Origin of the sequence: Nonomuraea sp. 3N208, from assembly GCF_052245935.1 — a bacterium.
Taxonomy (GTDB): Bacteria; Actinomycetota; Actinomycetes; order Streptosporangiales; family Streptosporangiaceae; genus Nonomuraea.
Map to the genome: position 1 here is coordinate 1 of NZ_JBQQBR010000047.1, position 90,897 is coordinate 90,897.

83 protein-coding genes, 1 rRNA gene and 1 pseudogene are annotated in these 90,897 nt (G+C 70.3%); 59 read left to right on the top strand and 26 right to left on the bottom strand.

Annotation, left to right across the window (positions count from 1 at the left end; translation table 11 throughout):
• Position 1 precedes the first annotated feature (1 nt).
• Both rrf and ACTWPT_RS48040 read left to right on the top strand, forming a co-directional pair.
• Positions 2-118 (top strand): 5S ribosomal RNA (gene rrf, locus ACTWPT_RS48035).
• A gap of 2,420 nt (positions 119-2,538) precedes the next feature.
• Entirely contained in the window at positions 2,539-3,717 is a 1,179-nt protein-coding gene (locus ACTWPT_RS48040; RefSeq protein WP_443184318.1) for a hypothetical protein, read from the top strand.
• A gap of 110 nt (positions 3,718-3,827) precedes the next feature.
• On the opposite strand, the gene ACTWPT_RS48045 is transcribed toward ACTWPT_RS48040, so the two are convergent.
• The 5 genes from ACTWPT_RS48045 to ACTWPT_RS48065 all read right to left on the bottom strand — a co-directional run bounded on the left by ACTWPT_RS48045 (position 3,828) and on the right by ACTWPT_RS48065 (position 7,614).
• Positions 3,828-4,343: a GNAT family N-acetyltransferase gene (locus ACTWPT_RS48045; protein WP_443184244.1), complete on the bottom strand. Its 516-nt coding sequence runs from the start codon at positions 4,341-4,343 to the stop codon at positions 3,828-3,830.
• A 66-nt stretch (positions 4,344-4,409) separates the two neighbouring features.
• Positions 4,410-5,669, bottom strand: coding sequence for an RNA polymerase sigma factor (locus tag ACTWPT_RS48050; RefSeq protein ID WP_443184245.1), 1,260 nt, complete (start codon positions 5,667-5,669; stop codon positions 4,410-4,412).
• Complete coding sequence (locus ACTWPT_RS48055) at positions 5,666-6,046, bottom strand: YciI family protein (protein ID WP_443184246.1); 381 nt, start codon at positions 6,044-6,046, stop codon at positions 5,666-5,668. Before ACTWPT_RS48055 ends, ACTWPT_RS48050 begins: the two co-directional genes overlap by 4 nt.
• Positions 6,047-6,058: 12 nt before the next feature.
• On the bottom strand, positions 6,059-6,472 hold the full coding sequence (locus ACTWPT_RS48060; RefSeq protein ID WP_443184247.1) for a hypothetical protein: 414 nt from the start codon (positions 6,470-6,472) through the stop codon (positions 6,059-6,061).
• Between the two features lie 215 nt (positions 6,473-6,687).
• Positions 6,688-7,614: an MBL fold metallo-hydrolase gene (locus ACTWPT_RS48065; protein WP_443184248.1), complete on the bottom strand. Its 927-nt coding sequence runs from the start codon at positions 7,612-7,614 to the stop codon at positions 6,688-6,690.
• 110 nt (positions 7,615-7,724) lie between these two features.
• Between ACTWPT_RS48065 and ACTWPT_RS48070 the strand changes: the two genes are divergently transcribed.
• Positions 7,725-8,135: a single-stranded DNA-binding protein gene (locus ACTWPT_RS48070; protein ID WP_443184249.1), complete on the top strand. Its 411-nt coding sequence runs from the start codon at positions 7,725-7,727 to the stop codon at positions 8,133-8,135.
• A gap of 81 nt (positions 8,136-8,216) precedes the next feature.
• On the opposite strand, the gene ACTWPT_RS48075 is transcribed toward ACTWPT_RS48070, so the two are convergent.
• Positions 8,217-9,707, bottom strand: a complete 1,491-nt coding sequence (locus ACTWPT_RS48075) for a DUF1015 family protein (RefSeq protein WP_443184250.1) — start codon at positions 9,705-9,707, stop codon at positions 8,217-8,219.
• Between the two features lie 297 nt (positions 9,708-10,004).
• Here ACTWPT_RS48075 and ACTWPT_RS48080 point away from each other — a divergent pair, with 297 nt between their 5' ends.
• Both ACTWPT_RS48080 and ACTWPT_RS48085 read left to right on the top strand, forming a co-directional pair.
• Positions 10,005-10,427 (top strand): tetratricopeptide repeat protein, encoded by a 423-nt coding sequence (locus ACTWPT_RS48080; RefSeq protein ID WP_443184251.1) that lies wholly within the window; start codon positions 10,005-10,007, stop codon positions 10,425-10,427.
• Positions 10,428-10,666: 239 nt separating this feature from the next.
• Entirely contained in the window at positions 10,667-11,641 is a 975-nt protein-coding gene (locus ACTWPT_RS48085; protein ID WP_443184252.1) for an HAD-IIA family hydrolase, read from the top strand.
• A gap of 223 nt (positions 11,642-11,864) precedes the next feature.
• Here the strand turns inward: ACTWPT_RS48085 and ACTWPT_RS48090 are convergent, their stop codons facing one another.
• Positions 11,865-12,212, bottom strand: a complete 348-nt coding sequence (locus tag ACTWPT_RS48090; protein ID WP_443184253.1) for an SCP2 sterol-binding domain-containing protein — start codon at positions 12,210-12,212, stop codon at positions 11,865-11,867.
• A 127-nt stretch (positions 12,213-12,339) separates the two neighbouring features.
• On the opposite strand from ACTWPT_RS48090, the gene ACTWPT_RS48095 reads away from it, so the two are divergent.
• The 13 genes from ACTWPT_RS48095 (at position 12,340) to ACTWPT_RS48155 (ending at position 25,090) form a co-directional block, all read left to right on the top strand.
• On the top strand, positions 12,340-12,549 hold the full coding sequence (locus ACTWPT_RS48095) for a hypothetical protein (RefSeq protein ID WP_443184254.1): 210 nt from the start codon (positions 12,340-12,342) through the stop codon (positions 12,547-12,549).
• A complete protein-coding gene (locus ACTWPT_RS48100) occupies positions 12,546-13,358 on the top strand; it encodes a TlyA family RNA methyltransferase (RefSeq protein ID WP_443184255.1) in 813 nt (270 codons plus the stop codon). The genes ACTWPT_RS48095 and ACTWPT_RS48100 overlap by 4 nt, the downstream gene beginning before the upstream one ends.
• A complete protein-coding gene (locus ACTWPT_RS48105; RefSeq protein WP_443184256.1) occupies positions 13,355-14,254 on the top strand; it encodes an NAD kinase in 900 nt (299 codons plus the stop codon). Before ACTWPT_RS48100 ends, ACTWPT_RS48105 begins: the two co-directional genes overlap by 4 nt.
• A gap of 118 nt (positions 14,255-14,372) precedes the next feature.
• Positions 14,373-16,082, top strand: coding sequence for a DNA repair protein RecN (gene recN, locus ACTWPT_RS48110; protein ID WP_443184257.1), 1,710 nt, complete (start codon positions 14,373-14,375; stop codon positions 16,080-16,082).
• Positions 16,083-16,155: 73 nt separating this feature from the next.
• Positions 16,156-17,352 (top strand): putative cytokinetic ring protein SteA, encoded by a 1,197-nt coding sequence (gene steA / locus ACTWPT_RS48115; RefSeq protein ID WP_443184258.1) that lies wholly within the window; start codon positions 16,156-16,158, stop codon positions 17,350-17,352.
• Complete coding sequence (locus tag ACTWPT_RS48120; protein WP_443184259.1) at positions 17,349-18,326, top strand: copper transporter; 978 nt, start codon at positions 17,349-17,351, stop codon at positions 18,324-18,326. Before steA ends, ACTWPT_RS48120 begins: the two co-directional genes overlap by 4 nt.
• A gap of 1 nt (position 18,327) precedes the next feature.
• On the top strand, positions 18,328-19,191 hold the full coding sequence (locus ACTWPT_RS48125) for a hypothetical protein (RefSeq protein WP_443184260.1): 864 nt from the start codon (positions 18,328-18,330) through the stop codon (positions 19,189-19,191).
• Positions 19,192-19,263: 72 nt separating this feature from the next.
• Complete coding sequence (murJ, locus tag ACTWPT_RS48130; RefSeq protein ID WP_443184261.1) at positions 19,264-20,952, top strand: murein biosynthesis integral membrane protein MurJ; 1,689 nt, start codon at positions 19,264-19,266, stop codon at positions 20,950-20,952.
• Positions 20,953-20,955: 3 nt separating this feature from the next.
• Complete coding sequence (locus ACTWPT_RS48135; RefSeq protein ID WP_443184262.1) at positions 20,956-22,041, top strand: glycosyltransferase family 4 protein; 1,086 nt, start codon at positions 20,956-20,958, stop codon at positions 22,039-22,041.
• Between the two features lie 183 nt (positions 22,042-22,224).
• Positions 22,225-23,208 (top strand): TerC family protein, encoded by a 984-nt coding sequence (locus ACTWPT_RS48140; protein ID WP_443184263.1) that lies wholly within the window; start codon positions 22,225-22,227, stop codon positions 23,206-23,208.
• A gap of 108 nt (positions 23,209-23,316) precedes the next feature.
• Positions 23,317-23,967, top strand: coding sequence for a phosphatidylserine decarboxylase (locus tag ACTWPT_RS48145; RefSeq protein WP_443184264.1), 651 nt, complete (start codon positions 23,317-23,319; stop codon positions 23,965-23,967).
• A complete protein-coding gene (gene pssA / locus ACTWPT_RS48150) occupies positions 23,954-24,778 on the top strand; it encodes a CDP-diacylglycerol--serine O-phosphatidyltransferase (protein ID WP_443184265.1) in 825 nt (274 codons plus the stop codon). Before ACTWPT_RS48145 ends, pssA begins: the two co-directional genes overlap by 14 nt.
• Positions 24,779-24,814: 36 nt before the next feature.
• On the top strand, positions 24,815-25,090 hold the full coding sequence (locus ACTWPT_RS48155) for a hypothetical protein (RefSeq protein WP_443184266.1): 276 nt from the start codon (positions 24,815-24,817) through the stop codon (positions 25,088-25,090).
• Between the two features lie 82 nt (positions 25,091-25,172).
• On the opposite strand, the gene ACTWPT_RS48160 is transcribed toward ACTWPT_RS48155, so the two are convergent.
• Positions 25,173-25,832 carry an MBL fold metallo-hydrolase gene (locus tag ACTWPT_RS48160; RefSeq protein ID WP_443184267.1) on the bottom strand — a complete coding sequence of 220 codons (660 nt, stop codon included), beginning with the start codon at positions 25,830-25,832 and terminating at the stop codon, positions 25,173-25,175.
• Complete coding sequence (locus ACTWPT_RS48165) at positions 25,832-26,671, bottom strand: maleylpyruvate isomerase family mycothiol-dependent enzyme (RefSeq protein ID WP_443184268.1); 840 nt, start codon at positions 26,669-26,671, stop codon at positions 25,832-25,834. The genes ACTWPT_RS48160 and ACTWPT_RS48165 overlap by 1 nt, the downstream gene beginning before the upstream one ends.
• Positions 26,672-26,887: 216 nt before the next feature.
• On the opposite strand from ACTWPT_RS48165, the gene uvrA reads away from it, so the two are divergent.
• On the top strand, positions 26,888-29,728 hold the full coding sequence (gene uvrA / locus ACTWPT_RS48170; RefSeq protein ID WP_443184269.1) for an excinuclease ABC subunit UvrA: 2,841 nt from the start codon (positions 26,888-26,890) through the stop codon (positions 29,726-29,728).
• A 50-nt stretch (positions 29,729-29,778) separates the two neighbouring features.
• Here uvrA and ACTWPT_RS48175 read toward each other — a convergent pair whose 3' ends face one another.
• Positions 29,779-30,510, bottom strand: a complete 732-nt coding sequence (locus ACTWPT_RS48175; RefSeq protein WP_443184270.1) for a DUF2306 domain-containing protein — start codon at positions 30,508-30,510, stop codon at positions 29,779-29,781.
• A 357-nt stretch (positions 30,511-30,867) separates the two neighbouring features.
• On the opposite strand from ACTWPT_RS48175, the gene ACTWPT_RS48180 reads away from it, so the two are divergent.
• From ACTWPT_RS48180 to whiA, 7 genes are all read left to right on the top strand, one after another.
• Complete coding sequence (locus tag ACTWPT_RS48180) at positions 30,868-31,272, top strand: Rieske (2Fe-2S) protein (protein ID WP_443184271.1); 405 nt, start codon at positions 30,868-30,870, stop codon at positions 31,270-31,272.
• 128 nt (positions 31,273-31,400) lie between these two features.
• Positions 31,401-31,844: a Rieske (2Fe-2S) protein gene (locus tag ACTWPT_RS48185; protein ID WP_443184272.1), complete on the top strand. Its 444-nt coding sequence runs from the start codon at positions 31,401-31,403 to the stop codon at positions 31,842-31,844.
• 73 nt (positions 31,845-31,917) lie between these two features.
• Positions 31,918-32,352 (top strand): Rieske (2Fe-2S) protein, encoded by a 435-nt coding sequence (locus tag ACTWPT_RS48190; RefSeq protein WP_443184273.1) that lies wholly within the window; start codon positions 31,918-31,920, stop codon positions 32,350-32,352.
• Between the two features lie 309 nt (positions 32,353-32,661).
• Positions 32,662-34,566, top strand: a complete 1,905-nt coding sequence (gene uvrC / locus ACTWPT_RS48195) for an excinuclease ABC subunit UvrC (protein WP_443184319.1) — start codon at positions 32,662-32,664, stop codon at positions 34,564-34,566.
• Between the two features lie 355 nt (positions 34,567-34,921).
• The gene (gene rapZ, locus ACTWPT_RS48200) at positions 34,922-35,788 is read left to right on the top strand and encodes an RNase adapter RapZ (RefSeq protein ID WP_305921273.1); all 867 of its coding nucleotides are present in this window, start codon (positions 34,922-34,924) and stop codon (positions 35,786-35,788) included.
• Positions 35,789-35,997: 209 nt separating this feature from the next.
• Positions 35,998-36,915: a gluconeogenesis factor YvcK family protein gene (locus tag ACTWPT_RS48205; RefSeq protein ID WP_443184320.1), complete on the top strand. Its 918-nt coding sequence runs from the start codon at positions 35,998-36,000 to the stop codon at positions 36,913-36,915.
• Between the two features lie 73 nt (positions 36,916-36,988).
• On the top strand, positions 36,989-37,969 hold the full coding sequence (whiA, locus tag ACTWPT_RS48210; RefSeq protein ID WP_185103354.1) for a DNA-binding protein WhiA: 981 nt from the start codon (positions 36,989-36,991) through the stop codon (positions 37,967-37,969).
• 467 nt (positions 37,970-38,436) lie between these two features.
• Here whiA and ACTWPT_RS48215 read toward each other — a convergent pair whose 3' ends face one another.
• Complete coding sequence (locus ACTWPT_RS48215; RefSeq protein WP_443184274.1) at positions 38,437-39,063, bottom strand: hypothetical protein; 627 nt, start codon at positions 39,061-39,063, stop codon at positions 38,437-38,439.
• 184 nt (positions 39,064-39,247) lie between these two features.
• Between ACTWPT_RS48215 and gap the strand changes: the two genes are divergently transcribed.
• The 5 genes from gap (at position 39,248) to ACTWPT_RS48240 (ending at position 43,301) form a co-directional block, all read left to right on the top strand.
• On the top strand, positions 39,248-40,252 hold the full coding sequence (gene gap, locus ACTWPT_RS48220; protein WP_443184275.1) for a type I glyceraldehyde-3-phosphate dehydrogenase: 1,005 nt from the start codon (positions 39,248-39,250) through the stop codon (positions 40,250-40,252).
• Positions 40,253-40,489: 237 nt separating this feature from the next.
• Complete coding sequence (locus tag ACTWPT_RS48225) at positions 40,490-41,677, top strand: phosphoglycerate kinase (protein ID WP_443184276.1); 1,188 nt, start codon at positions 40,490-40,492, stop codon at positions 41,675-41,677.
• A gap of 90 nt (positions 41,678-41,767) precedes the next feature.
• Positions 41,768-42,550 carry a triose-phosphate isomerase gene (gene tpiA, locus ACTWPT_RS48230; protein ID WP_443184277.1) on the top strand — a complete coding sequence of 261 codons (783 nt, stop codon included), beginning with the start codon at positions 41,768-41,770 and terminating at the stop codon, positions 42,548-42,550.
• 99 nt (positions 42,551-42,649) lie between these two features.
• Entirely contained in the window at positions 42,650-42,880 is a 231-nt protein-coding gene (gene secG / locus ACTWPT_RS48235) for a preprotein translocase subunit SecG (protein WP_103961759.1), read from the top strand.
• Positions 42,881-42,956: 76 nt separating this feature from the next.
• The gene (locus tag ACTWPT_RS48240; protein ID WP_127934367.1) at positions 42,957-43,301 is read left to right on the top strand and encodes an RNA polymerase-binding protein RbpA; all 345 of its coding nucleotides are present in this window, start codon (positions 42,957-42,959) and stop codon (positions 43,299-43,301) included.
• Positions 43,302-43,354: 53 nt separating this feature from the next.
• On the opposite strand, the gene ACTWPT_RS48245 is transcribed toward ACTWPT_RS48240, so the two are convergent.
• Together ACTWPT_RS48245 and ACTWPT_RS48250 are read right to left on the bottom strand one after the other, a co-directional pair.
• Positions 43,355-44,962 (bottom strand): amidohydrolase, encoded by a 1,608-nt coding sequence (locus tag ACTWPT_RS48245; protein WP_443184278.1) that lies wholly within the window; start codon positions 44,960-44,962, stop codon positions 43,355-43,357.
• Positions 44,963-44,987: 25 nt separating this feature from the next.
• Positions 44,988-46,364: an NAD(P)/FAD-dependent oxidoreductase gene (locus ACTWPT_RS48250; RefSeq protein WP_443184279.1), complete on the bottom strand. Its 1,377-nt coding sequence runs from the start codon at positions 46,362-46,364 to the stop codon at positions 44,988-44,990.
• Positions 46,365-46,585: 221 nt separating this feature from the next.
• Here ACTWPT_RS48250 and ACTWPT_RS48255 point away from each other — a divergent pair, with 221 nt between their 5' ends.
• Positions 46,586-47,620: a GNAT family N-acetyltransferase gene (locus ACTWPT_RS48255; RefSeq protein WP_443184280.1), complete on the top strand. Its 1,035-nt coding sequence runs from the start codon at positions 46,586-46,588 to the stop codon at positions 47,618-47,620.
• 182 nt (positions 47,621-47,802) lie between these two features.
• On the opposite strand, the pseudogene ACTWPT_RS48260 reads toward ACTWPT_RS48255, so the two are convergent.
• A pseudogene (locus ACTWPT_RS48260) lies at positions 47,803-48,219 on the bottom strand (Clp protease N-terminal domain-containing protein); the annotation flags it as partial.
• Between the two features lie 72 nt (positions 48,220-48,291).
• Between ACTWPT_RS48260 and ACTWPT_RS48265 the strand changes: the two are divergent.
• Genes ACTWPT_RS48265 through ACTWPT_RS48275 form a run of 3 tightly spaced genes read left to right on the top strand, consistent with a single transcriptional unit; the run spans position 48,292 to position 50,558 of the window.
• Complete coding sequence (locus ACTWPT_RS48265; RefSeq protein WP_443184281.1) at positions 48,292-49,056, top strand: hypothetical protein; 765 nt, start codon at positions 48,292-48,294, stop codon at positions 49,054-49,056.
• Positions 49,057-49,103: 47 nt separating this feature from the next.
• Positions 49,104-49,973, top strand: a complete 870-nt coding sequence (locus tag ACTWPT_RS48270) for an oxidoreductase (RefSeq protein WP_443184282.1) — start codon at positions 49,104-49,106, stop codon at positions 49,971-49,973.
• A 12-nt stretch (positions 49,974-49,985) separates the two neighbouring features.
• On the top strand, positions 49,986-50,558 hold the full coding sequence (locus tag ACTWPT_RS48275) for a TetR/AcrR family transcriptional regulator (protein ID WP_443184283.1): 573 nt from the start codon (positions 49,986-49,988) through the stop codon (positions 50,556-50,558).
• Between the two features lie 80 nt (positions 50,559-50,638).
• On the opposite strand, the gene ACTWPT_RS48280 is transcribed toward ACTWPT_RS48275, so the two are convergent.
• On the bottom strand, positions 50,639-51,385 hold the full coding sequence (locus tag ACTWPT_RS48280) for a class I SAM-dependent methyltransferase (RefSeq protein WP_443184284.1): 747 nt from the start codon (positions 51,383-51,385) through the stop codon (positions 50,639-50,641).
• A gap of 98 nt (positions 51,386-51,483) precedes the next feature.
• On the opposite strand from ACTWPT_RS48280, the gene add reads away from it, so the two are divergent.
• Positions 51,484-52,518: an adenosine deaminase gene (gene add, locus ACTWPT_RS48285; protein WP_443184285.1), complete on the top strand. Its 1,035-nt coding sequence runs from the start codon at positions 51,484-51,486 to the stop codon at positions 52,516-52,518.
• 97 nt (positions 52,519-52,615) lie between these two features.
• On the opposite strand, the gene pgl is transcribed toward add, so the two are convergent.
• The 6 genes from pgl to tkt are packed head-to-tail and all read right to left on the bottom strand — an operon-like array spanning position 52,616 to position 60,843.
• Entirely contained in the window at positions 52,616-53,389 is a 774-nt protein-coding gene (pgl, locus tag ACTWPT_RS48290; RefSeq protein WP_443184286.1) for a 6-phosphogluconolactonase, read from the bottom strand.
• 32 nt (positions 53,390-53,421) lie between these two features.
• Entirely contained in the window at positions 53,422-54,336 is a 915-nt protein-coding gene (opcA, locus tag ACTWPT_RS48295) for a glucose-6-phosphate dehydrogenase assembly protein OpcA (RefSeq protein ID WP_443184287.1), read from the bottom strand.
• The gene (gene zwf / locus ACTWPT_RS48300) at positions 54,336-55,937 is read right to left on the bottom strand and encodes a glucose-6-phosphate dehydrogenase (protein ID WP_443184288.1); all 1,602 of its coding nucleotides are present in this window, start codon (positions 55,935-55,937) and stop codon (positions 54,336-54,338) included. The genes opcA and zwf overlap by 1 nt, the downstream gene beginning before the upstream one ends.
• Position 55,938: 1 nt before the next feature.
• Positions 55,939-57,636, bottom strand: a complete 1,698-nt coding sequence (locus ACTWPT_RS48305) for a glucose-6-phosphate isomerase (protein WP_443184321.1) — start codon at positions 57,634-57,636, stop codon at positions 55,939-55,941.
• A complete protein-coding gene (gene tal / locus ACTWPT_RS48310) occupies positions 57,636-58,727 on the bottom strand; it encodes a transaldolase (RefSeq protein WP_443184289.1) in 1,092 nt (363 codons plus the stop codon). The genes ACTWPT_RS48305 and tal overlap by 1 nt, the downstream gene beginning before the upstream one ends.
• Positions 58,728-58,734: 7 nt before the next feature.
• A complete protein-coding gene (gene tkt, locus ACTWPT_RS48315; RefSeq protein WP_443184290.1) occupies positions 58,735-60,843 on the bottom strand; it encodes a transketolase in 2,109 nt (702 codons plus the stop codon).
• Positions 60,844-61,101: 258 nt separating this feature from the next.
• On the opposite strand from tkt, the gene ACTWPT_RS48320 reads away from it, so the two are divergent.
• The gene (locus ACTWPT_RS48320) at positions 61,102-62,046 is read left to right on the top strand and encodes a heme o synthase (RefSeq protein ID WP_443184291.1); all 945 of its coding nucleotides are present in this window, start codon (positions 61,102-61,104) and stop codon (positions 62,044-62,046) included.
• 86 nt (positions 62,047-62,132) lie between these two features.
• Positions 62,133-63,326: a PrsW family intramembrane metalloprotease gene (locus ACTWPT_RS48325; RefSeq protein WP_443184292.1), complete on the top strand. Its 1,194-nt coding sequence runs from the start codon at positions 62,133-62,135 to the stop codon at positions 63,324-63,326.
• Here ACTWPT_RS48325 and ACTWPT_RS48330 read toward each other — a convergent pair.
• Both ACTWPT_RS48330 and ACTWPT_RS48335 read right to left on the bottom strand, forming a co-directional pair.
• Positions 63,302-63,961, bottom strand: a complete 660-nt coding sequence (locus ACTWPT_RS48330; RefSeq protein WP_443184293.1) for a SanA/YdcF family protein — start codon at positions 63,959-63,961, stop codon at positions 63,302-63,304. The two genes, ACTWPT_RS48325 and ACTWPT_RS48330, sit on opposite strands and share 25 nt — an antisense overlap.
• A 119-nt stretch (positions 63,962-64,080) precedes the next feature.
• On the bottom strand, positions 64,081-65,061 hold the full coding sequence (locus ACTWPT_RS48335; RefSeq protein ID WP_443184294.1) for a COX15/CtaA family protein: 981 nt from the start codon (positions 65,059-65,061) through the stop codon (positions 64,081-64,083).
• Positions 65,062-65,145: 84 nt separating this feature from the next.
• On the opposite strand from ACTWPT_RS48335, the gene ACTWPT_RS48340 reads away from it, so the two are divergent.
• The 8 genes from ACTWPT_RS48340 to ACTWPT_RS48375 are packed head-to-tail and all read left to right on the top strand — an operon-like array spanning position 65,146 to position 72,662.
• Positions 65,146-66,300 (top strand): NAD(P)/FAD-dependent oxidoreductase, encoded by a 1,155-nt coding sequence (locus ACTWPT_RS48340; protein WP_443184295.1) that lies wholly within the window; start codon positions 65,146-65,148, stop codon positions 66,298-66,300.
• Complete coding sequence (locus ACTWPT_RS48345; protein ID WP_443184296.1) at positions 66,297-66,548, top strand: (2Fe-2S)-binding protein; 252 nt, start codon at positions 66,297-66,299, stop codon at positions 66,546-66,548. Before ACTWPT_RS48340 ends, ACTWPT_RS48345 begins: the two co-directional genes overlap by 4 nt.
• Positions 66,545-67,966, top strand: coding sequence for an FAD/NAD(P)-dependent oxidoreductase (locus ACTWPT_RS48350; RefSeq protein ID WP_443184297.1), 1,422 nt, complete (start codon positions 66,545-66,547; stop codon positions 67,964-67,966). The genes ACTWPT_RS48345 and ACTWPT_RS48350 overlap by 4 nt, the downstream gene beginning before the upstream one ends.
• A gap of 25 nt (positions 67,967-67,991) precedes the next feature.
• A complete protein-coding gene (locus tag ACTWPT_RS48355; protein WP_443184298.1) occupies positions 67,992-68,885 on the top strand; it encodes a dihydrodipicolinate synthase family protein in 894 nt (297 codons plus the stop codon).
• The gene (locus ACTWPT_RS48360) at positions 68,882-69,883 is read left to right on the top strand and encodes a proline racemase family protein (protein WP_443184299.1); all 1,002 of its coding nucleotides are present in this window, start codon (positions 68,882-68,884) and stop codon (positions 69,881-69,883) included. Before ACTWPT_RS48355 ends, ACTWPT_RS48360 begins: the two co-directional genes overlap by 4 nt.
• The gene (locus tag ACTWPT_RS48365) at positions 69,880-70,848 is read left to right on the top strand and encodes a proline racemase family protein (protein WP_443184300.1); all 969 of its coding nucleotides are present in this window, start codon (positions 69,880-69,882) and stop codon (positions 70,846-70,848) included. The genes ACTWPT_RS48360 and ACTWPT_RS48365 overlap by 4 nt, the downstream gene beginning before the upstream one ends.
• Positions 70,845-71,981, top strand: a complete 1,137-nt coding sequence (locus ACTWPT_RS48370) for an ornithine cyclodeaminase family protein (RefSeq protein ID WP_443184301.1) — start codon at positions 70,845-70,847, stop codon at positions 71,979-71,981. The genes ACTWPT_RS48365 and ACTWPT_RS48370 overlap by 4 nt, the downstream gene beginning before the upstream one ends.
• Positions 71,982-71,993: 12 nt before the next feature.
• The gene (locus ACTWPT_RS48375) at positions 71,994-72,662 is read left to right on the top strand and encodes a GntR family transcriptional regulator (protein ID WP_443184302.1); all 669 of its coding nucleotides are present in this window, start codon (positions 71,994-71,996) and stop codon (positions 72,660-72,662) included.
• Between the two features lie 276 nt (positions 72,663-72,938).
• On the opposite strand, the gene ACTWPT_RS48380 is transcribed toward ACTWPT_RS48375, so the two are convergent.
• Entirely contained in the window at positions 72,939-73,853 is a 915-nt protein-coding gene (locus ACTWPT_RS48380) for an EamA family transporter (RefSeq protein ID WP_443184303.1), read from the bottom strand.
• 84 nt (positions 73,854-73,937) lie between these two features.
• Here ACTWPT_RS48380 and ACTWPT_RS48385 point away from each other — a divergent pair, with 84 nt between their 5' ends.
• Positions 73,938-75,143: an MFS transporter gene (locus tag ACTWPT_RS48385; RefSeq protein WP_443184304.1), complete on the top strand. Its 1,206-nt coding sequence runs from the start codon at positions 73,938-73,940 to the stop codon at positions 75,141-75,143.
• A gap of 7 nt (positions 75,144-75,150) precedes the next feature.
• Here ACTWPT_RS48385 and ACTWPT_RS48390 read toward each other — a convergent pair whose 3' ends face one another.
• Together ACTWPT_RS48390 and ACTWPT_RS48395 are read right to left on the bottom strand one after the other, a co-directional pair.
• On the bottom strand, positions 75,151-75,969 hold the full coding sequence (locus tag ACTWPT_RS48390) for an ABC transporter permease (protein ID WP_443184305.1): 819 nt from the start codon (positions 75,967-75,969) through the stop codon (positions 75,151-75,153).
• Complete coding sequence (locus tag ACTWPT_RS48395) at positions 75,966-76,874, bottom strand: ABC transporter ATP-binding protein (protein WP_443184306.1); 909 nt, start codon at positions 76,872-76,874, stop codon at positions 75,966-75,968. Before ACTWPT_RS48395 ends, ACTWPT_RS48390 begins: the two co-directional genes overlap by 4 nt.
• Positions 76,875-77,057: 183 nt before the next feature.
• Between ACTWPT_RS48395 and ACTWPT_RS48400 the strand changes: the two genes are divergently transcribed.
• The 12 genes from ACTWPT_RS48400 to ACTWPT_RS48455 all read left to right on the top strand — a co-directional run bounded on the left by ACTWPT_RS48400 (position 77,058) and on the right by ACTWPT_RS48455 (position 90,566).
• Positions 77,058-77,834, top strand: coding sequence for a VOC family protein (locus ACTWPT_RS48400; RefSeq protein WP_443184307.1), 777 nt, complete (start codon positions 77,058-77,060; stop codon positions 77,832-77,834).
• A gap of 94 nt (positions 77,835-77,928) precedes the next feature.
• A complete protein-coding gene (locus tag ACTWPT_RS48405) occupies positions 77,929-79,182 on the top strand; it encodes a multidrug effflux MFS transporter (RefSeq protein WP_443184308.1) in 1,254 nt (417 codons plus the stop codon).
• Positions 79,183-79,272: 90 nt separating this feature from the next.
• Positions 79,273-79,971, top strand: coding sequence for a helix-turn-helix transcriptional regulator (locus tag ACTWPT_RS48410; RefSeq protein ID WP_443184309.1), 699 nt, complete (start codon positions 79,273-79,275; stop codon positions 79,969-79,971).
• Positions 79,968-81,380 (top strand): Fe-S cluster assembly protein SufB, encoded by a 1,413-nt coding sequence (sufB, locus tag ACTWPT_RS48415; protein WP_443184310.1) that lies wholly within the window; start codon positions 79,968-79,970, stop codon positions 81,378-81,380. The genes ACTWPT_RS48410 and sufB overlap by 4 nt, the downstream gene beginning before the upstream one ends.
• Positions 81,380-82,501 carry a Fe-S cluster assembly protein SufD gene (gene sufD / locus ACTWPT_RS48420; protein WP_443184311.1) on the top strand — a complete coding sequence of 374 codons (1,122 nt, stop codon included), beginning with the start codon at positions 81,380-81,382 and terminating at the stop codon, positions 82,499-82,501. Before sufB ends, sufD begins: the two co-directional genes overlap by 1 nt.
• Positions 82,498-82,815 carry a Rieske (2Fe-2S) protein gene (locus ACTWPT_RS48425; protein WP_443184312.1) on the top strand — a complete coding sequence of 106 codons (318 nt, stop codon included), beginning with the start codon at positions 82,498-82,500 and terminating at the stop codon, positions 82,813-82,815. The genes sufD and ACTWPT_RS48425 overlap by 4 nt, the downstream gene beginning before the upstream one ends.
• A gap of 5 nt (positions 82,816-82,820) precedes the next feature.
• A complete protein-coding gene (gene sufC, locus ACTWPT_RS48430; RefSeq protein WP_443184313.1) occupies positions 82,821-83,567 on the top strand; it encodes a Fe-S cluster assembly ATPase SufC in 747 nt (248 codons plus the stop codon).
• Positions 83,564-84,820: a cysteine desulfurase gene (locus ACTWPT_RS48435; RefSeq protein ID WP_443184314.1), complete on the top strand. Its 1,257-nt coding sequence runs from the start codon at positions 83,564-83,566 to the stop codon at positions 84,818-84,820. Before sufC ends, ACTWPT_RS48435 begins: the two co-directional genes overlap by 4 nt.
• Before the next feature lie 2 nt (positions 84,821-84,822).
• Complete coding sequence (gene sufU / locus ACTWPT_RS48440) at positions 84,823-85,263, top strand: Fe-S cluster assembly sulfur transfer protein SufU (protein WP_443184315.1); 441 nt, start codon at positions 84,823-84,825, stop codon at positions 85,261-85,263.
• A gap of 56 nt (positions 85,264-85,319) precedes the next feature.
• Entirely contained in the window at positions 85,320-85,619 is a 300-nt protein-coding gene (locus ACTWPT_RS48445) for a metal-sulfur cluster assembly factor (RefSeq protein WP_443184322.1), read from the top strand.
• 308 nt (positions 85,620-85,927) lie between these two features.
• Complete coding sequence (locus ACTWPT_RS48450; RefSeq protein WP_443184316.1) at positions 85,928-87,748, top strand: DEAD/DEAH box helicase; 1,821 nt, start codon at positions 85,928-85,930, stop codon at positions 87,746-87,748.
• A 208-nt stretch (positions 87,749-87,956) separates the two neighbouring features.
• Positions 87,957-90,566, top strand: coding sequence for a glycoside hydrolase family 2 protein (locus tag ACTWPT_RS48455; RefSeq protein ID WP_443184317.1), 2,610 nt, complete (start codon positions 87,957-87,959; stop codon positions 90,564-90,566).
• Positions 90,567-90,897 lie beyond the last annotated feature (331 nt).

The window sequence follows — 90,897 nt, forward strand, 5'->3', positions numbered from 1 at the left end:
TTACGGCGGTTATGGCGGGAAGGAAACACCCGGTTACATTCCGAACCCGGAAGTTAAGCTTCCCCGCGCCGATGGTACTGCACTCGGGAGGGTGTGGGAGAGTAGGTCACCGCCGGACAATCTTTGAATAGAGAAAGGCCCCCGACCAGCACGGTCGGGGGCCTTTCTTTTTTATTGTCGCAAAGCCAGTCGCTTATCGTTCAGAAGTGACCGGCGATGTACCTGTCCCGGTCCGTCCGGGTTGTGGAGGGACCATTTCCGAGCCGGGCGAAGCCGGCCTTTTCAATGACCTCATGCGGGTCGGCGGGCAGCACTAGCCGCCGAGGGCCGTGCCGTCCTCTGGCCCAGGTGCCGGCGCATGAGGGATAACGTGCCCTCCGATGCCGCCGTCGCTCCGGGTTCCCGGTTGCGCTCATGCAGGAAGACTATGGCGCGCGAGTCGGGGACGGCTTGTGGTAACGGAAATGACGCGCAGTGTCGCGTTGCGTAAGCGACGGGCGAAAAGGTGGGATAGCCAAGCTTGCTGGTTCGTCCGCCACTCGCCGCCGGAAGGGCGCAGTGCGCTGCCCCAGACCGGGAGCGTGAGTTCGGGCGTGGAAACCTGCGCAAACGGGGCCGGAAGGTGAATCGCCAAGCAACAGCGCCCCGATCAGGCGCAGAGCCGTATGGCTGGAACGGTGGAAATCCTACGGATTCATCCGTAGGGAGCGCTTCCAGTCGTGAATGCGGAGCGACATGGTGACGCGGTCTTGGCTCGCGAGCGTTTGTGGCCCAGCCGATTCATCGGCTTGAGTCGGGCTCGTGGACGTTCTCCGGCTTGCTAGGCTGGAGGAACCGGGCCACCCCACGGGTGGCCTTCGTCGCGTAAGGCCCGAGGACGGGCGGCGACCAGCCGCGGTGGACCGTCGTTGTGAGTCCGCTGGGTGAGCCCAACGAAATGGACCAGAAGTGAACAGAGATAACGGATCGGACGGCGGACAGCGCGGGCCCGGCGACCATGAGGACAGGCCCTCTGGTGAGGGTGGCAGGAGCGGCGGGTACGGCTCTCGCGGGCGAGACTCCGGCGGTGGCAACCGACCGTTCCGTTCCGATGACAGAGGACGTTCCTACGGCCGCGAGGACAGAAGCTCGCGGCGGGACGAGGGCTCTCGGGACGACCGGGGCCCGCGCCGTGAGGGCGGATACGGCGACCGCCGCGAGGGCGGTCGATTCGGCGACCGTGGCGAGAGCGGCGGTCGGTACGGGGATCGGGGCGCCAGGCGCGAGGGCGGGTTCCGTGACGACCGCGGACCCCGTCGTGAGGGTTCTGAGCAAGGATCCCGCGGGGATGAGCGCCGCACCTACCGTGACAGGGACGACCGTGGCGGGCGGCGTGAGGGCGATGAGCGGCGTTCGTTCCGGGATCGGGATGACCGTGGGGCGCGTCGTGAGGGCGGTTCCGGCGAGCGCCGTGAGGGCGGCTTCCGTGACGACCGTGGTCCACGGCGCGAAGGCGGGTTCCGCGATGATCGGGGTCCGCGGCGTGAGGGCGGTTATGGCGATCGCGGTCCGCGGCGCGAGGGCGGGTTCCGCGATGATCGGGGTCCGCGGCGTGAGGGCGGTTATGGCGATCGCGGTCCGCGGCGCGAGGGCGGATACGCAGATCGCGGCCCCAGGGGCGAAGGCGGCGGCCGCACCGACCGTGGCGGGCGGCCTGAGGGCGATGAGCGGCGTTCGTTCCGGGATCGGGACGATCGTGGGGTGCGTCGTGAGGGCGGTTCCGGCGAGCGCCGTGAGGGCGGCTTCGGCGACCGGCGCGAAGGCGGCGGCTTCGGCGATCGTGGTCCACGCAAGAGCGGTGGTTTCCGTGACGACCGGGGGCCGCGCCGTGAGGGCGGTTACGGCGACCGAGGGCCGCGGCGCGAGGGCGGCTTCCGTGATGACCGCGGGGGCCGTCGCGACGGTGGGTTCCGCGAGGATCGGGGTCCCCGTAGCGAGGGCGGGTTCCGCGATGATCGGGGTCCTCGTCGTGAGGGTGGATACGCGGATCGCGGCCCTCGGCGTGAGGGCGGGTTCCGTGATGATCGGGGTCCTCGTCGTGAGGGCGGGTTCCGTGATGATCGGGGTCCTCGGCGCGAGGGTGGGTCCCCTGAGGATCGGGGTCCTCGTCGTGAGGGTGGCTTCCGTGACGATCGGGGTCCTCGTCGTGACAGCGGGTTCCGCGATGATCGGGGTCCTCGTCGTGAGGGTGGATACGCGGATCGCGGCCCTCGTCGTGAGGGTGGGTCCCCTGAGGATCGGGGTCCTCGTCGTGAAGGCGGGTTCCGCGATGATCGGGGTCCTCGTCGTGAGGGTGGATACGCGGATCGCGGCCCTCGTCGTGAGGGTGGGTTCCGTGACGACCGGGGTCCGCGCCGAGAGGGCGACCAGCGGCCGTCACGGCCGTTCTCACGGGACGACCGCGGCGGGCGCGAGGAGCGTTCCGGCGAGGGCGCCCGCGCCAGATACGGCAGGCCCGACCGGGAGAGCGAAGCGCCGCAGCGTGAGCGCTTGCCCGAGGTGGCGCCCGACATCACCGCGGACGAGCTGGACAAGGAAGTGCTCGAGGAGCTCCGCTCCCTGCCCGGAGACCTCGCCGACCTCGTCGGCCGGCACATGGTCGCCGCCGAGCGGGCGCTGGAGGACGACGACCCCGACCGGGCTCACGAGCACACGAAGGTGGCGCGCAGGTTCGCCGCGCGCATCGGTGTCGTCCGGGAGGCCGCAGGCATCGTCGCGTACCGCGCCGGGCATTTCTCCGAGGCGCTGAGTGATCTGCGGGCGGCGCGGAGGCTGACGGGGTCGGAGGCGTACCTGCCGGTCATGGCCGACTGCGAGCGCGGTCTCGGCCGTCCGGAGCGGGCCATCGACCTCGTACGTTCGCCGGAGGCCGAGCGCCTCGACCGGGCCGGGCGGATCGAGCTGACCATCGTCGAGTCCGGCGCCCGCCGTGACCTGGGCCAGCACGACGCCGCCGTGATCACCCTGCAGCGTCTGCCCGAACTGCGCGACCCGCAGCCGAAGCCCTGGTCGGCGCGGCTGGCGTTCGCTTACGCGGACGCACTGGCCGAGGCCGGGCACACGGAGGCAGCGACCGACTGGTTCGGCCGCGCGATGGCGTTCGACGAGGACGGCGAGACGGACGCCGCCGAGCGGTACGCCGAACTGACCGGCGCCGTCATCGAGGACGTCGAGGAAGACTTCGACGACGAGGACGACTTCGACGACGCAGGCGTGGCCGAGAGCGGGAACGCGGCCAAGGCGGACGAGGACGTGGACGACGCCGAGGCCCTCGCCGAAGCAGGCGACTTCCTGAACGAGGAGCCGGAGCCCGCCGATGCCCAAGGTGGGGAATCGGAGGACGCCGAGTCTGCCGAGGTCCTGGACGGCACGGAGTCTGCCGAGGTCGAGGACGGCGGAGAGTCTGCCCAGGTCGAGGACGGCACGGAGTCTGCCGAGGTCGAGAGCGGCGCAGAGTCTCCCGAGGTCGAGGACCGCACGGAGACTGAGGAGGTTCTGGACGGGCCGGATTCCGACGAGCAGAGCTCCGACGATTCCGGAGCCGAGCAGAGTGCCTCTCGCGCGGCGGCGCACGTGGAGACTCCAGGCATCGCGCCGGCGTTCATCGAGCCCGACTTCGGCGACAGGCTGGACGAGGAGGACGAGCCCGCCCAGAATCGGCCGAAGTCCGACGACTAGGCCAGCGTCCTCGTGCTCCGCCGTACCGAGACCATTCGGTACGGCGGAGCACCGCCCATTGATCACTGGGACGGGATCCGTCTGAGCACCTGTATGTGATCAGCGGCTGGTCAGGGCGCGTGAGGCCGCCATGCGTCGCGAGGCAAGCTCATGGTGATCGACGCCCACCACTCGCCGGCGATGCTCGTCACCTTCGGGGTGACGCTCTCGGTGCGAAATCCCAGCCGTTCGTACAGCCGGATGGCGCCGGCATTGTGTGAGTAGACGCCCAGATTGACCCGCTGAATGGCCGGAGAGGCGAAGGCCTCGCCGAGCGCGGCCTCCAGCATGGCCTCGCCATAGCCCCTTCCTCTGACCGCAGGTGAGATCAGGACCATGCCCAGCCGCACCGATCGGCCGGACGGTTCGGTTCGCAGCAGGAAATGACCCACCGGTGCCCCGTCGGAGCCGACGGCGACGTGGCAGCGACGGCTGGGATCCGACGCGTGGAAGGCGGAGAGCTGGCCCGCGTCGAACGGCCAGGTGAATCCGGTGTTGCCTGACCAGGTGATGAGCGCCTCCAAGCTGTCGATCCACGAGGCCACTCTCAGGGCGTCGGCGGGCTCGAACGCGCGAAGCTCAATCACGTGATCATACGTACCGGAACCGCTTCATTCCGGTCAATCGGTCTCGCACGGGGAGAGGGCCGACCGTCAGGTAGCCGAAGGGCGTGGTGCGGCGGTCGCCAGCTTCGCGGCCTTGAGCCGGAGATATCGCTGCTCGGGCCCGCTGGTGGTGCGGCGGGCGGCGCTCTCGTAGCACTCCCGGGCCCGGCTCGCCTCCCCCGCCAGCTCGAACAGGTGCCCGCGGACGGCCTCCAGCCGGTGTTGCCCGGCGAGGCGCGGGTCATCGTCGAGATAGGACAGGAACGTGAGGCCGGCGCGCGGACCGTGCACCATCGCCACCGCGACCGCCCGATTGAGCGTCACCACCGGGTTGTCGGCCATCCGTTCCAGCAGGTCGTACAGGCCCAGGATCTGCCGCCAGTCGGTGTCGCCGGCGGTGGGCGCCTCGGCGTGGACCGCCGCGATCGCCGCTTGCAGCTGATACGGCCCGAGGCCGGCGTGGGACATGGCGTGGGTCACCAGCGCGACGCCCTCGTCGATCTCGTCCCGGTCCCACATGCTGCGGTCCTGCTCGGCGAGCGGTACGAGGGCACCGTCCGCGTCCGTCCTGGCGGCGCGGCGCGCGTGGACGAGCAACATCAGAGCGAGCAGGCCCGCCACCTCGCCGTCATCCGGCAGAACACGATGCAGCAGCCGGGCCAGCCGGATCGCTTCCGCCGCCAGATCGGTCCGCTGCAGGTCTGGACCGGCGGTGGCGACGTACCCCTCGTTGAAGATGAGGTAGAGCACCTGGAGCACGGCGTCGAGCCGGGCCGCGTACTCACTCGGGGGTGGCGGCTGGAAGCCGATTCCCGAGGTCTTGATCTGCTTCTTGGCCCGGCTGATCCGCTGCGCCAAGGTCGGCTCCGGGACGAGGTAGGCGTGCGCGATCTCGGCGGTGGTGAGCCCGCCCACCGCCCGCAAGGTGAGCGCGACCTGAGACGGCCGGCTGAGCGCCGGATGGCAGCACACGAACAGCAGCACCAGCGAATCGTCGCGTGGCACGGCATCCGGCGGTGGGGCCAGGTACTGCTCAGGAAGGATCCGGACCGCCTCGGCGGCCTCCCGGTCGCGGCGGGACTGCTCGCTGCGCAGCATGTCGATCAGGCGTCGCGAGGCGACCCGGATCAGCCAGGTGCGCGGCTCCTGCGGGATCCCGTCGGCCGGCCACTGGGCCGAGGCCGCGACCATGGCCTCCTGCACCGCGTCCTCGGCGGTGTCGAAGTGCCCGTACCGACGTACGAGCGCGCCGAGGACCTGCGGCGCGTGCTCGCGCAGCAGGTCCTCGAGCCGGGGTGGGACCGTCACGACAGGGGCGTGTCCTCCGCCAGCGGACCCTGGCCCACCGGCCGCACCTCCACCGTGTCTCCGACCGCCGCGGCGATGCGGGCCGCGATCGCCATCGCCCGGTCGTGGCCGGCACAGTCCACGATCGCGAAGCTCGCCAGCACCTCCTTGGCCTCGGCGTAGGGGCCGTCCACGGCGACCGGCCCGCCCTCGCGCATCCGGACCGTCCGGGTCAGGGACGGATGCCCCAGCCCTTCTGTGGAGACGAACTCGCCGGACTCGGTAAGCTCCTTGCCCAAGTTCTCGTAGAACTCGCACATGGCCTGGAACTCCGGGCTGTTCACGTCGACCGAGTCCCAGTCGGCTTGTTTCGTGTACGCCAGCAGCAGGTACTTCACGGTGCCTCCTGGTTACCCGATGGTCCGGACACCGATGGTGTCATAGCCGCCGCCGGGCCAGACCCACGACGCGGTGATCGTGTTACCGTCTTCGCTGACAGTGGACCGGCAGTACGCCGGGGAGCCCTTCTCGCCGCCCCAGATGGTGAGGGTGCCGTCGTCGTGCACCTCGTACACGTAGTCCAGGGTGTCGCCGGTGGAGTCGTAGAAGCGGGACTTGATCTCCTCGCCGGGCTCGGCGCCGAAGGGCCGCTCGTGCCCGATCACCTCCATGCCCCTGACCTGCCGGCCGTCGTGGACCAGGTCGACGTGCTGGAGGAGGAAGAAACCACCCTCCATCCACTCGAACCGCACCGTTCCCTTGGCGCCGCCCGACAGCTGCCAGGTGCCGACCAGCCCGTCCAGCTTGCGCATCTGCTCGCTCATCGCCGTCTCCTCGCTCTCGCGTCACTCGCCCCCGGTGGGCGCGTTCTGCTGATACCTCGGAGCCGGCACAGCGGCTTTCGACATCTCTTCGCAAACTATTCCAAGATTTTTTGGGAACGCGTCCGTGCCGGCGAGTTTCCTGGTGGGCGAATGCGCGGTGCCGGTCCCCGGCCGGGGCGAGATCAGGAGAGCTCTGAGCGCCGCTGCCCGCGGCTTCAGGGTGAGACGCGGTCGAGCCAGTGGAGGATGCCCGCGACGTTCGACGGGGCGCCACTCAGCAGCTCGAACTGCTCGGCCGTCGCGTCATCGGACTTCAGCGCGGTGTACCGCTCCTTCGTCCGGTCCCTGACCATGGCGATCGCGTGGTCCAGATCCATGCCCTCGGAATGGGCCTGCCGGGTGAGATCGACCCAAATGCGAAGCTCCTCGGCCGACCGTTCGAGGGTCTCCTGGACCGCCTCTACCGGGCCGTAATGGCTGAACAGCAGCCGTTGCGGGCCGAGCGCCCCGAACAGCGCGATCGAGTCGAGTGCCGTCCGCAGGTCGAAGTCCGGCGGGGGCGTGGCCGGACGCAGGTCGCCCGTCTGGGGCAGGTACACGCCGGCCGCGTCGCCGACGTACAGGTCGCCCGTGGCGGAGTCGACGAGGCCCACGTGGTGTTTCGCGTGGCCGGGGGAGTAGTGGCTGTTCAGCGTGCGTCCGTTGCCCAGGTCGATGGCGCCGGTGTCGCCCAGGGCGACGATGCGATCGGCCTCGGTGGGGGACAGCTCGCCGAAGAGGGTGTCGAGCCGGTCACCCCACACCATGCGGGCGCTCGCCATCAACCGCGACGGATCGGCCAGGTGGCGGGCGCCCTTCTCGTGTACCACGACTTGCGCCGACGGGAAGAATCTGGCGATGTCTCCTACTCCGCCGGCATGATCCAGGTGGATGTGGGTCACGACGACGGTGGCCAGATCCTCCGGGCCGACGCCCAGTGAGGCGAGCGCGTCGCGCACCACGGGGGCGGAGGTGGAGGTGCCGGTCTCCACCAGGCACGGGCGGTCGCTCAGGATCAGATAGCCGGCCGTGATGCCGGAGTAGCCGGCCATCCTCGTGTCGATCTCATAGACGTCGCCGCCTAGAGCGGTGATGTTGTCCACAGGCACTCCCGAGCGCGCAACTGTTGTCCCCAGAACGGCGTTCGAGCCGATCCGGCCTCCCCTTCATCGTAAAGAGTGATCTCCACCAGAGCATCGACAGGAGGATGACAGTGGACCGAAACGAGGTCTTGCTGATGGGGCGGCTCTCGGCGGCCGTCGAGGAGCATCCGTTGCCGAGCGGCGACACCGCGACGAAGTGGCGCATCATCGTGCGCCGCCGGCGGCGGGACAGGCGAGGGGGCATCGTGACGGACAGCATCCCGTGCGTCACCTACGACGGCGAAGCGGCCGCCGTGGTCCGCGGCCTCAAGCCTCGCGACTACATCGAAGTGACGGGCGCGTTCCGCTGCCGCGTCTTCGGCCCTCCCGCGGCCAAGATCTGGAAGTACGAGGTGGAGGTCAGCACCGCCAAGGCGGTCGCCGCGGCCGCGCTTCATCCCGCGCCGGAGGACGACCGCCCTGCGGGGATGCCTGCCGCCCTGGTGCCCAGACAGGTGTCCGACCTGGCCCAGGCAAGTTGACCCGCCCACTCCTGACCGGTTCGGGCCATACTTCCTGCCGGTTGGGTGGGAAACACACCTGTCGGCTCGCATCCAAGCAACTCAGTCGATCGCGAACGTGCGGAGGACCAGGCCTGTTCTGGGTTTAGGGCCGAAGGAGGTGGACTTGCGGGGGACGCGTTCACCGCCCGCGGCGACGGCCAGCACCTCGTCGATCGCCAGTGGTTTGAGTATCACGGCGGTGCCACCGGTGCGGGCGGCCAGCCGCACTGCGGCTTCCGTGTCGTGGTGAACAATCCGTACGGCCTGCTCGTCGTCGCGCATGCCCCAGACCCTGGGCAGGATGAACTCGGTCAGGATGGAGGTGTTGAGAGAGTTCCAGCGGTCGGAGTGGTCGGCTGGCATGGCATGGGCGAGCTGGACGGGATCGGGATCCGTGAGGAGGTGCGCCCCGTCCCCGCCGGCGAGCAGGAATGCCGGTTCCTGGGCGCTCTCGAGCGCGGTCAGGCCCTCGGCCAGGTCGTCATAGTCGCGGACCCGCCACGAGCCCCTGGCCTTGGCGGTCGCCTCGTCCAGCGGAAGACCGGGGATCACGCGGTGGATGGCCTTGAGATCGGGCGGGTACGCGGTGGAATCGACGAGCAGGGCGAGACCGAAGTCCCACGGGGCGACCAGACCGCCGGCAGGGGACGGCTCCGGGCCTCCCGCAGGCAATGGCCGGCCTTCTTCGGCGTGCTCGGCAGCGGCATGGTCGCGTTTCGGGTGGTTGGGGCGCGGAATCGGGCGGGTGGCTCGTTCCTGGCGTTGGAGGACTCGGTACGTCGCGTACCTGTGATGGCCGTCGGCGATCAACGCCTGCCGATCATGGAGGTCGCCGTTGATCGCGGCGATCTCCGCCTCGTCCGTGATCGCCCATAGGCGGTGCGTAAGGCCGTCCTCCGTGTGGGCGGTCACGAGGGGGTGGCGCTTCGTGGCCACCTCGTCCACCAGGCGGGTGGCCGCGCCGTGAGCGCCCTCGTAGAGGAGGAAGATCGGTTCGAGGTTGGCCTGCGTGGTGCTCATGAGCGCGAGCCGGTCGGCGACCGGGCCCGGCATCACGTCCTCGTGGGGCAGGATGATGCGCCGGCCCGGGTCGGCCAGGCCCACGTCGCCGATCAGGCCGCGTTGCAGGACGTCCGGTCCGCTCTGCTCGTACACATAGAGCGCCGACGCCTCGTCCGGTACCAGGATGCCCACATCCAGCCAGGCACGCAGCGTGTCCCGCGCATCGGTGTACCGGGCTTCGAGCGGTACCGCGGCAGGTTGGGCGACCGCGGCGCGGGGTGCTGGGGGGGTCGGGGCCGTTGGCCGGGCTGCGGGGTCGGTTGTTCTGGGTGTGGGGGAGGAATTGCTGGGATCGGAGCAGGGAAGAATGAGGCGGACGACGTTGTTCGGGTGACGCCGCAGGAGGGTGTCTACGTCCGCGTCAGAGATCAGGTCGTAGGGTGGGGAGGTCACCTTCGCGGGATCTTCGACGGCGAAACGCACCCCTCGGAAGGGCCGCAGCATCAGTCCATCCGGCACTGGCAGTTCAGGAATCCCCATACCGGGCATGCTCCCATAAATGCTTGCGCCTTCCGGGAGTCACCCCTTGGTTGCAGCCATGCCCGCTCCGCAGCGGGGCAGAGCGGGTCTGTCGTCCAGCGGTCAACTGCACACCTACCTGGAAGGAGGGGGCTTGCTCTCAAGCCGGCTCCGTGCGCGGACAACACGTCCGGCTGGCTGCCGGACGACCGTGGCGTCCGGGCGGTTGACAACGCCGCAGGCGGCATGCCGACTCTCCAGGCTTTCTCCGTCCTTAAGGCGGAGTCTCCGGCAAAGGACCAAGCAAGACGAAGGGAGTCTTCACCCATGGCTCCAGATGGAAACCCCAACGATGAGAACCCGGGCACTCCCCGGGGCACCGTTTACGATTGGTATCAGCGCGGTGTCAAGCTGCTCCAAGAAGGCAGTCCGGCCGCCGCGGCCGCTCTGCTCGAGCGTGCCGCCGAGGCCGAGCCGGAATCGCGCAGCATTCTTGAGGCGCTGGCCCGGGCCCAGTTCAATTCCCGGCAGTACGCCGAGGCCGCGGCTAGTTTCCGGCAGATCGTGGATGCCAATCCGGCGGAGGATTACGCCTACTTCGGGCTGGGGTTGTCGTTGTGGCGGACCGGTGATGTGGAAGGGGCGCAGGAGCCGCTGGCCATCGCGGTCGCCATGCGTCCCGATGAGCGGCATTACGTGTCCGCGTTGAAGAGCGTCCGCGCTACCTTGCGCGCTCGCCGGGAAATGTAGGCCCATTGGCTTTGCTCATCGGGCGCGTTCCCTCCGACACTGTGGTGGCTGGGCCCGTCAGGGCGGCGTGGTGGCCCGGTGATGGGTGGCGGTGGCGGTCAGGGCGGACTGGCGGCGCGTGGCCGTCAGGGGGCCTGGTGGCACGTGGCCGTCAGGGCGGACCGGTGGCGCGTGGGGAGGCCGGGTTGTCCGGGCGCTAAAGTCTCACGCGGCCTGAGAGTCAAACGGGAAGAGGCGCTGTGCTGATCGACGGGTACGACACCCTGCTGCTCGACCTCGACGGCGTGGTCTACTTGGGCAGCCACGCGGTGCCCGGGGCGCCGCAGGCCCTGGAGGAGGCGCGCGGGCGGGGCGTGCGGCTGGCCTACGTCACGAACAACGCCTCCCGTACGCCGGCCGCCATCGCCGCCCATCTGCGCGAGCTCGGAGCGCCTGCCACGGCCGAGGACGTGGTGACCTCGGCGCAGGCCGCCGCGCGGCTGATCGCGGAAAGGGTGCCGCCTGGGTCGAACGTGCTCGTGGTCGGTGGGTCCGGGCTGCGGATGGCCGTACGGGATCGAGGGCTTCGACCGGTTTCGACCTCCATCGAGTCGCCGGTCGCTGTGGTGCAGGGGATCGCGCCGGGACTGTCGTACGGGCTGCTGTCCGAAGGCGCGCTGGCGGTACGGCACGGGGCGTGGTTCGTGGCGTCCAACCGCGACAGCACGATGCCCACCGGCCGGGGTGAGTTGCCGGGCAACGGGGCGATGGTGCGGGTCATCGCCGCGGCCACCGGGGTGGAGCCGGTGTACGCGGGCAAGCCGGATCCGCCGCTGCATCGGGAGTCGATGATCCGCACGGGGGCTCGGCGGCCGCTGGTCGTGGGGGATCGGCTGGACACCGACATCGAGGGTGCGGCCAATGCCGGGGTGGACAGCCTGCTGGTGCTCACGGGAGTGGCCGCGGCCGTCGACGCGCTGACGGCGGAGCCGCGGCACCGGCCCACGTACGTCGCGGCGGATCTGAGAGCGCTGCACCTGCCCTATCCCGAGGTACGGGACGGGGCGTGCGGGGGCTGGCGGGCCCGGTGGCAGGACGGCGCGCTGCGGCTGGAAGGGGACGGGAGCAGGATCGACGGGCTGCGAGCGGCTTGTGATGCGGCGTGGGCGGCGGCAGGGGCCGGGCGGGTCGAGGAGGACGCGGTCAAGCCCGTGCTGGACCGCATCGCCGGGTGAGCCGGTGCCGTAGCGGGTCGTCTTCCCGGCGCCGTTCGGGCCGAGCAGGCCGAAGATCTCGCCGGGTGCGATCGCCGGGGCCGGGCCGTCGACGGTGGGGTGGCCGCTGTAGGAGCGGCTCAGCCGTTCGGCCTCGATGATCAGACCCATGTTGTTCGTCCATCACCAAATAGTTAACGGTGCCATTAAATAACTACGCGACAGGGGCGGTCATTCGGCCTATCTAGATCAGCTTCCGCAGCCGCAGCAGGTCGCCGAAGCTCGCGTCGATCTTCACTCGGCCGCCGAGCAGCGCGCGCGCCAGGTCCAGCTCCCCGTCGACCAGCGCGATCAGGTCGTCGCTCGCGATCGTGAGCTTCACGTCGGCAGGCTTGCCGTCCGCCGGCGGCTGCTCCGTGAACGGGTCGAGCCCCCCGTGGTGCAGCCGGCCATAGAAGATCACGTCAAGGTCGGGCACCCGGCAGCTGACCGTGCGTTCCACCACGTGCTTGGCCCGGTCCTCCTCGTCGATCTCGTCGAACTGGGCGACGAGCTTGACCAGTGCCGCCCGGCACTCCTCGACGCTTGCCATGATGCGCATCCTTTCTCTTCCTTTACGGACCGTAGCGTTCCACATCACTAGCACCCCCGTATGACCTTCAACGTGTGACACGCCTGCCAAGGTCCCGCGCGCTCGCGGGAGGCGTTACGGTCGAATCATGAGTGAGCTGCCGGAGGAGACCGGCGACGAGCGGGTCGACGCCATCGTGTCCAGCCTCGGCCGCCTGGACGAGCTGCCGGTCGGTGCCCACGTGGCCGTCTTCGACGAGGCGTTTTCCGAGCTCGAGGCCACGCTGGCCGCCGTCGAAGCCGGGGAGGCGGCGCAAGTCCCAGGAGTCGCGGGCGAGCCGGCGCCGGGTGAGCGGTGACCCGGAGGATCCGCTTGGACAGCGAGCTGGTGCGGCGGGGCCTGGCAAGGTCGCGCGAGCAGGCGGCCCAGCTCATCGACGCCGGCCGGGTCACCGTCGGCGGACAGCTCGCTCGCAAGCCCGCCACCCAGGTCGACACGGCCTCCCCCATCGTGGTGGCCACCTCGGATGACGGCCCCGACTACGTTTCGCGCGGAGCGCACAAGCTGCTCGGCGCGCTGGACACGTTCCGGAGCCTGACCGTCGAGGGCCGCAGGTGCCTCGACGCGGGCGCCTCCACGGGCGGGTTCACCGACGTGCTGCTGCGTCGCGGCGCAGCGCACGTGCTTGCCGTCGACGTCGGCTATGGCCAGCTGGCCTGGTCATTGCGGACCGACGAGCGGGTGACGGTGATGGAACGGGTCAACGTTCGCGATCTGACCCCCGACATGGTCGGCGAGCCGCCCACGCTGATCGTGGGCGACCTGTCGTTCATCTCGCTGCGGCTGGTGCTGCCCGCTCTGGCCGCGGTCGCCGCCCTCCAGGCGGATTTCGTGCTGCTGGTCAAGCCGCAGTTCGAGGTGGGCAAGGACCTCGTCGGAGCGGGCGGCGTCGTACGCGATCCGGAGTTGCGGCGGCAATCCGTACGTGATGCCGCCGCCAAGGCGGGACAACTGGGCCTGACCGTGCGCGGCGTGACCGCCAGCCCGCTGCCCGGACCGTCGGGAAACGTGGAATATCTGCTCTGGCTGGGCAAGGGAGAGGGCGAGCCGCCGGTCGCCGACCTCGAAGCCGAGATCCAGCGTGCCGTCGCGGAAGGGCCGCAATGAATCGGACCGTGCTGGTCGCCGTGCACACCGGGCGGGGCGCCGCCGTCGAGAGCGCCCGCCTGGTCATCAACCGGCTGGTCGACGCCGGGATCACCGTCAGGGTGCTGGAGTCCGAGGTCGGCGAGATCGGCTGCGCCGGCGTCGAGCGGGTGCCCGGCGACCCCAGCGCGGTCAAGGACGCCGAGGTCATGATGGTGCTCGGCGGCGACGGCACGCTGCTGCGCGCCGCCGAGCTGGCCAGGCCCGCCGGCACACCCCTGCTGGGGGTCAATCTCGGGCATGTCGGGTTCCTGGCCGAGGCCGAGGTCGACGACCTGGCCGCGGCGGTCGACAGCGTCGTGGCCGGCCGCTACGACGTCGAGGAGCGCATGACGATCGACGTTCTCGCCCGGCTGAACGGGCGGGTGCTCGCCGACACGTGGGCGCTCAACGAGGCCACCGTCGAAAAGCAGGAGCGCATGCTCGAGGTGGTCACCGAGATCGACGGCCGGCCCCTGTCGCGATGGGGCTGCGACGGCGTGATCTGCGCCACGCCGACGGGCTCGACCGCCTATGCCTTCTCGGCGGGCGGGCCCGTGGTGTGGCCCGAGGTCGAGGCGCTGCTCATGCTGCCCATCAGCGCCCACGCGTTGTTCGCCAAGCCGCTGGTGGTCTCACCGCGCTCCACGCTTGCCGTGGAGATACTGCCGGACACCCCGGGCGGCGTCCTGTGGTGCGACGGGCGGCGCCGCTTCGAGCTGCCGTCCGGCTCGCGGGTGGAGGTACGCAGAGGCGCCGAGCCCGTGCGCCTGGCGCGGCTGCACGGCGTGGAGAGCACCGGCGCGCCGTTCACCGACAGGCTGGTCGCCAAGTTCGAGCTTCCTGTTCAGGGCTGGCGCGGAAGGATGCGACCCTGAGTGAATGGGAGGCGGAGCGCGTAGGATCACGTGGGCACACGTGTTCGGAGACGATCCGTGCGACCATCAGTTGAGACGATCCGTGTGACCGACGACACGGCAGTGACGGGAGTGGGCAGTGCGACCAAGGGTCGAGGAGGTCCGCATCCAGGGGCTCGGCGTCATCGACGAGGCCGTGCTCGAACTTTCCCCGGGCTTCAACGTGGTCACCGGCGAGACGGGCGCCGGCAAGACGATGGTCGTCACCGGGCTCGGGCTGCTGTTCGGCGGCCGGGCCGACCCCTCGCGCATCCGCCCAGGGGCCGACCGGGCGAGCGTGGAGGGCACGCTGGTCATCCAGCCGGACGGGCGCGTCGCACAGCAGGTCGAGGACATCGGCGGCGAGGTCGAGGACGGCACACTGATCATCTCGCGTGCGGTGTCGGCCGAGGGCCGGTCCAGGGCCTGGCTCGGCGGCCGCACGGTGCCCGTCGGCACCCTGACCTACCTGGCCGACGACCTGGTGGCGGTGCACGGGCAGATGGACCAGCAGCGGCTGCTCCAGCCCGCCAGGCAGCGGGCCGCGCTGGACCGCTACGCCGGCGACGAGCTCGTCAAGCCGCTGCGGGCCTACGCGCAGGCGTACAAACGGCACAAGCAGGTCGCCGCGCAGCTGGAGGAGCTGACCACCAGGGCGAGGGAGCGGACGCAGGAGGCCGACATGCTGCGCTTCGGCCTGGAGGAGGTCGAGAAGGTCGACCCCAAGCCCGGCGAGGATGCCGACCTGCGTTCGGAGGAGGAGCGGCTTTCGCACGCCGACGCCCTGCGCAGCGCCGCGACCACCGCGCACACCGCGCTGCTCGGCGACCCGATGGAGGCGGCCGGCAGCCCCCATGACGTGATCTCGCTGCTCGGCGAGGCCCGCGCGGCGGTGGAGACCGTACGCGACTTCGACGCCCAGCTGGCCAGTGTGGGCGACCGGCTGGCCGAGGCCGGATACCTGATCTCCGACGTGGCCACCGATCTGGCTGCGTACGCCGAGTCGATCGAGGCCGATCCGGCGCGGCTGGCGGCCGTGCAGGAACGCCGGTCCGTGTTGTCCGGGCTCATCAGGAAATATGCCGAGGACAGTGCCGGGGTTCTGGCGTGGGCTCAGCAGGCCGCGGCCCGCCTGGCCGAGCTCGAAGGCGATGACGAGCGCATCGACGAGCTGACCCGCGAGCACGACGAGCTGACCGACAAGCTCACCGACCTGGCCGCCGAGCTGACCAGGGTGCGTGAGGCCGCCGCCGAGCGGTTCGGCCAGGCCGTCACCGAGGAGCTGACGGCGCTGGCCATGCCGCACGCCAGGGTGGTCGTGCAGCTCGGCCGGAGCGCGGAGTTCGGCCCCGAAGGGGTCGACGAGGTGGAGCTGCGGATGGCCGCCCACCCCGCCGCGCCGCCGCTGCCGCTCAACAAGGGCGCCTCCGGCGGTGAGCTGAGCCGGGTGATGCTCGCGATCGAGGTGGTGTTCGCCGGTGCGGATCCGGTGCCGACATTCGTGTTCGACGAGGTCGACGCGGGTGTCGGCGGCAAGGCGGCGGTGGAGATCGGGCGCCGGCTCGCCAGGCTGGCCCGCACTGCCCAAGTGATCGTCGTCACCCACCTGCCGCAGGTGGCCGCGTTCGCCGACCAGCACCTCGTGGTCGAGAAGGCGAGCGACGGCAGTGTCGTCCGCAGCGGCGTCACCGCGCTCGACCACGAGGGCCGGGTACGCGAGCTGTCCCGCATGCTGGCCGGCCTGGAGGACTCCGAGCTCGGCCGGGCGCACGCCGAGGAACTCCTGGGGCTCGCCGCGACTGATCGGTGATCCTGGGTGACATAGCGGACACGCCGCGTCATGCGTGGCCTCTGCGCTGTTTCGCTCTGGCAGGATGGTCTTGATGAAGGTTCCGGGGAGCAGGATGCCGGGCCTCCGCGGCAGGAAGGTCGGCGACCTTCCCGGCATAACGGCAGTGGCGAGAATCGACCGGCGTACCAAGAGGCTCACCAAGCGCCTCCAGCCCGGGGAGATTGCGATTATCGACCACGTTGACGTGGACCGGGTCAGCGCGGAGGCGCTTGTCGCATGCGGAGCGGCGGCCGTCGTCAACGTCGCGTGCGGCATCAGCGGTCGCTATCCCAACCTGGGGCCCCAGATTTTGCTGGACGCGGGCGTGCCGTTCGTCGACAACGCCAACACGGAGCTGTTCGAGCGGGTCAAAGACGGCGACGTCGTCAGGCTCTGCGACGGGGTCGTCTACGTCGAGGAGGACGTGGTCGGCAAGGGCGAGCCGCAGACCGCCGAGGCCGTCGAGGCCGCCATGGCGGAGGCGCGCGCCGGGTTGGCCGTGCAGATCGAGGCGTTCGCCGTCAACACGATGGAGTACGTCCGCGGCGAGGGAAAGCTGCTCATCGACGGGGTCGGCGTACCCGAGATCCGGACGAACCTGGAGGGCAGGCACGTCCTCATCGTGGTGCGCGGCTACCACTACAAAGAGGACATCGCCACCCTTCGCCCGTACATTCGCGAATACCGGCCCATCCTCGTCGGTGTCGACGGCGGGGCCGATGCGCTGATGGAGGCCGGCTACCTGCCCGATGTGATCGTGGGCGACTTCGACTCGGTCTCCACCAAGGCCCTGACGTGCGGCGCGGAGCTCGTCGTGCACGCCTACCGCGACGGCCGGGCCCCAGGGCTGGAGCGCGTGCACCAGCTCGGCCGCGAAGCCGTGATCTTCCCCGCCACCGGCACCAGCGAGGACATCGCGATGATCCTGGCCGACGACAAGGGCGCCGAGCTGATCGTCGCCGTCGGCACCCACGGCACGCTGGAGGAGTTCCTCGACAAGGGGCGCTCCGGCATGGCCAGCACCTTCCTCACCCGCCTGATCATCGGCAGCAAGCTCATCGACGCCAAGGGCGTGAGCAGGCTCTACCGGAGCCGCATCTCCACCTCGCAGCTGCTGCTCCTCGTGATCACCGCGTTGATCACGATCGTCGTCGCACTCGTCTCCGCGCCGATCGGCCGCACCTGGCTGAACGGCCTGCAAGACGCCTGGAACGCGTTCATCTTCTGGCTGGTCGGACTCTTCTCGTGATCGATTTCCGCTATCACCTCGTCTCCATCGTCGCGATCTTCCTGGCGCTGGCGGTGGGCATCGTGCTGGGCACCACGCTGCTCCAGGACCCCGCGATCGACCTGGCCAAGAGGACCAGTGACGAGCTGACCAACACCAACAACGGGCTGCGGGCCGACCTCGACACTCTGCGCGGCAGAGAAGCGGGCAACGACGCGTTCATCACCGCCCAGACGCCGGAGCTGGTGGCCGGCGCCCTGGTCGGCCAGCGGGTGCTGCTCATCGAGTCGCCTGGCTCGAGCACCGCCATGCGCGAGGCCGCCCAGCAGGCGATCGTCCAGGCGGGAGCGGAGGTCTCCGGGCGCCTCACGCTGACCGAGAAGTTCCTCGACCCCGCCGGCAAGGGCGTGCTCGACGGCCTGGTCAACCAGCTCAAGCCGGCCAACATGATCTTCCCCGCCACCGCCACCAGTTGGGACCGGGCCGCCTCACTGCTCGCCGCGTCGCTCATGACCAACGACCCCGCCCAGGCCAACACGCCCAACGCCGCCACCGGTGACGTCCTCAGCGCCTTCGAGACGGGCGGGCTGCTCAGCATCGATGGCGAGCCCGCCAAGCGGGCCACGCTCGCCGTGATGTTCGCGCCGGAGAAGCCGTACGAGGGGGAGAACGCCGAGGTGCTGGCCGAGGCGCTGGTCTCGGTGGCCGACGGGTTCGACGTGACGGGGAAGGGCACGGTGCTGGCCGGGGCCGCGCCCCCCGCCGCCGTGACCGGCGACGCGATCAGCTCCCTACGCGACGAGAGCGAGATCTCCAGGCGCGTCTCGACCGTCGACACCGCCGACATGCCCGCGGGCCGCGTCGTGATCGTCTACGCTCTGCGGGAGCAACTGGCCGGGCGCTCCGGCCAGTACGGCACCGGCAAGGGGGCCTCGGCCATGCTGCCCCCGGTGACGTCCGCCAGCCCCACCCCCACCAACCAGTCAGGGAGCTGACATGCCTGCCAGCAGGGCCCGTGGCCTGCTCTCCGCCCTCGCCGGCGCCGCGATCGGCGCCGTGGCCGCCCGCGCCGCCTACGCGGCGTTCACCCGCAACCGGCCGGCCGACCTGACCGGCCGCTGGACGCGCAAGAACCACCGCGGTGAGCCCATCACCCTGCTCGAGGGTCCCGCGTTCGTCGCCGGCGCCGGCGCGGCGGCCGCGCTCACCCCCGGCCTGCCCGGCAAGCTGCGCCTGGCCGCCCTGGTCGCGGGCGTCGGCAGCGGCACACTCGGCGCGTACGACGACCTCTACGGCACGACGTCGTCCAAGGGCTTCAAGGGACATCTGACCGCGCTCGCCCGCGGCGAGGTCACCAGCGGCGCCGTAAAGATTCTCGGCATCGGCGCCGCGGGTCTCGGCGCGGCCGCGCTTGTGTCCGATGGGCCCGCCGACACGCTGGTCAACGGCGCCGCCATCGCCGGTGCCGCCAACCTCGCCAACCTCTTCGACCTGCGCCCGGGCCGCGCCATCAAGGTCGGGCTGCTGACCGGCGGCCCGCTGCTGGCCGCCTCGCTCTTCCGGGCCACGCCCACGGCCGCGGCGCTGGCCGCCGTGCCGCTCGGGGCCGCGGCGGCGCTGGTGCCCGAGGACCTCGGCGAGCGCGCCATGCTCGGCGACGCGGGCGCCAACGCCCTCGGCGCGCTGCTCGGGCTGGCCGCGGTCACCAAGCTGAGCAGGCCCGGCCGCTACGCGCTGCTGGGGACCGTCGTGGCGCTCACCGCCGCCGCCGAGAAGGTCAGCTTCACCAAGGTCATCGCCGGCAACCCTGTGCTCAACCGCCTCGACATGCTCGGCCGCCGGCCCGTCGACTCCGTGTGACGCGATTGTCGGCGCGACCTGCCAGGATGATGTCCGCGTGATCGGGTGCTCGACGCGGGCGGAGGAGGCCGGGTGGGTGTCGTGACGGCGCGAGGCGTCGCCGGTGGGGCCATGCTCATCGGGGCGATCACCGTGCTCGCGCGCATCGCCGGCTTCGCCAAGCAATATGCCTTCGCGCAGACGGTCGGGACCAACTGCCTGGCCACGGCATACATGACGGCCAACCAGATCCCCAACATCGTGTTCGAAGTGGTCGTCGGCGGAGCGCTGGCGGGGATGGTGGTCCCGGTGCTGGCCGGCGCGGCGGCCAGACAGGCGCCGGACGGCCCGGTGGGCGCTGGGGCGCTGGACGGCTCTGCCGGGCTCTCCGGAGCGTCCCCGGAGATGGACGGTCAGGACGCTGCGCGGGTGAGCTGGATCAGCTCGGCGTTGCTCACCTGGGTGATCGTGGTGCTCGTCCCGCTCGGCGTGCTCACCGCCCTGTTCGCCGGACCGATCACCGGGCTGTTCTTCGGCCCGGCGATCGACGGCTGCGCCGACGTCGGCGCGGTGACCGCGGTCGCCGCCCGCATGCTGGTCGTCTTCGCCCCCCAGATCCCCCTCTACGGCGTCGCCGTGGTGCTCTACGGCGTGCTGCAGGCGCACAAGCGGTTCGCCGGCCCCGCCGTCGCGCCCCTGGTGTCCAGCATCGTGGTCATCGTGGCCTACTTGCTGTTCGTGCCGTTCAGCGCTGGCGTGACCGATCCCGCCGCGCTGCCGGGTCCGGCCGAGCTGGCGCTGTCCGCAGGCACCAGCCTGGGGGTGCTGTCCCTGGTGCTGGCCGTGCTCGGGCCCCTGGGCCGCCTGGGGCTGCGGTGGCGGCCGGTCCTGCGGTTCCCCGACGGCGTGGCCGTACACGTGCGCAGGCTGGCCCTGGCGGGCATCGCCGCGTTGCTCGCCCAGCAGGCCGCCATGATCGTGGTGTTGGTGTTGTCCAACAACGCCATAGGCAACGGGGCCATCGCCGTTTACAACTACGCGTGGGCGATCTACCTGGTGCCGTACGCGGTGCTGGCCGTACCCATCGCCACCAGCGCGTTTCCCCGGCTCTCCGCGCAGGCCGGCGACCCGGCCGGATTCTCGGCGCTGGCGGCGCGCACCACGCGAGCCGTGGCGCTGGTGTCCGGGCTGGCCGCCGGGGTCCTGGCCGCCGCCTCGGGGCCAGGGGCGGTGGTGTTCCTGGGGGTCAAGAGCGACGTGCCCGCGCCCGAGCTGGCGCGGGCCATCGCGCTGTTCGCGCCCGGGCTCATCGGCTATGGGCTCATCGCGCATCTGAGCAGGGTGCTGTACGCGGCCGGGCGCGGCAGGGCGGCCGCCAGCGGGACGGTGGCGGGCTGGGTGGTCGTGATGGTCGCGCAGGCCGTCTTCGTGGTGGTGCTGCCCGAGGGGTGGAAGATCGGCGGGATGGCGCTGGGAATGAGCGTGGGGATGAGCGTGGGCGGGGCGTTGCTGCTCGGCTCCGTGGTGCGGGCCCGGGGGCGGGCGGTCGCGGCCGGGCTGGTCAGGGCGTTGTGCGCGGCGGTTGCCGGTGGGCTGCTGGGATATCTGGCGGGGGCCGCCGTGGTGGGCCGGCTCGGGGCGCACGGCCTGTGGCCGAACGTGGGCGCCGCAGCGCTGGCCGCAGTCGTGGCACTGGCGGTGGGGAGCGCGGTGGTGGCCGTGGTGGACCGGGCCGACGCGGGTGCGGTGGCCGGGCTGCTCAGGCGGAGCGGGAGGAGCTGAGCCGTGCGGGTGGCATTCGTGCTGGGCACCACGTCCGGCGGCACCGGGCGGCACGTCCGGATGCTGACTGAGGGGCTGCTGCGGCGCGGGCACCAGGTGCTCGTCTTGGGACCGCGCAGCGTCGAGGAGCAGTTCTCCTTCGCTGCGGCGGGGGCCCGGTTCGTGGAGGTGGCCGTGTCGGATCGGCCGCATGCGGGCAACGACCTGCGTGCGGTGCTCGCGATCAGGCGGCTGACCCGGGAGGCCGAGGTCGTGCACGCCCACGGGCTGAGGGCGGGGGCGCTGGCCGCGCTCGGGGCGGGCGGCCGCCGGGGCAGGCTGGTCGTCACCCTGCACAACGCGCTCACCGCGGGCGGTCTCGTCGGATTCGTCTACGGGGTGCTCGAGCGGATCGTCGCGCGGAGAGCCGGGCGGGTGCTGGTCGTGTCGCCGGATCTCGGGGAGCGCATGACCCGGCTCGGGGCTCGGGACGTGCGTGCCGCCGTGGTGCCCGCGCCCGCGCTGCGGCCGGCCAAGCGCACACCCGAGGAGGTCAGGGACGAGCTGGGAGCCGGGCAGCGGCCCATCATGCTGACGATTGCCCGGCTCGCCCAGCAGAAGGGCCTCGAAACGCTCCTCGACGTCGCCGCCGGGCCCTGGGGGGAGCCGGGGGGCCCGCTGTTCCTTGTCGCCGGAGAGGGGCCGTTGCGGGCGGAGCTGGAGGGCAGGATCCGGCGGGAGGCGCTGCCGGTGAGGTTGCTCGGGAATCGGGATGACATTCCCGACCTGCTCGGCGCGGCCACCGCCGTGGTCACCGCCGCCCGGTGGGAGGGGCAGCCGCTCAGCATCAGGGAGGCGCTCATGGCCGGGAAGCCGGTGATCGCTACTGCCGTGGGAGGAATTCCGGAGATTGTGGGGGACGCCGGGATCCTCGTTCCCTACGGGGACGTCCAAGGGTTGCGTGGTGCCGTACGGACGCTCCTGGAGGTGCCCGGAGCTGCGGAAACGCTTGCGGTGGCGGCCGCGCGGCGCGGGCGCGAGATGCCCGGCGGCGACGCCGCCGTGGACAGCGTGCTGCAGGTTTACGACTCTCAAGATCCAACGGGATGATTAGGTGGGGGTAAGGCGTTCTCGTATACTGCCTGGGTTAGGGAGGGGAGTATCCCTTCGCGACAGCCTCGTCATCACGGTGCAGCCCCGCTCCACGGGGCCCCCGGGGCTGCCGGTCCGCGTGTTTCGCGGGCGGGAGAGACCTCCGGCACTGAGTCCTGCATTGCCGGAGGGTTTTGAGACGTGAGCGTACCCGTGTGGGCCTGGATCGCCGTGATCGGCGGTCTCATCGTTGTCCTCGCCATTGACTTGTGGATCGTCGACCGTGGAGAAGCACGTGAGTTCTCCATGCGGCAGGCCGGTTACTGGGTGACGTTCTACGTCGTCCTCGCCGTCGCGTTCGGAGTGGTCTTGTGGACCACGGTGGGGGCGGACAAAGCCGGGGAGTTCTTCGCCGGCTACATCACCGAATACAGCCTGAGCGTCGACAATCTCTTCGTCTTCTTCATCATCATGAGCAGGTTCGCCGTGCCCCGGGCGTACCAGCACAAGGTCCTGCTCGTCGGCATCCTGCTCGCGCTGGTCATGCGCGGTATCTTCATCGCGCTCGGCGCCGCGGCGCTCGAGCGGTTCAGCTGGCTGTTCTACGTGTTCGGCGCCTTCCTCGTCTACACGGCGATCAACATCGTCCGCCACCACCTCAAGGGCGAGGAAGAAGAAGTCAACGAGAACGTGCTGCTCAGGTGGGTGCGCAGGACTCTCCCCTCCACCGAGGGCTACGTCGGGTCCAAGGTCACCGTCAAGATCGACGGCAGGCGCCTGGTCACGCCGATGCTCATCGTGATGATCGCCATCGGCAGCACCGACCTGCTGTTCGCGCTCGACTCGATTCCCGCGATCTTCGGGCTCACCAAGGATCCCTTCATCGTCTTCACGGCCAACGCGTTCGCCCTGATGGGGCTGCGTCAGCTGTACTTCCTCCTGGGCGGCCTGCTGCAGCGGCTCGTCTACATCAGCTATGGTTTGGCGTTCATTCTCGGGTTCATCGGGGTTAAGCTTGTATTGGAGGCGTTGCACGCCAGCCATGTCTCCTGGGCGCCCGAAATTCCCATCTGGGTCTCGCTCTCGATCATCGGCGCCACCATGGTCATCACCACCGTGGCCAGCTTGGTGAAGGCCCGCATCGACACGCGCAAGGGCGAGGAGACGACTCCGGAGCAGGTCTAGCGAAATGGGCTTCGAGGCGCTTTGCTTGTGTAGTTGTGCCGTGTCATAGTTGCTGGTTCTGTAACATTGCGGCAAAGCGCCCAGTCCAGTCACCACCAAAGGTTGTACGTGTCCGACGATTCTGCTAGGCCCACCCGCACGAGCTCTGTCAGGCTCGCCCGCGGCGTGTCTCCTTGGCTCCTTCCGACGGCGGCCGCGGCGGCCGCCACCGCGCTGCTGACGCGCAAGGACCGGCGATGGGCGCTCGCGGCGCTGCCGCTGAGCGCGCTCACCGGGGGCATGCTCTGGTTCTTCCGCGACCCCGACCGGACTTCGGGAGAGGGCCGTGTTCTCTCGCCCGCCGACGGCGTGGTACAGAGCATCGACCCGTGGCCGGATGGCCGCACCAGGGTCGCGATCTTCATGAGCCCGCTGAACGTGCACGTCAACCGGGCCCCACTTGCGGGAAATGTCACCTCCGTGCAGCATGTGGCAGGTGGGTTCCTGCCGGCGTTCAACAAGGACAGCGACCAGAACGAACGCGTGGTGTGGCATTTCGAGACCACGCTGGGCGACATCGAGATGGTGCAGATCGCGGGCGCGGTGGCGCGCAGGATCGTGCCGTACTTGAGCGCGGGCGCCAAGGTCACGCAGGGCGAGCGGATCGGGCTCATCCGGTTCGGCTCACGGGTCGACATCTACCTTCCCGAAGGGATCTCTCCCGTGGTGTCCGTGGGGGAGAAGACGGTTGCGGGGGTGACCAGAATTGACCGCGGCTGACGCCGGCAGTTGGCAGGCGGACGAGGACGAGCCTCGGGGTCCGGTCGGCAAGGCGTTCCGCCTCTCAGCCGCCGACTCCCTCTCGCTGGGCAACGCGGTCTGCGGGTTCCTCGCGGTGTGCGTCCTGGCGTACTCGGCGATCCAGCAGCTCCAGGTCGAGGGCGGCCGGTTCACGCCCAACCCGAGCTACTTCGCCACCGCCATCGTGCTGCTGCTCATCGGGGCGACCTGCGACCTGTTCGACGGCCTCGTGGCGCGGCGCTTCCGCGCCTCGGCGATGGGGGCCGAGCTCGACAACCTCGCCGACGTCATCAGCTTCGGGTTCGCGCCCGCGTTCATGGTCGTGATCTGGGGCGGCTTCACCGATCAGGTGCCGTTCACCGCCGTGCTGGTGGCGGCGGCGTCCGTGCTGGTCGCCGGGGTCGTACGGTTGGCCAGGTTCGCCTGCGTCAAGACCAAGAGCGGCGACTTCATGGGGCTGCCCATTCCGATGGGCGCCATGACCGTGATCTCCATCGTGCTGCTGTTCCAGCCGAGCATCTGGGCGTTGCTCGCCGTGCTCGGCGTGGCGTGGCTGATGGTCAGCCGGATCGAGTACCCGAAGCCGAAGGGGCAGCTCCTGGCGGTGGTCCTCGGGTGGATCATGGTGAACGTGGCGTTCCTCACTGTCTGGGTGGCCTGGCCGGAAGGCGGCGACCTGCCGATCAAGATCGGTGCGACCATGCAGATCGCGCTCGTGGCGGCCATCCCGTTGCGGATGTTGTTCTACAAGCGCGAGCAGCGCAAGGAAGCCGAGCGCATCAAGTACTGACGAGATTTTTCGTCTTACTTCGGCTTTGATGGAGCCATGTCGGCCACGCCGCGCGAACACACGCGCACGTACTACCTTGGCAAGCTGGCCACGGAGCTGGAGCAGCGCGGGCTGACGGCGACCCTTCGGCCGTACCCGCCCGTGTTGCGGATCAGCGACCCCGACGCTGTCATGCTGGTGGAGACGGTCGACTGCGTGCCGATGCCGGAGGGTTGGTTCTTTCGGTGGTCGTGGGGCGAGCTCGTCGGGCTCGCCGACGATCCCGCCCTCGCGGCCGAGCGCATCGTCCGGGTGCTGGCCGCGCGTCAATGATCGTTGTCGCCGGCAACGATGGGTGCCGGCGGTGACGTGGTGCTCTGGTCTGTGGCCGGTCAGCTGTTTGTTGTGAGGCTGCTTACCAGCCGCGGGCCTTCCACTCCGGGAGGGAGGGGCGTTCGGCGCCGAGTGTGGTGTCCTTGCCATGGCCCGGGTAGATCCACGTCTCGTCGGGGAGGCGGTTGAAGACGCGTTCCACCACGTCGTTGTAGAGCTGGTTGAAGCGCTCCGGGTCCTTCCAGGTGTTGCCGACGCCGCCGGGGAACAGCGAGTCGCCCGTGAACAGATGGGTGCCCGCCTCCTCGCCCCCGTCGTACAGGAGCGCGATCGAGCCCGGCGTGTGGCCGCGCAGGTGGATGACTTCCAGGGTGATGTCGCCGACGGCGATCGTGTCGCCGTGCTCCACCGTGCGGTTGACCGGCAGCGGGAGGGCGGGCGCGTCCAGCGGGTGAGCGATCACCTGGGCGCCCGTGACCTTGACGAGCTGCTCCAGCGCCTGCCAGTGGTCGCCGTGCTGGTGCGTCGTGACGATCGAGCCGATCGGCTCGTCGGAGATCAGGGCGAGCAGGCGATCGGAGTCGGCCGCCGCGTCGATGAGCAGGCCGTCGCCGGTCTGCGTGGAGCGCAGCAGATACGCGTTGTTGTCGTAAGGGCCGACGGCGAGCTTGCAGATCGTCAGCGCGGGCAACTCACGCACGTCGGCGGGACCGCCGACCTGGACGTCACCTGTGTAGGTCATCAGTAGTCCTTCGGGGGCGTCGCGGGCAGATCAGCGGGGGCCGGCATCGTCAGCCACGGCGGCGGCTCTGGAAGGCCCGTCCCCCCGGGGCCTGGCATGAGCGACTGCCCCGCAGGCACCAGCGTAACGCCCCGGCCGTGAGACCTGCCGGTCAGCCAGGCCAGCATGTCGCGCGATGTGCCCTGGACGACGGGTCCGCGACCGAGGTCGTGCCAGCGGGCGACGACGCCGGCCGAGTGCTCACGTGGCGGGTCGACGCCGGCCGAGTGCTCAAGGGCCGCGTCGAGGAGGATGATCTCGCTTACCGTGCTCTTGTCGCGTGGCCAGGAGGCCAGGCAGTCGCGTAGCTCGCGGACGACGAACCGCTCGGGCCAGTCGGCGGGGCCGTACTCGGCGTCGAGGTCCACGTGGTGGAAGCCGACCTCGCGCAGGCGCCGTACGAGGACGTACCAGGCGGGGTGAGGCGGTGGGCGCATGCCCTCCACCTGGGCGGACCAGGCCTCCTCGGGGAGTTCGCGGATGGCGGTGGCCAGGCGGGCGGCCCCGTTCTCGAGGTCGGCCAGGAGCCGGGCGGCAGGCCGGGCGGCGGTGGCCTCGATCTCGGCCGCCCTGGCCTGGAGCGAGGCGTACTGGGGGATTCGGACGCCGGTCCTCGCCCAGGTCAGGAGGTTGAGGTGGGAGCCGGCGTTCTGGGCGACGTGGGCGAGCACGTGGCCCCTGGTCCAGCCGGGCAGGAGGGAGGGGGCGGCGAGGTCGGCGTCGGAGAGCGAGGCGGCCGTGGCCAGCAAGCGGGCGGTGGCGGTGGCCAGCTCCGCCTGCAGCGCGGGTAGGACGGTCATGTCTGGATATTTCTGCACTGGGGTGTCTCCACTGAGGGCGGGCATAAAGTCGCAGGTCAGATCGTTAGATGTCGAAGGCCTCCTGTCGAGGTGGCTGATGGCCGTAACCTGTGAGGGACGGATTTTCGGGGGCAGGGAAGCGGGCCGCCGAAATTGTCGGAGCTCCCGTCTACCATCCCCCGTGGACCTATCCGCCTTTCGACTTCCGGGATCGCCGTGGCAGACCGCCTGATCGTGCGTGGTGCACGAGAACACAACCTCAAGGACGTCTCGCTCGACCTGCCGCGAGACTCGCTGATCGTCTTCACCGGCCTGTCCGGCTCGGGCAAGTCGAGCCTGGCTTTCGACACGATCTTCGCTGAGGGCCAGCGGCGCTACGTCGAGTCGCTGTCGGCGTACGCTCGCCAGTTCCTCGGCCAGATGGACAAGCCCGACGTCGACTTCATCGAGGGCCTGTCGCCGGCGGTGTCGATCGACCAGAAGGCCACCAGCAAAAACCCCCGCTCGACCGTGGGCACGATCACCGAGGTCTACGACTACCTGAGGCTGCTGTGGGCCAGGATCGGCAAGCCGCACTGCCCGGTGTGCGCGCGCCCGATCGCCAGGCAGATGCCGCAGCAGATCGTCGACCGGGTGATGGACCTGGAGGAGGGCACCAGGTTCCAGGTGCTCGCCCCGGTCGTCCGCGGCCGCAAGGGCGAATACGCCGAGCTGTTCCGCGAGCTGCAGACCAAGGGCTTCGCCAGAGCCCGGGTCGACGGCACCGTGGTGCGGCTGGAGGACCCGCCGACGCTGAAGAAGTACGAAAAGCATGACATCGAGGTCATCGTCGACCGCCTGTCGGTCAAGGAGTCGGCGCGGCGCCGGCTGAACGACTCGGTCGAGACGGCGCTGCTGCTGTCCGGCGGCACGATCACGCTCGAGTTCGTCGACCTGCCCGAGGACGACCCCGGCCGCGAGCGGTTCTATTCCGAGCACCTCTACTGCCCCTACGACGACCTGTCTTTCGAGGAGCTGGAGCCGCGCTCGTTCTCGTTCAACTCGCCGTTCGGCGCCTGCCCTGAATGTACGGGTCTGGGAACGAAGATGGAGGTGGACCCCGACCTGGTCGTGCCCGACCCGGAGCGCACGCTCCGCGAGGGCGCGCTGCACCCCTGGTCGGGCGGCCACACCAGTGAATACTTCGTCAGGCTGATCGAGGCGCTGGGCAACACCGTCGGGTTCACGCTCGACACCGCGTGGGAGCGGCTGCCGAAGAAGGCGCAGAAGTCGCTGCTGTACGGCCACGACGAGCAGGTGCACGTCCGCTACAGCAACCGATACGGCAGGCAGCGCTCCTACTACACCACCTACGACGGCGTCATCCCGTGGGTGCAGCGCAGGCACGCCGAGGCGGAGAGCGACTCGAGCCGCGAGCGGTTCGAGGGCTACATGCGCGAGATCCCGTGCCCGGCCTGCAAGGGGGCCAGACTCAAGCCGGTGACCCTGGCGGTGACGGTCGCCGACAGGTCGATCGCCGAGGTGGCGGCCATGTCGATCGGCGAGTGCGCGAAGTTCCTGGCCGCGCTCAAACTGTCCGACCGCGACATGCAGATCGCCGAGCGGGTCGTCAAGGAGATCAACGCCCGCCTTGGCTTCCTGCTCGACGTCGGCCTCGACTACCTGACCATGAACCGGGCGGCCGCCACCCTCGCGGGTGGCGAGGCGCAGCGCATCAGGCTCGCCACGCAGATCGGCTCCGGTCTCGTCGGCGTGCTCTACGTGCTGGACGAGCCGTCCATCGGCCTGCATCAGCGGGACAACATGCGCCTGCTCGACACGCTGATCAGGCTGCGCGACATGGGCAATACGCTGATCGTGGTCGAGCACGATGAGGACACGATCGCGGCCGCCGACTGGGTGGTCGACATCGGTCCCGGCGCCGGCGAGCACGGCGGCCAGGTCGTGGTGTCCGGCACCGTGCAGCAGCTGCTGTCCAGCGAGGAGTCGCTGACGGGGCAATACCTGTCCGGGCGCAGGAGCATCCCCATCCCGGCCAAGCGCCGCAAGCGCGATAAGAAGCGGCAGATCACGGTCAAGGGGGCGCGCGAGCACAACCTCAAGGGCGTGGACATCGAGTTCCCGCTGGGCCTGTTCACGGCCGTGACGGGCGTGTCGGGGTCGGGGAAGTCGACGCTGGTCAACGACATCCTGTACAACGCGCTGGCCAAGGAGCTCAACGGGGCGCGCACGGTGCCGGGGCGGCACTCGCGGATCAACGGCATGGACCTCGTGGACAAGGTCGTCCACGTCGACCAGTCGCCGATCGGGCGCACGCCGCGGTCCAACCCGGCCACGTACACCGGTGTCTTCGACCACGTCCGCAAGCTCTTCGCGGCCACGACCGAGGCGAAGGTGCGCGGCTACCAGCCCGGGCGCTTCAGCTTCAACGTCAAGGGCGGGCGCTGTGAGGCGTGCGCCGGCGACGGCACCATCAAGATCGAGATGAACTTCCTGCCGGACGTCTACGTCCCCTGCGAGGTCTGCCATGGCGCCCGCTACAACCGGGAGACGCTGGAGGTCCACTACAAGGGCAAGACGATCTCCGAGGTGCTGGACATGCCGATCGAAGAGGCTCTGGGCTTCTTCGACGCGATCCCCGCGATCAAGCGTCACCTGCAGACGCTCAACGACGTGGGTCTCGGCTACGTCCGGCTGGGGCAGCCGGCCACCACGCTGTCCGGCGGCGAGGCGCAGCGCGTCAAGCTGGCCTCCGAGCTGCAGCGGCGGCAGACCGGGCGGACGATCTACGTGCTGGACGAGCCGACCACCGGGTTGCACTTCGAGGACATCCGCAGGCTGCTCGGCGTGCTGGGGCGGCTGGTCGACGGCGGTAACACGGTGATCGTCATCGAGCACAACCTCGACGTGATCAAGACAGCCGACTGGATCATCGACATGGGGCCCGAAGGCGGCTCACGCGGCGGGGGCCTGGTCGCCAGCGGCACGCCCGAGGAGGTCGCGCTGGAGGAGGAGAGCCACACCGGGCGCTTCCTGCGGAAGATCCTGTCCTTCTGAGGTAACCCGGCCTGGTGGCCGCGCGGGTCATGCGCCGTGGCGGGCATGGGTCATGCGGTTTGGCGGGCGCGGCGGCGGCGTTTGGCGGCGTCGCCGCGCTCCAGCCACCACTCGGCGAAGAGCAGCGGCAACACCCAGCCGAGCCAGGCGCTCAGCGCCGACACCGCGCTCGCCAGAAGTGTCTCGTCGCCGTGGAAGGTGGTGTCCAACTGCGGCGACAACACGATGAAGAACACGATCCCCCACAGGCGGTTCGTGATGATCGACATGGTGAGGGCGAAGCTGCGCACCATCCACCGGCGATGGTCGACGAACCTGCGCTGCCTGGCCATCCGCCAGCCCGCCAGCGTGCATCCCAGCCAGACAAGTGCCAGCACGACGCCGCTGGCGGCGGTCACCGGGCCGAAATGCGGGGTGGTCACGGAGACGATCAGCCCGAGCAGGCCGCCGGGAAGGCAGCCGGCGAAGACGTACACGCGGCCGATCATGCGGTGCGCCCGCGGGTGGCGGGCGCGGAACCAGGGCCAGATCTGCAGGCAGCACGTGATCATCGCGATCGAGCCGAAGACGACGTGCAGCGACAGGACGACGAAATGCGGCGGGAAGAAGTCCGGGGCGGGGACGCGCGACTGGCTCGGGTCCATGGACAGGTACGGGGGCAGCGAGAAGGCGATGAACGCCACCGCCACCACCGCCAGCGGTGCCACCCACGGACGGCGCCACCATCGAGGACGATGGGGCCGGGCGGGGGAGGCCGGCGGGTGCTCTGTCGAAAGTGTCATGGCCGCAAGGGTCGGGGCGGTGGCTGACCGTCGGCCTACCACCCGCTGACGCGCCACATGGACATCTGGTCAGGGGTCGCGGTGCGGCGAGGGAAGGCGTGTGGTCGGCAGGGGGCGCGGTGCGGCGGTGTGCTGCTTGAGGCCTGGTCAGAGGCCGTCCTTGACGGCGCCGCCGGGGTCGGGTCAGAGGGCCGCCGTTCGTGACGCGCCGCTGGGAGCCGGTCAGAGGCCGTGTCCTGATCGGGGGAGCGGTGGGTTCCGCCAATAGAGTTGTCAGGGCAATGACCTGACCTGCAGAGGTCAGCGGCGACGCGGAGGATCAGCGGCAATATGACGGTTACGGACGGGGGCGCAGCCATGCCTGAAAACGGCCTCGGGCGGCGCGAGATGCTGGGGACGGCCGGGGCCGCGGCGTGCGGGCTGGCGCTCGCCGGATGCGGCACGAGGGACACCAAGGCTCAGGAGAGCGTCAAGGGCAAGGCCATCACGAAGACGGCTGACGTGCCGGTGGGCGGCGGCAAGCTGATCGAGGACCTGAAGATCGTGGTGACGCAGCCCACGCATGGCGTCTACAAGGCGTACAGCGCGATCTGCACGCACATGGGCTGTGCCCTCAGCACTCCCGAGGACAACGTCATCAAGTGCGCCTGCCACGGGAGCGAGTTCGCCGCCGACAGTGGCAAGGCCATCAAAGGGCCCGCCACCGATCCGCTGGCCGCGTTCCGGGTCAGGGTCGAGGGCGACGGCGTTGTGATCGCCTGAACTGGTAATTGTGCGTAGTCGCCGGGATTGGGCTCGGGCACGCTGAACCGGCGCCATGGCGCTGGCCGTACCTGAAGTGAGGACAATCCTGGGAGGAACGCACAATGACGGAAACGACGCGCCGGACAATGATGCTCGGCGCCGGTGGCGCGGGGCTGGCGGCGGTTCTGACGGCGTGTGCGAGCTACGGTTCGCCGACGACGGAAGCGACGGCTGAGCCTCCAGCCGAAGAGCCGGCCGAGGAGGCGTCGTCCGCGGCACCTAAGAAGAAGTCGGCATCGAAGGGCAAGGCGCTGGCCGCGACCAGCGACATCCCCGAAGGGGGCGGGAAGGTCTTCGAAAGTCAGAAGATCGTGGTCACGCAGCCGACTGCGGGCGATTTCAAGGCGTTCACGGCGGTCTGCACCCACGCGGGCTGCACGGTGGCCACCGTCTCCAACAACACGATCAACTGTCCTTGCCACGGCAGCAAGTTCAGCATCGAGGACGGCTCCGTCGCCGACGGGCCCGCGGGCGAGCCGCTCGCGGAAAAGAAGATCACGGTGGACGGAGACAAGATCAGGCTGGCGTAAGGCGTCTCATGAATTTCTCACCTGGCTGCGTTTGGGTGAGCGCATGGGAGAAGACCTTCGTAGCCGCCGGGCGGTGATCGCAGGCGTGGGCGCAGGTGGCCTGGCGCTGGCGATCACCGCATGCAGCGGCGGTACCGATACCGCGACGAGCGCCGGTGGCGCCACCGAGTCGAGCGCGCCTCAATCCAGCGCCGCTCAGTCCAGTGCCGCACCCCAATCCGGGGGCGCGCTGGCCGCCACCGCCGACATCCCCGTCGGCGGTGGCACGATCTTCAAGGACCAGAAGATCGTGGTCACGCAGCCCACGTCGGGCGAGTTCAAGGCGTTCAGCGCAGTCTGCACGCACAGCGGCTGCACGGTCGGCAGCGTCGCGGACGGGCTGATCGTCTGTCCGTGCCACAACAGCAAGTTCAACATCGCCGATGGTGCCGTGTCGGCCGGCCCGGCTGACAAGCCGCTGCCCGAGCAGCAGATCAAGGTCGACGGCGACCAGATCACGCTCGCGTAGCATCGCCGCTGCGAGGAACGGTCCGGCATGGGCTGGCTTGTCCGATGATGGGGTCCGGTCGGTTGTGCCGGCCGGTCCCGACCAGTGCCGGGTGGCGCCAGAGGTATTGGCTGGAGAGGCGCTGGATGTGCGCCGGCGGTCCTGCCGGGCGGTGGCGTCGGAGGCGCCGGATGCTCGTGCCGGAGGGTGGTGCGGCCGACCGGCGACGGGTGCTCGTGCCGGAGGGTGGTGGGGCCGACCGGGGACGGGGCGACCTTGTCGGTGCGGGCTACTAGGCTTTTGGTCGTGGCGAGATCAGCGGGCAGCCCTTTGAGTTTCCGGCCCAAGCCGGGTTCGATCCCCGATTCCCCGGGGGTCTACCGGTTCAGGGACGCACACGGCCGGGTGATCTACGTAGGCAAGGCCAAGAGCCTGCGGCAGCGGCTCAACTCGTACTTCGCGGATTTCTCCGCGCTGCACCCGCGCACGCAGACGATGCTGACCACCGCCGCCGACGTCGACTGGACCGTCGTCGGCACCGAGGTGGAGGCGCTGCAGCTCGAATACTCTTGGATCAAGGAGTTCGACCCGCGCTTCAACGTGAAATACCGCGACGACAAGTCCTACCCCTACCTCGCGGTCACGATGGCCGAGGACTTCCCGCGGGTGCAGGTCATGCGCGGGGCCAAGCGCAAGGGCACACGCTATTTCGGGCCCTACTCGCACGCCTGGGCCATCAGGGAGACGGTCGACCTGTTGCTGCGGGTCTTCCCGGTGCGGACGTGCAGCGCCGGAGTGTTCAAGCGGGCCGGGCAGATCGGCCGGCCCTGCCTGCTCGGCTACATCGACAAGTGCTCGGCGCCCTGCGTCGGCCGGGTCACCCCGGAGGAGCACCGCGCCCTGGCCGAGGACTTCTGCGACTTCATGGCGGGTAACTCCAACCGCTTCATCAAGCGTCTCGAGAAGGAGATGCGCGACGCCGCCTCCGAGCAGGAATACGAGCGCGCCGCCCGGCTCAGGGACGACATCCAGGCCCTGCAGCGGGCGCTGGAGAAGCAGGCGGTCGTGCTCGGCGAGGGCACCGACGCCGACGTGATCGCGCTGGCCGAGGACCCGCTCGAGGCCGCCGTGCAAGTCTTCTACGTGCGCGGCGGCCGCATCCGCGGCCAGCGCGGGTGGGTGGTCGACAAGGTCGAGGAGACCACGCCCGGCGAGCTGGTCGAGCAGTTCCTGCTGCAGATGTACGCCGAGGCCGCCCCCGAGTCGATGCCCCGCGAGGTGCTCGTGCCCGCCCTGCCGCCCGACAACGAGGCGGTCGCGGAGCTGCTGGGCGAGCAGCGCCGGGCCCGCGTCGACGTACGCGTGCCGCAGCGCGGCGACAAGCGGGCGCTGATGGAGACCGTCGAGCGCAACGCCAAGGAGTCGCTCGCGCAACACAAGATCCGCCGCGCCAGCGACCTGACCACGCGCAGCAAGGCGCTGCAGGAGATCGCCGACGCGCTCGACCTCGACCAGGTGCCGCTGCGCATCGAGTGCTACGACGTCTCCCACCTGCAGGGCGAGAACGTCGTGGCGTCGATGGTGGTGTTCGAGGACGGGCTGGCGCGCAAGAGCGAATACCGGCGCTTCGCGGTCAAGACCAAGGAAGGCGACGTCGCCTCGATCCACGAGGTGATCATGCGGCGGTTCCGCCGTTACCTGGAGGAACGTTCCGCCACCGGCGAGCTGGCCCCCGACGACCAGGACGCGCACGGCCCCATCGACCCCGAGACGGGCAAGCCGCGCAAGTTCGCCTACCCGCCCAACCTTGTCGTGGTCGACGGCGCGGGCCCGCAGGCCGCCGCCGCCCAGCGGGCGCTCGACGAGCTCGGCATCGACGACGTGTCCGTGTGCGGGCTCGCCAAGCGGCTGGAGGAGGTGTGGCTGCCCGGCGACGACCAGCCCGTGATCATGCCTCGGTCGAGTGAAGGTCTCTACCTGCTGCAACGGGTCCGGGACGAGGCGCACAGGTTCGCCATCACCTACCATCGTTCCAAGAGGGCGAAGTCGGTGAAGGAGAGCGCGCTCGACGGCGTGCCCGGCCTCGGCCCCGCCCGGCGGCAGGCGCTGCTCAAGCACTTCGGCTCCGTGAAGAAGCTGCGGGAAGCCACCGCCGCCGAGATCTGCGAGGTTCCGGGCATCGGCCCGTCGATCGCCGAGGTCATCGTCTCGACGCTGAAGGGGGACTCGCCTTGATACCGCCACGGTCGTACAGAGCGGCGAGCTTGGGGCGGAGAGCGGTAGCTTGCGTGACCTGCGGAGCCCCGTGCGAGCGCGACCATGAGCACAGAGCGGCGAGCTTGGGGCGGAGAGCGGTAGCTTGCGTGTCCAGCGGAGCCCCTGTGCGAGCGCGACCATGGACACAGAGGGACATGGCGAAGGCGGGTTCCCGCATTCGCTAGTGTGAAAGGGCGTGCCGCGATGACTGAACCGGGCGTGCCGGGCGGCCGCCGTGCGGTGAGCGCCCGGGTCGCTGGGCCGGCGGGCGGCGTCGGCCGGAGAGGGCGTTGACATGGACACCGGTGAGGCACAGCCGGGACGGAGTGAGGCGATGAGCACCGGGCCGGCGTTCGTCATCGTGACCGGCATGTCCGGGGCGGGACGCAGCACTGCGGCCAAAGCGCTCGAGGACCTGGGCTGGTTCGTCATCGACAACCTGCCGCCGGGCCTGCTGTTCGCGATGGCCGAAGAGGCGGGCAAGGTCAAGCTGGCCGCCGACAAGGTGGCCGCTGTCGTGGACGTGCGCAGCCTCGCCTTCACCACCGACCTCAACGCCGCCATCGAGGAGCTCGAAGGGCGCGGGGTGCGGGTGCGCGTCGTGTTCCTGGAGGCCAGTGACGAGGAGCTGGTGCGGCGCTTCGAAAACGTCCGCAGGCCCCACCCGCTGCAGGGCGAGGGACGGCTGGTCGACGGCATCGCTCGGGAGCGGGGGATCCTGCGGGAGGTGCGGGCCAACGCCGATCTGGTGATCGACACCTCCTCGCACAACGTGCATGATCTGAGAAACAAGATCGTGGCATACTTCGGCGGCGAGGACCGGCCGGGGCTGCGGGTCAACGTGGTGTCCTTCGGGTTCAAGTACGGCCTGCCGGTCGACGCCGACCTCGTCGTGGACTGCCGGTTCCTGCCCAACCCGCACTGGGTGCCCGAGCTGCGGCCGATGAACGGGCTGGAGGCGCCGGTCCGCGACTACGTGCTGGGGCAGCCGGGCGCCAAGGAGTTCCTGGACGCGTACGAGGAGGTCTTGCGGGTGGTCGCCGCCGGGTACGCGCGTGAGGGCAAGAGCTACGCGACGCTGGCGGTGGGTTGCACGGGTGGCAAGCACCGCAGTGTGGCCATGGCCGAGCAGGTCGCCGCCCGTCTGCGCGACCGCGGGATGGAGGTCCAGGTGAGCCACCGGGATGTGGGGCGGGAGTGACCGATGAGGGCTTCGAAGCAGCGGCTCTGCCCGATCCGGCAAGCGGCGGTGCCATCCCGGTAGGGCGTCCGCGGCCGGCTGGTGCTTCCCTGGGAGACTCGGGCGGCTCTCCAGCGGGGCGCGGTGTGGCCGGGGGTGTTCCGCCTGGTGAGGAGGGGCGGTTCAGCGTGGCGTGCCCTACTGGACGGCGGGCGGAGTCCGGGCCGAGCGTGGTCTCGCTCGGCGGCGGGCACGGGTTGTTCGCGTCCCTGTCGGCATTACGGATCGTCACCGACACACTGACCGCGGTGGTGACCGTCGCCGACGACGGCGGCTCCAGCGGGCGGCTGCGCCGTGAGCTCGGCGTCCTGCCGCCCGGCGACCTGCGGATGGCGCTGGCCGCCCTCTGCGGCGACGACGAGTGGGGCAGCACCTGGAGCGAGGTCGTGCAGCACCGCTTCCGGAGCGAGGGCGAGCTGCACGGGCATGCCGTCGGCAACCTGCTGATCGTGGCGCTGTGGGAGCTGCTCGGCGACCCCGTGGCCGGACTCGACTGGGTCGGGCGGCTGCTGGGCGCGCACGGGCGGGTGCTGCCGATGGCGTCGGTGCCGCTGGACATCGTGGCCGAGGTGGAGCTCGACGGCGTCGTCTCGACCGTACGCGGGCAGGTGGCGTGCGCCCTGACGCCCGGCCGCGTCCAGGCCATCTCGCTGGTGCCGGAGGACCCGCCCGCGCGGCCCGAAGCCGTCGCGGCGGTGCTGGAGGCCGACTGGGTGGTGTTCGGGCCCGGGTCGTGGTTCACCAGCGTGCTGCCGCACCTCAAGGTGCCCGAGCTGGCCAGGGCCCTGCACGAGACCAGGGCCAATCGACTCGTCACCCTCAACCTGGCCCCGCAGGTGGGCGAGACCGACGACTTCTCCCCCCAGCAGCATCTGGAGGTGCTCAGGCAGCACGCTCCCGATCTGTCGATCGACGTCGTGCTCGCCGACACCGGAGTGGTCGACGACCCCGACGCGCTGGAGAAGGCCGCCGCCGCGCTCGGCGCGCGGCTCGTCATGGCGGACGTGGCCGCCGGGGACGGCTCGCCGAGGCACGACCCACGACGTCTTGCCTCCGTCCTGGACGAGATTTTCCTCCAGAAGCGTTGATCCTGGTCGGCGTGGCGCGAAGGTGCGAGAGACTGACGGGAGCCGGTCTGCATGGGGGAGAGGACTAACGCTTATGGCGATGACAGGTGTGGTGAAAGACGAACTGAGCCGCCTGCCGGTGTTGAAGCCGTGCTGCCGCAAGGCGGAGGTTTCCACGCTGCTGCGGTTCGCCAGCGGCCTGCACCTGGTGGGCGGGCGGATCGTGATCGAGGCCGAGCTCGACACCAACGCCACCGCACGGCGACTGATCAAGGACATCGGCGAGGTGTTCGGCCACAAGGCGGAGGTGCTCGTCCTCGCGCCCGCCGGGCTGCGCAAGGGCTCGCGCTACGTCGTGCGCGTCTACCGCGACGGTGAGGCCCTCGCCCGCCAGACTGGCCTGATCGACAACCACGGCCGCCCGGTGCGTGGCCTGCCCCGCCAGGTGGTGGCGGGCGCCGCGTGCGACGCCGAGGCCGCCTGGCGCGGCGCCTTCCTGGCGCACGGCTCGCTCACCGAGCCGGGGCGGTCGATGTCGCTCGAGGTCACCTGCCCTGGGCCGGAGGCGGCGCTCGCGCTGGTGGGCTCGGCACGGCGGCTCAAGATCCACGCCAAGGCGCGGGAGGTGCGCGGCGTGGACCGGGTCGTCGTACGCGACGGCGACGCGATCAGCGCGTTGCTCACCCGGCTCGGGGCCCACGACAGCGTGCTCGCCTGGGAGGAGCGGCGGATGCGCCGCGAGGTGCGGGCCACCGCCAACCGGCTGGCCAACTTCGACGACGCCAATCTGCGGCGCTCGGCCCGGGCGGCGGTGGCGGCCGGGGCGCGGGTGCAGCGGGCGCTGGAGATCCTCGGGGAGGAGGCTCCTGAGCACCTGGTGGTGGCGGGGCGGCTGCGGGTCGAGCACAAGCAGGCGTCCCTGGAGGAGCTGGGGCAGATCGCTGATCCGCCGCTGACCAAGGACGCGATCGCGGGGCGGATCCGGCGGCTGCTCGCCATGGCCGACAAGCGCGCCTCCGATCTCGGCATCCCCAATACCGAGGCCAACCTCACCGTTGACATGCTCGCCCCGTGAGCCCGTGATGGCCGCTTGACATGCTCGTCCCGTGGCGGTTGGACATGTTCGCCTGTGGCGGTTAGTCATGTTCGCCTGTGGCGGTTAGTCATGTTCGCCCGTGGCGGTCAGACCGCTCGGCGTGGCGGTCAGACATGTTCGCGCGTGGCGGTCAGACCGTTCGGCGTGGCGGTCAGACATGTTCGCGCGTCGCGGTCAGACCGCTCGGCCTGTGGCTGTTGGATATGTTCGCCCGCGGTTAGACATGCTCGGCCGTGATGGCCGTTTACATCGCCCCGTGATGGCCCTTGCGTCTGTGATGGGTGCGGCGCTACTGAGACCCATCCTTTACGGCAAGCCGAGTGGGCCGCACGCGCCGACGCGCGTTCCGTCTGTCATGGCCGGTCGTGAAGGCTCACGGGTTGCTCGCCGTGACGGAGCGCATGCTTGGCCCACTTCCGTGGCTTGTGTGACGCTGAGCGGGGTCGTCAGTCGCGGGCGGGCTTGCGGGGTGTGAAGAGGTCACCGGCCGGCTGTTCCTTGGCCGGGGTCTGGGCCGGCTCGAACGGGGCGCGGTATTCCGGCTCCTCCTGCTGTTCCGGCTCCTCGGCGCGCTGGGTGCGGCGGATGCGTGACACGCGCAGAGCGAGCAGCAGGAGGGCGGACAGGGCCGCTACGGCGATGTACAGCCAGACCGGCCAGGTGTTCGTCAACGGGCCGCCGTAGAGGGAAAACGCGTGGGAGAGGCCGTCGGAGGCGTTGGTCAGGGTGATGTCACTCAGTTCGGCGGGGGTGTCCTTGCCGTGCATGGCGGCGCCCGCCATGACCGACAAGCCCGCGATCTGGCCGGCGGCCACGGCCGCGCCGGCGTACAGCGCCCCCACGGGGATAAGGATCACGCTGCGTGGGCGTACCGCGCCGATCGCCAGGGTGATGAGCAGCGCGATGAGGAAGGACAGCGCGACGGACAAGGGATGGCCGTTGCCGAACGTCGTGACGGCGTACGGAAGGCGGGTCTGGAACAGGACGGCCGCCCCCAGGCCGGCCGCGCAGATCAGCGCGGCGACTAGTCCTACGGCTAGTCCGGGAAGCAGCCCGGACCGCTTATGTGACATCTCAGCCCCCAGAGAATGCACGAATTTACTCCGATGAGTCGGGCACTTTACTCGAACGTCTCAAAACGTGCGTGCGGAACCGTCATTCAGACTGCGGGGGTGGCAGTGGTCTAAACCAATTTGCGTCCGATAAGGTTCGTGTTTGAGGTTTCAGCCCGCCATCTGTTCGAGGAGTTCGAGTTCCGTGAGCATCCGCGTAGGCGTCAACGGCTTCGGCCGTATCGGTCGCAACTTCTGGCGCGCTGTCGCCGCCAGCGGCAAGGACATCGAGATCGTCGCGGTCAACGACCTGACCGACAACGCGACGCTCGCTCACTTGCTGAAGTACGACAGCATCCTGGGCCGCCTGCCCTACGAGGTGAAGGCCACCAGCGATGAGATCATCGTCGACGGCAAGGCGATCAAGGTCTTCGAGGAGCGCGACCCGGGCAAGCTGCCCTGGGGTGACCTCGGTGTGGACGTGGTCCTGGAGTCGACGGGGCTGTTCACCGACGCCACCAAGGCCAAGGTGCACGCCGACAACGGCGCGAAGAAGGTCATCATCTCCGCCCCGGCGAAGAACGAGGACTTCACGGTCGTCATGGGCGTCAACGACAGCGCCTACGACCCGGCCAAGCACACGATCATCTCCAACGCTTCCTGCACCACCAACTGCCTGGCGCCGATGGCCAAGGTCCTGCACGACTCCTTCACCATCGAGAAGGGTCTGATGACCACCATCCACGCCTACACGCAGGACCAGAACCTGCAGGACGGCCCGCACAAGGACCTGCGCCGCGCCCGTGCAGCCGCGCTCAACGTGGTGCCCACGTCCACCGGCGCCGCCAAGGCCATCGGCCTGGTCCTGCCCGAGCTCAAGGGCAAGCTCGACGGCTTCGCCATGCGGGTGCCGATCCCCACGGGCTCGGCCACCGACCTCACCGTCGACGTCAGCCGCGACGTCACGGTCGAGGAGGTCAACGCCGCGGTCAAGGCCGCTGCCGAGGGCCCGCTCAAGGGCATCATCAGCTACACCGAGGACGAGATCGTCTCCTCCGACATCGTCACCGACCCGGCTTCCTGCATCTTCGACTCCGGCCTCACCAAGGTCATCGGTAACCAGGTCAAGGTCGTCGGCTGGTACGACAACGAGTGGGGCTACTCCAACCGTCTCGCCGACCTGATCGAGCTCGTGGGCCGCGGTCTCTGACGCGGGGTGCCGCCGTCTGGGCCCGTTCTCCGCATGAACGGTCTCGTCGTCCTGTCGTCTCATCGGTGCGACCTCCATGTGAGCGTCGCACCGATCACACGCGATGCGCTGGATCGCAGGAGCGGTCTGGAGGACGAGCGCCGGGAGCGGAGCGACCGGGCAGCGGGAAGGCGGCGGCATTGGCGACCGAGCCGGCTCATGGAGTGAGGCCATGTACACAGTGACGGGAGAATGAGCATGCGCACGCTCGATGATCTCGACGTGAAGGGGCGGCGCGTGCTCGTACGCGCCGACCTCAACGTCCCCCTCGACGGGGAGACGATCACCGACGACGGCCGCATCCGCGCGTCGGTGCCGACGATCAAGGCCCTGCTGGACGGGGGCGCCAAGGTCGTCGTCTGCGCCCATCTGGGCCGGCCCAAGGGCCAGGTCAATCCGAAATACTCGCTCAGGCCGGTGGCCAGGCGCCTGGGCGAGCTGCTCGGCCAGGACGTGGCCTTCGCCGCCGACGTGGTGGGCGACAGCGCGCGAAGCACCGTTGAATCGCTCCAGGACGGCCAGGTGGCCCTGCTGGAGAACCTGCGGTACGAGCCGGGCGAGGAGTCCAAGGACGACGCCGTGCGTGGCGCGTTCGCCGAAAAGCTGGCCGGGCTGGCCGAGCTCTACGTCGGCGACGGATTCGGTGCGGTGCACCGCAAGCACGCCAGCGTCTACGACGTGCCCAAGCTACTGCCGCACGCGGCGGGCGGACTGGTCGTGGCCGAGGTGGATGTGCTGAAGAAGCTCACCGAGGACCTCGAGCGGCCTTATGTGGTGGTGCTGGGCGGCGCCAAGGTCTCCGACAAGCTCGGCGTCATCGCCAGCCTGCTGACCAAGGTCGACCGGCTGCTGATCGGCGGCGGCATGGCGTACACCTTCCTCAAGGCCCAGGGCCACGAGGTCGGCAATTCGCTGCTCCAGGAGGACCAGCTCGACCAGGTGCGCGGCTTCCTCGACGAGGCCGCCAAGCGGGGTGTCGAGCTCGTCCTGCCCGTCGACGTGCTGGCCGCGGTGACCTTCGCCGCCGACGCCGAGCACGAGGCGGTCGAGGCCACCGCGATCCCGGCCGACCGCGAGGGGCTCGACATCGGCCCCAGGACGCGCGAGTTGTTCGCCGCCAAGCTGGCCGACGCCAGGACCGTCTTCTGGAACGGGCCCATGGGCGTCTTCGAGTTCGACGCGTTCTCCGGCGGCACGAGGGCGGTGGCCGAGGCGCTGATCGCCGCCGACGCATTCACCGTGGTGGGTGGCGGCGACTCCGCGGCCGCCGTACGCAAGCTGGGGCTTCCCGAGGACGGTTTCTCGCACATCTCCACAGGCGGCGGAGCCAGCCTCGAATACCTTGAGGGGAAGACCCTCCCTGGACTCGCCGCTCTGGAGGAGTGAGTTGACCATGAAGCGAACCCGACGCAGTGAGTGGAGTGGAGGCCCGACGCAGTCGGGACTCCGCGGAGCGAAAGAAGTGGTGAGCGACCAATGAGCACGCGCAAGCCGCTCATCGCCGGCAACTGGAAGATGAACCTCAACCATCTCGAGGCCATCGCGCTCGTCCAGAAGCTGGCCTTCGCACTCAACGACAAGGACTTCGACAAGGTCGAGGTCGCCGTCCTGCCCCCTTACACCGACCTGCGCAGCGTCCAGACCCTCGTGGACGGCGACAAGCTCAGGATCGTGTACGGCGCCCAGGACCTGTCCCAGCACGACGGCGGTGCCTACACCGGTGAGATCTCCGGCGCCATGCTGGCCAAGCTGGGCTGCACCTACGTCGTGGTCGGCCACTCCGAGCGGCGGCAATACCACGGTGAGGACGACGATCTGGTCAACGCCAAGGTCCAGGCCGCTTACAGGCACTCGCTCACGCCGATCCTGTGCGTGGGCGAGCGGCTGGAGGTCCGCCAAGAGGGCGGTCACATCGCGCACTGTTTCGGCCAACTCGACGGAGCGCTGCGCAAGATCTCGGCGGAGCAGGCAAAATCGATAGTGGTGGCCTACGAGCCGGTGTGGGCGATCGGCACCGGCGAGGTGGCCACCCCTGAGGACGCCCAGGAGGTCTGCGGGGCGCTGCGAGTCAGACTCGCTGAGCTCTACGACTCCGAAGTGGCCTCGGCAGTCCGTATCCTTTACGGAGGCTCGGTCAAGTCAGGCAATATCGCAGGGATCATGGCACAGGCGGACGTCGACGGCGCGCTGGTGGGCGGCGCCAGCATCGATGCAGGTGAGTACGCCAAGATCTGCCGGTTCCCCGAAATGCCAGGCTAACTGAGTCGTTCTGGGGGTGCGACTTGACAACAGGTCGTACCCTCAAGAGGCAAGTTTGAATCGTCACGCGTAACAGAGCATTGAAGGAACAGACATACCGTGGAAATCGGAATCTCCATCGCCCTCATCCTGGCGAGCCTTCTCATGATCCTGCTCGTCCTGCTCCACAAGGGTAAGGGTGGTGGCCTGTCTGACATGTTCGGCGGCGGTTTCTCGTCGAACTTCGGTGGTTCCTCGGTGGTGGAGCGCAACCTCGACCGGCTGACCGTTATCACGGGCACGGTCTGGTTCGTCTGCATCATCGCTCTCGGCCTGCTCATGAGGCCCTGAGCCAACAAAGTCAAACGCGTGACAGTGATTCTCCCCCCGTGTTCCTGCGCGGGGCGATCGAGCGAGGAGTTCATCCGTGGGTAGTGGCAACGCGATCCGTGGCAGCCGAGTCGGCGCCGGCCCTATGGGGGAGGCCGAGCGTGGCGAGGCGGCTCCGCGAGTGCGGGTCTCGTTCTGGTGCGCCAACATGCACGAGACGCGCCCCAGTTTCGCCAGTGACGCGGCGGTCCCCGAGCTGTGGGACTGCCCACGTTGTGGCCTCCCAGCCGGACAAGACGAGGAGGCCCCGCCTGCCCCGCCGAAGAACGAGCCGTACAAGACGCACCTTGCGTACGTGAAGGAGCGCAGGAGCGACAAGGACGGCAAGGCGATCCTCGAGGAGGCACTGGAGCGCCTTCGCGCCAACAAGTCCCCCTGGTAGTCGGCTGACGGCGAAGGGCCCCGGGCGGATGTCCGGGGCCCTTCGCCGTTTCGTCAGGGGCTTTGATGAACCGGCTCGCCGTCCACGAACGTCATGCGCGCCCGCGTCGTCCAGATGTCCTCCGGTGGCAGCGCGAACGGGTCGCGGTCCAGGACCGCCAGGTCGGCGGGTCGGCCGGGCTCGATCGCCCCGGCGGGGGAGCGGTTGATCCAGGCGGAGCCGGAGGTGTACGCGGCCATGGCGGTGGCCAGGTCGATGCGCTGGCCGGCCAGGAACGGCGTCTGCGCGGTCGGATAGCCGGCGTGGATCGAGCCGCCCGGCTCCGTGCGATTCACCGCCACGTGCATGCCCTGCAGCGGGTCGGCGTCCGAGACCGGCCAGTCGCTGCCGGCGCAGAAACGCGTGCCGTGGTCGAGCAGGTCCTTGAACGGGTACTGCCACGACGAGCGCGGCTCGCCCAGGTACGGCAGCGTCAACTCGTCCATCTGGGCGTGGTGGGTGGCCCACAGCGGCTGCAGGTTGGCCGTGACGCCCAGGGCGGCGAACCGCGGCACGTCCGAGGGCTCGATGATCTGCAGGTGGGCGATGTGGTGCCGGTTGGCCGGGTTCGTGCCCTCGAAGCTGTCCAGAGCCTCGCGCACGGCCCGCTCGCCGATCGCGTGGAAGTGGACCTGGAAGCCGAGCCGGTCCAGCTCGGCGACGTACTCCTTCAGCTTGTACGGGTCCACGTACGACAGGCCCGTGCCCCCGCACAGGCAGTACGGCTCCAGCGTCGCGGCCGTGAAGTTCTCCGTGATGCCGTCCTGCATGATCTTGACAGAGGTGGCCTTGAAGCGGTCGAGGCCCTCGGCCGCGGCCCGGCGCTCGACCAGGTCGCCGAGTTGGTCCAGGCCGCGCGTCCGGTCCCACCACAGGGCGCCTGTCACGCGTGCCCTCAGCCGCCCTGAGCGGGCCGCGGACAGGTAGGTGGGCAGTTGGTCGTGGGAGCCCGCGTACGAGCCCACGATGGCGTCCTGCCAGCCTGTGATGCCCAGCGAGAACAGATGCCGCTGCGCGTCCTCCAGCGCGTTCTCCAGGTCCTGGGCGGTCGGGCGGGGGGTGAGCAGGCCGACCAGGTCCATGGCGCCCTCGTGCAGGACGCCGGTGGGCGTGCCGTCGGGGTCGCGCTCGATGCGGCCGTCCACCGGGTCGGGGGTGTCCTTCGTGATCCCGGCCAGGTCGAGGGCGCGGGTGTTGACCCAGGCGGCGTGGTGGTCACGCTGGATCAGGTAGGCCGGGCGATCGAGGAAGTCGAGGTGGTCGCGGTGGGGAAGGCCGTTCGGGAACGCCGACATGTCCCAGCCGCCGCCATCAATCCACTCTTTATCGCGATTTTTCGTGGCATAGTCGGCGATCTTGGCTACGTATGCGTCCAGGCCGAAAAGCTCGGACAGATCGCACTTCGCCCGTTCCAAGCCCGCCTGCACCGGGTGGATGTGCGCGTCCGTGAAGCCCGGCGTCAGCAGGCCGCCGGCCAGGTCCACCGTGTCATGGGCCGGTGCCTGACGGGCCAGCTCGGCCTCGGGGCCCACGGCGGCGATCACGCCGTCGCTCACCAGTACGGCCGCCTGCCGGACGCCTGCAGGAGTGAAGACGCGGCCTCCTCGGAAGAGAATGTTCATCAAGATCTCCTTTGAGGTCAGATGATCAGTGACCGGTGATGAGGTCGGCGAAACGGGCGAGGGCCGAGGTGCGGGGCATGGCGCGCTCCCGGTGGTCGGCGACCCGGTACAGGCGGTACATCGTGTGCACGCCGAGCCAGCGCAGCGGCTCCGGCTCCCACGGGCGGACCTTGCGGCCCACCCACGGCAGGGACGTCAGCTCCGTCTCATCGCCCAGGATCAGGTCGCGGAGCGTGCGGCCGGCCAGGTTGGTGGTGGTGACGCCGTGGCCGGTGTAGCCACCCGCCCAGCCCAGGCCCGTGGCGGGGTCCACGTGGACCGTCGAGCACCAGTCGCGCGGCACGCCCAGCACGCCCGACCAGGCGTGCGCGACCGACGAGGAGCGGGCGGCCGGGAAGAACTCGGTGAGCAACTGCCACAGCGCCTCCACGGTCCACTCGTGGGTGTGGCCGCGGGCGTCGACGCGGGAGCCGTACAGGTAGGGGCGGCCGCGGCCGCCGAAGGCGATGCGGTCGTCGGCGGTGCGCTGGGCGTACATGTAGTAGTGCGCCATGTCCCCGAGCAGTTCGGCGCCCCGCCAGCCGACCTCGTCCCAGAACGACGGCGGCAAAGGCTCGGTGACGATCATGGAGCTGTTCATGGGGAGCCACTGGCGGCGCAGGCCGCGCAGGCGGGCGGTGAAGCCCTCCGTCGCGCGGATCACGTGCCCGGCCGTCACGGTGCCGTACGGGGTGACCGCCCGGTGCGGGACGATCTCCGTAACCGGCGTGCGCTCGTAAAGGGGCACGCCGAGGTCGCGTACGGTCCTCGCCAGGCCGCGCGCCAGCTTGGCGGGCTGGATGCGGGCACAGTGCGGGCTCCAGGAGGCGGCCAGCGCCCCGTCCACCCGTACGTGCTCCGCCGGGTCCACCAGCCGCAGATCGGGCTCATCGATGCCCCACGCGCGGGCCGCCGAGACCGACTCACGCAGCCTGGCGGCCTGGGCGGGGGTCCGGGCCACGTTCACGACGCCGCCCTTGATCAGGTCGCAGTCGATGCCCTCCGCCTCGCAGACCGCGATGACCTCGTCGATCGAGGCGTACATCTCGCGCTGCAGGCGCCGCGCGCCCGCGCCGTAGCGTTCGTGCGAGCCGGCCAGGTCGCCGGTCAGCCAGCCGCCGTTGCGGCCGGAGGCGCCGAATCCGGCGAACTCTTGCTCCAGCAGCACGACCCGCAGGGAAGGGCGGGCTCGCTTGAGGTAATACGCGGTCCACAGGCCCGTGTAGCCGGCGCCGACGATCGCCACGTCCGCCTCCAGGTCGCCGTTGAGCCTGGGGCCTGGGGCGGGCACGCCGGCCGATCGGTACCAGAAGGACACGTCGCCGTTCACGAACTCTGACGACAAGGGAACACGCACGCTCATGCCCCCGTATCCTGCTATATCCGGACACAGGACCGCATCTCACGACGAAATTCGTGATCGATGCGGTACGGGGCGTGGGGGTCGTGGTGCGCCTCTCGGGGCCGTGGCGGAGCAAGCGGGAAAATCAACCATCCTCGGGCAATATCCGGATACATAGGTTCATTCCCCGATGAAACACGTCGTTAGCCGAGGCGTAACAGCTCCCCGGCATGCTGATGGACATGGGATTCTTGCGCATCCGCACCACGGTGGACGAGCGGCCCGGGCGGCTGGCCTCCCTCGCCTCGGCCCTCGCCGACAGGGGCGGCAACATCCTCGGCCTGAGCGTGCAGTCCGACACCGACGGAACCGTTGACGAGTTCGTCGCCGACATCCCCGCCAATCCCGAGACCGTGCGCGAGGCCCTGGAGGCGGCCGGCGGCCGCCGCGTCCAGGTGGTCCCGGCCACCGCCCACGAACTGACCGACGAGCCCACCAGGGCCCTGCTGCTGGCCTCCAGGCTGCGCTCGATGCCCTGGCGGCTGCCCGAGCTGCTGGCCGAGCTGCTGCGCGCGGACGACGCCCGGTGGATCTATGGTGAAGCGGTGAGTGATCTTCCTGACCCGACCCAGCTCGTCGTACCCGTGGCCGCCCGGCGCGCGGTCCGCCTGCGCCGCGCCGACCTGCCCTTCACGCTGACCGAGGCGGCCAGGGCCGCCTCCTTCGCCAGGCTGGCCCAGCCGGCCGTCGAACAGAGTGGCGGCGAGCGTGCGGTCAAGCTGGGCGACGGCGCCGAGGTCACGGTCCGCCCGCTCACCTCGATTTACCGGGAGGCCGTACGCGACCTGCACGACAGGTGCTCGCCGGAGTCGCGCAGGTTCCGCTACTTCACCTCGATGCCCGCGCTGCCGGCCCGCATGTTCGACCGCCTGTGCGACAGGAGCCAGGGATATTCGCTGGTCGCCGGGCACGATGGGCAGGTCGTGGCGATGGCCAACCTGATGTTCACCCCCGACCCGGGCATCGCCGAGATGGCGTTCCTGGTCGAGGACCGCTGGCAGGGGCTCGGCCTGGGCACGGCCATGGCCAGGATGCTGGTCGCGGCAGCCCGCGATCTCGGGTACGCCGAGGTCAGGGCCACCATGCTGTCCGACAACGCCAGGATGCGCAGGCTGCTGGTCTCCCTGGGCGCCACGCTCGGCTACACCGAGGACCCCGGCGTGGTCGAGGCCCGGCTCCCCGTCGGCGCGCTGGCCTCTGCCGACCGGCGGGCCTAGCCGACGCCTTCCTCGTCGTCGTCCCGCCGGTCCCCGGGATTGCCCTTGGGCCGCTGGACGCCCAGATGACGCTCGATGCGCTCCAGGCTCTCCTCGATCCGCATGAGCCGCTCGCCCAGCATGGATCCGCCGGTGAAGAACACCTCGCTCGGGCGCTCCTTGGACCCGCGGCCGACGCGGTCGAGCAGGCGCTGCCGTACGTCGACCAGGTCTGCACCGGCGTCCGCGAGCGCCTGCGCGGCCAGCCCCTCGCCCTCCCTGATCAGCCCGAGCAGGATGTGCTCGGTGCCGATGTAGTTGTGGCGTAGCTGGAGAGCCTCGCGCAGCGACAGCTCCAGGACCTTTTTGGCCCGGGGTGTGAACGGGATGTGCCCGCTCGGCGGCTTGCCGTCGTGGCCGGTCTCGCGCTCGACGAAGGCACGTACGTGCTCCAGCTCCACGCCGCAGCCGTCGAGCACCAGGGCCGCCAGGCCTTCGCCCTCGTGGATGAGGCCGAGCAGGATGTGTTCCGTGCCGATGTATCCGTGGTTCATCATCCGGGCCTCCTCCTGAGCGAGGACGACGACCCGGCGCGCGCGGTCGGTGAAGCGTTCGAACACGGGAGCCTCCGTTCGACTGGGGCTGCCTCCACTATGCGCTACAAACCCGGCCATGTGGGGTATTTGTCTTGTGTGGATCTTGACGAGGTGGCCGACCGCCTTTACGCGCTCCCGCCGCCGGAGTTCACCGCCGCCCGCGAGGCCGAGGCCCGCGCGGCCAAGGACGCGGGCGACGTACGGCTCTCGCGCGACATCGCGAAATTCCGCAAGCCCACGGTGTCCGCCTGGGCCGTGAACAAGGCCGCTCGCGAGCACCCGGAGGAGCTGGCCGCGCTGCTCGACGTGGGGGAGCGGCTGCGTGCGGCCTGGCAGGAGCAGGACGCCGACGCCCTGGCCGAGCTGACCCAGCGCCGCAACGCGGTCACCGGCAGGCTGAGCAGGCTCATCAGGCAGTCCGGCGACCTTTCCGCGGCGGCGGCCGCCGAGGTCGACCAGACTCTCGACGCCGCCGTCGTCGACGCCGACGCGGCCGATCAGGTACGTCGCGGCCAGCTGGCCAAGCCGCTCAGCTACAGCGGCTTCGCGCCCGCCCCGATCCCGCGAGAGCGCCCCTCCAGGAGGAAGAAGCCCACCGCCGAGGAGGAGGCGGACAAGGCCAGGGAACGCGAGCAGGCCGAGGCCAGGAAGGCCAAGGAGCGTCAGGAGGCCGAGGCCGCGCACCGGGAGTGGCGCGCCGCGCTGGAGACGGCGACCACGGAGTACGACGAGCGCGCCGAGAAGGTCGCCACGCTGGAGCGGATGCTGGCCGAGGCACGCAAAGAGCTCGACGGCAGCAGGAAGCGGCTTGAGGTGGCGCGGCGCGAGGAGCGGCACGCGCGGCAGCGGCTGGATCGTTAGGCTATGGTGTACGAAACGGTTTCGTACACATCTGGATCGGAGTGGCGATGACTGCGTGGACCCCCGCCTCCATGCCGGACCTGACCGGCAAGACAGCCGTCGTGACCGGCGCCAACAGCGGCATCGGCCTGCCGACCGCGCTCGAGCTGGCCCGGCACGGCGCGCGTGTCGTCGTGGCCGCACGCTCGGCCGAAAAGGGCGGCGCCGCGGTCACGCGGATCCTGAGCGACGTGCCCGGTGCACGGGTCGAGTACGCCCGCCTCGACCTGGCCGACCTGGCTTCCGTGCGGGAGTTCGCCGCCGGCGTCGCCGAGGTGGACCTGCTCGTCAACAACGCGGGCATCGGCATGACCCCCAGGCGGGAGACCAAGGACGGCTTCGAGCTGCAGTTCGGCACCAACCACCTGGGACACTTCGCGCTCACGGGCCTGCTGCTGCCGAAGCTGCTCGCCCGCGCGGGCGCGCGGGTGGTGACGGTCTCCAGCAGCGCGCACGACATGGGCAAGATCGACTTCGACGATCTGGGGCTGGAACGCGGATACAGCCGCTTCGGCGCGTACGGCCGGTCCAAGCTGGCCAACCTGCTCTTCACCCTGGAGCTGCAGCGGCGTGCCGAGAAGGCCGGTGCGGGCCTGATCTCCGCCGCCAGCCACCCGGGCACCACCGCCACGAACATCGTCAAGCTGGGGCCGCTGCAGCCCCTCTTCGGCCTGTTCTTCCAATCGGCCGAGCAGGGCGCCCACCCCTCCCTGTACGCGGCCACCTCGCCCGCCATCCGCGGCGGCGAGTTCGTGGGCCCCAAGCTCAAGATCCTCACGCCGTCGGAGACCGCCAGGTCAGAAGAGCTCGCACGGCGGCTGTGGGACGTGTCCACCGAGCTGACGGGCGTACGATTCGAAGAGATCACCTATAGCTAGAAGGACGTGTACGTGGCTCCACTCGACCCTGAGCGTGACAGGGCCATCCTCGACGCCACGATGGAGCTGCTGTCGGAGGTCGGCTACGACCGCATGACGGTCGACCAGATCGCCAAGCGGGCCAAGGCCAGCAAGGCCACCATCTACCGGCGCTGGGCGGGCAAGCCTGAGCTGGTCGTGGACGTCATCTGCCGGCGATTCGACATGGATCCGCCGCTCGGGCAGGACACCGGCTCACTCCGCGGCGATCTGGCGGCCATCTTCCGCAGCCTGTGCCAGGTGGTGGAGCGCAAGCACACGCTGGTCATCGGGCTGTCCTCGACGCTGGTGTCCAACCAGGAGCTGGCGCGCACACTGCGCACGCACATGCAGGCCAAGGACCTGGGCGACGTCAAGACGCTGCTCGACCAGGCGGTGGAGCGGGGAGAGCTGGCCGGGGCCGTGGATCCCGCGCGGCTGTTCGCGATCGCGGAGGCTCTCGTGTGGCACCGCTTGATCTTCAACGGACCGCCGCTCGACGAGGCTTTCGTCGCGGAGTCCGTTGACCGGGTGCTGCTGCCGGTGGTGACCGCCTGGTCGGGCTAGCGGGAGGGTGACCGCTCGGTCGGCGGGCTGGGCAGGGCCGCTGGGGACCGCTCGACTGCTGGGCCGGCTGGGAGCCGGTCCTAACCCGGGCTGCGCGTGGCGTGGGCCAGGTAGGCGCACACGGGGAAGCCGTCGCGCTCGTACGGGGCCGCGAGGCGCGTGTAGTGCCCCTTGATACGCGCGACGATCTCCGGCGGCTGACTGGAGATCACCGCGAACCGCGGCCCGCCCGCCTCCACGATGTCCGTCCACCAGGCCCCGAGATCCACCCGGTGCCGCCACCGGATGGTCTCCACGGCCGCCTCCTCGAACTCCGCGCTCATAAGCAGCGCGGCGAAGCGGTCCGGCGTGTCGTTGGCGGTGAACGGGCGGGGCGGCGGCTCGTACGACACCTCGGCCGCCTCGATGGCCTCCGTGAAGACGTTCGTGGCCGTCATCTCGTCGGCCTTCCACCACGTCAGGGCGATCGCCCCGCCCGGACGCAGCACCCGGTGCAGCTCCCGGAGCGCCTCACTCGTGTTCGGCACGTGGTTGATGACGAAATTTCCCGCCACGGCGTCGAATCCCCCGTCCTCGAACGGCAGGTCGGGCAGCGCGGCCTGCCGGATCGTGGCGTACGGGTGGCGTCGTGCGGCCAGCTCCACCATGTGCGGATCGGCGTCTACCGCGGTGACCTCCGCCCCTAAGGCGAGCGCCGCGGCGGTCACCACGCCGGTGCCGCAGCCGACGTCGAGCAGGCGGGCGGCGTGTGCGCGCTCGAGCAGGGGGCCGACGGTGTGGGAGCTCAGCTGGGCGAAGCCGCGGTCGTACGCTTCGGCGTTGATCACAGACCTAGCGTAACCCAAACATGTAATTTAACACTTTGCTGTGAGATTTCGGCGCTCAGGCTATGAAAAGCGGAGACATGCGACCTAGGGTCGTCGCCATGACCACCATCGACGCCTCCACCGACGCCTTCATTCGCGCGCTTCCCAAGGTCGAGCTCCACGTCCACCTGGTCGGCTCCGCCTCCATCACCACCGTCCTGGAGTTGTCACGCCGCCACCCCGGCGGCGGCGTCCCCTCGACCGAGGAAGAACTGCGCCGCTTCTACACCTTCCGCGACTTCCCGCACTTCGCTCGGGTGTACCGAGCCCTCAACCAGCTGGTACGCGAGCCGGAGGACGTGGCGACCCTGGTGCTCGGCCTGGCCCGTGACCTCGCGCCCCAGGGCGCCCGCTACGTGGAGCTGCAGGTCACGCCGTACGCCCATCACGTCGTCGGCATGCCCATGCGCGAGGTCACCGAGGCCCTCGACCTGGCCGCCCGCCGCTCGCTGGCCGACCATGGCGTGGAAATGGCGTACATCTTCGATATCCCCGGCGAGTACGGCGAGGAGGCCGCCAAGATCACCATCGAGCACTCCCTCCAGGAACCTCCCGCCGCGCTGGTAGGTTTCGGCATCGGCGGTATCGAACAAGAACGCCCGAAATATCGCGACGCCTACCGCTCCGCGTTCTCCGCCGCCCGCGCCGCCGGTCTGCACAGCGTTCCGCACGGTGGCGAGATGTCCGGCCCCGAGACGATCTGGGAGGTCATCGAGGGCTACGGCGCCGAGCGCATCGGCCACGGCATCAACTGCCTTACCGACCCCCGCCTGGTCGCCCACCTGCGCGACACCCAGCTCCCCCTGGATGTCTGCCCCACCTCCAATGTGTGCACGGGCCAGATCACCCGCATCGAGGACCATCCGCTGCCCCGGATGCTGGAGGAGGGCCTGTACGTCACGCTCAACAGCGACGACCCACCCATGTTCGCCACCACGCTGGCCGACGAGTACCGGGTCGCGGCGGAGGCCTTCGGCTTCGGCAAGAGCGAACTTGCCCAGTTCGCCCGCAACGGTGTGCGCGCCTCATATATGGCAGAAAACCGCAAGCGGGCTATGCTCGCAGAAATCGACGCCCTGCTGGCGAGGACGTGAGCTCGGTGACCATCCCAGGCTGACCAGGCGCTCCAGGCTCGTCAGCAGTTCCGCCACGGCCTGCGGCACGCGCTTGTAGCGCCGCCCGGCAAATGACTCACGGAGACGCCGGCCGCCCCAGCTCCGGCGGGATCTTCCCGGCCGCGGCGCGATCCAGCAGGAACAACGTCCGCCCGCGCCCGCGGGCGCCCGCGGCGGGCACCTGGACGGGGCCCGAGTGGGACAGGGCCAGGCGGACGGCGCCGGACTTCTCCTCGCCGGCCGCCACCACCCACACTTCCCGCGCCGCCTGGATGGCGGGCAGCGTCAGGGAGATGCGGGTGGGGGGCGGCTTGGGGGAGCCATGGACGGCCACCACCGGGCGGGTGTCGTACAGGGCCGGCATGCCCGGGAACAGCGAGGCCACGTGCGCGTCCGGGCCCATCCCGAGCAGCATCACGTCGAAGTTCGGCACCGGGCCGTGGTCCTCGGGACGGGCGGCGGCCTCCAGCTCGGCGGCGTAGGCGTCGGCCGATTCCTCGGCCGTCATGCCCGAGTCGGGGCCGCGCATGACGTGGACCCGCTCCGGGGCCACGTCCACCTGGTCGAGCAGGGCCTCGCGGGCTCCGGTCTCGTTGCGCTCCTTGTCGCCGGAGGGCAGGAAACGTTCGTCCCCCCACCAGATGTCCAGACGCCGCCAGTCGACGGCATCGCGGGCGGGCGTCGCCGCGATGGCGGCCAGCGTGGCGACGCCGACGGTGCCGCCGGTCAGGACGATCGAGGCCGAGCCCTTGGCCGACTGCACGTCGACCAGGCGGGTGATGATCCGTGCGGCCACCGCCTTGGCCAAGACGTCGGCGCTGCGGTGGACGACGATGGTGGGGACGCTCACAGACATTACTTTCTCAGCCACGGTCTCTCAGGTCATCCCTTGTAGGTCCGGGCGAACCGCTTGACCGCCGCCTCGTAGATCTCGTCGCTGTCCAGCCTGCGCATTTCCTCGGCCATCAGCTCCGAGGTGTGCCGCCTGGCCAGGGCCACGTTCCGGTCCGGCTGGCCGGGCCGCGACAGCGTGGCCAGCCGGGCGTCGGTCCTGACCACGGTCAGTTCGCCCTCGGCCAGCTGCAGGCGTACGGCGGTGAGGCCGGGGCCGGCCGAGTCGGCGACCTTGATGGGCGCGCCGAGCCGTTCCGACAGCCAGGCGGCCAGCAGCGGCGCGCTCGGATTGCCCTTGGAGGCCTCCACCACGCCCTTGCGTACCTTGCCCACCGGCTGGTCGAACGCGGCGGCCAGCAGACTGCGCCACGGCGTCAGGCGGGACCAGGCCAGGTCGGTGTCGCCGCGGGCGTACCCCCTTGCCCTGGTCACCAGCGACTGGACGCCGCCGTCGGACATGCCCCTGGCGTCGGTGATGCGCCGCTGGGCCAGTACGCCGATCGCGTCCTTGGACGGCACGTCCGGGGCCAGGCCCGGCCACCACACCACGACCGGCGTGTCGGGCAGCAGCAGCGGGCTGACCACCGAGTCGGCGTGCTGGGTGAGCTCGCCGTACAGGCGCAGCACCACGACCTCGCCCGGCGTGGACTCCCCGATGCGCAGCTCGGCGTCGAGCCTGATGGGCTCCTCGACCTCACGGTTGATCACCACGATGATGCGCGACGGGTGCTCGCGGGCCGCCTCGGCGGCGGCGCGGAGCGCGTCGTACTGATGGCGCTCCTCGCAGACCACCACGAGCGTCAGCACCATGCCGATGGCGGGTGCGCCCATCTGATGGCGCAGGTGCATGAGCTGCGCCGAGATCTTCCCCGCCGTCGTGTCCGACAGCATGAAAGTCGTCACTAAAGTCTCCTCCACACACGGCCGTCACGCGCCATCATCGCGTCCGCTGACGGCGGCCCCCACGAGCCCGATTCGTAGGGCTCGGGCTGGCCCTGAGTGGCCCAGAACTCCTCGATCGGGTCGAGGATCTTCCACGACAGCTCCACCTCCCGCTGGTGCGGGAACAGCGGCGGGTCGCCGATCATGACGTCGAGCAGCAGCCGCTCGTACGCCTCGGGCGACGACTCCAGGAACGACTCGCCGTAGGCGAAGTCCATGGAGACGTCGCGCACTTCCATGGCCGTCCCCGGCACCTTCGAGCCGAAACGCACCGTGATGCCCTCGTCCGGCTGGACGCGCACCACGAGCGCGTTCTGGCCGAGGATCTCGGTGTCGTCCTTGCTGAAGGGCAGGTGCGGCGCGCGCTGGAACACCACCGCGACCTCCGTCACCCGGCGGCCCAGGCGCTTGCCGGTACGCAGGTAGAACGGCACCCCCGCCCACCGCCTGTTGGCGATCTCCAGCTTGATGGCGGCGTACGTCTCCGTGGTCGACGCGGCCGAGATACCGTCCTCCTGGAGGTAGCCGACGACCTTCTCGCCGCCCTGCCAGCCCGCCGAGTATTGTCCGCGCGCCGTGTTGAGCCCCAGGTTGGCCGGCAGGCGCACGGCCTTGAGCACCTTTTCCTTCTCCCGCCGCAGCGCCTGGGCCTCGAACGAGGTCGGGTCCTCCATCGCGACCAGCGCGAGGAGCTGGAGCAGGTGGTTCTGGATCACGTCGCGGGCCGCGCCGATGCCGTCGTAGTAGCCGGCCCGCCCGCCGATGCCGATGTCCTCGGCCATCGTGATCTGGACGTGGTCGACGAAGCTGCGGTTCCAGATCGGCTCGTAGAGGTTGTTGGCGAACCTCAGCGCCAGGATGTTCTGGACGGTCTCCTTGCCCAGGTAGTGGTCGATCCGGAAGATCGAGCTCTCCGGGAAGGCGGACGTGGTGATCTCGTTGAGCTCGTGCGCCGACTGCAGATTGTGCCCGAACGGCTTCTCGATGACCACTCGCCGCCACGATCCCTCGGGCGCGTCGGCCAGCCCGGTCCGCTTGAGCTGCTCCACCACCAAAGGGAAGAACTTCGGCGGCACCGACAGGTAGAAAGCGTAGTTTCCGCCCGTGCCCCGAGTCTGGTCGATCTCCGCCAATGCCATGGCCAGCGCGTCGAACGCCCCGTCGTCGGAGAACTCGCCCGGCACGAAATGGATGCCTTCGAGCAGCTGCCTCCAGACCTCTTCACGGAACGGTGTCCTGGCGTGCGCCTTGACCGCGTCGTGCGTCAGCTGGGCGAAATCCTGGTCCTTCCAATCCCGCCGGGCGAAACCGACCAGCGAGAACCCCGGCGGGAGCAGCCCACGGTTGCCGAGGTCGTAGATCGCCGGCAGCAGCTTGCGCTTGGCCAGGTCACCGGTCACGCCGAACAACACCATCACGCAGGGCCCGGCCACTCTGGGCAGGCGTTTGTCACGCGGATCCCGCAGGGGGTTCGCGGCCACCACTTCCTGCGTGGTGGCGGTGGCCGCGACGGCCGCCGCAACGGTGGCGGCTTCCTCCACGGGTGCTCCAGGGTCTGTCATCTCAAACCTCCTGTGCGGCTGCGAGCAGGTGCGCGACCCCTGCCGCGCGGTCGGTCAAATGCAGGCGTACGGCGGGCCGTCCGCGCGTTTCGATGGCCTCCAGGTCGCCGAGCGCCTGGGCGAACTGGAGGCGGCCCAGCGTGTAAGGCTTGCCCGGGACCGCGACGTCCTCCGTCACCGCCCCGGTGATCTGCAGGAACACCCCGTTCTGGGGTCCGCCCATGTGGAATTGGCCGGTCGTGTGCAACGACCGCGGGCCCCACCCGAACGTCACCGGCCTGTCGGTACGCAGCGCCAGCAATGCCCGTAGCGTGGCCGGGTCGGCCATCATCCAGGCGTCGGTCATCTGCTCGAAGTCGGCGCCGTCGGACACCGGCGCGTCGAACGCCGCCAGCCGGTCCAGGTAGGCCGTCACCGCCAGGTGGCCGTCGGCCGGTATGGCATGCAGCAGCTCGATGAACACCCCGGGCAGGTCCTTGGCCGTCACCGGGCCGTACACCTCGACCGGGCCGTCCACCAGCGCGGGCGCACCCGCCGGCAGCTCGGGCAGGGCCAGCAGGGCGGCTGTGTTGTCCGTGGGCTCGGCCATGTCCGGCCGATCGGCCGGGTCGACCTCCAGCAGCAGCGCGGCGACGGCGGCGGCGTACTCCCAGACGAGGAACTGCGCGCCCAGCGGCCCATCCACGCGCACGTGCCCGACGTCGGACTCGATGGCGACGACCAGTTCGTCGTGGGCACGGTGGGGGTCGGCGCCCACGACGGGCAGGATCCCCCTGCCCCGCTTGCCGGTGTACTCGGCGACGAGCGCCTCGATCCAGTCGGGCAGCCCGGCGATGGCGGAGAGCTGGTCCTCCAGCAGCAACTTGTCACGGCCGCCGAGCGCCGCGCCGCCGAGCGCCGCGCCCAGGGTGAGCCCTGGGTTGCCGCTGTCCCGCGACAGCAGCGGCAGCACCTCTTCGGCGTCGTCGAGCAACCGCGCCACGTCAGCCCCCGCCAGCGCCGCGGCCACCAGCGCTGCCGCCGGCACGGCCGTGCCCCAGCGGCCCGCCGGCGACGCCGGACCCGGCCCGCCGACCGGGGACGCCCCTTCCTCGCCGGGGCCGCCGGGCGGTGACGGTGCGTCGCGGACGCTCGACGGCAGCAGGCGGTGGCCGCGCTCCACGGCCCGCCGCTCCAGCGGCGAGCCGGGGTCGGCGACGGCCACGACGCGCTGCGCGGCGTCGATGCCCGCCTCCGCGAACAGCTCCTCGTAGATCCGGAGCACGCAGTCCGTCTCCACGGCGGAGCCCGCCACCACCATGACCGTGGACTCCAGCGGCTCGGCCAGCGCCCGGCGTACCTGCCCGGGGTCGGACGTGTCGAGCACGGTGAGCGGCACGTCCGCAGTGTCGCAGATCGCCTCCGCCGCCAGTGCCGCGCCGCCCGTCGCGGCCAGCACCACGTTCGTCAGACCCGCGGCACGGGTCTGCTGTGCGAGCTCGCCCAGTTCGGGTAGCAGCTCGCGGGAGGCGCGGAGCGGCAGCCCGCCCGCCCCGGCCTCGGCGTCCCCTCTTATTGGCTCGGGAGCTCCGCTCCCTTCGCCACCCCACAGCGTGGGGTCGCCGGCGGCGAGCCGCGCGGGCACGCCGTCGGCGACGAGACGCCCCGCGACGGAGGAGGCGGCCGAGGCCACCTTCTCGTCGCGGTAGAGCACCTCCATCACGGAACCAGGTTCTTGGTGACGCTCTCGAGCAGCTCGTTCCAGGACGCCGCGAACTTCTGCACGCCCTCTTCCTCGAGTACCTTCACCACGTCGTCGTAGTCGACGCCGGCCTCCTTGAGCGCCGCCATGGTGTTCCAGGCGTCCTCGTAGAACGGCCGGATGGTGTCACCGGTGATGTCGGCGTGGTCGGCGGTCGAGTCGAGCGTCTTCTCCGGCATCGTGTTGACCGTGCCGGGGGCGACGAGCTGGTCGACGTAGAGCGTGTCGGAGTACTCAGGGTTCTTCACGCCGGTCGAGGCCCACAGCGGGCGCTGCGGCCGGGCACCGGCCGAGCGCAGCCGCTGCCACCGCTCGGTGTTCATGACCTCCTCGTACGCCGCGTACGCCAGCCGCGCGTTGGCCACGCCCGCCTTGCCCTTCAGCTCCGGCTTACCCGCCTTGTCCAGCCGCTTGTCGATCTCGGTGTCGACGCGGCTGACGAAGAACGAGGCCACCGACTCGATCGTGGCCAGGTTGAGCCCCTTGGCCTGCGCGGCCTCCAGGCCGGCGAGCCATGCGTCCATGACCGCGCGGTAACGCTCCAGCGAGAAGATCAGGGTGACGTTGACGCTGATGCCCTCGGAGATCGCCTGCGTGATCGCCGGCAGGCCCTCCAGGGTCGCCGGGATCTTGATGAACAGGTTGGGCCGGTCCACCATCCACCACAGCGCCCGGGCCTCGGCCACGGTCTTCTCGCTCTCGTGGGCCAGGCGCGGGTCAACCTCCAGCGACACGCGGCCGTCCACGCCGCCGGTGGCGTCGAAGACCGGGCGCAGCACGTCGCAGGCCCAGCGGATGTCGTAGGCGGTGATCGCCCGCACGGCCTCGTCCACGTTGACGCCGCGGATGGCCAGGTCGTGCAGCTGCACGTCGTAGGCGTCGCCCTTGCTGAGCGCGCCGGCGAAGATCGTCGGGTTGGAGGTGACCCCGACGACGTTCTTCTCCCTGATCAACTGCTCCAGGTTGCCGCTGCGCAGCCGCTCACGGCTGATGTCGTCGAGCCAGATGGCCACGCCCTGGCCGGACAGCTTGTTGAGGATCTCGCTCATGTCTTCTTCAGTTTCCCGTCGTCTCGCCTTTTTCCTGGCCAAGCTTGGCCAGGCTCGCATGTGCCGCCGCCGCCACGCGCTCGGCCGTCAGCCCGAACTGCTCGTACACAGTCTTGTACGGTGCCGACGCACCGAAGTGTTCGAGGCTGACCACTTCGCCGCATTCGCCGACGAACTGGTGCCAGCCGAGCGCGATGCCCGCCTCGACCGCGACGCGAGCCCTGTTCGACGACGGCAGAACAGTCTGCCTATATGCGGAATCCTGCCCGTTGAACCACTCCACACACGGCATGGAGACGACTCGCGTGGGGATGCCCTGCTCCTCGAGAAGCTCGCGGCCCTCCACGGCGATCTGCACCTCGCTGCCGGTGGCGATGATGATCACCCTGGGCTGGCCGTCGGACGCCTCGCGCAGCACGTAGCCGCCGCGGGCCACGCCGTCGGCGCTGGTGCCCTCGTAGACCGGCAGGTTCTGCCTGGTCAGCGCGAGCGCGGCGGGCCGGTCCTTGTGCTCCAGCACGGTCTTCCACGCGTACGCGGTCTCGTTGGCGTCGGCCGGGCGGACCACATCGAGGCCGGGGATCGCGCGCAGCGCCCACAGGTGCTCGATCGGCTGGTGGGTGGGGCCGTCCTCGCCCAGGCCGATGGAGTCGTGCGTCCACACGTAGGTGACCGGCAGCTTCATCAGCGCGGCCAGACGCACCGCCGGGCGCATGTAGTCGGAGAAGACGAGGAACGTGCCGCCGTACGGGCGGGTGCCGCCGTGCAGGGCGATGCCGTTGAGAATGGCGCCCATGGCGTGCTCGCGGATGCCGAAGTGCAGCGTGCGGCCGTAGCGGTTACCGGGGAACTCCTTGGTCTGGTATTCCTCCGGAATGAAGGACGGCTCGCCCTTCATCGTGGTGTTGTTGGACTCGGCCAGGTCGGCCGAGCCGCCCCACAGCTCGGGCAGCACCGGCGCCAGCGCGCTCAGCACCTCGCCCGACGCCTTGCGGGTGGCCATCGACGCGTCCACCTTGAATGACGGCAGTGCCCTGTACCAGCCGTTCGGCAGCTCGCGGTGCGAGATGCGGTCGAGCTCTTCCGCACGCTCGGCGTTGGCCAGACGCCATTCGGCGTAGCCCTTCTCCCACTCGGCGTGCACGGCGCGGCCGCGCTGGGCCACCTCGCGGGCGTGCGCGAGCACGTCGGCGGGCACGTCGAAGGTCTTGGCCGGGTCCATGCCGAGGACTTCCTTGGTGGCGGCGACCTCCGCCTCACCCAGGGCCGAGCCGTGGATCTTGCCGGTGTTGCGCTTGTTGGGGGCCGGCCAGCCGATGATCGTGCGCAGCCGGATGAACGACGGCCGGTCGGTCTCGGCCTTGGCCGCCTCCAGCGCGTCGTACAGGGCCTGCACGTCCTCGTGGTAGTTGTCGCCGGCGGTCCAGTCGACGCTCTCCGTGTGCCAGCCGTAGGCCTCGTAGCGCTTGACCACGTCCTCGGACTTGGCGATCAGCGTGTCGTCCTCGATGGAGATGTGGTTGTCGTCCCACACGACGATGAGGTTGCCCAGCTTCTGGTGGCCGGCGAGGGAGCTGGCCTCGTGGCTGATGCCCTCCTCGATGTCGCCGTCGCTGACGAAGCACCAGATGTGGTGGTCGAACGGCGAGGCGCCGAGCTCGGCGTCGGGGTCGAACAGGCCGCGCTCGCGGCGGGCGGCCATCGCCATGCCGACCGCGTTGCCCAGGCCCTGGCCGAGCGGGCCCGTCGTGGTCTCGACGCCCGCGGTGTGGCCGTACTCGGGGTGGCCGGGGGTCAGGCTGTCCCACTGGCGCAGCCGCCTGAGGTCGTCGAGCGTCAGGCCGTAGCCGGAAAGGTAGAGCTGGAGGTAGAGGGTCAAGCTGGTGTGGCCGCACGACAACACGAAACGGTCCCGGCCGAGCCAGTTGGGATCGGTGGGATCGTGGCGCATCACACGCTGGAACAGCAAGTATGCGGCGGGGGCCAGACTCATGGCGGTGCCGGGATGACCCGAGCCCGCCTTCTCCACTGCGTCCATCGCCAGGGCTCGAATGACGTCGACCGCCTGCTTGTCCAGGTCGGTCCAGTCAAGGGCTGGCACGAGTTCGGTGCTCAAGTGCTCGATCTCCGGAATCTAGTTGTCATCGGTCATGCCGGTTGGCTATCCCGCCCACAGGGACCCTAACCGAGTGGAGCCGCTGATCAATTCCATATCCACCCGTGCGTGTCCATGTACGGCGCAAGCCCCCCATTGGCCGGACCGGCCCACCCTGCGACTACAGTTTGTTGGGTTCGCAGAGGCGTCACCGGCGCCCACCCATGGATCCGCTCTTATCAGAGGTTACGCGTTGACTCCGCACAGGCTGGAAGCGCCTTGACGGTGCTGACCAACAGGCAGGCGACGGCGCCATCTCCGCAGGTGGAGGCGCCGCGCTCGATCGGCATGATCGTCAAGGCCTACATCGCGCTCACCAAGCCGCGGATCATCGAGCTGCTGCTGATCACTACGCTGCCGGTGATGTTCCTCGCCGCCGGTGGGCTGCCGCCGCTGTGGACGTCCATCTCGGTCATGGTGTTCGGCACCCTGTCGGCGGGCAGCGCCAACGCGCTCAACTGCTATGTGGACCGCGACATCGACCAGAAGATGCGCCGCACCCGCCGCCGGCCGCTGGCCCGGCACCAGGTGTCGCCGCGCGGCGCGCTGATCTTCGGGATCGTGCTCGGCGTCCTGTCCCTGGTCGGGCTGTGGGTCACCACCAACTGGCTGGCGGCCCTGCTGTCGACCGCGGCGATCCTGTTCTATGTGCTGGTCTACTCGATGATCCTCAAGCGGCGCACGGCCCAGAACATCGTGTGGGGCGGCATCGCCGGGTGCATGCCGGTGATGATCGGCTGGGCGGGCATCACGGAGCGGCTCGACTGGGCGCCGCTGGTGTTGTTTGGGGTGGTGTTCTTCTGGACGCCGCCGCACACCTGGACGCTGGCCATGCGCTACAAGGAGGACTACGCGGCGGCCAAGGTGCCGATGCTGCCGGTGGTGGCCACCGAGCGGCGGGTCATCCTGGAGTCCATCGCCTACACCTGGGCGACCGTGCTGTGCTCGCTGGCGCTGTGGCCGGTGGCGCACACCACGCTGTTCTACCCGGTCGTGGCGGCCGTGCTCGGCGTGATGTGCCTGTGGGAGGTGCACCGCCTGCTGGCCCGGCTCAACGCCGGCAAGACCGGCGTCGACCTGCGGCCCATGCGTTTCTTCCACTGGTCCAATGCCTACTTGGCGCTGCTCTTCCTCGCCGTCGCCATCGACCCGCTGCTGGCCTGATCGCCGCTGTGGCGAGCCCTTTCTGGACGGTGAGGAGTGGCTATGCCCGCACGGCCACCGGCACCCTGATCCGTTAAAGTCACCCTATGGCGTCCCGTGATCCACGCTGGGTGTTGAAGGACCGCCCCTCATTGGCGTTGATCATCGGGCTGGTCCTCACCGGCATCTGCGCTCTGGTCTCCTTCTCGTTCGACGTGCTCAACGGCGAGCCGGTGCAGTTCTTCATCGCACTCACGCTGGCGCTGGCCCCGGTGCCGCTGCTGCTGGCCGCAGTGCTGGCGCTGGACCGGATGGAGCCGGAGCCGCGCAGCAACCTGATCTTCGCCTTCGCGTGGGGCACGGGCATCGCGGTGCTGGTCGCGGGCGTGGTCAACTCGCTCAACCTGCACTACATCATGGACACCGTCAAGCTGTCGGAGGACACCGCCCGCAACATCGCGGCCACGTTCGGCGCTCCCGTGGTCGAGGAGACGATGAAGGGGCTGGTGCTGCTGGGGCTGCTCAGGTTCCGCCGGGCCGAGTTGGACGGGCCGACCGACGGCATCATCTACGCCAGCATGGTGGGCCTCGGCTTCGCCATGAGCGAGAACGTCAGCTACTACCTCGCCGCACTCAACTCCGAGTCGGGGGTCAAGGGACTGGCGGTCACCGTGGTGCTGCGCGGCATCCTGTCGCCGCTGGCGCATCCGCTGTTCAGCTCGATGATCGGCGTCGGCGTCGCCTACGCCGCCCAGCGCAGCGGCTCCGAGCGGGTGTTCTACATCCTGGCCGGCTGGTCGGGCGCGATGATCCTGCACGGCCTGTGGAACGGCCTGGCCTCCTACGGCGGCTTCCCCGGCCTCGTGGTGGCCTATCTCACGCTGCTGGTGGTGCTGATCGTCCTCATCGGCGTGGTGTTCAGGGACCGGCGGCGCATCGTCGCGCTCATCCAGCGCTTCCTGCCGCCGTACGCGCCGACCAAGCTGGTCAACGAGGCCGACATCTACATGTTGTCGGCGTTCTCCCGGCGCCGTCAGGCCAGGCAGTGGGCCAAGGCCCACGGCGGCAAACGCGGGCTGCGCGCGATGCGCGACTACCAGCTGGCCGCCACCGAGCTGGGGCTGCTGCACGAGCGGGCGGCCCGCCACATGGTCGACGAGCAGGCCTTCCACGAGGAGCAGCGGGCCCTGCTGGAGTGCATGAGCACGGCCAGGGCGGACTTCCCTGTGCCGTCGGTGCACGCCGGGTCGATCGCCAGGGGCACACCGCCGCCCGGCTACGCGCCCGGCGCGCCAGGCTGACTCAGGATGCGGGTGAGCGAGACCTCACGCGGCCCAGGGAAGACCGGGTCGGAGTCGAGGATCTTCGCGTCGGCGAACGCCTTGGCGGTGGCGAACAGCTCGCGGGCGGCGTACACGTAGGTGGGCCCGGGCAGCCGCCGGGCCGAGTCGTCGCCCACGCCGAACGTCTCCAGCCCGGCCGTGCGGCACAACGTCACCGCCCGCGGCATGTGGAACTCCTGCGTGACCACGGTCACCCGCTCGGCCCCGAACACCTGGCGCGCCCGCACGCACGAGTCCCACGTGTCGAACCCGGCGTAGTCCAGCACCATCACCGCGTCGGGCACGCCCTTGGCCCGCAGGTAGTCGCGCATGGCGGTGGGCTCGTCGTAGTCCTTGCGGCTGTTGTCGCCCGACAGCAGCAGCGCCCGGACCTTGCCGGCGCGGTAGAGCTCGGCGGCGATGTCCAGCCTGCGGGCCAGCATCGGCGTGGGCTGGTCGCCGTACAGGCCCGCGCCCAGCACCAGCGCCGCCTGCGTCTCGGGCACCCGCCCCAGCCAGTCCGCCGGAGCTCGGCCCTCGGCCGCCACCCGCTGCCCCGAACTGCTGAGCCAGGCCCACGTCATGGGTGCGAGAGCGAGCACGCTGAGCGACACCAGACCTTGGTACGTCCGGCGCAACGCCTTTCGAGAGGGGCGGACTTTTCCGAACAAAGCGCACCCCTCTTAGGCCGGGGGAGTGGCGGACTTTTCACCACACACCCTGGCACATCCGTTCAGACGGCGGCGGGCGCTTCGATGGGGGAGTGGGGCGCCGCCACCGGATCGCGGGTGCGCAGCGAGGTGACCACCCTGAGGGCGGCGATCCAGACCAGAGTGGAGCCGAGCACGTGCAGCAGGACCAGGGCGGCGGGCACGGCCAGGAAGTACTGCGTATAGCCGATCACGCCCTGCAGCAGCTCCACCACGAACAGCGCCAGCGCCGCCCGCCGGGCCTGCCGGGTCGAGTCGCTCACGTGCAGGGCGAACAGCAACGCGAACGTCAGCCCGACGACGACGTAGGCGAGGTCGGCGTGCAGCCGGGCCACCGCCTCGATGTCGAGGTCGAAGCGCGAGGCCATCACGTCGCCCGAGTGCGGGCCCGTGCCGCTCACCACCACGCCGGCCACCAGCAGCACGAAGACGGCGGCCACCAGCACGTAGCCGAGCCTGCGGACGTCGCGGTGGGTCACCCGCCGCGCCGCGCCGTCGCCCTCGCCCGCGCGGGCGTACAACATCCAGCAGGCCGCGATCAGGCCGCCGGAGATGAGGAAGTGCATGCCGACCGTGAACGGGTTGAGCATCGTGTTGACCACCAGCCCGCCCCACAAGGCCTGGGCCAGGACGCCGACCGGCTGGAGCAGCGCCAGCCGGACCAGGGACCGCCGGCGGGGCACCATCCGCCAGGCCGCGATGACACACGCGGCGCCCACGGCCAGCACCAGGAAGGTCAGCAGCCGGTTGCCGAACTCGACCAGCATGTTGAGCATCGACACCTCAGGGTGCGCGACCGGGATGAAGCTGTCCGGCGTGCACCTCGGCCAGGTCGGGCAGCCGAGCCCGGAACCGGTGACGCGCACGCCTGCGCCGGTCACCGCGATGCCCGCGTTGACCACCACGGATGCCATCGCCCAGCCCCGCAGCGACTGCGTGGTCGGCGCCCAGAAGGAGAACAGGCGGCGCACCAGAGGGTTGGAGTGGTCCGTGGGTAGCTTCACGTCATTGATGGTACGGGCCGGTACGGTCGGTCCCACCACCGGGAACGGGGCTTCTCATCCCCATAGATATGTGACATATTACTGGTGGAGGTGGTGATGTCCGACGTGATCGTCGTCGGCGCCGGCGTGGTCGGGGCGGCCTGCGCTTACTACGCCGCGCGGGCGGGGCTCGACGTGACCGTGATCGACCGTGGGCCCGTCGCCGGCGGCACGACCGGCTCGGGTGAGGGCAACGTGCTGGTGTCGGACAAGGAGCCCGGCCCTGAGCTGGAGCTGGCGGTGCTGTCCAACCGCCTCTGGCGGACGCTGGCCGGGCACGGCGGGTTCGAGTTCGAGGCCAAGGGCGGGCTGGTCGTCGCCGAGACCCCCGAGATCCAGCGGCAGCTCACGGACCTCGCCGCCAAACAGGACGTCGAACACGCCGTCGTGGCGAGCGACGCGCTGAGCGACTACGAGCCGCACCTCGCGCAGGGGCTGGCCGGCGGTGTGTACTACCCGCAGGACGCCCAGGTCCAGCCCATGCTGGCCGCCGCTACCTTGCTCAAGCACGGCGCCGACAGTTACGGCCGGGGTACGCTCCGGCTGCGTCTGGGAGCCGAGGTGACCGGATTCGTCCGGTCGGGGGAGCGCGTGACCGGCGTGCGGACCACGCACGGGGACGTGCTCGGCGGCGCGGTGATCAACGCGGCCGGCACGTGGGGCGGCGAGGTCGCCGCACTGGCGGGGGTGCGGCTGCCGGTCCTGCCCAGGCGCGGGTTCATCCTGGTCACAGAGCCGCTGCCGGAGCCGCTGATCAGGCACAAGGTCTACACCGCCGCCTACGTCACGAACGTGGCCAGCGACTCGGCAGGGCTGGAGACGTCGGCCGTGGTCGAGGGGACGGTGGCGGGGACGGTGCTGATCGGGGCGAGCAGGGAGCGGGTCGGGTTCGACCGGACGACCTCGGTCCCAGTGCTCGCCCGGCTGGCTGCCCAGGCGGTGGCGCTCTTCCCGGTGCTGCGGAGTGTGCGGGTCATCAGGTCCTACTGCGGGTTCCGGCCGTACTGTCCCGATCATCTGCCCGTCATCGGCGCCGATCCGCGGGCGCCCGGACTGTACCACGCGTGCGGGCACGAGGGCGCCGGCATCGGGCTCGCCCCGGCCACCGGCCACCTGCTCGCTCAGGTCGTCACCGGTGCCCAGCCCGACCTGGATCTGCGCCCCTTCCGCCCGGACCGCTTCCCCGAGGAGGCTTCTTGACCGTCCGCCCGTTCTCCATCACGGTCGACGGCCGCTCCGTGCCGGTCGTGCCCGGCCAGACGATCGGCGCGGCGCTGCACGCGGCCGGGATCCGATCCTGGCGCGTCACCCGGTTCGGCGGGCGGCCCCGCGGGCTGTTCTGCGGGATCGGGGTGTGCTTCGACTGCCTGATCTCGGTCAACGGGCGGGCGCCTGAACGTGCCTGCCTGCTCGAGGCCGCGCCAGGGGACGAGGTGACGACCTCATGACGTACGACCTGGTGGTAGTCGGCGGTGGGCCCGCCGGGGTGGCGGGCGCGCTCACGGCGGCCCTGGCCGGGCTGCGGGTGGCGCTCGTGGACTCCTCGGCGCGGCTCGGCGGCCAGTATTTCCGGCACACCTCCGTGCCCGGCCGGGCGCCCGGGCTCGATCGGTTCCTGCGGCAGGCGCGCGCCCTGAGCGACCGGGCCGAAGTGTTGACGCGGCACCAGGTGTGGAGCGTCGCCCGCGAGCCGGACGGCGACCTGCTCGTGCACGCCGATTCCCCTGATGGGCAGGCGGTCGCCGTGCGGGCGAGCCGGCTGCTGATCGCCACCGGGGCGTACGACCGGCCGCTGCCGTTCCCCGGCTGGGACCTGCCCGGCGTGCTCACGGCCGGGGGTGCGCAGGCGCTGCTCAAGGGCAACGGCGTCGTGGCCGGCCGGCGGGTCGTCGTCTCCGGCACCGGGCCGTTCCTGCTGCCCGTGGCGTCGGGCCTGGCCGCCGCCGGGGCGCGGGTGCTCGGCGTGTTCGAGGCGAACGGCGGGCTCGGGCTGGTCAGGCATCCGCTGCTCGCCCTCGGCAAGGCCGGGGAGGCCGCCGGGTACGCGGTGAGCCTCGCTCGCCACCGGGTGCCGTACCTGTCGCGCCACGCGGTGGTCGCGGCGCACGGGGAGCGCGAGGTGGAGGCCGTCACCGTGGCCCGCCTCGACAGGCGGTGGAACGTTCTCTCCACCCGCGTCGTCGAATGCGACACCGTGGCGGCCGGATACGGGTTCGTCCCGCAGATCGACCTGGGGGTGCAGCTCGGCTGTGGGACCCGGCACGACGTGGACGGCAGCCCGGTCCTGGAGGCCGACGGCGCCCAGCGCACCACCGTGCCGGGAGTGTGGGCGGCCGGCGAGCCCACCGGCGTGGGGGGCTGGCGGCTGGCCGAGCTCGAAGGCCGCATCGCGGGCCGGTCCATCGTCGCGCACGCCCACGGCGCCGCGGATCCTGCCGGGGTCGAGGTGGTGGCCGGCGAGGTCGCCGGGGTGCTGTCGCGGCGGCGGGATCGGTGGCGGGTCTTCGGCGCAGCGCTGCAGCAGGCGTACCCGGTCCGGCCTGGCTGGCAGGGGTGGCTGCGGGACGACACGCTGGTGTGCCGGTGCGAGGAGGTGCCGCTGGCGCGCGTACGCGAGGCGCAGGAGCTCGGCGCCACCGACGCGCGTTCGATCAAGCTGCTGGCCCGGCCCGGCATGGGCTGGTGTCAGGGCCGCATCTGCGGGTACGCCGTCGCCTGCCTGGCCGGAGAGCCGCAGCAACCGCCTCGCCGCCCGATCGCACAACCCATCACCCTCGGCGCCCTCAGCGAAGCCGCGAACCCTGATGGCGCTCCCAGGGACGCCCCCAGGGAAGCCGACAATCCCGACGATTCCACCGCACTCTGAAACACCCGACATGGAGGACTCCCTGATGGAACATCGCAGCAAGCCATGGCACGGCGTCATGGTCGCCACCGCGCTGCCCCTGCGCGACGACCTGTCCGTCGACTTCGACGGCTACGCCGCGCACTGCCGCTGGCTGGTCGACAACGGCTGCGACGGCGTCGTGCCCAACGGATCGCTCGGCGAGTACCAGACGCTCACCCCGCAGGAGCGTGCCCGGGTGATCGAGACGGCGGTCGAGACCGTCGGGGGCCCGAACGTGATGGCCGGGGCCGGCGCGTACGGCGCCGCCGAGTCGCGCCGCTGGGCCGAGCAGGCGGCCGAGGCGGGCTGCGGCTCGGTCCTCCTGCTGCCGCCCAACGCCTACCGGGCCGACGAGCGGGCGGTCTTCGCGCACTACCGTGAGGTCGCCAAGGCCGGGGTGCCGATCGTGGCCTACAACAACCCGTACGACACCAAGGTCGACCTGACCCCCGCGCTGCTGGCCAAGCTGTACGAGGAGGGCCTGATCGTGGCGGTCAAGGAGTTCAGCGGGGACCCGCGGCGCGCGTACGAGATCGCCGAGCTCGCCCCCGAGCTGGACCTGCTGATCGGCTCCGACGACGTGCTGCTGGAGCTGGCCGTGGCCGGGGCGGTCGGCTGGATCGCCGGCTACCCCAACGCGCTGCCCGCCTCCAACGTGGCGCTCTACCGCGCCGCGGTCGCCGGTGACCTCGCCACTGCGCTGCCCCTTTACAGGAAGCTCCACCCTCTGCTGCGCTGGGACTCCAAGACGGAGTTCGTCCAGGCGATCAAGCTGTCGATGGACCTCGCCGGCCGGTACGGCGGCCCCTGCAGGCAGCCCAGGCAGCCGCTCACCGACGAGCAGGCCACCGTCGTACGGGCCGCGACCGAGAAGGCATTGGCAGAAGGGCTGAGATGAGGACCAAGCGGGTTTTCCACGCCGTCGACTCCCACACCGAGGGCATGCCCACGCGCGTGATCACCGGTGGGGTGGGCGTGATCCCCGGCGCCAGCATGGCCGAGCGGCGCGTGTACTTCCGCGACAACCTCGACCACATCCGCACCTTGCTGATGACCGAGCCGCGCGGCCACGCCGCCATGAGCGGCGCCATCCTGCAGCCGCCCACCAGGCCGGACGCGGACTTCGGCGTGCTGTTCATCGAGGTGTCCGGGTTGCTGCCGATGTGCGGGCACGGCACGATCGGCGTGGCCACCGTGCTCGTCGAGACCGGCATGGTCGAGGTCGTCGAGCCGGTCACCACCGTGCGCTTGGAGGTCCCCGCCGGGCTGGTCGTGGTGGACGTGGCCGTCGAGGACGGGATGGCCATGTCGGTGACCTTGCGCAACGTGCCCTCCTACAGCGACCGGCTCGACGCCGTCGTCACCGTTCCCGGGTTCGGGGAGATCCGGTACGACCTCGCGTACGGCGGCAACTTCTACGCCATCGTGGACCTCGACGCCTACGGCCTGCCCTTCGACCGCAAGGCCAAGAACGAGATCATCGCCGCCGGCCTCGCCACCATGGAGGCGATCAACGCCGCCGGCCAGCCCGTGCACCGTGAGGACGACCGGATCCGCGGCTGCCACCACGTCTACTTCGCCGCACCCGGGTCTGACGCGCACCACTCGCGGCACGCCATGGCCATCCACCCCGGCTGGTTCGATCGCTCCCCGTGCGGCACCGGCACCAGCGCCCGCATGGCGCAGCTGCACGCCCGCGGCGAGCTGCCGCTCGGCCGGGACTTCGTCAACGAGTCGTTCATCGGCACCCACTTCATCGGCCGGCTCCTCGAGGAGACCACCGTGGGCGGCGCGCCGGCCGTCGTGCCTTCGATCACCGGCCGCGCCTGGATCACCGGCACCGCCCAGTACTTCCTGGATCCGCGCGACCCGTTCCCCGCCGGGTTCGAGCTATGAACATCACGACCGTCGACTACCACACCGGTGGCGAGCCGTTCAGGATCGTCACCGGGGGCGTGGCCGGCATCCCCGGCGCCGACGTGTTGTCGCGCCGCGCCGCCGCCATGGAGGGCTTCGACGACGTGCGGCGGTTCTTGTGCCACGAGCCGCGTGGCCACGCCGACATGTACGGCTGCTTCCTGGTCCCCCCGAACGATCCCGGCGCCCGTTTCGGCGTGCTCTTCTGGCACAAGGACGGCTTCTCCACCGCGTGCGGGCACGGCACGATCGCGCTGGGCGCCTACGCGGTGCAGGAAGGTCTCGTCGAGGCCGATCCTGACGGCGACACGGACGTGGTGATCGACGTGCCTTCCGGACGCGTCACGGCCCGGGTACGCAGCTCCGGCGGCCGGGTGCGGGGCGTCACGTTCGTCAGCGTTCCGTCGTACGTGATGGCGCGGGACGTGGCCGCCGGCGGGGTGAAGGTCGATGTGGCGTACGGCGGCGCCATCTACGCGTCCGTCCCGGCCGCGGCGCTGGGGCTGGCGGTGGAGCCCCGGCACCTGACGGAGCTGATCGAGCACGCCCGGCGCATCAAGGCCGACCTGGCCGGCCACCCGGCCTCGCGGCATCCCGCCGACGACCGGTTGTCCGGCGTCTACGGGGTGATCTTCTACGACGAGTTGCCGGGCGGCGATGGGGCGGCGCATCAGCGGAACGTGACGGTGTTCGCCGACGGGGAGGTCGACCGCTCCCCATGCGGGTCCGGCACGGCGGCCCGGCTGGCGCTGCTGCACGACTCGGGGCTGCGCGGGACGCTGGTGCACAGCAGTATCGTCGGCAGCGTCTTCCGCGCCCGGGTGGCGGACGTGGTCGCGGAGGGGGTCGTGCCGGAGATCGAAGGAATGGCGTACCGGACCGGACGGCATACGTTCGAGCTTGATCCTGAGGATCCGATGGGGACGGGGTTCACGCTGCGATGACCGACGCTCTGCCGTATCTCGACGCCGCCACCCTGGAGCGGCTGGTGCCCGTGGAGCGGGCGGTCGGGATCCTCGAGGACGCGCTGCGAGCGGGGCTCGACCCGGAGGCCACGCCGCAGCGGCCCGTCGTGGACGTGCCCGCCGGGCAGCTCCTCCTGATGCCCGCCGCCGCCGGACGGTACGTGGGGGTGAAGGCCGTCACCATCGCGCCTGACAATCCCGGGCGGGGGCTGCCCCGGATTCAGGGGACGTACCTGCTGCTGGACGGCGACACGCTCGCGCCTCTTGCCGCCATGGACGGGATCGCCATCACCTCCCTGCGCACCCCGGCCGTCTCCGCCCTGGCCGTCCGCCACCTGGCGGATCCGCGCGGTGGGAAGCTGGTGGTGTTCGGGAGCGGGCCGCAGGCGTGGGGCCACGTGCTGGCGTTCCGCGCGGTCCGGCCCATCACCGAGGTGACGATCATCGCGCGCGACCTGGGCCGCGCCGAGGCCCTCGCCGCCCGCTGCCGCACCCTCGGCGTCCCGTCCCGCGCCCTCGCCTCCGCCGGCTCGGCGTCTGCGCCTGTCGGCTCGGCTCCCGCACCCACAGCCGGCGCCCATGCACCCGCTGACCCGGCCGGCGCACCCTCCAGCGCCGGTGCGCCCGACGCTCCCGTTCAGGGGCCCTTCACCTCAGCCGCCGATGCGTCGTTGGCGGCTGGTGTGGGGGAACCGGCGGACGGCGGGGTGGCGCGGTGGGCCGACGACATGGCGCAGGCGGTGGCCGAGGCCGACCTCATCGTGTGCTGCACGACTGCCAGAGACCCCCTGTTCCCCGGTAAGCTCGCCCGCGACGGCGTCACCGTCGTCGCCGTAGGCTCGCACGAGCCCGGCGCCCGCGAGCTCGACGGCGACCTCATCGCCCGCGCCACCGTGGTCGTCGAGGCCAGGGCGGCCGCGTTGGAGGAGGCCGGGGATGTGATCATCCCGATCCGCCACGGTACGATCACCACTGGTCATCTCGCCGGGAACCTCGCCGAGCTGATCGCCGGACAGGTGATCACCGGTCCGGGGCCACGCGTGTTCAAGAGCACGGGCATGGCGTGGGAAGACCTGGTGATCGCGGCCGCCGCGTACGAGGCGTGGATTTAGGAGGATGGGCGGATGCCTGCCGAGGATCGGCTCGACCTGCCGATGGTGGGGGAGCGTCAGAGCCTGCGCGAGCAGGTCGCGCACGCGCTGCGCGCCGCGCTGATCACCGGCGAGATGCGGCCCGGGGTGGTCTACTCCGCGCCGGTGCTGGCCGCCCAGTTCGGCGTCTCGGCCACGCCCGTTCGCGAGGCCATGCTCGACCTGGCCAAGGAGGGCCTGGTCGAGGCGGTGCGCAACAAGGGCTTCCGGGTGACCGAGCTGTCCGACCAGGACCTCGACGAGCTCACCGAGATCCGCCAGCTCATCGAGGTGCCCACCATGGCGCGGCTGGCCGACAGCTCGCGGGCGGAGGAGTTCGAGCGGCTCAGGCCCATCGCCGAGGAGATCGTCTCGGCCGGCGAGCGCGGCGACCTGCTCGCGTACGTCGACGCCGACCTGCGCTTCCACGTCGAGCTGCTGACCCTCTGCGGCAACGCCCACCTCGTCGAGGTCGTTCGCGACCTGCGGACCAGGGCCAGGCTCTACGGCTTGGCGCAGCTGTCCGAGCGCGGCGCGCTGGGCGACTCGGCCAGGGAGCACCTGGCGCTGCTCGACGCGCTCAAGAGCGGCGACGGCGAGGCCGTCGCGCACATCATGGAGGAGCACATCGGACACGTGCGCGGCATCTGGGCCGAGCACTGACTTCCGACATTCGGGGACCGGGCGCCCCTCGATGGAGGTAACCTCGAAGCAGGCCGGGTGAGCGACGCAGCGCCCAACGGCCGGCAGACCCCTCCTCCCTCGCCGGACGCGCCACTCGCGCGTGCCGGAGACCCGGCGAGGGACGGCATCAAGCCTGGTCCAGCGGAACCCCGCACTCCGCTGACCCTCCGCGGGCTCGGCACACCCCGCCCACCGAGAGCCGAGCCCTCCGCCGCGCGCCCGAGAGGCCCCATCCCTGGGCGCGCGGCGGGCCTCCTACTTCTTCGCTTTCTTGATCGAGCCCAGGCTGGCGGCCACGATGCACACGATCGCCGCCCACTGCTGCACGTTCAGGATCTCGGCCAGCAGCAGCACCCCGATCAGCGCTGCCACTGCGGGCTCCAGGCTCATCAGGATGCCGAACGCGTGCTTGGGCATGCGCCGCAGCGCCTGCAGCTCCAGCGAGTACGGGATCACCGACGACAACAACCCCACGCCCAGCCCGATCAGCAGCAGCTCCGGCTGCAACAGGTCGGCCCCGCCCGTCGTCACCCCGACCGGTGCGATCACCACGGCCGACACGATCATCGCGAACGACAGCCCGCTCGTCCCGGGAAAGCGCTGACCTGCCGCCGCGGACAGCAGGATGTAGCCGGCCCAGCAGGCCCCGGCCACCATCGCGAACCCGATGCCGGCCCAGCTGACGGACGCCGACTCTCCCCACGGGGCCAGCAGCACCACGCCCGCTCCCGCCAGCCCCACCCACAGCAGGTCGATCCTGCGCCGCGAGGCGGCCACGGCCACGCCCAGCGGCCCGAGGAACTCGATCGCCACCGCGATGCCCATCGGCAACCGCGACAGGGCCTCGTAGAACGACAGGTTCATGACGGCCAGCGTCACGCCGAACCCGATCCCCACCGCCCAGTCGCGCCAGGCCAGCCCCTTCAGCCGGGGCCTGATGAACGCCCCCATCACGAGCGCCCCGCCCGCGATGCGCAGGAACACCACCGCGCTCGGCGGCAGCACCGCGAACAACTCCTTGGCGAGTCCGGCGCCGAGCTGCACCGAGAAGATCGCCAGCAGCACCAGTGAGGACGGTGGGATCGAGTCGGAGGCCGCCCGCAGTACATTGCCCGGCCTGGGCAGCCCGGAGCCGCGGTCGAGGGGATCGTCCAGGGCGAAGGCGGTCACGGGACTCCTCAGGCAAAGGTCGAGCGGGCAACTGGCTGAGCCTACTCGTGGCGGGTGACATTCCTGCATTTAGGGTGGTGCTCCATGGAAGCCCCCGCCGTCCCAGAAACCCTCTCCCGGCCTCCGCTGGGTCTGTCCGTGGCCTCGTTCGTCAGCAGCTTCGACCGCTTCGCCGTCAGCCCCATGCTTCTGGTGATCGCCGCCGACCTGGGCGTCTCGCTGTCGGCCTCGGTGGCCGCCGCCAGCGGCTACTACCTGGCGTACGGGCTGACGCAGCCGCTGTGGGGGGTGTTGTCCGACCGGTTCGGCCGGGTGCGGGTGATGCGGGGCGCGTTGCTCGGCGCCGCGCTGGCGGGGCTGGTCTCGGCGCTGATGCCGGTGCTGGGCGCGCTGGTGGCGGCCAGGGTGGTGACGGGCGCCTGCTTCGGCGCGGTGATCCCCACGGGCCTGACATACGTGGGCGACACGGTCCAGCCCTCGGTACGGCAGCGCGCCCTGACGGACCTGATGGGCGCCGCCGCGCTCGGCACGGCCGTGGCCACGGGGCTCGGCGGCGCGCTGGCAGGGTTGGTGGACTGGCGGGTGGCGTTCACCGTGCCGGCCGCCTGCGCCCTCGTCTGCGCGCTGGCGCTGCGCTCGCTTCCCGAGCCGCCCCGGATCGGGGGGCGCGGCGGGCTCGGGGTGGGACGCTACCTGGGCATGGTCCTCGGCCAGCGCTGGGCGCTGCTCGTCTTCGCGCTGGCATTCACCGAAGGCGCGATCATGCTCGGCGCCATGCCCTTCCTGGCCACGGCGCTGGAGCACGCGGGGATCGGCGCGGCCGTGGCCGGCTTGGGCATCACCGCCTATGGGCTGGGCTTGTGGGCGTTCTCGAAGGTGGTCAAGCGGTTGTCGGGGCGCTGGCCCGCGCCCGTGCTGATGACCGTGGGCGGCGCGCAGTTGTGCGCGGGGTTCACGCTCGTGGCCGGACACGTGAGCATGGCCACGGTGGCGGTCACCGCGCTGCTGCTCGGCGGCGGCTGGTCGTTCCTGCATTCCTCGCTGCAGACCTGGGCCACCTCAGTGGTGCCGCAGGCCCGGGGGACGACGATCGCGTTCTTCGCCTCCGCGTTGTTCGTGGGCAGCGCGGTCGCGTCGTGGGGGGCCGGGCCGCTGGCCGAGGACGGCCGGTACACGCTGCTGTTCGGGGTGGCCGCGGCCGCCACCGTCCCGCTGACCGCGGTGGCCGCCCTCACCCGCCGCCGCTACGGCGCACTCCAGACCGAGCGCCCCCAGCCACAGCCCGAGTGACGCCGCGTCACTCCCAGCGGAACGTGCGTGAGACCAGCGCCAGCGACAGCACCGCCCACGCGGCGAGCACGGCCAGCGGACCGAGCGGCAGCGCCGCGCCCTGGGCGAGCACCGAGCGCAGGCCGCCGGTGAGCGCCGAAATGGGCAACATCTCCAGGACCGGGCGCACCCCCGCGGGGAACTTCGACAACGGGAAGATCACCCCTCCCGCGCCCAGCAGCACCAGATAGACCAGGTTGGCCGCGGCCAGCGTCGCCTCCGCGCGCAGCGTGCCGGCCAGGAGCAGCCCGAGCCCGCTGAAAGCCGCGGTGCCCAGCACGATCAGCAGCACCGCGCTCAGGAACGACCCCTGAGGACGCCACCCCAGCGCCAGCCCCACCACCACGATCAACACGACCTGGATGCCCTCCACGGCCACCACGGCCGTGGTCTTGGCCAGCATGAGCCCGGCCCTGGACAGCGGCGTCGCGCCCAGCCGCTTCAGCACGCCATAGCGCCGCTCGAAGCCCGTCGCGATGGCCAGCCCGGTGAACGCCGTGGACATGATCGCCAGCGCCAGCACGCCGGGCGCCAGAAAGTCGATCCGCCGCCCGCCCCCGACGTCGATCAGCGGCGCCAGCGAGAAGCCCACCAGCAGCAGCACCGGGATGACCAGCGTGAGCAGCAGCTGCTCGCCGTTGCGCAACATCGCGCGGATCTCCGCGCCCGCCTGCGCCAGCACCATCCGATGGAACGGCGCAGCGCCGGGCGCGGGCGTGAAGTCCAGCGGGGCCGCCCCGCCGAGGCCGTGCGCGGTGCCGGACTCGGGTACGTCGGGCTTGCTCATCGCAGCTCCCTGCCGGTCAGCTCGAGGAAGACGTCCTCGAGGGTGCGCCGCTCGATGCGCAGGTCGTCGGCCATGACGCCCTCGGCCGCGCACCACGCCGTCACCGTGGCCAGCAACTCGGGACCCACCAAGCCCTCGATGATGTAGTGCCCGGCGGGCGACTCCTTGGCCGCGCTGCCCGCCGGGAGCGCGTTGAGCAGCTCCTCCAGCGCCAGCCCCGGCCGGGCGCGGAACCTGAGCTGCCGCTCGGCGCCGGTCAGCGAGGCAGGTGTGCCCTCGGCCACCACCCGCCCCCTGTCGATGATCACCACGTGGTCGGCCAGCCGCTCGGCCTCGTCCATGTGATGCGTGGTCAGCACCACCGACACGCCCGCGCCGCGCAGCTCGCCCACCAGCTCCCAGCAGGCGTGCCTGGCTTGGGGGTCGAGACCGGCGGTCGGCTCGTCGAGGAAGACCAGCTCTGGCCGTCCGATCACGGCCGCGGCCAGCGACAGCCGCTGCTGCTGCCCGCCCGACAACCGCCGGTACGGGGTGCGCGCGTGATCGGCCAGCCCCAGACGTACGAGGAGCGTTTGGGCGTCGAGAGGACGGGCGTAGAAGCGCGAGACCAGCCGCAGCCACTCGCCGCAGCGCATGGCCGGCGGCACTCCGCCCGCCTGGAGCATGACTCCCACCCGGGGCCGCAGCTCGGGCCGCTGAGGTGCCAGTCCCAGCACCCTGACCGTGCCGGAGTCGGCCCTGCGGAACCCCTCGCAGATCTCGACCGTGGACGTCTTGCCCGCGCCATTGGGGCCGAGGACGGCCGTGACCGCACCGCGCTCGGCGCGGAGCGCGAGACCGTCGAGCGCGGTGGTGCCGCCATAGCGCTTGACCAGGTCGACGATCTCGACGGCTGGGGATTCCATGGCCATGAGTTTAGGGACTACGCCACGCGGTCCGGCCCGCAGGTGAGGATGGCCGGATATGGACAGGTCTTGACCCGCAGGTTCCCCTGAAATCGTCGTACCCGGGTGAGAGTCTGACAGTGACATGGCGGTCTCATGCCGACTTCTGAGATCGCTGTGAGCTCCACGTCACAGGAGGTTGCAATGTCGCAACGCAGTGGGTACGACCCCGGAGTCCCGTGCTGGGTGGACCTGTCCAGCATCGACGTCGACGCATCCGCCCGGTTCTACAGCGAGATCTTCGGCTGGCAGGCCGAGATGGTCGACGACCCGGCGGCCGGCGGCTACGGCATGTTCACCTACGAGGGCAAGAAGGTCGCCGGAGTGGGCCCGGTCATGGGCGAGGGGATGCCCTCGTCCTGGAACATCTACATGGCCACCGACGACATCGCCGCGCTCGCCGACCGGGTCAAGAACGCCGGCGGCACCGTCGTCATGGAGCCGATGCAGGTCTTCGAGGAAGGCAGCATGACCGTCTTCCGCGGCCCCGACGGCTCGCACGCGGCCGCCTGGCAGGCAGCCGCCCACCACGGCGCCGAGCTGGTCAACGAGCCCGTCTCGTTCTGCTGGAACGAGCTGATCACCCGCGACCCGGCGGCCGCCGAGCGCTTCTACTCCGAGGTCTTCGGCTGGCGGCCCGAGCTGCTGGAGATGGGCGGCGTCAAGTACACCGAGTGGCACGCCGGTGAGCCGGCCATCGCGGGCATGATGGAGATGCCCTCCGAATACCCGCCGGACACGCCCTCGTTCTGGATGACCTACTTCGCGGTCGGCGACCTCAGTGCCACCACCGCGGCGGCCGAGCGGCTGGGCGCCCAGGTGCTCGTCCGGGCGATGGACGCGCCGCCCGGCCCGTTCTCGATGCTCACCGACCCGCAGGGCGCCGTCTTCTCGCTCATCCAGCTCAACGAGCCTCAGTGAAATATCTGATAACCGGGAATTAGGAGGACCGAATCCTGGTTTGATCCTCTCGGCCCTCGTGGGCCATCAGCCTGCGGGGGAGAGGGGATCGCGCATGTCCGTGGCTCAAGCCACGTCCACCGTCGTCGTGCCGAAACAGGAGAGCCGCCGCGGATTACTCCTGGTGATCCTGGGCGCGCTGTCGGCGATCGGGCCGCTCTCCATCGACATGTACCTCCCCGCGCTGCCCGCCATCACCTCCGAGATGCTCAGCGCGCCCGCCCAGGTCCAGCTCACGCTCACCGCCTGCCTCATCGGCGTGTCGGTCGGCCAGATCATCGCGGGCCCCGTCAGCGACGTGCGGGGCCGCCGGGTGCCGCTGATCGTGGGCGTGGCGGGCTTCATGATCGCCTCGCTGCTCTGCTCGTTCGCGCCGTCGGTGCCCATGCTCATCGCCTTCCGGTTGCTGCAGGGCATGCTGGGCGGCGCGGCCCTGGTCATCGTGCGCGCGGTCGTGCGCGACCTGTACGACGGCGCCGCCATCGCCCGCATCTTCGCCACGCTCATGCTGGTCAGCGGCCTGGCGCCGATCCTGGCCCCGATCGCCGGGGCGCAACTGCTGTCGTTCACGTCGTGGCGCGGCGTGTTCGTGGCGCTCAGCCTCGCCGGCCTGGTGCTGCTGGTGGCCGTGCTGGCGGGCGTGCGCGAGACACTGCCTGCCGACCGGCGCGAGAGCGGTGGGCTCAAGCACACCGCGCGCACGTTCTGGCAGCTGCTGCGCGACCGCGCCTTCATGGGGTACGCGCTCACCGGCGGCCTGGCGTTCTCGGCGATGTTCGGCTACATCGCCGGCTCGCCGTTCGTGCTGCAGGAGGTGTACGGCGCCACGCCGCAGCAGTACTCGCTCATCTTCGCGCTCAACGCGCTCGGTCTGACCGCCATGGCCCAGTTGGGCGGCCGGCTGTCGGGCCGGGTCCCGCCGGTCGCCCTGGTCGTGGCCGGGCTGGTCACCGCCCTGACCGGGGCGGGGCTGCTGATGGCCGCCGCGCTCACGGGGCTGGGCCTGTGGGGCATCGTGGGCGGTTTGTTCGTCATCATGCTCGGCCAGGGCCTGGTGCTGCCGGGCACGGGCGCGCTGGCACTGGGCTCCCAGCCCGCCCAGGTGGCCGGCAGCGCCTCGGCACTGCTCGGCGTGCTGCAGTTCGCGCTCGGCGCCCTGGCGGCCCCGCTGGTCGGTCTGGCCGGGGAGGACACGGCCGTGCCCATGGCGGGCGTCATGCTGGGGCTCATCGCCTGCTCGGTCGTGACCTTCGCCGTGCTCGCCGGAGCTCGCCGGAGCTCGCGGACGCGGTCCAAGAAGGTTAGGTAAGGCTACCCTGCGTGACAAATTCCATTCCCGGGCTGCTCAGAACCATTTGGAACAGGGAAGGAATTACGGCACACTGATGTTGTGAAAAACATGCCCACGATGGAGCCAGGTCACGAGCGCGGCACGCGTGCCCGCGTCGCCCGGCTGATTCTTGAGCATGGTCCCGTCGCGGCCGCCGCCCTGGGCGAGCGGCTCGGGCTCACACCCGCCGCCGTGCGGCGTCACATCGACGCGCTGGTGGCCGACGGGATGATCGAGCCTCGCACGGTGCGGCCGCGCGGTCAGCGCGGGCGCGGGCGGCCGGCCAAGCTGTTCGCCATCACCGACGCGGGGCGCAGTGCCTTCGAGCACGCCTATGACGACCTGGCCGGGAGCGCGCTGCGCTTCCTGGCCGAGCGCATGGGACGGGACGCGGTGGCCGACTTCGCCCGCGCGCAGGTGTTGAGCCTGCTCAAGCGGCTGGAGCCGGTCATGCTGACGGTGCCGGCGGACCAGCGCGTTCAGGTGCTGGCGCAGGCGCTGTCGGCGGAGGGGTATGCCGCATCGGCCAGCAAGGCCAAGTCGGGCGGCGACCAGCTCTGCCAGCATCACTGTCCGGTGGCCCACGTGGCCGCGGAGTTCCCGCAACTCTGCGAGGCCGAGACGGAGGCGTTCGCGCAACTGCTCGGCACACCGGTGCAGCGCCTGGCCACGATCGCGCACGGCGACGGGGTCTGCACGACGCACGTGAGCCCACAGACGCTGGGTGAATCCGCACATAGAGACAAGAGCAAGGAGACCGGAAGGTGACTGTCACCGACCGCCCGGAGCTGGAAGGCCTCGGGAATTACAAGTTCGGCTGGGCCGACCCGGATGCCGCGGGCGCGGCGGCCAAGCGTGGCCTGTCCGAGGAGGTCGTTCGCAACATCTCCGCTCTCAAGAACGAGCCGGAGTGGATGCTTGACCTTCGCCTGAAGGGCCTCCGCCTGTTCGACAGGAAGCCGCTGCCCACCTGGGGCTCTGACCTCAGCGGCATCGATTTCGACAACATTAAATACTTCGTGCGTTCCACCGAGAAGCAGGCCGCTTCCTGGGACGAACTGCCCGCCGACATCAAGAACACCTATGACAGGCTCGGCATCCCCGAGGCGGAGAAGCAGCGCCTCATCGCCGGTGTCGCGGCTCAGTACGAGTCCGAGGTCGTCTACCACAAGATCCGTGAGGACCTCGAGGAGAAGGGCGTCATCTTCCTCGACACCGACACGGGCCTGAAGGAGCACCCGGAGATCTTCAAGGAGTACTTCGGGTCGGTCATCCCAGTGGGCGACAACAAGTTCGCCGCGCTCAACACCTCCGTGTGGTCCGGTGGCTCGTTCATCTACGTGCCGCCGAACGTCGAGGTCGAGATCCCGCTGCAGGCCTACTTCCGGATCAACACCGAGAACATGGGCCAGTTCGAGCGGACTCTGATCATCGTGGACGAAAACTCCTACGTCCATTACGTCGAGGGCTGCACCGCGCCGATCTACTCCTCCGACTCGCTGCACAGCGCCGTCGTCGAGATCATCGTGAAGAAGAACGCCCGCTGCCGTTACACGACCATCCAGAACTGGTCGAACAACGTCTACAACCTGGTCACCAAGCGCGCCGTCGCCTACGAGGGCGCGACCATGGAGTGGATCGACGGCAACATCGGCTCCAAGGTCACGATGAAGTACCCGGCCGTCTACCTGATGGGCGAGCACGCCAAGGGCGAGACGCTGAGCGTCGCGTTCGCGGGCGAGGGCCAGCACCAGGACGCCGGCTCCAAGATGGTGCACCTGGCGCCCAACACCAGCTCCAGCGTCATCTCCAAGTCGGTGGCGCGCGGCGGCGGCCGCACCTCCTACCGCGGTCTCGTGCAGATCGAGGAGGGCGCGCACGGCAGCGCCAGCACCGTCAAGTGCGACGCGCTGCTGGTCGACCAGATCAGCCGCTCCGACACCTACCCCTACGTCGACGTCCGCGAGGACGACGTCAGGATGGGCCACGAGGCGACGGTCTCCAAGGTCAGCGAGGATCAGCTGTTCTACCTCATGAGCCGTGGGCTGGATGAGGACGAGGCGATGGCGATGATCGTGCGCGGCTTTGTGGAGCCGATCGCGCGTGAGCTGCCCATGGAATACGCGCTCGAGCTCAACCGGCTGATCGAGCTGCAGATGGAAGGAGCCGTCGGCTGATGGGCCTGAACGAGAAGCCCTTGTCGACCCTGCACGAGAAGGCGTCGTTCGACCTCGGTGACTTCGAGGTCCCGACCGGGCGCGAGGAGTCGTGGCGTTTCACGCCGCTCTCGCGCCTGAAGGGCCTGCACAACGGCAAGGCCGAGCCCGTGGGCCACGTGCGGCTGGACGTCGACGCGGCGCCCGAGGTCACCGTGGAGACGGTCGGCCGCGACGACGCCCGGCTCGGCAAGGCGTTCGCGCCCACCGACCGGGTGAGCGCGCAGGCGTGGCACGGTTTCGAGAAGGCCACCGTGATCACGGTGCCGCGTGAGGCCGTCGCGTCCAAGCACACCGTCCTGACGCTGACCGGGTCCGGCGACGGCGCCGCCTACGGCCACATCGTGGTCGTCGTGGAGCCGATGGCCGAGGCCGTGATCGTGCTCGACCACAGGGGCAGCGCGGTCTACGCCGACAACATCGAGTTCGCCATCGGCGACGGCGCCTCGCTCAGGGTCGTCAGCCTGCAGGACTGGGACGACGACGCGGTGCACGTCTCGCACCACCACGCCCAGCTGGCCAAGGACGCGACGTTCCGCAGCTTCGTGGTGACGCTCGGCGGCGACCTCGTACGCCTGTCGCCCAACGTGACCTACACCGCTCCCGGCGGCGACGCCGACATGTCCGGCGTCTACTTCGCGGACGCCGGCCAGCACCTGGAACACCGCCTGCTGGTCGACCACTCGCAGCCCAACTGCAAGAGCAACGTCGACTACCGCGGCGCCCTGCAGGGCGAGGCCGCGCACGCTGTCTGGATCGGCGACGTGATCATCAGGGTCGAGGCCGAGGGCACCGACACCTACGAGCTCAACCGCAACCTCATCCTCACCGACGGCGCCCGCGCCGACTCGGTGCCCAACCTGGAGATCCTCACCGGCGAGGTCGCCGGCGCGGGGCACGCCTCCGCCTCCGGCCGCCTCGACGACGAGCACATCTTCTACCTCCAGGCCCGCGGCATCCCCTACGACGAGGCCCGCCGCCTGGTCATCCGGGGCTTCCTCGGCCAGCTCATCGAGAAGATCGAGATCGAGGAGATCCGCGAGCGCGTGCTCACCGCGGTGGAGGCGGAGCTGGCCCGATGAGTTTCCAGAAGGTCTGCACGCTCGATGACATCCCCGACGGGGGCGTCATCGGCATCGAGGTGGAGGACACCCCGGTCGCGCTCGTCCGCAAGGGCGAAGAGGTGTTCGCCCTGCACGACGTCTGCTCCCACGCCGAGGTGAAGCTCAGCGAGGGCGAAGTCTACGACGGCACGCTGGAGTGCTGGCTGCACGGCTCGTGCTTCGACATCCGCACCGGCAAGTCCACAGGACCGCCCGCGACCAAGCCCGTGAACGTCTACACAGTCAAGATCGACGGCGATGACGTGCTCGTCTCGCTCTCGAAGGAGTCATAACAACCATGTCCACCCTAGAGATCCGCGACCTGCACGTCGCCGTCGAGGACAAGGAAATCCTGCGCGGCGTCAACCTGACCGTGGCGGCGGGGCAGACCCACGCCATCATGGGCCCCAACGGCTCGGGCAAGTCGACGCTCGCCTACGCCATCGCCGGCCACCCCAAGTACACGATCACCGGCGGCCAGGTGCTGCTCGACGGCGTGGACCTGCTGGAGCTGTCGGTCGACGAGCGGGCCCGCGCCGGCCTGTTCCTCGCCATGCAGTACCCGGTCGAGGTCCCCGGCGTCTCGGTGTCCAACTTCCTGCGCTCGGCCGTCACCTCCGTCCGCGGCGAGGCGCCGAAGCTGCGCCAGTTCGCCAAGGACCTCAAGAGCGGCATGGACGCGCTGTCCATCGACCCCGCCTTCGCCCAGCGCAACCTCAACGAGGGTTTCTCCGGCGGTGAGAAGAAGCGCCACGAGATCCTCCAGATGGAGCTGCTCAAGCCGAAGATCGCGGTGCTCGACGAGACCGACTCCGGCCTCGACGTGGACGCGCTGCGTGTGGTGTCGGAGGGCATCAACCGCTTCCGCGCCACCGGCGAGACCGGCGTGCTGCTGATCACGCACTACACCCGCATCCTGCGGTACGTGAAGCCGGACTTCGTGCACGTCTTCGCCGGCGGCAGGATCGTCGAGGAGGGCGGCCCGGAACTGGCCGAGAAGCTCGAGGCCGAGGGCTACGAGCAGTACACGAAGGCATCTGCATGACTTCCCCCAGCTTCGATGTGGAGAAGATCAGGAAGGAATTCCCGATCTTCTCCCGCGAGCTGCCCGACGGGCGCCCGCTCGTCTACCTCGACTCGGGTAACTCCTCGCAGAAGCCCGAGCAGGTCATCGAGACCATGCGGGAGCACTTGGCGCTGCACTACAGCAACGTCGGGCGGGCCATGCACGTGCTCGGGGCCGAGTCGACCGAGGCGTACGAAGGCGCCCGCGACAAGATCGCGGACTTCATCGCTGCGCCGTCGCGCGACGAGGTGATCTTCACCAAGAACGCCTCCGAGGCGCTCAACCTGGTCGCCTACTCCTTCGGCAACCGGACGAACACCGACCCGCGCTTCACGCTCGGACCCGGCGACGAGATCGTCATCTCCGAGATGGAGCACCACTCCAACATCGTGCCGTGGCAGATGCTCTCGCAGCGCACCGGCGCGACGCTGAAGTGGTTCGGCGTCACCGACGACGGGCGGCTGGACCTGTCGGCCGATGTGATCACCGAGCGGACGAAGATCGTCTCGGTGGCCCACCAGTCCAACGTGCTCGGCACCGTCAACCCGGTCGCCGAGCTGGCCAGGCGGGCGCACGCGGTAGGGGCGCTCATCATGCTGGACGCCTCCCAGTCCGTGCCGCACCACCCGGTGAACGTCACCGGGCTGGGCGCCGACTTCGTGGCCTTCACCGGCCACAAGATGGTCGGCCCGTCCGGCGTCGGCGTGCTGTGGGGGCGGGGCGAACTGCTGGAGGCCATGCCCCCGTTCCTGGGCGGTGGCGAGATGATCGAGGCGGTCTGGATGGACCACTCGACGTATGCGCCGGTGCCGCACAAGTTCGAGGCCGGTACGCCGCCGATCGTTGAGGCCATCGGGCTCGGCGCGGCCGTCGACTACCTCACCGGGATCGGCATGGAGGCCATCGAGGCGCACGAGCGCGAGCTCACGGCCTACGCGCTGGAGGCCCTGCGGGACGTGCCCACCCTGCGGATCATCGGCCCGGAGACGCTGGAGCAGCGCGGCGGGACGGTGTCGTTCACGCTGGAGGGCGTACACCCGCACGACGTGGGGCAGATCCTGGACGACCAGTTCGGCGTCGCCGTACGCGTCGGACACCACTGCGCGCGTCCGCTGCACCTGCGCTTCGGAATACCGGCGACCACGCGGGCGTCGTTCTACCTGTACAACACCACGGGCGAGATCGACGCCCTGGTGCGCGGCCTGCATCACGTTCAGAAGGTGTTCGCATAGCCATGATCGGCGAGTCGATGTACCAGGAGCTGATCCTGGAACACTACAAGCACCCGCAGGGGCGGGGACTGCGCGAGCCGTACGACGCCGAGGTTCACCACGTGAACCCCACGTGCGGCGACGAGATCACGCTCAGGGTCAAGGTGGGCGACGCCGGCAAGATCCTGGACGTCTCCTATGACGGACAGGGCTGTTCGATCAGCCAGGCCGCCGCCTCGGTGCTGCACGAGCTGGCCACCGGCTCGACGGTCGAGGAATCGCTCTCGGTGGTCGACGAGTTCACCCGGCTCATGCAGGGCAGGGGACAGGTGGAGGCCGACGAGGAAGTGCTCGGTGACGCGGTCGCGTTCTCGGGTGTGGCCAAGTTTCCGGCGCGTGTTAAATGTGCGTTGCTTTCTTGGATGGCCTATAAGGACGCAGTGGTGAGGAGTGCAGCCCAGTGAGTAAGCCAGTGGAGACTCCGACTGATTTCGACGGTGAGGCCACTGTCGAAGAGGTCATGGAGGCGCTCAAGGACGTCGTCGACCCCGAGCTCGGCATCAACGTCGTCGACCTGGGCCTGGTCTACGGGCTCAACCTCGACCCCGCCGACGGCCAGCGGCCCGTGGCCACCATCGACATGACGCTGACCAGCGCGGCCTGCCCGCTGACCGACGTCATCGAGGACCAGGCCCACTCCGCGCTCGACGGCATGGTGTCCGACGTGAAGATCAACTGGGTCTGGCTGCCGCCGTGGGGCCCGGACAAGATCACCGATGAGGGGCGCGAGCAGCTGCGTATGCTAGGCTTCAACGTCTGATCTTTTTCTGCTGTTATGGCTGGCGTCAAACGTCAGCCGTTTCAGCGTGCCATAGAGGGTTTCGGAAGGTCCGGGCCCATCCGGGAAATATCCGATAACATCCCGGCGTTGGCAGAGATGCACCCCGACGTCTCATTGCGCGTCTCGCGCCGCCTGCGGCCGGTGCCCGGTGTATCCCCCCTTGTGGATTGACCCGCCCCGATGGCGGGTGCCCTTGAACCTCTGTGCGGCTCACGCCGTGCATCCTGGCTCGTCCTTTCGCAGAAGTGACGTGCCACTTCGACGGAAAGGCACGATCTTTCGTGACCATGCTTGACGCTGTCATGCCCTCGTTCGACGAGAGCACCTCCGACTCGGCGGTCGAGGCCGCCGCGCAGCCCGGCCCCTCCGAGTTCGAGCTGCTGGGCCTGCCCAAGCCGCTCGTCACCGGACTGGCCAGGCAGGGCATCGACAGCCCCTTCCCCATCCAGAGCGCGACGATCCCCGACGTTCTCGCCGGGCACGACGTGCTCGGCCGCGGCCAGACCGGCTCCGGCAAGACCCTCGCCTTCGGGCTGCCCACCATGGCCCGCCTCGCCGGTGTCAAGCCGGCCCCCGGGCGGCCCCGCGCCATGATCCTCGTGCCGACCCGCGAGCTCGCCCTCCAGGTTCACGACGCGATCGAACCCCTCGGCCGCGGCCTGGGGCTGCGCATGAAGGTCATCGTGGGCGGCATGTCCATGGGCAAGCAGATCGAGGCGCTGCGGCGCGGCGTCGACATCGTCATCGCCACCCCCGGCCGCCTCGGCGACCTGATCCGGCAGCGCGAGTGCTCGCTGTCCGACATCGAGGTGAGCGTGCTCGACGAGGCCGACCACATGTGCGACCTCGGCTTCTTCCCCGTCGTCACCGACCTGCTCGCGCAGACGCCGACCGACGGGCAGCGACTGCTGTTCTCCGCCACGCTCGACGGTGACGTCGACAAGCTGGTGCAGCGTTTCCTCAAGAACCCGATCACGCACTCCGTGGCGCCGGCGACCTCGCCGGTCGACACCATGGAACACCACGTGATGCAGGTCACGCGGGACGACAAGTTCGACGTCATCGCCGAGATCGCCAACCGCGAGGGCCGCACCATCATCTTCGTCCGCACCCAGCACGGCGTGGACCGGCTCTGCAAGCAGCTGGCCCGGGTCGGCGTCAAGTCGGGCGGCCTGCACGGTGGCAAGCGCCAGAACCAGCGCACCCGCATCCTCGCCGAGTTCCGCGAGGGCTCCATCAACGTGCTCGTCTGCACCGACGTCGCGGCGCGCGGCATCCACGTGGACAACATCAGCCTGGTGCTGCACGTGGACCCGCCGCAGGACCACAAGAGCTACCTGCACCGGGGCGGCCGCACGGCGCGCGCCGGCGAGAAGGGCACCGTCGTCACGCTGGTGCTGCCCAACGAGCGCCGCTCGACCGACGCGCTCACCCGGCGCGCCGGGATCCACCCGTTCCGCCTGAAGGCCACCCCGGGCCACCCGCGGATCGCCGAGGTGACGGGTGCCCGCATGCCCAGCGGCGAGTCCGTCCCGGTCTGGGAGCCGGACGTCCGCAAGCCGCTGCGGCCCCGCCGCGACGGCGGCCAGGGGGGTTCGGAGCGCCGCGGCCGGCGTCCCCGCCGCGACTTCGACGGCGAGCGCCGCCCGCGCCGCCACGAGGACGGCGACCGGCCGGTCGGCTCCGGGCGGCGGCACGCCGAGGGAGAGCGGCCGTTCGGGCACACGCAGGAATCGCGGACGTTCGGTGACGACCGCCGCCGCGACAGCGGGCCGCGCGGCGGGTACCGGTCCGACGACCGCCCGCTCCGGCAGGACGACCGTGGCCAGCGCGGTGGCGGTTTCCGCTCCGACGACCGCGGCGGCCGCTACGCCTCCGACCGTACCCGCCCGGCCGAGCACGACCGCGGCGGTTACCGTTCCGACGACCGCGCCCCGCGCGACGGTTACCGCTCCGGTGAGGGGTACCGTTCCGGTGACAGTGGTGGTTACCGGTCGAGTGACGGCTACCGCTCCGGCGGTGGCCGTGGCGACGACCGGGGCAACGGCGGCGGATTCCGCCGCAACCAGGGCCAGAGCCAGGGCCAGGGCCGCCGCTTCGAGCGCTGACCGGGTCCGGCCCGCTCCGCTGCGGCGCCGTCACTGATCGACAACCTGCCCGCCGTACCTCGTCCATCGCGAGGTGCGGCGGGCAGTCGCGTTTACGGGCTGAGCCGATATGAATCGGTTCAGTAATAAGGGTGCCGGGCGCTGTAAATAGGGGAATAGGTGCTGATATCTTGCCTATTGCCTCAATCGACGTCCGGAGAGTTGTTTCATGGGCTTTCAGCGCGCCTTGCATGAGTCATGGACCGTCCAGGCGGTAAACGGCGAGGTGGGCGCCGGAGCTCGGCGCGCCCCTGTGCCCGCCACTGTGCCCGGGTGTGTGCACACCGACCTCCTCGCCGCCGGTCTCATCCCCGACCCCTACCTCGACGACAACGAGGACGGACTGGCCTGGATCGGCCGCACCGCCTGGCGCTACGAGACCGTCTTCGACTGGTCGCCGACCGGCCACGAGCGGACCGACCTGGTCTGCGCAGGGCTTGACACGGTGGCGCTGATCGAGCTGAACGGCAGCCGGGTGGGAGAGACGGCCAACATGCACCGGTCGTACCGCTTCGACGTCGGGAACCTTCTGCGTGACGGACAGAACCGGTTAAGAATCACGTTCAGTTCGCCGTACGAATACACCGACAGGCTGCGCGGAGAGCTGGGGGAGCGGCCTGGGGCGTACGCGGAGCCGTACCAGTTCATCAGGAAGATGGCCTGCAACTTCGGCTGGGACTGGGGACCGACGCTGGTCACGTCCGGGATGTGGCGGCCGATCGGCCTGCACGCCTGGAGCGGGGCCAGGATCGCCGAAGTGCGGCCGCTGGTCACCCTCGGGGACGGCGCGGCCAGAGTGGACGTCCACGTCCGGGTGGAGAAGACCGGAGCCGCCGAGGTGACTGCGGCGATCAAGGGCGTGTCGGGACGCGCGGTGATCCCCGAGGGCCGCAGCGAGGCCGTGATCACGCTGGAGGTGCCCGATCCGGAGCTGTGGTGGCCGAGAGGGTACGGCGAGCAGGCACTCTACGAGCTCGAGGTGACGGCCGGCGACGACGTGTGGCGCCGCGAGATCGGGCTGCGCGACGTGCGGTTGCGTACGGAGGGTGGCGCGTTCACCCTGGCCGTCAACGGCGTGGACGTGTTCGTCAGAGGGATCAATTGGATCCCCGACGACTGCTTCCCCACCAGGGTGACCCGTGACCGCTACTCCGCCAGGCTCGCCCAGGCGTGCGAGGCGGGCGTCAACTTGATCCGGGTGTGGGGCGGCGGCCTGTACGAGAGCGAGGACTTCTACGACGTGTGCGACCGGCTCGGGCTGCTGGTCTGGCAGGACTTCCCCTTCGCCTGCGCCGCCTACCCCGAGGAGGACCCGATCGGGGCGGAGGTGGAGGCGGAGGCCCGCGAGCAGGTCGCCCGGCTGAGCCCGCACCCGAGCCTGGTCTTGTGGTGCGGCAACAACGAGAACATCGAGGGCTACGCCGACTGGGGCTGGCAGGAGTCGCTCCAGGGACGCAGCTGGGGAGGTGGCTTCTACCTGGAGACGCTGCCGCGCATCGTGGCCGAGCTGGACCCCACCCGCCCCTACTGGCCCGGCAGCCCTTATTCCGGCTCCATGGACCTGCCGCCCAACGACCCTGGCCACGGCACCATGCACATCTGGGACGTGTGGAACCTGCGCGACTACACCGTCTACCGCGACTATCGGCCCCGCATGGCCGCCGAGTTCGGCTTCCAGGGGCCTGCCGCCTACGCCACCGTCCGCAGGGCGATCAGCGACGAGCCGCTGCTACCCGACTCCCGTGGCCTGCTGCACCACCAGAAGGCGATCGACGGCAACCTCAAACTGGCCGCCGGGCTCAAGCCGCACTTCCCCGTGCCCGAGACCTTCGACGACTGGCACTACCTCACCCAGGTGAACCAGGCGCGCGCCATCCAGCTCGGGGTCGAGCACTTCAGGGCCTTGTGGCCGCACTGCGCGGGCAGCGTCGTGTGGCAGCTCAACGACTGCTGGCCGGTCACCTCATGGTCGGCCGTGGACGGGGACGGCAGGAAGAAGCCGCTGTTCCACGCGCTGCGCAGGGCCTACGCCGACCGGCTGCTGACCGTGCAGCCACGCGACGGCGGCCTGGCGCTGGTGGCCGTCAACGACACCGGCCGCCCGTGGCGGGCGCCGGCGCGGGCCGTACGGCACGGCTTCGACGGGGCCGCGCTCGCGACGCAGGACTTCACCCTCGACGTGCCGCCGCGTACCGCCGTCACCGTGCCGCTCGCCCCGTCCGTCGCCGAGCCGGGCGACCCGGCGGCCGAACTGCTCGCCGTCGCGATCACCGGGTTCGGCGCCGCCTCTGCGATGGCCGAACACGCCGCCGTCGGGAACGGCCTCAGCCGCCCCGCCGCATCCGCCGAGCCGGCGGCGGATGGGCCAATGGCGGCGGATGGGCCAGCGGCGGCGGGCGGGCCACCGGCGGCCGACTGGCCGACGGCGGCGGGGCCGGTGGCGGCGGACGGGCCGGGTGAGGCGGGGGAGCGGCCCGTGGGGCGGGCATTGTGGTTCTTCGCGCCCGACAAGGACCTGCGCCTTCCCGAGCCGCACTACGACACGGCGACCGAGCCCGCGCCGGACGGGCTCCGGCTGACGGTCACCGCCCGCACGCTCCTGCGCGACCTGGCCGTCTTCCCCGATCGGCTGGACCCGGACGCGCAGGTCGACGACCAGCTCGTCACGCTGCTGCCGGGCGAGCGGGCCGAGTTCCTGATCCGTACGGCCGGCCTGGACGAGCGGGCCCTGGTCCGCGCGCCGGTGCTGCGCTGCGTCAACGATGTGGTGGTCCGATGAGGCGGTCATCGAGATCGGCCCTATCTCGGTGGCGTCGCCCTGATCTCGATAGCAGGATTGCGTCTACGTAGCGCCGTGGCTGCGGCAACGGCGCTGGGTCGGTGGCCGTCGCGCTCGCTTCCGAACCTATCGGCTGCTGATCCTCCGGCTCGGCGGCCACGCTTGCCGCGGGCAAGGGCGGCCTCGCTGAGGGGTTGGAAACTGCTGCTCTCGGATAAGTGTCCATGAGTGTCTTTTAGGTGTCACGAGTGCTGTATGATCTTGTGCATGAACCTGACGGAATGGGCACGCGCACAGGGGATCGCCCCGCGTACTGCGTACCGCTGGTTCC

What these genes read in the sequence shown, in the direction of transcription:
- ACTWPT_RS48060 (WP_443184247.1), bottom strand. Translation starts at nt 6,472, where the DNA reads ATGAGCGAGCAGATGCGCAAGCTGGACGGGCTGGTCGGCACCTGGCAG.
- ACTWPT_RS48075 (WP_443184250.1), bottom strand. Translation starts at nt 9,707, where the DNA reads ATGCCCGGTATGGGGATTCCTGAACTGCCAGTGCCGGATGGACTGATG.
- ACTWPT_RS48080 (WP_443184251.1), top strand. Translation starts at nt 10,005, where the DNA reads ATGGCTCCAGATGGAAACCCCAACGATGAGAACCCGGGCACTCCCCGG.
- ACTWPT_RS48090 (WP_443184253.1), bottom strand. Translation starts at nt 12,212, where the DNA reads ATGGCAAGCGTCGAGGAGTGCCGGGCGGCACTGGTCAAGCTCGTCGCC.
- ACTWPT_RS48095 (WP_443184254.1), top strand. Translation starts at nt 12,340, where the DNA reads ATGAGTGAGCTGCCGGAGGAGACCGGCGACGAGCGGGTCGACGCCATC.
- ACTWPT_RS48105 (WP_443184256.1), top strand. Translation starts at nt 13,355, where the DNA reads ATGAATCGGACCGTGCTGGTCGCCGTGCACACCGGGCGGGGCGCCGCC.
- steA (WP_443184258.1), top strand. Translation starts at nt 16,156, where the DNA reads ATGAAGGTTCCGGGGAGCAGGATGCCGGGCCTCCGCGGCAGGAAGGTC.
- ACTWPT_RS48125 (WP_443184260.1), top strand. Translation starts at nt 18,328, where the DNA reads ATGCCTGCCAGCAGGGCCCGTGGCCTGCTCTCCGCCCTCGCCGGCGCC.
- ACTWPT_RS48155 (WP_443184266.1), top strand. Translation starts at nt 24,815, where the DNA reads ATGTCGGCCACGCCGCGCGAACACACGCGCACGTACTACCTTGGCAAG.
- ACTWPT_RS48160 (WP_443184267.1), bottom strand. Translation starts at nt 25,832, where the DNA reads ATGACCTACACAGGTGACGTCCAGGTCGGCGGTCCCGCCGACGTGCGT.
- ACTWPT_RS48165 (WP_443184268.1), bottom strand. Translation starts at nt 26,671, where the DNA reads ATGACCGTCCTACCCGCGCTGCAGGCGGAGCTGGCCACCGCCACCGCC.
- ACTWPT_RS48175 (WP_443184270.1), bottom strand. Translation starts at nt 30,510, where the DNA reads ATGACACTTTCGACAGAGCACCCGCCGGCCTCCCCCGCCCGGCCCCAT.
- ACTWPT_RS48180 (WP_443184271.1), top strand. Translation starts at nt 30,868, where the DNA reads ATGCCTGAAAACGGCCTCGGGCGGCGCGAGATGCTGGGGACGGCCGGG.
- ACTWPT_RS48185 (WP_443184272.1), top strand. Translation starts at nt 31,401, where the DNA reads ATGATGCTCGGCGCCGGTGGCGCGGGGCTGGCGGCGGTTCTGACGGCG.
- rapZ (WP_305921273.1), top strand. Translation starts at nt 34,922, where the DNA reads ATGAGCACCGGGCCGGCGTTCGTCATCGTGACCGGCATGTCCGGGGCG.
- whiA (WP_185103354.1), top strand. Translation starts at nt 36,989, where the DNA reads ATGGCGATGACAGGTGTGGTGAAAGACGAACTGAGCCGCCTGCCGGTG.
- ACTWPT_RS48215 (WP_443184274.1), bottom strand. Translation starts at nt 39,063, where the DNA reads ATGTCACATAAGCGGTCCGGGCTGCTTCCCGGACTAGCCGTAGGACTA.
- ACTWPT_RS48225 (WP_443184276.1), top strand. Translation starts at nt 40,490, where the DNA reads ATGCGCACGCTCGATGATCTCGACGTGAAGGGGCGGCGCGTGCTCGTA.
- tpiA (WP_443184277.1), top strand. Translation starts at nt 41,768, where the DNA reads ATGAGCACGCGCAAGCCGCTCATCGCCGGCAACTGGAAGATGAACCTC.
- ACTWPT_RS48245 (WP_443184278.1), bottom strand. Translation starts at nt 44,962, where the DNA reads ATGAACATTCTCTTCCGAGGAGGCCGCGTCTTCACTCCTGCAGGCGTC.
- ACTWPT_RS48250 (WP_443184279.1), bottom strand. Translation starts at nt 46,364, where the DNA reads ATGAGCGTGCGTGTTCCCTTGTCGTCAGAGTTCGTGAACGGCGACGTG.
- ACTWPT_RS48255 (WP_443184280.1), top strand. Translation starts at nt 46,586, where the DNA reads ATGGGATTCTTGCGCATCCGCACCACGGTGGACGAGCGGCCCGGGCGG.
- ACTWPT_RS48270 (WP_443184282.1), top strand. Translation starts at nt 49,104, where the DNA reads ATGACTGCGTGGACCCCCGCCTCCATGCCGGACCTGACCGGCAAGACA.
- add (WP_443184285.1), top strand. Translation starts at nt 51,484, where the DNA reads ATGACCACCATCGACGCCTCCACCGACGCCTTCATTCGCGCGCTTCCC.
- zwf (WP_443184288.1), bottom strand. Translation starts at nt 55,937, where the DNA reads ATGACAGACCCTGGAGCACCCGTGGAGGAAGCCGCCACCGTTGCGGCG.
- ACTWPT_RS48305 (WP_443184321.1), bottom strand. Translation starts at nt 57,636, where the DNA reads ATGGAGGTGCTCTACCGCGACGAGAAGGTGGCCTCGGCCGCCTCCTCC.
- tal (WP_443184289.1), bottom strand. Translation starts at nt 58,727, where the DNA reads ATGAGCGAGATCCTCAACAAGCTGTCCGGCCAGGGCGTGGCCATCTGG.
- ACTWPT_RS48325 (WP_443184292.1), top strand. Translation starts at nt 62,133, where the DNA reads ATGGCGTCCCGTGATCCACGCTGGGTGTTGAAGGACCGCCCCTCATTG.
- ACTWPT_RS48350 (WP_443184297.1), top strand. Translation starts at nt 66,545, where the DNA reads ATGACGTACGACCTGGTGGTAGTCGGCGGTGGGCCCGCCGGGGTGGCG.
- ACTWPT_RS48355 (WP_443184298.1), top strand. Translation starts at nt 67,992, where the DNA reads ATGGAACATCGCAGCAAGCCATGGCACGGCGTCATGGTCGCCACCGCG.
- ACTWPT_RS48360 (WP_443184299.1), top strand. Translation starts at nt 68,882, where the DNA reads ATGAGGACCAAGCGGGTTTTCCACGCCGTCGACTCCCACACCGAGGGC.
- ACTWPT_RS48365 (WP_443184300.1), top strand. Translation starts at nt 69,880, where the DNA reads ATGAACATCACGACCGTCGACTACCACACCGGTGGCGAGCCGTTCAGG.
- ACTWPT_RS48370 (WP_443184301.1), top strand. Translation starts at nt 70,845, where the DNA reads ATGACCGACGCTCTGCCGTATCTCGACGCCGCCACCCTGGAGCGGCTG.
- ACTWPT_RS48375 (WP_443184302.1), top strand. Translation starts at nt 71,994, where the DNA reads ATGCCTGCCGAGGATCGGCTCGACCTGCCGATGGTGGGGGAGCGTCAG.
- ACTWPT_RS48385 (WP_443184304.1), top strand. Translation starts at nt 73,938, where the DNA reads ATGGAAGCCCCCGCCGTCCCAGAAACCCTCTCCCGGCCTCCGCTGGGT.
- ACTWPT_RS48390 (WP_443184305.1), bottom strand. Translation starts at nt 75,969, where the DNA reads ATGAGCAAGCCCGACGTACCCGAGTCCGGCACCGCGCACGGCCTCGGC.
- ACTWPT_RS48395 (WP_443184306.1), bottom strand. Translation starts at nt 76,874, where the DNA reads ATGGAATCCCCAGCCGTCGAGATCGTCGACCTGGTCAAGCGCTATGGC.
- ACTWPT_RS48400 (WP_443184307.1), top strand. Translation starts at nt 77,058, where the DNA reads ATGTCGCAACGCAGTGGGTACGACCCCGGAGTCCCGTGCTGGGTGGAC.
- ACTWPT_RS48405 (WP_443184308.1), top strand. Translation starts at nt 77,929, where the DNA reads ATGTCCGTGGCTCAAGCCACGTCCACCGTCGTCGTGCCGAAACAGGAG.
- ACTWPT_RS48410 (WP_443184309.1), top strand. Translation starts at nt 79,273, where the DNA reads ATGCCCACGATGGAGCCAGGTCACGAGCGCGGCACGCGTGCCCGCGTC.
- sufD (WP_443184311.1), top strand. Translation starts at nt 81,380, where the DNA reads ATGGGCCTGAACGAGAAGCCCTTGTCGACCCTGCACGAGAAGGCGTCG.
- ACTWPT_RS48425 (WP_443184312.1), top strand. Translation starts at nt 82,498, where the DNA reads ATGAGTTTCCAGAAGGTCTGCACGCTCGATGACATCCCCGACGGGGGC.
- sufC (WP_443184313.1), top strand. Translation starts at nt 82,821, where the DNA reads ATGTCCACCCTAGAGATCCGCGACCTGCACGTCGCCGTCGAGGACAAG.
- ACTWPT_RS48435 (WP_443184314.1), top strand. Translation starts at nt 83,564, where the DNA reads ATGACTTCCCCCAGCTTCGATGTGGAGAAGATCAGGAAGGAATTCCCG.
- sufU (WP_443184315.1), top strand. Translation starts at nt 84,823, where the DNA reads ATGATCGGCGAGTCGATGTACCAGGAGCTGATCCTGGAACACTACAAG.
- ACTWPT_RS48445 (WP_443184322.1), top strand. Translation starts at nt 85,320, where the DNA reads ATGGAGGCGCTCAAGGACGTCGTCGACCCCGAGCTCGGCATCAACGTC.
- ACTWPT_RS48450 (WP_443184316.1), top strand. Translation starts at nt 85,928, where the DNA reads ATGCTTGACGCTGTCATGCCCTCGTTCGACGAGAGCACCTCCGACTCG.
- ACTWPT_RS48455 (WP_443184317.1), top strand. Translation starts at nt 87,957, where the DNA reads ATGGGCTTTCAGCGCGCCTTGCATGAGTCATGGACCGTCCAGGCGGTA.